This window comes from Pseudomonas reactans (assembly GCF_013385825.1).
Classification (GTDB): domain Bacteria; phylum Pseudomonadota; class Gammaproteobacteria; order Pseudomonadales; family Pseudomonadaceae; genus Aquipseudomonas; species Aquipseudomonas reactans.
In genome coordinates this window covers 135,989-250,036 of sequence record NZ_JACAPG010000003.1, presented here as the reverse complement: position 1 = coordinate 250,036, position 114,048 = coordinate 135,989, and the positions used below count along the sequence as shown (strand labels likewise).

Genomic DNA, 114,048 nt, shown 5'->3' with positions numbered 1-114,048 from the left:
CAAGGTGGAACGGGTGCCCCCCAGTTCGAACAGTTTGTTGCTGGCGTCGATGGCGATTTCAGTGGTCAGCACTTTTGCTCGCGCGACGGCCAGAGACGCGTGGGCGACGTTGTCTTCATCTGGGGCCGGGCGCGCGGCATCCAGGGCAAAGCCGGCGCGGTCGAGCAAGGCTTCGGCGGCTTCCAGGCGAATATCCAGGGCACCGACCTGAATGATGGTCAGTGGATCCTCGCTGGCTTTCTCCACCCCGGCGTCGATCCATGGCCGGGCGAATTGCTGCACGAACTGCACGGTGTCGCGCAGCGCCGCACGGGCAATACCCGCGTCGATGGCGGCAGTGGTCAATTGTGCGAAAGGTCCGGCCAACGTTGGAGAATCGTAGGATTTATGCGTGGGAAACAGATTGAACGCCGGCACCCGCAAATCCTGCGCGAGTACCGTCCCGCTGGAAGTGGTGCGTTGGCCCATGCTGTCCCAATCGTCAACCACCACCAGCCCTTCGGTGCCACGCGGCACAAAGGCCAACTGGGCGTTTTGCTGTTCATCCAGTGCCAGCACCGCCAGCCAATGGGCGTAGAGCGAACCGGTGCAATAGCCCTTGCGCCCGTTGATCACGTAGCCGTCGCCTTCGCGGCGAATAGTGGCCTGGATGTCCTGCACGTGCTTGCCGCCGGTTTCCGACAGCGCATTCGCAAACCGGTGACCTTGCAACGCCAGGCCAAAGAAGTGTGCCTGTTGCTCGGGCGTACCTTGCAGGCGGATATCTTCCAGCAGGCAGTAGTGGTTCTGCGGGATCTGCCCCAATGACGGGTCGGCCGCCGAAATAATCGCGATTACCTGGGCCAGCACCGCGTAAGACACCTGCGCCCCACCAAACGCGCGCGGCACGCTGATGCCCCACAGGCCGCTGTTGGAATACAGGTCCACCACCTCGGCGGGCACCTGGCGAGTGCGGTCGCGCTCGGCGTCCTGCTCCAGGAGGACGGTGGCGACGCGGTGAGCGACGGCAATCGCCTCGGCGGCATCGCGGATCAATGCGGCATGGGGCGTGTGGATCGGGTAATCGGCAGATACAGGCAGTACAGACATACAACGCTCTCGGGCGAATGGTTTGCCAGAGGTATTGCAGCTTCTGTGCCGGGGCCGAAACCGCTGGTTTGGCCATAAAAACCCGCCCAGGTCCGCTTATGGCGCAGCAAACTGCCTGTTCACTGTTGCCTGACAGACACCTCGTCGGTTGCCCGCAGGCCCCGCCATACGTGGCCTATAGTGAAAAGGCCGTGCCTCCACAACCACAACTCAAGGAGAACGAAATGAGCGTTAAACCTATCCCCGAGGGCTTCCACAGTGTCACGCCCTACTTGGGCGTCGAAAAAGCTGCCGAAGCCATCGAGTTCTACAAGAAAGCCTTTGGCGCCATCGAAGCCATGCGCCTGGACATGCCCGACGGCAGAGTCGGCCACGCCGAGCTGCGTATCGGTGACTCGCCGATCATGCTGGGCTCACCCTGCGATGAAAGTGCGTTTGGCAGCCCGCGTGATGGCCACACCAGCGTCGGTTTGCATGTGTATGTCAACGACGTCGACGCGCAATACAAACAAGCCATCGCAGTCGGTGGCACACCGATCTCCGAACCCAAGGACCAGTTCTACGGCGATCGCTCCGGCACGCTGAAGGATCCATTCGGCCATGTGTGGTTCCTGGCCACTCACAAGGAAGACCTGACCGAGGCGCAGATTCGTCAGCGCGCAATGGAGATGTTCAAGCAAGCCTGAGCTTTTGTAGGAGCGAGCTTGCTCGCGAAAAACGCCATGACAACGCCTGCATTCGGGAGGCTGGCGTTATCGTTGACCTTCTTCGCGAGCAAGCTCGCTCCTACATCACACTTCATGAACAACCCCTCCACGTTTTCGCCCTTGCCCCGAACGCCGCGTGATTCCAGGATGCAGGCAATCATCACAAGGAGTCATTCCATGTTCGCCGGATTCCAAAAAGACAGCTGCCACGTCAACGGCGTGGACATCAGCTACCGCAAAGGCGGTACAGGTCCCGGTCTGCTCCTGCTGCACGGGCACCCGCAAACCCACGTCATCTGGCACAAAATCGCCGAGCAATTGGCCGAGCACTTCACCGTGGTGGCGGCCGACCTGCGCGGTTATGGCGACAGCAGCAAACCGCCGGCCAATGACCACCACACGAATTATTCAAAACGGGAAATGGCCCGGGACGGCGTTGAACTCATGAAAGCCCTGGGCTTTGAGCAGTTCTCGGTGCTGGCCCATGACCGTGGTGCCCGCGTGGCCCATCGCCTGGCCCTGGACCACCCGACCGCCGTGCAACGCATGGTGCTGCTGGACATCGCCCCCACCCTGTCAATGTATGCGCAAACCGACGAAGCCTTCGCCCGCGCCTACTGGCACTGGTTCTTCCTGATCCGTCCGGCGCCGTTGCCGGAAGCCTTGATCGAGAGCAACCCGGAGTTGTACCTGCGCAGCGTGATGGGCAGCCGCAGCGCCGGGCTCAAGCCATTTACCGATGAGGCCTTCGCCGAATACCTGCGCTGCCTGAAACTGCCGGGCGCCGCCACCGGCATCTGCGAAGACTACCGGGCTGCCGCCGGTATCGACCTTGAGCACGACCAGGCGGATATCGACGCCGGGCATCACCTGAACCTGCCGTTACTGGTGATGTGGGGCGTCGAAGGCACCGTCGGCCGCTGTTTCGAGCCGCTCAAGGAATGGCAGAAAGTCGCCACCGACGTGCGCGGCAAGGCCCTGCCGGCCGGCCATTACATTGCCGAAGAGGCTCCCGAATTGTTGCTGGGCGAAGTCCTGACCTTCCTTCGCTGACCCCCTGATTCACTCCCCCACGCAGGCGCGCCAACGCCTGCGACGGGGTCTGCTTGCCCAAAAAAGACTGCGAGATAATAACAATGACAATCAGAAAACTGCTGGGAACCCTGTATATCCAGGTGCTCATCGCGATCGCGCTAGGCGTGTTGATCGGCCATCAATGGCCGCAGATCGGCATCGATCTCAAGCCCTTGGGCGACGGTTTCATCAAGTTGATCAAGATGATCATCGGCCCGATCATCTTCTGCACGGTGGTGTCCGGCATCACCAGCATGCACGACGTAAAGCAGGTGGGCCGCGTTGGCGGCAAGGCGCTGCTGTACTTCGAAGTCGTCTCGACCATTGCCCTGTTGATCGGCATTCTCGCCGCGCACCTGCTGCATCCAGGCGTCGGTTTCAACATTGACGTGAAAACCCTCGACAGCTCGGCCATCGCCGGTTTTGTCGGCCAGGCCGAACACGGCGAAGGCATTGTCGGGTTCCTGTTGCATGTGATCCCCGCGACGTTTTTCGACGCGTTCTCCAAAGGTGAAATCCTGCCGGTGTTGTTCGTTTCCGTGCTGTTTGGCGTCGGCCTGGTGATGGTCGGTGAAAAAGGCCGGCCATTGGTGGGTGTGATCAACCAGGCCAGCGAAGTGTTTTTCCGCATCGTCGGCATTATCAGCCGGGTCGCGCCGATCGGGGCGTTTGGCGCGATTGCGTTCACCATCGGCAAATACGGCGTGGGTTCGTTGCTGCCGCTGTTGAAACTGGTGGGCACCTTCTATATCACCGCGTTTTTCTTCATTGCCGTGGTGCTGGGCAGCATCGCCCGCTACGCCGGCTTCAGCATTTTCAAGTTGATGGGTTACATCAAGTCGGAGCTGCTGATCGTGCTGGGCACCAGCTCGTCGGAATCGGCGCTGCCGCAATTGATCCAGAAACTTGAAAGCCTGGGCGCCTCCAAAGGCGTGGTGGGCATCGTGGTGCCGACCGGCTACACCTTCAACCTGGACGGCACCAACATCTATATGACCCTGGCGGTGTTGTTCCTGGCCCAGGCCACCAATATCCATTTGCCGCTGGAACAGCAGTTGACGCTGCTGGCGGTGGCCATGCTGACGTCCAAGGGCGCCGGGGCGGTGGTCGGCGCGGGGTTTGTCGCATTGGCGGCAAGTTTGGCGGTGGTGCCGACCGTGCCGGTGGCGGCGATGGTGTTGATCCTCGGCGTTGACCGCTTCATGGCTGAATGCCGCTCGCTGACCAACATCATCGGCAATGCGGTGGCCGCGCTGGTGGTGGCAGCCTGGGAAGGTGAACTGGACCGCGAAAAAATGGCGCCTATCGCGCTCAAGCACGGCCGACATGCGCGGGCAGCCGCTCAAGCGAAGATCGCTGCCGAGTAACCGAAGCGGGCCTGGTGTGCCGGAAGGCACACCGATCCGGTGCTATTCTGGCGGCTCATGCCGCCAGCCCTGTTTCTGATGACAAATAAGAAAGATACCGTGCCCCTACCCGAAGACCTGCGGGTGTTCCTGACCGTGATCCGCAAGGCCGGCTTCGCAGCGGCCGCCGATGAGCTGGGCTTGTCGCCGGCGTATGTCAGCAAGCGCATCCAGATCCTCGAAACCACCCTGGCCACCCGCCTGCTGCACCGCACCAGCCGACGCATCGCCCTGACTGAAGACGGCGAGCGGGTGCAGCGCTGGGCCGTGCGTATCCTGGAAGACTTCCAGCAACTCTCCGATGAACTCTCCGACGCCCATGACAGCCCGCGTGGCCGCCTGCATTTGTGCAGCAGCTTCGGCTTCGGCCGCAACCATGTGGCGCCTGCCCTGTCGCTGCTGGCGGAACAGTACCCGGACCTGGAAATCCGCCTGGACCTGTTCGACCGCGTGGTGGATATCGTCAGCGAAGGCTTCGATTTGGAGATCCGCGTGGGCGACGATATCCCCGGCCAGCACATCGGCCGCCGACTGGTGAGCAACCGCCGCGTACTGTGCGCAGCGCCGGCTTATCTGCAACGTCGCGGCACACCGCAACAGTTGAGCGACCTGGAGCAGCACGACTGCCTGGTGCTCAAGGAGCGCGATAACGCGTTTGGCATCTGGAACCTGGAACACGACGGCGCCCAGGAAAGCGTGCGCGTGCGCGGGCCGTTGTCGTCAAATAATGGCGAGATTGTGTTGCAGTGGGCGTTGGATGGGCGCGGGGTGCTGCTGCGCTCGATGTGGGATGTGAAACCGCTATTGGAACAAGGCAAGCTGGTGCAGGTGCTGCACGGGTATACCCAGAGCGCCAACGTGTGGGCGGTGTACCCGACACGGTTGGCGTATTCCGGCAAGCTGCGCGCCTGCGTGGAGTTTTTGCAGGAGCATTTCAAAGGGTTGTCGATTTAAGCCTCGCCCGAGACCTGGAACCGAATCCCCTGTAGGAGCCGGCTTGCCGGCGATAGCGTTGGGTCAGCTTGTTCATCCTTCACTGATACACCGCTATCGCCGGCAAGCCGGCTCCTACAGGGCATGCTGTCAGTTGAGCCAGGGGTTGGCTTGCAGGTGGCGGCGTTCGAAGGCCTTGATCTCGTCACTGCGCTGCAAGGTACTGCCGATGGCGTCCAGGCCAAGCAGCAGCGCCGTCTTGCGCAACGTATCAATCTGGAACGCGATCACCTCGCCGTTCGCCAGGCGAATCTGCTGGGCTTCAAGGTTGACACTGATCTGCGCCTGGTCTGCCTGGCTGACGGTCTTGCCCAACGTCTGCAGCACCGCCTCGTCCAGGGTGATCAACAACACCCCGTTGCGCTGGCAGTTGTCATAGAAAATCCCGGCAAAGCTGCTACCGATCAACGCGCGGATGCCCATTTGCTTCAAGCCCCACACTGCATGCTCACGGCTGGAACCACAGCCGAAATTCGGCCCTACCACCATGAAGCTCGCGCCCTGCCAGGCCGGCTGGTTCAGCACGAAGTCGGGGTTGGGCTCGCCGGACGGCAAGAAGCGCAGGTCGAAGAACAACCCACGGTCCAGGCCGCTGCGGTCGATGCCCTTGAGGAATTGCTTGGGCATGATCACGTCGGTGTCGATGTTGGCCGCCAGCATCGGCGCGGCCTTGCCGGTGACCAGGGTGAAGGGTTGCAGGCTCATGGGCGCGCTCCAAAGTGGCGGATATCAGTGAGGCGGCCGGTTATGGCAGCGGCGGCGACCATCGCCGGGCTCATCAGGTGCGTGCGGGCGCCCGCGCCCTGGCGGCCTTCGAAGTTGCGGTTGGTGCTGGAGGCGCAGCGGTCGCCAGGAGCCAGCACGTCGTCGTTCATGGCCAGGCACATCGAGCAGCCCGACTGGCGCCATTCAAAGCCAGCGTCGATGAAAATCGCCGCCAGCCCTTCGGCCACGGCCTGGTCACGGACTTCGGTGGAGCCGGGCACAATCATCGCGCGGACGTGGTCGGCCACGTGTTTGCCGCGCACCACGCTGGCGGCGTCGCGCAGGTCTTCGATACGGGCGTTGGTGCAAGAGCCGATGAAAGCGTGGCTGATGACAATTTCGCTCAGCGGCATGCCGGCTTCCAGGCCCATGTAGTTGAGGGCACGGCGCATGTCCTGGCGCAGGATCAGGTCGCTGACGTCCTCCGGGTCGGGCACGCGGGCGCCGATGGGCGCGGCCTGGTCGGGGCTGGTGCCCCAGGTGACCATGGGTTCCAGGGTGGTGGCGTCGAGTTGCACCTCCCGGTCGAACACCGCGTCGTCATCGGTGTGGAGTTTTCGCCACTCCAACAGTGCTTTTTCCCACAGCTCGCCTTGCGGTGCGCGTGGTTTGCCCTTGAGGTAGGCGAACACTTTCTCGTCCGGCGCCATGAAGGCGCCACGAGCGCCCGCTTCCACCGCCATGTTGCAGATGGTCATGCGCGCCTCGACGCTCAGCGCGTCGATGGTGGAGCCGCGAAATTCGATGGCATAGCCCGTTGCGCCGGACGCGCCGATCTTGCCGATCAGCGCCATGATCACGTCTTTTGAGGTCAAACCCGGCGCCAGGTCACCGTCTACGGTCACCCGCATAGTTTTCAGACGTTTGTAGAACAACGTCTGGGACGCCAGCAGGTGTTCGATTTCCGAGGTGCCGATGCCAAAACCAAAGGCCCCGAGGGCGCCGTAGGTGGTGGTGTGGCTGTCACCGGCGGCAATCACCATGCCGGGCAGGATAAAACCCTGTTCCGGAGCGATTACGTGTTCGATGCCTTGGCGCTTGTCGAGGATGTCCAGCAGCTCGATACCGAAGTCCCGGCAATTCTCCGCCAGGTACGACACTTGGCGCGCGCCGCCTGCATCCGGCATCGCCGCGATACGCTGGGGCGCGGTGGGGTTCACATGGTCGACCACGGCCAACGCCGTGCCCGCACGCCACACCGTGCGCCCGGCCTCGCGCAAGCCGCTGAAGGCCTGGGGGCTGGTGTATTCGTTGATCACTTGGCGGTCTATATAGAGCAGGACATGGCCCTGGTCATCCAGGGGGCACACCGTGTGGGAGTCGATGTGTTTGTCGTAGAGGGTTCTGGCAGTCATTTCTTAGGCTCACTCAACGGTATGCGCCCATCCTACGCAGCGCCCGGGTCCCATCAATGCCGCTTGGGTGAAGGCTTGGAACATGTTTCGTGTTCGATCGAGGCGTTTAAGCGGGCTGAATGTGAACCTGAAACATTTTCTTTCATATCCGGGTTAGGGATTTCTCATTCTCATCCGTCTTAACTTAGATACAGCCTGTCGCGTCAGCAAAAGCTACGACTGGCCTTTTCCGGGCCTTCACTGCCCCCCTCCGATCAAGACCCTCATTCACATGTCGAAGAAGTCACGTTCCAAACTCTGGTTTCTCGTGCATAGCTGGTTGGCCTTGCCCATCTGGTTCTTTGTACTGATCGTCTGCGTCACTGGCACCCTGGCGGTGGTCAGCCAGGAGATCGTCTGGCTGGCCAACCCGGATATCCGTGCGAGCAAGCCGACGGACGACGCCGAACCGCTGAGCTATGACCAGGTGATCGCCGCGATCAAGCGCGAAGAACCCCAGGTGTTCGTCCAGTCGATCAGCCGCCCCGACGAGTCCCATTTCGCCCTCAGCGTCGACCTCAGCTACCCCGACGGGCGCTCCGTGGAGGTCTACGTCAACCCCTACACCGGCGCGATCCAGGGCATCAGCCCGTCATTCAACTTCCAGGCCTTTACCCGCGCCCTGCACGGCTGGTGGCTGGTGCCGTTCACCAATGGCTACAGCTGGGGCTGGTACCTGGTCTCGGCACTGGGTATTCCGCTGCTGGCGTCGCTGGTCACCGGGCTGGTGGTCTACAAGAAGTTCTGGAAGGGCTTCCTGCGCCCTACCCTGCGTATTCGCCATGGTGCGCGGATCTTCTGGGGTGACTTCCACCGCTTGAGCGGTATCTGGTCGATCTGGTTCATCGCGGTGATCTCCGTCACCGGCATCTGGTTCCTGATCCGGGCGATCCTGGGGGATAACCAGATCTCGATTTCCACCGAGCCGGTCATCCCGGTGATTGCACGGGAAAAAGTGCCGATGTCGGCACCCGGCGTGCCGGCCCCCATGATTCCCGTGGACGAGGCGATCAAGATCGCCACCCAGCGCATTCCTGGCCTGGAGGCGAGCTTCATCAGCCTGCCGCTCAATGCCTACAGCCACCTGCAGATCGGCGGGCGCGGCTGGTATCCGTTGATGTTCCAGACCGCGCAGATCAACCCCTATGACGGCGAAGTCGCGGCGGCGCACTTGCTGTCCGACCGTTCGAAGCTGGAGTTCGTCACCGAATCCATGCGCCCGCTGCACACCGGCGACTTTGGTGGGATCTGGATCAAGCTGATCTGGGCATTCTTTGGCCTGATCATGAGCATGATGGTGTTGAGCGGCCTGCTGATCTGGACCAAGCGCACCGCCCTGGCCACCCTCAATGCCCTCAAGCGTGAAGCCAAGACCCAACACAAGCAGGCGGCCGCCCCCGCCAGGCAGGCTGAAACCTCGGAGGTCACCCCATGAGCAAGGTCGCTGCTGCTAAACCTTCGGCGCTGCGGGCCTTCTGGCTGAAATGGCGCTTCCACATCAATGTGCTGCTGTTGCTGATCCCCCTGGGCTTTATGCCCAAGTACTTCGCTGACGCGGCGCTGTTTCGTGGCGACACCGGCATCGGCGAGCGAGTGGCCGGTGAGGTGCAGGTCGGGCCCTGGAGCCTGACCCTCGCGGAGTTCCGCAATGAAGGCCCACGCCCAGACCCAGCCGGGCCGATGAAGTTCTTCAATGCCGCCCTGTGCGACACCTGTGCCGAACAGGTCAAGGCCACCTACCTGCGTATCGGCAAGCCGCGCAGCCTGCGCGCCGCCGGGGTGATCTTCTTTGGCACGCCGTACCGCATGGGCGCCGGCCTGCCGATCCCGGAACGCACGCCCGCCGACGCCGAACTGTGGGTCACCATGGAAGGCTGGGACGGCACGATGCACCAGGGTTCCATTCCGTTGAGCCAGGCCTCGCCTGCCACTATTGCCTGGCTGAACAAGCAAGGAGTTAAACCATGACTTTGATGCGCATGACCCGCGCCTGTGGCGTCCTGCTGATGTGCGCCGGTTTCAGTACCGTCGCCCTGGCTCACAACCCGATGTGCGAGTGCAAGGAAATCCCCGGCGAGCAGATCCAGTGCAAAGGCGGCTTCTCCGACGGCAGCGGCGCACCCGGCGTGACCCTCGATGTGATCGGCTATGACGAAACCATCCTGGTGCCTGGCAAGCTGGGTGAGGACTCGACCCTGACCTTCAAGAAACCGTCCGCCGAGTTCTACGTGCTGTTTGATGCAGGCCCCGGCCACGTGGTGGAAATCGACCAAGCGGATATCCAGCCGCAATGACCACCACACAGGTTGTACGCCCCGCCGGCGCCGGTCATGAAACCCTCTACGTACTGCTGTTGTGCCTGATCATCCTCGCGGTGGCAGGCTCGGTGATCGCGCTGCACGGTGAATCCCAGGAAGTGGCGGCCGTACCCAGCCATCAATTGGACGCGCGCCGCGACCTGAGCGCCGCCGAGCAAGGCATCTACGCTGACCTGCGGGTGACCCTGGATGAAATCCAGCTGTTGCAGCAGGAACAAAGCGCGCTGCCCAGCCCGGCGCAACTGGCCGAAGAAGGCTTCGCACCCTTTGCCCAGGACGCCAGTTCGGTCAGCCGTGGCGATCACCGCTGGCAATTGCTGGAGCCTTCGGCCTACCTGGGCTTGAGCCAGGCACCGGCCACAGCCGGCTCACTGCTGATGCGTGTGCACGGTGCCGAACCGGATATCTGGCTCAATCGCCAGGCCAACCTCGCCGCCCCTTCCGACCTCACTGACCAGGCGCTGATCGCGGCCGGCTGGCAGCAAGTGGTCGCGCAATTCGATGCCGGCGTCACCCGCCAGCACCGTCACTGAACGAGAAGACCGATTGCCCATGTCTATTTCATCTCCCCTGTTGCGCCTGTTGCTGGTTGGCCTGTTCAGCCTGATGCTCGCTCCATTGGCTAACGCCGAGGCTGCCAAACGCCTGCGTATCGGTATCACCCTGCACCCTTATTACAGCTATGTGGCGAATATCGTCGGCGACAAGGCCGAAGTGGTGCCGCTGATTCCGGCCGGTTTCAACCCGCATGCCTACGAACCGCGCGCCGAAGACATCAAGCGCATCGGCACCCTGGACGTGATCGTGCTCAACGGCGTCGGCCACGATGATTTCGCCGACCGCATGATCGCCACCAGCGAACGCCCGGACATCCCGGTGATCGAGGCCAACGCCAACGTGCCGCTGCTGGCCGCCACCGGTAACGCCGCGCGCGGTGCGGGCAAGGTGGTCAACCCGCATACGTTCCTGTCGATCAGTGCGTCGATTGCCCAGGTCAACAACATCGCCCGCGAACTGGGCAAGCTCGACCCAGACAACGCCAAGACCTACACCCAGAACGCCCGTGCCTACGGCAAGCGCCTGCGCCAGATGCGCGCTGATGCCCTCGCTAAGTTGACCAGCGCGCCCAACCCGGACCTGCGCGTGGCCACCGTGCACGCGGCCTATGACTACCTGCTGCGCGAGTTCGGCCTGGAAGTCACTGCGGTGGTCGAACCGGCCCACGGCATCGAGCCAAGCCCGAGCCAGTTGAAGAAAACCATCGATGAACTGCGCGCCCTGGACGTGAAGGTGATCTTCTCGGAGATGGATTTCCCGTCCACCTACGTCGACACCATCCAGCGTGAGTCCGGGGTCAAGCTGTACCCGCTGTCGCATATTTCCTACGGCGAATACAGCGCCGAGAAGTACGAAGTCGAGATGACCGGCAACCTCAACACGGTGGTGCGAGCCATTCAGGAGTCGGGCGCATGACGGCGGCGGAACAGCTGAATGCGGTCAGCGTCGGCCCGACGCTTGAGTTCGACCAGATTGCGCTGACGCTCGGTCGCACCGTGATCCTTGATGATGTGAGCTTCCAGGTACTGCCGGGCAGCATTCATGCGCTGGTCGGCCCCAACGGCGGCGGCAAAAGCTCGCTGATCAAGACACTGCTGGGCCAGACACCTCACCAGGGACGCTTGAGCCTGCACTGGCCAGCCGCGCCCGGCACCATCGGTTATGTGCCGCAGGCCCTGGAATTTGATCGGGGCTTGCCGATGACCGTGGATGATTTCATGGCCGCCATGTGCCAGCGTCGTCCGGCGTTTCTCGGCCTGTCCAAGCATTACGCCGGCGCGATTGGCGATGCGCTGGAGCGCGTCGGCATGCAAGACAAACGCAAGCGGCGCATGGGCGCGCTGTCCGGCGGTGAGCGCCAGCGCGTGTTGCTGGCTCAGGGACTGATCCCGGCGCCGCAGTTGCTGGTGCTGGATGAACCGATGTCGGCGCTGGATGAAGCCGGTATCCAGGTGTTTGAGCGCCTGCTGAATGACTGGCGCCTGGCGGGAATCACCGTGCTATGGATCGAACATGACCTGGAAGCTGTGGGCCGCCTGGCCGACCGCGTCACCGGCCTCAACCGCCGCGTGCTGTTCGACGCCACGCCTAAAGAGGCGTTGACCCCGGATCGCCTGCTGACCCTGTTCTCAACCCACCCTCGGAGCCCGGCGCAATGAGTTATGAAGCTTTTCGCTTGATGGTCCAGGGCTGGGCCTCGTCCGGTTATCTGCCGGAAGCGCTGGCCTACGGTTTTGTGGTCAACGCCCTGCTCGCCGGCCTGCTGATCGGCCCGGTACTCGGCGGTTTGGGCACGCTGGTGGTGGTCAAGCGCTTCGCGTTTTTCTCCGAAGCGGTCGGCCACGCTGCGCTGACCGGCGTGGCGGTGGGCATTCTGCTCGGTGAACCCTACACCGGCCCGTATGGCGCGTTGTTCGGCTACTGCCTGCTGTTCGGCATCCTGCTCAACTACCTGCGCAACCGCACCGGCCTGGCGCCGGACACCTTGATCGGCGTGTTCCTGTCGGTGTCCCTGGCGCTGGGTGCGAGCCTATTGCTGATCCTGGCCGGCAAGATCAACGTGCATATCCTCGAGAACGTACTGTTCGGCTCGGTGTTGACGGTCAACGGCAACGACCTGCTGGTGCTGGCGGTGGTCGGCTCGCTGGTGATGGCCCTGGCGCTGCCGCTGTACAACCGCATCATGTTGGCCAGCTTCAACCCGCAATTGGCGGCGGTACGCGGTGTAGCGGTGAAGACCCTGGACTACCTGTTCGTGATCCTGGTGACGCTGATCACCGTCGCGGCGGTCAAGGTCATCGGCGCGATCCTGGTGGGGGCGCTGCTGGTGATTCCCGCCGCTGCGGCACGCCTGTTGAGCCAGTCGCTCAAGGGCTTCTTCTGGATCTCGGTCGCGATTGCCACCATCAGCACCCTGTGCGGGATCCTGCTGCCGATCATCTTCGACCTGCCTGTGCCGTCCGGCGCCGCCATCATTCTGGTCGCCGGTATCGCCTTCGCCCTGGCCGCCATCGCGCGCGGCACAGTGCCCAGCCTTAAAGGGAATCTTGGATAATGCGCACCATTCTTTCTCCCCTGGCCCTGGCCATCACTTGTTTGTTCACCACGCCATTGATGGCGGCTGAAGCGACCAAACCCGCTGCTCACGCGGCAAAACCGGTCAAAGTGCTGGCCTCGTTGCCGATCACCTACGGCCTGGCTGAAGTGCTCCTCAAAGGCACCGACGTGCAGCTCGAACGCGCTGCCCCGGCCAACCTGCCGGGTTCGCGGCAAGTGTCCTACTTCACCGGCCGAGGCGCGCCAGCTCTGAGCAAATTGGCACTCGACGCCGACGCCGCCATCGGCCTGCGCTCGCTGTGGGCCGATGACCCGCTGTACCCGGTGGCGCGGCGCAGCAACATCCGCATCGTCGAAGTCGACGCTGCACGCCCTGTGGACGGCGGTTTGCCGGGCATCGCGGTGCAGCCGGGTGTCACCGATGGCCTGAACAGCCAGCCGTGGCAGTCGAGCAACAACATGGGACGCATGGCCGATGTGCTGGCCGCCGACCTGAGCCGCCTCGCCCCCACCGCCAAACCGAAGATCGACGCCAACCTCGCCGCCCTCAAACAGCGCCTGCTCAAGCTCACCGCCAACAGCGAAGCGCGGCTGGCCAAGGCGGACAACTTGAGTGTGGTCAGCCTGAGTGATCACTTCGCGTACTTGGTCAGCAGTTTGAACCTGGAAGTGCTCAGCACCGATGCACGGCCCGACGCGGATTGGACGCCTGAGGCGTTGCAGAAACTGAGTGCCGAGTTGAAGGACAATGAGGTGGCGGTGGTGCTGCATCATCGGCAGCCGAGTGACGCGGTGAAGGCGGCTATCACTGCCGGTGATTCAACGCTGTTGGTGTTGAATGTGGACGGTGCCGAGCCGGTGACAGAGTTGGAAACCAACACTGACCAACTGATAAAGGTGCTCACACGGCCCTAACTGACTGGCTCAATCTTTGTGGCGAGCGGGCTTGCCCCGCGCTGGGCTGCGAAGCAGCCCCATAAAGTTCACCGCAGCGTGTCAGGTAAACCGCGGCGTTGGGTTTTGGGGGCCGCTTCGCAGCCCAACGCAGGGCAAGCCTGCTCGCCACAGGAAATTGCCTCAATGATCCCTTTCACACCACATCCACACCGACATGAATGGCATCATGCCGCCAGAACTCCAGGTCGCAATCGATCAACCGCTGGTGCTGGTCATAATTGACCCGGGCGATCCGCAAGCCCGGGCTGCCCACCGACACGCGCAACGCGGCGGCGGCTTCCACCGGCAGTGACGTCGGCACGATTTCAAAGCGCACGCGCCCGTAGTGCAGATCGTATTTGCGCGCATACAGCTCAGTCATCGACTGATTCAAATCACACGCCAGGATCCCGGGAAAATACTGCGGGTTCAGGTAGTGCTCCACATACAGCACCAAGCGCCCATCGATCCGCCGGCCCCGGCAGATCTGGATCACACTGGACAGCGCCGGCAACTGCAACCACGCACACACCGCCGCCGACGCCGGCTGCAAGCGCGCCGAAATCACTTCGGTGGACGCCACGCGCCCCTGGTCGCTGACCATGGCGTGAAAGTGGCTGCGCTGCATCAGGTTGTAGGCCAGCCGTGGCGGCGAGACAAACCAGCCGCGCCGCTCCTCGCGATAGATCTGGCCTTGGGCTTCCAGTTGTAACAAGGCTTCCCGCACGGTAATCCGGGTGGTACCAAACAACTCGCTGAGCTTGCGCTCGGCGGGCAGTTTGCTGGCAGGCGGCAACAAGCCGTGGTCGATCTGCTCTTGCAGCGCCAGGCCAATGGATGTCACCGCCTTGATTGCCTCATCACGCATCAACGTTACCTATCTGGACTAGACCAGCACCGATCCGGTGCACAAACCGCTGCGTAAACCGGCCAGCACTCAAGCTTGCCAGCCTAGTCATTACAGATGACCGACAGATGACAGTCCGTATCCATCGCCCTTAGCACACCCTGCAATACATCGGCCAAGTCCAATCAATGCGGGCACTTGGGCATGGTCTACGCTAACTCTGCGACAAGCGACATCCGCGATTTAAAAACGACATCGACATGAAACTGTCATCCATCGAGCCTAGATTGGCTCAGGTATTGCTGACCTAGACCAACACCACTGCAATCGTTCATAAAAAACGCAGCGTTGAACACGCCCAAAGGAGCTTCGGATGAAACAGCTTTTCCTGGCATCACTGTTAGGCTCGACCATTGCCATGTGCACCGCCGCCATGGCCGCTGATACCGATCTAAAAACCCTGGAAGCTGCCGCAAAGGCAGAAGGCGCTGTCAACAGCGTCGGCATGCCCGATGACTGGGCCAACTGGAAAGGCACCTGGGAAGACCTGGCCAAGACCTACGGCCTCAAGCACATCGACACCGACATGAGCTCGGCCCAGGAAATCGCCAAGTTCAAGGCTGAGAAAGACAACGCCAGCGCCGACATCGGCGACGTGGGCGCAGCGTTCGGTCCGATCGCGGTGAAGCAGGAAGTCACCCAACCGTACAAACCGTCCACCTGGGCCCAGGTTCCGGATTGGGCTAAAGACAAAGACGGTCACTGGGCCTTGGCCTACACCGGCACCATCGCGTTTATCGTCAACAAGAAACTGCTGCATGGCTCTGAAGTGCCGACCAGCTGGGCTGACCTGCAAAACGGCAAGTACAAAGTCTCCATCGGTGACGTGAGCACCGCGGCGCAAGCGGCCAACGGTGTACTGGCAGCGGCCATCGCCAATAAAGGCGACGAAAAGAACATCGCCCCCGGCCTGCAGTTTTTCACCAAGATCGCCCAGCAAGGCCGCCTCTCGCTGTCCAACCCGACCATCGCCACCATGGAAAAAGGTGAAGTCGAAGTGGGCGTGGTCTGGGACTTCAACGGCCTGAGCTACAAGGCCAAGATGGCCAACCCGGATGACTACGTGGTGCTGATCCCATCGGACGGCTCGGTAAAATCCGGCTACACCACCATCATCAACAAATACGCCAAGCACCCGAACGCCGCCAAGCTGACCCGCGAATACATCTTCAGCGACGCTGGCCAGCTCAACCTGGCGAAAGGCAATGCGCGTCCGATCCGCGCTGAAACCGACCTGAAACTGCCGGCCGACATCGCCAAGAACCTGATCCCGGGCGAGCAGTACACCAAGGCCAACCCGCAGCCGATCAAGGATGCGGATGCCTGGGAAGCCACGTCCAAGAAGCTGCCTCAGTTGTGGAATGAGCAGGTCATCGTAGAGATGAAGTAATCGAAGCAAACCTCTGTAGGAGCCGGCTTGCCGGCGATGGCGGCATATCAACCAACATCAATGTTGAATGTTCGCCCGCTATCGCCGGCAAGCCGGCTCCTACAGGTCCGGTTTCAACCTGACCCAAACCCATCTGTTGCGGAGCCCCCATGAAGCACACTGTCATCCTTGTCGTGCTCGACGGCCTGAACTTCGAGGTTGCGAGACACGCCATGGGGCACTTGCAGGCCTACGTCGGCGCAGGACGCGCAGCCCTCTACAAACTGGAATGTGAACTGCCCGCCCTGTCCCGCCCGCTGTATGAATGCATCCTCACCGGCGTGCCTCCGATCCAGAGCGGCATCGTGCACAACAACGTCTCGCGCCTGTCCAACCAGCGCAGCATTTTCCATTACGCCACCGACGCCGGGCTGACCACGGCAGCGGCGGCTTACCATTGGGTCAGCGAGTTGTACAACCGTACGCCCTTCCTCGCCGCCCGCGACCGTCATACCGACGACACGTCACTGGCGATCCAGCACGGGCATTTCTACTGGAATGACCATTACCCGGATTCCCACCTGTTTGCCGACGCCGAGAGCCTGCGCCTCAAACACGCGCCGGACTTCCTGGTGGTGCACCCGATGAACATCGACGACGCCGGCCACAAGCACGGCCTCGACACCCCGCAATACCGCAACAGCGCACGCTCGGCCGACATCATCCTGGCCGATTACCTGCAAGCCTGGCTCGACGCCGGTTACCAAGTGCTGGTGACCGCCGACCACGGCATGAACAACGACCGTTCCCATAACGGCCTGTTGCCGGAAGAGCGCGAAGTGCCGTTGTTCGTTCTCGGCAATGCCTTCAGCCTCGACCCCAACGCTACACCGAAACAGACCGACCTCTGCGGTACCGTCTGCGAGTTGCTCGGCGTGCCTCATGACAAACCTGTGTGCCGGGAGCTGTTGAAATGATCCGTGGCAAATGGCTGGCGCTGCTGTGCCTGGTTCCCTTCGCGCTGTTCTTTACCGTGTTCGAAATCGCCCCATTGGTATGGGTGCTGATCAACAGCCTGCAAACCGAAGAGGCCGGTTGGGGCGTGGAAAACTTCGTGCGCATCTTCAGCTCGAAGTTCTACCTGCAAGCCATCCAGTTCAGTTTGGAGATCAGCTTCTACTCCAGCATCTTCGGCATCATCATCGCCACGCTGGGCAGCTACTCGTTGCGCCGGGTGGATTCGCCGCTGCGCAATTTCGTCACCGCCTTTGCCAACATGACCAGCAACTTTTCCGGTGTGCCCTTGGCCTTCGCGTTCATCATTTTGCTGGGCTTCAACGGCAGCATTACGATCATGCTCAAGCAGGCAGGGATCATTCAGGACTTCAACCTGTATTCGAAGACCGGCTTGATCATCCTCTATACCTACTTCCAGATTCCCCTGGGTGTGTTGCTGCTGTACCCGGCCTTCGATGCGTTGCGCGAAGACTGGCGTGAGTCGGCCGCCTTGCTCGGCGCGAATGGCTGGCAGTTCTGGCGGCATATCGGCCTGCCCGTGCTCACCCCGGCGCTGCTCGGTACGTTCGTGATTCTGTTGGCCAACGCCTTGGGCGCCTATGCCACGGTGTACGCCTTGACCACCGGCAACTTCAACGTGCTGCCGATCCGTATCGCCGGGCTGGTCTCCGGTGATGTGTCCCTCGACCCGAACATGGCCAGCGCCCTGGCCGTGGTGCTGGTGGCGCTGATGACCGTGGTCACCGTGGTCCATCAACTGCTGCTCAAGAGGAGCTACCATGTCTCGCGCTGAAGCCGGCCCGGCCTCCCTCTACCATCGGGTGGTGGTGTGGCTGCTGTTTGCCATCCTGGTGCTGCCGTTGGTGGGCACCTTCGTCTACTCCATTGCCAGCAGTTGGTCAGCAACCATCCTGCCCGCCGGCTTCACGGTGAAATGGTACGTTCAGCTGTGGAGCGACCCGCGCTTCCTGATGGCCTTCGGGCAATCGTTGCTGGTGTGCGTCGGCGCGCTGATCCTGTCGGTGGTACTGATTTTGCCGCTGCTGTTTGTGGTGCATTACCACTTCCCCAAGCTCGATGCGCTGATGAACATCCTGATCCTGCTGCCCTTCGCGGTACCACCGGTGGTGTCGTCGGTGGGCCTGCTGCAACTGTATGGCTCCGGGCCGATGGCGATGGTGGGCACGCCGTGGATTTTGATCGGTTGCTACTTCACGGTGGCACTGCCGTTCATGTACCGGGCGATCACCAACAACCTGCAGGCGATCAATCTGCGCGACCTGATGGACGCGTCACAACTGCTCGGCGCCAGCACCTGGCAGGCGGCGATCCTGGTGGTACTGCCGAACCTGCGCAAAGGCTTGATGGTGGCGTTGCTGCTGTCGTTCTCGTTCCTGTTCGGTGAGTTCGTGTTCGCCAATATCCTGGTGGGTACCCGCTACGAAACATTACAGGTGTATCTGAACAACATGCGCAACAGCAGCGGCCACTTCACCAGTGCCGTCGTGATTTCCTATTTCTTCTTTGTGCTGGTGCTGACCTGGGCCGCCAACATCTTGAACAAGGACAAAAGCCAATGAGCTTCGTCAGCGTCCAACACCTGCAAAAAGGCTACGCCGGCACCCCGGTGTTCAGTGATATCAACTGCGAGATCGCCAAGGGTGAGTTCGTCACCCTGCTCGGCCCGTCCGGTTGCGGCAAATCCACACTGCTGCGCTGCATCGCCGGGCTGACCTCGGTGGACAGTGGGAAAATCCTGCTGGATGGGCAGGACATCGTCCCATTGAGCCCGCAGAAACGTCACATCGGCATGGTGTTCCAGAGCTATGCACTGTTCCCCAACATGACCGTGGAGCAGAACGTCGCCTTCGGCCTGCGCATGCAGAAGGTCAATGCCGACGACAGCCACAAGCGCGTGCAGGAAGTGCTGCAACTGGTGGAACTCAAGGACCTCGCCGGCCGTTACCCGCACCAGATGTCCGGCGGCCAGTGCCAGCGCGTGGCCCTCGCCCGCTCCCTGGTCACCCGCCCACGTTTGTTGTTGCTGGATGAGCCGCTGTCGGCGCTGGATGCACGGATTCGCAAGCACCTGCGCGAGCAGATCCGCCAGATCCAGCGCGAACTGGGGCTGACCACCATCTTCGTGACCCATGACCAGGAAGAAGCCCTGACCATGTCCGACCGGATCTTCCTGATGAACCAGGGCAAGATCGTGCAGAGCGGCGATGCCGAGACCCTCTATACCGCGCCTGTCGATGTGTTCGCCGCCGGTTTTATCGGCAACTACAACCTGCTGGACGCCGACAAGGCCACCCAGTTGCTGCAACGCCCGATCAACAGCCGCATCGCCATTCGCCCGGAGGCCATCGAACTGAGCCGCGACGGCGAACTAAACGCCCTGGTGCGCAGCCACAGCCTGTTGGGCAACGTGATTCGCTACCGCATCGAAGCGCGCGGCGTGGAGCTGGTGGTGGATGTGCTCAACCGTTCGGCTGACGATCTGTACCCCGAGGGACAACGCCTGGCACTTTCCATCGACCCAAGCGCCCTGTGTGAAGTAGCCTGATGCAACGATTGATTGAGAGAGCGTGACCGATGGCATTGGTAATTTTTGATCTGGACGACACCCTCATCCACGGTGACTGCGCCACCCTGTGGAGCGAGCAGATGGGCCGCCTGGGCTGGGTCGACCCTGCGTCGTTCATGCGCAAGAACCACGAACTGATGGACGCCTACAGCCAGGGCAAACTGAAGATGGAAGATTTCATGGACTTCAGCCTGGAGCCGATGATCGGCCGCACGCCGGAAGAAATCGAGCACTTGGTGGAGCCGTGGGTCGAGGACGTGATCGAGCCGCTGATCTACGGCGATGCCACCAAGACCATCGCCCGTCACCGCGCGAATGGCGATCGGATTCTGGTGATCTCGGCGTCGGGCACGCACCTGGTCACGCCAATTGCGGCGCGGATCGGCATTGATGAGGTGTTGGGGATCGACCTTGAAGTCAGCAATGGTGTTTATAGCGGGCGTACGGTCGGTGTACTGACTTATCGCGAGGGCAAGATCACGCGGCTGATGGAATGGTTGGAGCAGGAAGGTGAAACGCTGGAAGGCGCGTATTTCTATTCGGATTCGCGCAATGATTTGCCGTTGCTGTTGAAGGTGGATCATCCGCAGGTGGTGAACCCGGACCCGGTATTGCGCGAGCACGCCGAAAAAGCTGGCTGGCCTATCCACGATTGGACCTGACACACCACTCCCTGTAGGAGCCGGCTTGCCGGCGATGGCGGTGTGTCAGATGAAACATTCTTCATCGATACACCGCCATCGCCGGCAAGCCGGCTCCTACAGTTTTGATCGCGTTGCAATTCAGGCCAAGGATTCGTCGATCACCAACACCAACTTCCCGGAAATCTGGTTACTCGCCAGCTCGGCAAACGCCGCCTCGGCATCCTGTATCGCAAAGGTCTTGGCCAGTTGCGGGCTCAGCCGCCCTTCAACAAACAACGGCCACACATGCTGGCTCAAGTCACTGAACAGGTCGGCCTTGAACTGATCACTGCGGCTGCGCAGGGTCGAGCCCAGTAGCTGAATACGCTTGCCCAGTACCTGCGCCAAGTCCAACTGCGCCTCGCGGCCACCCATCAAGCCGATCAATACCCAGCGCCCATCCAGGGCCAGTAGCTTCAGGTCCAGCGCGGCATAGCTGCCGCCCACCGGGTCGAGAATCACATCGAACGGCCCGAAATCCCGCAGCCCTTCAATACCATCGGTGCGCACCACGCCGCTCTGGGCGCCGAGTTCTTCGCAATAGGCCAGGCGCTCCGCCGAGCCGACGCTGACCCAGCACGGGCTGCCGAACGCCTTGCACAGCTGGATCGCCGCCGAGCCCACACCACTGGCGCCGGCATGCAGCAACACCTTTTCGCCAGGCCTGAGACCGGCCAGTTGGAACAGATTGAGCCACGCGGTGCTGTACACCTCAGGCAATGCCGCCGCTTCGACCAGCGACAAACCTTCTGGCACCGGCAACACATGACGCGCATCCACCACCACTTCTTCAGCCATGCCACCGCCGGCCAACAGCGCGCAGACACGGTCGCCCACCTGCCAGGATGAGCCCGACCCCACTTCGCTGATCACCCCGGAACACTCCAGGCCAAGCACCTGGCTCGCGCCCGGCGGCGGCGGATAAAGCCCGGCGCGCTGTAATAAATCGGCGCGATTGAGGCCCGCTGCCGCTACGCGAATGCGAACTTGCCCTACATCGCAGGTAGGACTGGGTTCTTCCAACCACTCCACATGACCGTCAACGCCTTGCAATGCTTTCACAGTGCCTCCATAGTGAGTCTGGACTGAGCCCGTAGCTGTATCGCCGGGCTTTTTGCATTATGCGACCGGACCATATGGAACCGGCTCCCTCAAAGACGGCCTAATATGCGTTATCAATTGCCCCCGCGTCGAATTAGCATGAAGCATTTGTTCCCCAGCACCGCCCTCGCTCTTTTCATTGGTCTCGGCTTCGCGTCGATGTCGACCAATACGTTCGCAGCCAACAGCTGGGACAACCTTCAGCCGGATCGCGATGAGGTGATTGCCAGCCTTAACGTCGTAGAACTGCTCAAGCGCCATCACTACAGCAAGCCGCCGCTGGACGACGCGCGCTCGGTGATCATCTATGACAGCTACCTCAAGCTGCTGGACCCGTCGCGCAGCTACTTCCTGGCCAGTGATATCGCCGAGTTCGACAAGTGGAAGACGCAGTTCGACGACTTCCTCAAGAGCGGCGACCTGCAACCCGGCTTCACCATCTACAAGCGCTACCTTGACCGCGTCAAAGCGCGTCTGGACTTCGCCCTGGGTGAGCTGGGCAAAGGCGTCGACAAGCTCGACTTCACCCAGAAGGAAAGCCTGCTGGTCGACCGTAAGGACGCGCCTTGGCTGACCAGCACCGCTGCCCTCGATGACCTGTGGCGCAAACGCGTCAAGGACGAGGTGCTGCGCCTGAAGATCGCCGGCAAAGAGCCTAAGGCCATCCAGGAGCTGTTGACCAAGCGCTACAAGAATCAGCTGGCACGTCTGGACCAGACCCGTGCCGAAGATATCTTCCAGGCCTACATCAACACCTTCGCGATGTCCTACGATCCGCACACCAATTATCTGTCGCCAGATAACGCGGAAAACTTTGATATCAACATGAGTCTGTCGCTGGAGGGCATCGGTGCCGTCCTGCAAAGCGACAATGACCAGGTCAAGATCGTGCGCCTGGTGCCGGCAGGTCCGGCAGACAAGACCAAGCAAGTGGCTCCGGCCGACAAGATCATCGGTGTGGCCCAGGCCGACAAAGAAATGGTCGACGTGGTCGGCTGGCGCCTGGACGAAGTGGTCAAGCTGATCCGTGGGCCGAAAGGCAGCGTGGTGCGCCTGGAAGTGATTCCGCACACCAATGCACCGAACGACCAGACCAGCAAGATCGTGTCCATCACCCGCGAAGCGGTGAAGCTCGAAGACCAGGCTGTGCAGAAGAAAGTCCTCAACCTCAAGCAGGATGGCAAGGACTACAAGCTGGGCGTGATTGAAATCCCGGCCTTCTACCTGGACTTCAAGGCGTTCCGTGCTGGCGATCCGGACTACAAGTCCACCACGCGTGACGTGAAGAAAATCCTGACCGAACTGCAGAAGGAAAAAGTCGACGGCGTGGTCATCGACCTGCGCAACAACGGCGGCGGTTCCCTGCAGGAAGCCACTGAGCTGACCAGCCTGTTTATCGACAAGGGTCCGACCGTGTTGGTGCGCAATGCTGACGGCCGTGTGGATGTGCTGGAAGACGAAAACCCGGGCGCCTTCTACAAAGGCCCGATGGCGTTGCTGGTCAACCGCCTCTCGGCCTCGGCTTCGGAGATTTTCGCCGGTGCCATGCAGGACTACCACCGCGCCCTGATCATCGGCGGCCAGACCTTCGGCAAAGGCACCGTGCAGACCATCCAGCCGCTGAACCATGGCGAGCTTAAGCTGACGTTGGCCAAGTTCTACCGGGTTTCCGGGCAGAGCACCCAGCACCAGGGCGTACTGCCGGACATCGATTTCCCGTCGATCATCGACACCAAGGAAATCGGCGAAAGCGCCTTGCCGGAAGCCATGCCGTGGGACACCATCCGCCCGGCGATCAAGCCCGCTTCGGATCCGTTCAAGCCGTTCCTGGCGCAGTTGAAGGCTGACCACGACACCCGCTCCGCCAAGGATGCCGAGTTCGTGTTCATCCGCGACAAGCTGGCCCTGGCCAAGAAGCTGATGGAAGAAAAAACCGTCAGCCTCAATGAAGTAGATCGCCGTGCTCAGCACTCCGACATCGAAAACAAGCAACTTGCACTGGAAAACATCCGCCGCAAGGCCAAGGGTGAAGATCCACTCAAGGAGCTGAAGAAAGAAGACGAAGATGCGTTGCCGACTGAAGCGGATAAAACCAAGCCGGAAGACGACGCCTACCTGGCCGAAACGGGCCGGATCCTGCTGGACTACCTCAAGATCAGCAAACAGGTAGCCAAGCAGTAAATGATGGCGATTTAATGTGAACGCTCCCCGGAGTGTCATCATATAGACATCATTCTGTCGTGAAATGAAGGACCGCAGGTTTCCAGCCTGCGGTCCTTTTTTTTCGATCGAGATCGCCATGACCATGACCGAACAGCTGAATGCATTGGGCGTTATCCTGGCTCAAGGCAGTTTGCACAGCCTGTTCCAACCGATCATCAGCCTGTCTGAACGGCGCATTCTCGGTTATGAAGCCCTCAGTCGCGGGCCGTCCAACAGCCCGCTGCACTCCCCCGTAGCCCTGTTCTCGGTGGCCGGCCAGGCCGGGCGACTGAGCGAATTGGAAATGGTTTGCCGAGAAAGCGCCTGTCGACGCTTCAGTGAACAGAAGTTGCCGGGCAAGCTGTTCCTCAACGTTTCGCCGCAATCTCTGATGGAAACCGCGCACCAGCCAGGGCGTACGCTGCAACTGCTGCATGACTTCGGCATTCCACCCAGCCAGGTGGTGATCGAACTCACCGAGCAAACCCCCACCAACGATATCGACCTGCTGCAAACCGCCCTGCACCACTATCGCAACATGGGGTTCTCAATTGCCCTGGATGACTTGGGCGCCGGTTATTCCAGCCTGCGTCTATGGTCGGAGCTGCGCCCGGATTATGTGAAGATCGACCGACACTTCATCGACGGCATCCATCAGGACGCGCTCAAACGGGAATTTGTCGGCTCCATCCTGCAAATCGCCAAGGCGTCGCGTGCCCAAGTGATTGCCGAAGGGATCGAGCTGCCTGAAGAGTTGGCAGTACTGACGGAGATGGGCGTGGACCTGGTCCAAGGCTACCTGCTCTGCCGTCCGCAGGAGCAGCCACCGCAGGAAGCACGCCTGATGCTGCCCAAGCCCGACAGCGCCAACGTGGCGCTGAACGACGAAGGCAGCGACCTCAGCGCCCTGCTCAACGAACAACCGGCGGTGGACCAGGACACCGCCACCGCCCAGGTGCTGGAAGCGTTTCGGCGCCAGGCCAACCTCAACTCCCTGGCGGTGCTGGACGGGCGCGGGCACCCGATCGGTATCGTCCACCGGCACTCACTGTCGGATGCGCTGCTGAAACCCTTCGCCACCGACCTGTTTGCGCGCAAACCCATCAGCCGCCTGATGAGCACCGACTTTCTGGCGGTAGAACTGAGCCAGTCCCTGCAACAAGTCAGCCGCTTGCTCACCAGCCGCGCGCGACAACGCATCGAAGAAGACTTCATCATCACGCTCAATGGCGATTATCTGGGCCTGGGCCGGGTGATCGATGTGCTCAAGCTGATTACCGAATTGAAGATCCAACAGGCGCGCTATGCCAACCCGCTGACCCTGCTGCCGGGCAACGTACCGATCCAGCAATGCCTGACGCGTCTGCTGCAGCAACAGCGCGAATCGGTGATCTGCTACGTGGATATCGACAGCTTCAAGCCGTTCAACGATATCTACGGCTATGGGCGTGGGGATGAGGTGTTGTTGTGCCTGGCACAGTGCCTGAACGACCGCGTCGACCCGAGCCGCGACTTTGTCGGGCATATCGGTGGCGATGACTTTTTGCTGGTGCTGGGCCCGCAGGATTGGCGCAAACGCCTCAATCAGCTACTGGATGACTTCCACACCCAATGCCGGCGCTTCTACCGCGCCGAACACCTTGAAGCAGGCTGCTTCGTGGCGCTCAACCGCCAGGGCGTGCGCCAGGAGTTTGCGCTGCTGTCACTGTCCATCGGCGTGGTGCATTTGTATCCACAGGCCTGTGGACAACTCGATGCCAGCCAGTTGGCGGAGCTGGCCTCGCAGGCCAAGCACCATGCCAAGGACATGGCCGGCTATAGCATCCACGTGATCGACAGCATGGACGCGCTGCCCCAGGCGCTTTAAGCCTCGGCAGACTCCGGGTATTCGTATTCGAACACCCGCACGACTTCCGATGCATGCCAGGAGGCCGCAGCCACCCCATCGGATGGCCCGCTGAAGCGCCCCAAACGCTCCACACATTCAAAGAAACCGGTACGCGGCAGGCGACTGGCGCCCTGGCTGATCACCAGCGAGCTGCGCAACGGCTGCTCCGCCTTGGCGTCCAGCGCCGCCAGGTGCTCCAGGGCGGCGGCCAGGGTTTGCATGGCCGGTGTAGGGAATTGCAGGCGCTCCAGCAGCGCGCGGTAGGTCAGCAGATGGCGCTGGCGGCGCGCCTGGTCCAGTTCGTTGAGTAACCCATCCCAATGTTGACGGCTGATACGTAGGCTCAAGATTCATCCCTCCAACCTGCAACGCCCAATTCCCAGGCCAGGCTGCGGCGGATCGCGGCATCCGGCTGGCGTTCACCACTTTCAATCAATCCAAGATACGAGGGGCTGATGCCCACGGTGCGGGCCAGGGTCTCGATAGCCAGGCCTTTGGCTTCGCGCAAGCCGCGCAGGGCTGCGAGCGGGCGCAGGTCCTGATCAGGGGCAGCTTGGGCAGTCGATGAGAGAGGAGGTAGCGTTGGTTGTTGCTGACCGGCAGCTTTTAGCAGCGCCTGGTACTGATCCCATGGCAACACCGCGTACTCGGGTTCGCCATCGCGTGAAATTATCTGAATATCCATGACTGCCCCGTAGGATAACTGCACTTACTTAGTAAGCTCTTTCCTTAGGAGTGTAATCCTAACAGCCATAAAGGTCGCAGGGGGATAGTCACGTCATCCGTTTTTTTGCGGGCTTTCCTTGGCCAGCAGCGCGGGCGTCGCAGGCAGGCGCTCAACCACGGCAAGCTTTTCCGGACGCTGGGCCTCACGCCAGGCGCGAAAGGCGCTCAACTCACCGTCGAGGGTCTTCATGACCCATGCCAGCACGGCAATGTCGTCGAGCATGCCGAACATGGGGATAAAGTCCGGGATCGCATCGATTGGGCTCAGGAAATACATCAGCCCCGCCACCACCGAGATCAGCGCCTTGGGACTGATTGCCCGGTACTCGCCGCGCCAGTAGGCCAGGCACAGGGCCTGGAGCAGCTTGAAGTCATCCTTGAGCTTACCCAGACGATTACCCTGGCTGGATCCCTTGGCGGCGACGGCGAACAACAGCGTCGGCAAGCGGCCACGGCCCAGAAGACGTGCGGCCATGGGTAGGAAACGGGTGAAATTGAAGGGTGGTTTCATCGGTCACTCCAGTTCCAGGCGACATAAAAGGTTATCCACACAAATTGTGGATAACCTTGTGAACAGAGCCTATTTTCTGCGCTGGAAGCCACGTATTACAAGGCTTGCAGTCAGATCGGGCGTTTTTTGCGCACTGAAAAAAAACCCAAGATTTCATTGACTTGGCGTTGATGTGCGGCTACCCATACTCGAGTCTTATATCAGACTGTTGCAGGTTGCAGGCGTTCGATCGGATGTTCACGGGCTCGGATTTTGCAACCCCCAGAAACAACAACGCCCCGTCGGGACGGGGCGTTGTATGTTCAGGCGCCTGTTACTTCTTGGCAGCCGGTGCCGCAGGAGCTTCAGCCTTGGCTGGGTCCTTGATGGCCAGCAGTTCCAGGTCGAACACCAGCACGGAGTTGGCTGGGATCGCTGGGCTTGGGCTTTGTGCGCCGTAGGCCAGGTCGGAAGGAATGTACAGCTCGACCTTCTCGCCAACGTGCATCAGTTGCAGGCCTTCGACCCAACCTGGGATCACGCCGCTGACAGGCAGGTCGATCGGGCTACCGCGATCCACGGAGCTGTCAAAGGTGGTGCCGTTGGTGAGTTTGCCGGTGTAGTGCACAGTCACCACGTCAGTCGGCTTAGGCTGGGCGCCGTCGGCTTTCTTGGTGATCTTGTACTGCAGACCGGAAGCGGTGGTGACGACGCCGTCTTTCTTGGCGTTGTCTTCGAGGAATTTCTTGCCGGCGGCTGCCGACTCTTCGCTCATCTTGGTCATGCGTTCTTCAGCACGCTTTTGCAGTGCGGCAAACGCTTCAACCAGCTCGTCGTCTTTGAGCTTCTGCTCTTTTTTGCCGACGGCATCTTCGATGCCTTGGGCTACTGCTTTGGAATCCAGGTCATCCATGCCTTCTTGGGCAAGGCTCTTGCCCATGTTCAGGCCGATGCCGTAGGAAGCTTTCTGCGCCGGGGTTTTCAGCTCTACGCTGGTCTGCGAATCACAACCCGCAAGTACCAGGCTAACCAGGGCCACCGCCGCCGCCAACCGATGCTGTTTCATGCTATTTCCTTGTTCATGCGCCAATAGGGCATTCGAATAAAGTCGCGAGCTTATCAGGCGGCCACGACCAATGGCTACCGGCATGTGAGCAGGAAACTTCTGATAAGTTCACGTGTTTAAAAGCATTTTCATTCATGATGGAGGCCCGCGAAGGATCGCGGGACCGCCCACTACCGGGCTCATGGCCACTTGCCGCACCTGTGGCGTAGTGGCATAACATCGCGACAACTCGACAAGGATAGTTATCTTGCGCATTTTTTCCCGTGTTTTACTCCTGATCTTCACCCTGTTGGGCATCGCCCTGGCCGTGGTGCTCTATTACACCGTCAACCCCAAGCTGCCGGACTACGTGCCCGTGGAGCAGGTGCACTACCAGGACCAATGGAGTGCCGCCGACCGCCAGACCTATTACTTCACGCCCCAGGGCACCCAGGTAAAAGGCCTGCATTACGACTGGTTCACCGCCCTGGAGCTGCCGTTTTCCGAACAGCGTTTCGCAACGCCCGAGTATCTGGCACGCTTCGGCTTCCTGGTGGACCCCAAGCAGGTGCCCACCGCGCAAAACCCCGGCAACCTGCCCGTGGGTTTCGCCCGGCATAAAAACGCCGGCAGCAACGTTGAATACCTGGATATCACCTGCGCCGCCTGCCACACCGGCGAACTGCATTACAAAAATCAGGCCGTGCGTATCGACGGCGGTTCCGCCCAGCACGTGCTGCCCTCCAGCGTGCCAACCTTGCGCGGCGGCAGTTTCGGCCAAGCCCTGGTCGCGAGCCTGGCGTCCACCTATTACAACCCGTGGAAGTTCGAACGTTTTGCCCGCCAGGTGCTGGGGGATCGCTACGACGCCGAGCACAAGCAACTGCGCCAGGACTTCAAGCAGTCGCTGAACCAATTCCTCAAAGTGGCCTGGAACGACACTCACCGTGGCCTCTACCCTACTGAAGAAGGCCCTGGCCGTACGGATGCCTTTGGCCGTATCGCCAACGCCAGCTTTGGCGATGCCATTTCCCCGGATAACTATCGCGTCGCCAACGCGCCGGTGGACTACCCGCAACTGTGGGACATCTGGACCTTCGACTGGGTGCAGTGGAACGGCTCGGCCCAGCAGCCCATGGCGCGCAACATCGGCGAAGCCCTGGGTGTCGGCGCAACCCTGGCGTTTTTCGACGACGCCGGCCAGCCACTCCAAGGCGATGCGCGCTACCCGTCCAGCGTACGCGTGCGCGACCTCAACCTGATTGAAGAAACCCTGCAACGCCTCAAGCCACCGACCTGGCCCGAGGACCTGTTCGGCAGCATCGACAAGCCGCTCGCCGCCCAAGGCCGTGCACTCTTCGCCGAAAACTGCGCCGGCTGCCACGTGCCCAGCATCACCCAGGAAGGCGGCCGCCCGGTGCAACAGTTGAAAATGCTGCCGGTGGACTACATCGGCACCGACCCCGGCACTGCCAGCAACATCGCCGATCAGCGCTACGACCTCAGCGCGTTGCAATGGGACCTGGCGGAATTGGCCAAACTCAACGTCGAACTGCACCCCACGCCGACCGAGCCGCTGGACTTGAAAAAGATGTCCGTGGCCAAGGGCCTCGCGTACGTCACCGCGTTCGTCGAAGAACATGCCTACCGCGCCGCCGGCGTGACCCCGGCCGAGCGTCCGCGCCTGGACGGTTACGGCCTGCCCATCGGCGTGCGTGAGCTGCGTGCTTATAAAGCGCGGCCGTTGGCCGGCGTGTGGGCGACGCCGCCGTTCCTGCATAACGGTTCGGTGCCGACGATCTACCAGTTGCTCTCACCCCAGGACGAGCGCAGCACCACCTTCTATAAAGGCACTTTCAACTACGACCCGCGCCACCTCGGCTTCGAAACCGGTGCGTTCAAGAATGCCTTCCTGTTCGATACCAAAATCACCGGCAACCACAACAGCGGCCACGAATTTCGTGCCGGCAGTCGTGGCAACGGCGTAATCGGCCGCGGCTTGCTGCCGCAGGAACGCTGGGCGCTGCTGGAATACCTCAAAGTGCTGGGCGGCCCGCTGGAGCAACAACTGCCATGATGATTCGATCCCCCTACGACCGACCTTCCCTGCTCGCCCGCCTGTGGCTGCGCATCGGCGCGTTTCTGGGCAAGACCCTGCTGTGGCTGGTGGGCCTCGGCCTGCTCGGCTGGCTGGGCGCCAGCGCGTGGTACGCCTGGCAACACAGCGGCCCGGTGTCGCCGAATGAGCAGATTCCGCCCGGCGAAGCGGCGATGACCCAAGGCATTATCCAGACGGCGGTGCGCATCGTTGACCAGCACCGCGAAGGCACGCGCTACCTGCGCGATGCCCATGCCAAGGCCCATGGTTGTGTGAAGGCCGAGGTCAGCGTGCTGGCCGATCTCGACCCGGCACTGCGCCAGGGTGTGTTTGCCGAGCCGGGCAAGACCTGGCAGGCAATGATGCGACTGTCCAACGGCAACGCATACCCCCAGTTCGACAGCATTCGTGATGCGCGGGGCATGGCGCTCAAGCTGCTGGACGTGCCGGGCAAGCAACTGCTGGCCGACCAGCAGGCGCGCACGGAACAGGACTTCGTGATGTTCAGCCACCCGAACTTCTTTGTCAGCGATGTGGCGGAGTACGCGCAGAACATCGGCGCGCAAGCGGACGGCAAGAAAGTCCTGGCGTTCTTCCCCAAGGCCGACCCACGGACCTGGCAGGTGCGCCATCTGTTTATCGCCCTGGCGACCCTGGCGCCCGCACCGGCCAGCCCGACGCAGACTACGTACTTTTCGGTGTCGCCCTACAAGTTCGGCGCGGCCAACGCCAAGTTCCGCGTCGCGCCCGACCCACAGAGCTGCCCGGAGTATCAACTGCCCAAGCAGAACCAGGACCTGCCGAACTTCCTGCGCGGCGCCTTGAGCCAGCAGCTGTCCACCGACCGCGTGCCTGCGTGTTTCGTGCTGCAGATCCAGCGGCAAAACCCGCAGAAATTCATGCCGATCGAAGACACCAGCATCGAATGGAAGGAAAGCGATGCGCCCTATGAAACCGTGGCCAAGGTGCGCATACCGGCGCAGGATTTCGACACACCCGAGCAGAACCTGGCGTGCGACAACCAGTCGTTCAACCCCTGGTTTGGCGTAGCGGAACATCGCCCTATTGGCGGTATCAACCGCTTGCGCAAGGCGGTGTACGAAGCGGTCAGCGATTACCGCCACAGCCGCAACGCCCCGTAAAGAGTGCGTAACAATGGGCCCGACGGCGTAAGGATTGCGTCGGGTCTATTGAGCCGTTTTCACCCCGCCTCTACCGTGATCACCTACCCCATCACCCGTAGGAAATCACCGTGGAAAGCTCAACCCTCGGCATGATCGTACTGACCCTGATCGCCGTGTTCGGCACCGCGTCTTTTTGCTTCGAACACCTGGCGACACGCCAGACCAAAAAGAAAAAAACCTCCCAGCACTGACCAACGCCAGTCAGTTAAGAAGCAGGAAGGGTAAACGTAACCTGTGGCGAGGGAGCTTGCTCCCGCTGGACTGCGTAGCAGTCCCATTTTTGGAGCCGCTTCGCGGCTCAGCGGGAGCAAGCTCCCTCGCCACAGGTACAGTGCTCGCCCTTATCCGGCGTGTCCTGCCTCTACCGTTCTAGCCTGCAACCATTGACGAAAACTGCGCACCGCCGCCGGCGGGTTGCGGTGGTGCGGCTGCATCAAGTGCAGGCGGCCACGACTGTGCATGCTGTGGGGCAAGGCCATTTGCAGGCGCCCGGAATCGAGGTCGCTGTCCAGCAAGCGCTTCCAGCCCAGGGCAACGCCGTGCCCCATCACCGCCGATTGCATCAACAGTTGATAGCTGTTGGTGCGTAAGGCATGACGCGGCGAGTAGTAATCGGCGCCCGCATCGGCAAACCAGTCGGCCCAGGTCAGCCAATCGTGATGGTGGTCCTCGACGATCAGCAGGGTATGAGCGTGCAACAAGTGATGCAGGTCGCGAATCGGTCCATGACGCTCAAGGTAATCGGGGCTGCACACGGTGATGACCTGTTCGCTGTCAAACACCGGCGACAGCTCAAGGCCATGGGGCGCCGCCAGTTCATCCAAATGGTAGAACAAGCCAAGGTCATATTCGCTGACATCCAGGTGGCTGGGGCTTTCGCTGCACAGGATGCGGATATCCAGGTCCGGATGGTCGCGCTGGAACTGCGGCAACAGACCGGCCAGCCAGATCGAGCTGATGGTGGGCGTGCTGGCCAGGGTCAACTGGCGATCGGCACCGCGCCTGCGCAACTCGGCGGACTCGCGGTCAAGCTCGCGCAATAGGCGTTGGACGGTACGGAAATAACGTACCCCGGCGGGTGTCAGGCTCAACCCTTGGGCCAGCCGATAAAACAGCGGGCGGGCGAGATCTTCTTCGAGGCGTTTGACCTGGCGGCTGACCGCGCTTTGGGTCAAATTCAGTTCATGGGCCGCCTGGGTAAAGCTCAAATGGCGGGCCGCCGCTTCGAAGGTCTGCAAGCAATTGAGGGGAGGAAGATCGACGTTTCGGCGCGACATGAGCAAGTCCATTGGCAATGACGGGCCCAGGTTACCCCAGGCCCGCAGAGATCACGTTGGCGAGCATCCTGCCAGTTGCCTGCTCAGAGTGCGACCCTGGCCACGCGTTTACTCCATTGCCGACGGTGTTCCAACTGGCCATTTTCCCAGGCGGTCTGCTCCGCTTCGATGTAGAACCACTCGGCGTCGGCGTGCACGCTCAAATGGCTTTCCACCTCCACGGCCCACTGGTCGCGGCCGACTCGGTAGTGCCATTCAATGTCAGCCCGCGTCGACAGCGGATCCCAGGGCAAGGTGCGGTATTGCTCGGTGCAACGCTGGTCCACCGACAAGCCGTGGTCGGTAAAACGCACCGAACCCAAGTCATCTTCGATTTTCACGCAGACTTCACCACTGCCGACGTCTTCGATCAAGGTGCGTTTCGGCGCAGCGGCGCGTAGGACCTCCATCGCTACCGGCGTAGCCGACTGCGGCGCTTCGAACGGGCAGTCCACCGCCTCGCCTTTGAATATCGGCAGTTGCAGGCTTTGCAGGGTGGGTAGCAACGTCAGGGTGGTCAATTCACGGCTCGGCCACAGCAGCGGGAAACTCGCCGTGCTGAGCGCCAGACGCAAACGGTAGCCGGCGGGCAGGCGCATGCCGATGTGGTCGAGGTTTAACTGCACGTCCATGGGTTCACCGGGGACTACCGGCGTTACCTGGGAAAAGTCCTCACGCAGTGTGAGATTAAGCACACCGTAGCTGATCTGGGTGACGTGCCCGTCCGGCGCTATCGCATTCAGCCGGGCGACCAATTGACCACAAGAAGTGTCGCTTGCCAGGCGTAACGTGAGACGTGCATCGCCGAGCAACGCCAGCGGCTCGGTCAGCGGCTCGGAGTCGAAGCACAGCGAGTTCGCATCATCACGGCGTTGATCCGTCGGCCCATCGGGGCCAAACCAGATGGCGCAGTACTCGCCCTGATGCAAGCCGGTGGTCAACGGCGAGCAGACACTGCGCGGCGCCGCCAAAGGCTCTGATCCTGCTTTCAGGCCCTGTTCACCGAGGCTGAAATCAGTCCATTGCACCTGCAGATCCGGCCAACCGGAGGTCTGCACCCAGATCCCCGGCCGCTCGGCATAACTGCCCTTCGGCGGCAGAATATCTTGTAAGTAGAAGGTGCAGGCTGCGTCATCCATTACCCCGTTATCGATGCCCTTAAGCCAGTGATCCCACCAGCGTTTAGCCTCTTGTAGGAAGCCGATGGCCGGGTTCGGCACGGCAAAATGCGGGTACTTGTGGATCCACGGCCCGATCATGGCTTTCTTCGGGCCCGGCAGGTTTTGCATCAGGCGCGAAACGGTGTTGCGGTAGGCATCGCCCCAGCCGCCGACGGCATACACGGCCGCCTTGATCTTCGAATAGTCCTCGCACACCGAGCCATGGCGCCAGTAGTCATCGCGGGTCTGGTGTTGCAGCCAGGTTTCCGCCAGCAACGGCATGGCGTCCAGGCGTTGGTGCCAGAGGTCTTTCCAGTCGTCGCCCACCAGCGCAGGATCCGGCACCGCCGCGCTGAAGTTGAGCATGGTGGCGGCCCAGCCAAAGTTCTCCATCAGCAGGTTGCCGCCCTTGTAATGGATGTCGTCGGCGAAACGGTCATCGGTGGAGCACAGGGTAATGATCGCCTTCAATGCCTCGGGCTGGCGCGCCGCGACTTGCAGGCCGTTGAAACCGCCCCAGGAGATGCCCATCATGCCGACATTGCCGTCGCACCAGGGTTGCCGGCACAGCCAGTCGATCACTTCGAGGGCGTCTTCCTGTTCCTGCAGCAGGTATTCATCGGCCATCAGGCCCTGGGATTCACCGTTGCCGCGCATATCGACGCGTACACACACATAGCCCTGCCCTGCCATCCAAGGGTGGGTCAGCGCATCGCGTACGGCGGTGCCATCGCGTTTGCGGTACGGCAGGTATTCGAGGATTGCCGGGAAAGTCTGCAAACCGGCGACTTCCGGCAGCCATATGCGGGCGGCCAGTTGCGTGCCGTCCTTCAAGGGGATCAGGCAGTGCTCGATTTCGCGCACGGTGTAAGCAAATTCAGTGACGATGTCCATCAGTAACTCCTACAGCGGTTCAATCGATCAGCGGGCGAAATCCGGCACCGGGCTGGCGCCGCGCAGTTCCGTCTCGGGGGTCCGCTGAAGGCGTTTCACATCCAGCAATGCGGGGTTTTTCAACCAGAAGATCAGTGAGGTACTGGCCAGCAACACCAGGATCATGCCCGGCAGACCGCCGAGGTTGGAGAGCATCTTCACCCCGTCGATGCCGACAAAGGCGACCATCACCCACGACACTGAGCCGATGATCACACCCCAGACAATCTTCAGCATTGGATTGCCGTCCAGGTCGGAATCGGCGGTCACGCCTTTGCTGCACAGGTTGGCGATCACGTCGGTGCTGGAGTCGGCGGCAGTGACAAAGGAGATGAACGCCACGAACAGCAGGAACGCGATCATCAGGCCGCTGGCCGGCAGTTGCTGGAACATTTGGTACAGCACATGTTCCACGCCCTGCTCGTTCAGCACCCGGTTGAGGCTGCCGTCGCCCAGCGCATCGAAGTACAGGCTGGTGCCGGAGAAGATGCAGATCCACACCGCCGTGAACAACGCCGGGTACAGCATGTTGATATGGATGAATTCACGCACCGTGTAGCCGCGGCCGATCTTGCCGAGGAACAACGCGCTGACCGGCGCCCAGGCAAACCACACCGACCAGTAGAACACTGTCCAACTGTGCGGCCAGGTGTCGCCACTGGCGGCGCCGGTGAACAGGCTGCGGCTGAAGAAGGTGTCGAGGTACACGCCCAGCGACTCGACGCCGAGGCTGAACATGTACAGGGTCGGCCCGCACAACAGCACGAACAGCCCCAGGGCCAGCATGATCCAGGTGTTGAACGAGGACAGCATCACGATGCCTTTTTGCAGGCCGCTGGCGGCCGAGGCGACAAAGGTGATGACGATGATTGCGATGATGATGGCCAGGCGAAACGGCGTGGTTTCACCGCCAATGTACTGGGCCAGGCCACCGGCCAGGGTCAACGCACCGGTACCGAGGGACGAGGCCATGCCGGCCACCAGGGCGAACATCGCCAGGGTGTCGATCAGCCCGGCATAGCGCCGGACCCGCGCTTCGCCCAGCAACGGTTCAAGCATGGCGCCGATGGAGAAATTGCTGCGACGGTTGTAGAACACCAACGCAAACACCAGCGAGGGCACCAGGTAGATGGCGTAGGGCGTGATGGTCCAGTGCAGGAACATCGTCGACATGGCAAAGCTCTTCGCCGCTGCACTGCCCGCCTCGATCGGCAGGCTGGTGGGCGGGCCGTACAGGTGATAAAGCGGTTCGGCGGTGGTCCAGAACAGCACGCCCACCGCGAGCGTGGTGCACAGCGCCACCATGAACCAGCGCCATTTGCTCAGCAGCGGCTGGGCGTCTTCACCGCCGATACGCACCTTGCCCAGCGCGGAAAAGTAGACGATCGCGGTCAGCACTACCATGGCAAACGAGCCGGCACTGAACAGCCATGAGAAGTTCTTCAGGATCAGGTTGTTGAGCTGTTTGCTGACCGCAAGGAACGCATTCAGGTCGACGTAGCTGGCGATCACCGCCGCCAGCAGAATCAGGAACGTTGGCCAGAACACCAACGGACGCAGTGGATATTTCATAGAGAGCCATTCCCCTTGCAGACTATTTTTATGTTGGAGAGCGAGTCCCCGCAGCATCCTGCTGCCGGTAACCCGCCTGGAAGTCTTCGCGTGGCTATAGATAAACGCTTGAGCGACCGAGGGCGCAATCAACCAATGTGCATGGGGGTATTCCCCCACGTCATGGCGCACCCGTACAGTTCAGGACGAATAGGCAGTGCACACTGGCAGGGCATAAGAAGAAGAAATCGCAGACGAAAAAAAGCCCGCTCAATGAGCGGGCTTCTTGTGGTGACCTGGCGTTCAGTGTTCCAGGTGACCGAATATGGCGCAGCGGACGGGACTCGAACCCGCGACCCCCGGCGTGACAGGCCGGTATTCTAACCGACTGAACTACCGCTGCGCGTAACACATGAAGCGAATGGTGGGTGATGACGGGATCGAACCGCCGACATTCTGCTTGTAAGGCAGACGCTCTCCCAGCTGAGCTAATCACCCTTCGTTTCGGTGTGGGCGGCATCATACACCAAAAATCCGCAATGTCTTGATTTAAATGCAATTTATTTGAAATATTTTCTCAGGCACGACAAAACCCAGCAAAAACGGGCTTCTACACCTTCAAACGCGAGTCTATTGCGTTTACCCGCCCCTTGGCCGCACAATTAAAAACCATTCTCAATAACACTTGAGCCACGCCTATGTCTGTGGGTGAACCGCCCTTCCAACGGGAAATTACCCAGCTCTACAGCGAGCATCATGGCTGGCTGCTCACCTGGCTAAGACGCAAGCTGGGCTGTCGACAGAATGCCGCCGACCTGGCGCACGATACCTTTGCACGCATCCTGAACGCGCGCGAGTCCGTCGCCGGCATTCGCGAACCCCGCGCGTACCTGAGCACCACCGCCCGGCGCCTGCTTATCGACCAAGCGCGGCGCAAGCAGATTGAACAGGCTTACCTGCAAGAATTGGCATTGACGGTGGATGCGCTCGAAGGTTTCCAATCCCCGGAGCAAATCCACACCACCCTCGAAGCCCTCGAACAGATCGCCTTTATCCTGGAAGGCATGCACGAATACTCGCGCCAGGCCTTCGTGCTGTATTACCTCGAAGACATGACCCAGCAACAGATCGCCCGGCAGCTCAAGTTGTCGGAGCGCACCGTGCGCAAGTACCTGATCCAGGCGCTTATGCATTGCAGCCACAGCATGGACACCTGATCAAGCATGTCGGACGTCGAAGAACAAGCCGCCGAATGGCTGCTGCGCCTGCACGATGGCGAATGGGACGAGGCCCAGCAGCAGGCGTTCGAGCGCTGGAAGCAACAAGGCCCGCATCACGCGGCAGCCGCCGCTCGCATGGAAGCCGCCACTTCACGCATGCAGGCCCTGCGCGGTAAAAAAGCCCCTGCCCGCGCAGCTCTGGATGCGGCCTTTGCGCAGCCGAAAAGCCGTCGCCGCAAGCACGCCCTGCGCGCGCTGGTATTGGCGTGCAGCCTGGCGATTCCGGCAGCGGCCTTGTTGATCAGCCCCTATCCACGGCAGTGGATGGCCGATGTACGAAATGGCCCGAGCCAATGGCAAACCCTGCAACTGGCGGACGGTTCGACACTGACCCTCAATGGCATCAGCGCAGCGAACCTGCACTTTGATAGCCAGCAGCGCCGTATCGAACTGTTGCAAGGCGAAATCCTGGTGGAAGTCGCCCACGACAGCACCCGGCCGTTTGTCGTGCAGACGCCCCAAGGCACCCTGCGTGCACTGGGCACACGGTTCGTGGTCAAGCGCGAAGGTGATGTCACTGTGCTGAGCATGCTCCACTCTCGCGTGGCGGCACAAAGCGCGAACGGCCAGCAGACGCTGGAAGTCGATGCTGGGTCGCGGGCCCTGTTGCACAAAAACCAAGTCCGCTTGGCGGGCACTGTCGACCCGAGCAGCATCAATGAAGCCTGGCGCCGCCATCAATTGGTGGTGGAGAACCAGCCCTTGCCCGACGTGCTGGACGAAATCGCCCGGCACCGCAGCGGCCGCGTGCAGTTTGATCGCGCCGCACTGCAAAACCTGCGTGTGTCGGCCGTGATCCCCCTGGATAACAGCGACCATGCCTTGCAATTACTCGCGCAAACGTTGCCGATACGGGTGCAGTCCTTCACGCCCTGGCTGATCGTGGTTGGCCCCGAGCCAGCATCCAATAAATAATTATTCGCATTTGCTTCCGGTTTTTTCGAGGTTGCCCGTCAAGGAAGGTAATTCGACACATAAAGGACTGCCTTCCCCATGCACACCCCTTCCTACCCACGCGGACGCTTTCGGCTACTGAAAAGTGCACCGCTGTCCTTGGCCCTCATCACTGCCGGCACCTTGAACATCGGCCTGGCCCAGGCGGACGCCGTCAGCGTCGCCGCCCAGTCCTATGACATCCCCGCCGGGCCGCTGGGCAGTTCGCTCAACCGCTTCGCCCAGCAGGCGGGTGTGGCCATCGTGTTCCAGTCCCACGAACTGGAGGGCCTCAAAGGCCCTGGGCTGAAAGGCAACTTCGGGATTCAGGACGGGTTCGACCGGCTGCTGGAAGGCAGCGGCTACCGCGCCGTGAAAGGCGTTCAGGGATACGCCCTGCAACCCGCCCCCATCGCCGGCAACGGCACCATGGAGCTGAGCCCGACCGCCGTCACCGCCAACCAGCTGGGCAACGTCACCGAAGGCACCGGTTCCTACACACCCGGCACTATCGCGACCTCCACGCGCCTGGTGCTGACGCCCAAGGAAACGCCGCAGTCCGTGAGCGTGGTTACCCGCCAGCACATGGATGATTTCGGCCTGAACAACGTTGACGACGTGATGCGCCATACACCGGGCATCACCGTTTCCGCCTTCGACACCGAGCGTACCAACTACTACGCCCGGGGCTTTTCGATCAATAATTTCCAGTACGACGGCATCCCTTCGACCGCACGCAACGTCGCTTACTCGGCGGGCAACACCCTGAGCGACATGGCGATCTACGACCGTGTCGAAGTGCTCAAGGGCGCCACCGGCCTGCTCACGGGCGCAGGCTCATTGGGCGCGACGATCAACCTGGTGCGCAAGAAACCCACCGCAGACTTCCAGGGCCACGCAACCCTCGGCGCCGGTTCGTGGGACAACTATCGCAGCGAGTTGGATGTCAGCGGCCCCATGACCGAAAGCGGCAATGTGCGTGGCCGGGCCGTGGCGGCCTATCAGGACAAGCATTCGTTCATGGACCACTACTCGCGCAAGAGCCCGACGTACTACGGCATCATGGAGTTCGACCTGTCACCCGATACGCTGCTGACCGTCGGCGGCGATTACCAGGACACCTTGCCGAAGGGCTCATCGTGGTCGGGCAGTTTCCCGCTGATCAACTCCAAGGGCGACCGCAACAGCGTCAAGCGCTCGTTCAACAACGCCGCTGACTGGAGCAGTTGGGAACAGTACACCCGCACCGTATTCGCCATGCTCGAACACGACCTGGGCAATGGCTGGGTCACCAAGCTGCAACTGGATCACAAGATCAACGGCTATCACGCGCTGATGGGCTCGATCCAGGGCGACCAACCGCAGCCGGACGGCACCGCGCAACTCACCTCGGGCAAGTACACCGGGGAAACCGTCAGCGATTCCGCCGACCTGTACGTCAGCGGCCCGTTCAGCCTCGGCGGTCGCGAGCATGAACTGGTGCTGGGCGGCTCGATCAGCGCATCGGAGTGGAAAGGCAAAGGCTATTGGAACCTCTCCCCCAATATCGTCGACTTCAATAACTGGCACGGCCACGCCACCATTCCGGACTGGGGCAAGCCACAATCCCTGATCGATGACACCGTGCGCCAGACCGGTGCCTACGTGACCACGCGGCTGAACCTCGCCGATGACCTCAAGCTGCTGCTGGGCGGACGTGTGGTCAATTACCAGGTCACGGGCTACAACCCCAACTACCGCGAGTCGGGGCGCTTCGTCCCCTACGTCGGTGCCGTGTACGACCTCAACGACACCTATGCGGTCTACGCCAGCTACACCGACATCTTCATGCCGCAGGAAAACTACAACCGCGACCGCGACAACAAGTTGCTGGAACCGGATGAAGGCCAGAACTGGGAACTGGGCGTGAAAGCCGACTTCCTCGACGGCCGCGTGAACGCCAGCGCAGCGTACTTTGAAATCCACGAGTCCAATCGTGCGCTCTCCGACGACGCCTACAACAACCAGACACCGACCCCGAACAACTACGCCTACAAGAGCAGCAAGGCCGTGACCAAGGGTTACGAACTGGAGATGTCCGGCGAGATAGCGCCCGGCTGGCAACTACAGGCCGGCTACACCCATAAGGTGGTGCGCGACGACAAGGACGTGAAGATCTCCACCTTCGAGCCCGAAGACCAGGTCAAGCTGTTCACCACCTACAAACTCAAGGGCGACCTGGACAAGCTGACCGTCGGCGGTGGCGTGCGCTGGCAAAGCGTGGGCTGGCAGGACATCTACAACTCACCCCATGGTGGGTATGAAGAGTTTTCCCAGGACGCTTATTGGCTGGTGGACCTGATGACCAAATATCAGGTCACTAAAAACCTGTCGGCGACGCTGAACGTCAACAATATCTTCGACAAGCACTACTACACCAACATCGGCTTCTATAACTCGGCCGCTTACGGTGAGCCGCGCAACTTCATGGTCACTACACGCTGGGATTTCTAGTCGCCCAATAAAAAACGCCGCCGATCATCGGAAATGATCGGCGGCGTTTTTTGGGGTTTTGCAAATCCCAGACAGCAAAAAGCCCGCTCATTGAGCGGGCTTCCTGTGGTGACCTGGCGTTCAGTGTTCCAGGTTACCGAATATGGCGCAGCGGACGGGACTCGAACCCGCGACCCCCGGCGTGACAGGCCGGTATTCTAACCGACTGAACTACCGCTGCGCGTAACACATGAAGCGAATGGTGGGTGATGACGGGATCGAACCGCCGACATTCTGCTTGTAAGGCAGACGCTCTCCCAGCTGAGCTAATCACCCTTCGTTTCGGTGTGGCGCGCATTCTACGGAGCGACCTTAAGTCTGGCAAGCACTTTCTGAAATCTTTTTTTTGATAGCTTCCAATGGCTTAGGCAGGGTTGGCCTGGGACGTTATCAAGAGAATAATGCCCCCCTTTGTATAAAGGAGAGACTCACCCCATGTGGTTCAAGAACCTGCTTATCTATCGCCTGACCCAAGATCTGCCTGTTGATGCCGAGGCGTTGGAAGCGGCCATGGCCACCAAACTGGCGCGCCCTTGCGCAAGCCAGGAATTGACCACTTATGGTTTCGTCGCGCCTTTTGGTAAAGGTGAAGACGCTCCCCTGGTTCACGTCAGCGGTGATTTCCTGCTGATCGCTGCGCGCAAGGAAGAACGCATCCTGCCGGGCAGCGTGGTGCGTGACGCACTGAAAGAGAAAGTCGAAGAAATCGAGGCCGAGCAGATGCGCAAGGTCTATAAGAAGGAACGCGACCAGATCAAGGATGAAATCATCCAGGCCTTCCTGCCACGCGCCTTTATCCGTCGCTCCTCCACCTTCGCCGCCATCGCGCCGAAACAGGGCCTGATCCTGGTCAACTCGGCAAGCCCGAAACGCGCTGAAGACCTGCTGTCGACCCTGCGTGAAGTGATCGGTACCCTGCCGGTTCGCCCGCTCACGGTGAAAACCGCGCCAACCGCAATCATGACCGACTGGGTCACCACCCAGAAGCCGGCCGATGACTTCTTCGTCCTCGACGAATGCGAACTGCGCGACACCCACGAAGACGGCGGCATCGTGCGCTGCAAGCGCCAGGACCTGACCGGCGAAGAGATCCAACTGCACCTGACCACTGGCAAGGTCGTGACCCAACTGTCCCTGGCCTGGCAGGACAAGCTGTCCTTCATGCTCGACGACAAGATGACCGTCAAGCGCCTGAAGTTCGAAGACCTGCTGCAAGACCAGGCGGAACAGGACGGCGGCGATGAGGCCCTGGGCCAACTGGATGCGAGCTTTACCCTGATGATGCTGACGTTCGGCGATTTCATCCCGGCGCTGGTTGAAGCACTCGGCGGCGAAGAAACCCCGCAGGGCATCTGACGCTCCCCCTTTGTAGGAGCCGGCTTGCCGGCGATGGCGGACCTGAGGGTGCCATCGCCGGCAAGCCGGCCCCTACATTTATTCGAATAACAAGGACATCCCCATGCGCGCACTCGCCGCCTTGAGCCGCTTCGTCGGCAATACCTTCGCCTACTGGGTATTGATCTTCGCCGTCGTCGCCTTCCTCGAACCCAACTGGTTCATCGGCCTGAAAAGCGCCATCGTCCCGTTGCTGGGCCTGGTGATGTTCGGCATGGGGCTGACCCTCAAGATTGATGACTTCGCCGAAGTCGCCCGCCACCCCTGGCGTGTGGCCCTGGGCGTGGTCGCGCACTTTGTGATCATGCCGGGCGTGGCGTGGTTGCTGTGCCAGGCGTTCCACCTGCCGCCAGAAATCGCCGTCGGTGTGATCCTGGTCGGTTGCTGCCCAAGCGGCACCTCGTCCAACGTCATGACCTGGTTGGCCCGTGGCGACCTGGCGCTGTCGGTGGCCATCGCCGCTGTCACCACCCTCCTCGCCCCGCTGCTCACCCCGGCGCTGATCTGGCTGCTGGCGTCGGCCTGGCTGCCGGTGTCGTTCATGGAGTTGTTCTGGTCGATCCTGCAAGTGGTGCTGCTGCCGATCGTGCTCGGCGTGCTGGCGCAACGTGTGCTCGGTGAGCGGGTGCGTCATGCGGTGGATGTATTGCCGCTGGTGTCGGTGGTCAGCATCGTGATCATCGTCGCGGCGGTGGTTGCCGCGAGCCAGGCGAAGATCGCCGAGTCGGGCCTGCTGATCATGGCAGTGGTCATGCTGCACAACAGCTTCGGTTACCTGCTGGGTTACTTCACCGGCCGCGTGTTCAAGTTGCCGTTGGCACAGCGCAAGTCACTGGCGCTGGAAGTGGGTATGCAAAACTCCGGGCTGGGCGCCGCCTTGGCCAGCGCGCACTTTTCGCCGTTGGCGGCGGTGCCGAGTGCATTGTTCAGCGTCTGGCACAATATTTCCGGGGCATTGCTGTCCACCTACTTCCGCCGCATGAGCGAAAAGGAAGACCGTCGCGTGCTGGAGAACACCCCGCAAACTTGATCAGCCGAGCACTTTTCGGCACTCTACCGAGCTGCGCGGGGACGACCCCGCGACGCTGAAAGCGCCTAATCCGGGGACGACCCCACCTAACGTTAGGAGGTCATCATGTCCTGGATCATTCTGTTTTTCGCAGGTCTGTTTGAAGTTGGCTGGGCCGTCGGCCTGAAGTACACCGACGGTTTCAGCAAGCCGCTGCCCACGGCTTTGACGATTGCCGCCATGGCCGTCAGCCTCGGCCTGCTGGGGCTGGCGATGAAGGAGCTGCCGCTGGGCACCGCCTATGCCATCTGGACCGGCGTGGGCGCCGTGGGCACCGTGATTGCCGGGATCATCCTGTTTGGTGAGTCCATGGCGTTGTTCAGATTGGCCAGCGTGGCGTTGATCATCTGCGGGCTGATTGGCCTGAAAATCAGCACCTGAACCGTGCGGTCGATGGCGTTCAAACGGACGCCATCGACCTGTAAGAGCCCGCTTGCGGGCGATAGCGTCTGAACGGGCGCCATCGCCGGCAAGCCGGACTCCTACAGGACTGTGCCGCGCAGTTGAGTGACCTTCTCCTGCAACTGCGCCGGGGTCGCCAACTCGACCTCCACCGGCTCCCCCGCCACCAACACCACCCGCGACCAGATGCGATGGAAGAAGCCCTTCTTCGGATCCCGACTGAAGAAACTCCCCCACAACCCCTGCAACGCCATCGGAATCACCGGCACCGCCGTCTCTTCCAGAATCCGCGTCACGCCACCACGAAACTCATTCATCTCGCCATCGGCGGTCAGCTTGCCTTCGGGGAAAATACACACCAACTCGCCGTCCTTCAGGTACTGCGCAATCCGTGTGAAAGCCTTTTCGTAGATCTGTATATCTTCGTGACGCCCGGCAATCGGAATCGCCCCGGCGGTGCGGAAGATAAAATTCAGCACCGGCAAACGGTAGATCTTGTAGTACGTGACAAAGCGAATCGGCCGACGCACCGCGCCGCCGATCAACAGCGCATCGACGAACGACACGTGGTTGCACACCAGCAACGCCGCGCCTTCATCCGGGATCGCCTCCAGGTTGCGATGCTCCACGCGGTACATGGAATGGCTGAGCAGCCAGATCATGAAACGCATGGTGAACTCGGGGACGATCTTGAAGATGTAGGTGTTGACCGCGATGTTGAGCAGCGACACCACCAGGAACAATTCGGGGATCGACAGCTTGGCCATACTGAGCAGCAGGATCGAGACGATGGCCGAGACCACCATGAACAGGGCGTTGAGAATGTTGTTGGCCGCGATCACCCGCGCACGCTCGTTCTCGGCGGTACGCGACTGAATCAGGGCATACAACGGCACGATATAAAAGCCGCCAAACACGCCCAGGCCAAGGATATCGATCAGCACCCACCAGGCCTGGCCGTAGCTGAGCACGGCGAGCCAGTCGTTGGCCTGCACGTTCTGCGGGAAGCCCCCTGAGTGCCACCACAGCAGCAGGCCAAACACGGTCAGGCCGAATGAACCGAACGGCACCAGGCCGATTTCCACCTTACGCCCGGAAAGTTTTTCGCAGAGCATCGAGCCGAGCGCGATACCCACCGAAAACACGGTGAGGATCAGCGTCACCACGGTTTCGTCACCGTACAACCATTCCTTGGCGTAGGCCGGGATCTGCGTCAGGTAGATCGCACCGACAAACCAGAACCAAGAGTTACCGACGATGGAACGCGACACAGCAGGCGTCTGCCCCAGGCCCAAACGCAGGGTGGCCCAGGATTCGCTGAAAATGTTCCAGTTCAGGCGCAACCCAGGGGTCGACGCCGCCGCCCGTGGAATGCTACGGCTGGCCAGGTAACCCAGCACCGCCACGCCGACGATCGCCACCGACACCACCGGCGCGTAATGGGTGGACGACATCATGATCCCGGCGCCAATGGTCCCGGCCAGGATCGCCAGGAACGTGCCCATCTCCACCAGGCCGTTGCCGCCTACCAGCTCATCTTCGTGTAGGGCCTGGGGCATGATCGAATACTTCACCGGCCCGAACAGCGCCGAGTGTGTGCCCATGGCAAACAGCGCCAGCAGCATCAATTCCAGGTGGTTGGTGAGGAAGCCCGTCGCGCCCACGGCCATGATCACGATCTCGCCGATCTTGATCGCGCGGATCAACGCATCCTTATTGAATTTCTCGCCAAACTGCCCGGCCAACGCCGAAAACAGGAAGAACGGAAGGATAAACAGCAAGGCGCAGAGGTTGACCCAAATGGAGCGGTCACCGTCAATGGTGAGCTTGTAGAGAATGGCGAGGATCAGCGATTGCTTGAAGATGTTGTCGTTGAACGCGCCCAGCAACTGGGTAATGAAGAACGGCAGGAAACGCCGTGTGCGCAGCAAAGTGAATTGCGAGGGGTGGCTCATCGTCCGTGTTCCTGCGTGGCCTGTGTTTTTGTAAAAGCATTCAGGCCACGACTTTACCTAATCCGGCTTACTTATTCGCTAGTCCTGCAATGCATGGCGAAACAAAAAGCTCACCTTTATAGGCGCCCTGCACCGTGCGCTTGGCGACGATCAGCCACATCAGCGCCAATGCCGCCACCAGCACACTGCCGAAAACACTGAAGAAACCCAGGTGCAACAGGCTCGCCAGCTTAAGCGTTGCCAGAGCGTACACACCCAGTGGAAAGGTAAAGCCCCACCAGCCGAGGTTGAAAGGGATGCCGGCGCGCAGGTAACGCAGGGTGATCAATACCGCGATCAACATCCACCACAGGCCGAACCCCCACAACGTAATGCCCGCTACAAGGCCGAGGCCGTTGGCCATTTCGCCGACACCCGGCAAACCATTGGCCGCGAAAATGGCCGGCGCATCGCCTCCCAGCAACAGCATGCCCAACGCCCCAGTGCCAATGGGGCCCAACGCCAGCCAACTCGACGCGGCCATATTGGCATGAGGCAGTTTATGCAGGGCCATGCGCAGCATCAGGATAGTGAGGATGCTGAATGCCACCGGCAGGGAAAACGCCCACAGCACGTAGCTAGTCACCAGCATCACCAACTGCGAATGGGCATCTGCCAGGTGTGGTGCGAGCAGGCCACCGCTGGCAGCGGCGACTTCGGCGGCCACCACCGGCAACAGCCAGACCGCGGTCATCTGGTCGATGCTGTGTTCCTGGCGGGTGAACATCATGAACGGGATCAACACGCCGCAGGCCAGGGCCATGGCCACATCCAGCCACCACAGCGCTTGCGCCAGGGGGATCACATCGCTGCCCCAGCGTGGCAGGCCAAACAACAGCAGGCCGTTGAGAATCGTCGCCAGTCCCATGGGAATCGTGCCGAAGAACATCGACACCGTGGAGTGCCCGAAAATCCTCCGCGCCTCGTGGAAAAACATCACCCAACGGGCCGCATACAGCACGCTGAACAGCACAAACAGGCCGATGGTGAACAACCACAGCGCTTCGGCAATCGCGTGCAAGCCAGGCAAATTGAACGGCAGTTGCGCCAACGCCAACGCGAGCACGCCGGTGCCCATGGTGGCGGCAAACCAGTTGGGGGTGAACTGGCGGATCACTTCCCGTGGACGGGTCAAGTGACTGAAGGGTTTGTAGCTGACGGTATTCGAGCAGGTCATGATGGCAATCCTCTTCCTCGCATGAGGTTGAGAACATGATAGAACCTGATCGAATATCTATATAACGGGTAATATCTCTATCTGTTATCTATTTTACAAATATAGTGTCAAACGCTGCCTTCGCTTTCGATCACCAGGATGCGCGCCGGGCCTTGGGGATGAGCTACGTGTTCGGTGCCGACGCTGGCATAAAAGATGTCACCGACGCCCAACTCCGCCACCTGTTCGAAGCCGTTGTCGCGGTAGTGCATCTGCACCCGGCCATCGAGCACCACAAACACTTCTTCACCGTCATTGATGTGCCAGCGGTACGGCTGATCGGTCCAGTGCAGGCGCGTGGTGATGCCGTTCATGTTGGCGATATCCAGCGCCTCCCAGGCCCGGCTGCCGGTGAAGTCCTTGCTGCGGATGATCTTCATGCTTGCCTCTCGGTCAGGCGGATACGAGGCACCGATTATTACCCATCAGCCGCCCGTCGTCGCCCTGGCCCGCGTCGAATCCTGCATCAGCAGACCGACAAGGGCACCCAGGGCCAGTACGATCAACACCGCGCCGTAGCCATCCGTGGTCACGATCAGGCCATACACATGGCTCAAGTTACCCGCCAGCAGCGCCGGCAGGCAGAACGCCAGGTAGCTCAGCACGTAGAAAGCCGACATCAACCCGGCCCGCTCATGGGGCAACGCCAGCCCGACGATGCTGCGGACGCTGCCCATGAACCCACCGCCGAAACCAAAGCCTGCGATCACACTGGCGGCAAAGAACAGCGGCAGGCTGGCGCTCTGCACCGCCACCAGCAGCAAGGCCACGCCCACCGCCAACAGCACGGCCGACAGGCGCATGACCTTGTCCGCCGGGCGATCCCGCAGGCTGTAGATCATCACCGCACCGCTCAAGGTGACCACGGCCACCAGCCCACCGCCGATCAAGTGCGAGGTCGAACCGGTCGCCGCCCGCACCAGCGAAGGTGCCAGCGACGAAAAGAACCCACCGAGTGCCCACACCGCCACATTCAGCGGCATCGCCAGCCACAAGGCACGGCGTGCCTGTTCGGGTACATGCAGGGTCGGCGCCAGGGATTTCAACGCACCCGGAATCCGACTGACCGTCTCCGGCAAGCGCCACACGTACAGCGCCTGGCCCACCATCAAGGCGAGCATCGTCAGATAAATCAGCTGGGTTGGCCGAGGCGCGTACTCCACCAGCAAGCCACTGCCCAGGCCACCACTGGCCATGCCCAACAGCGGCGCCAGGCTATTGAGCATCGGGCCGCGCAGGCGATCGGTATCAAGCAGCGTCGCGCTCAGCACCGCCGTTGCCATGCCGGTCGCAAAACCTTGCAACGCGCGGGCGGCGATCAGGTAAGCGGTGCTGTCCGCGTTGATAAACAGCAGCATCGCCAGAATGTTCAGCAGCAATGCCGTGAAGATCACCGGCTTGCGCCCCAGGTGATCCGACAGCGAGCCCACGGTCAGCAGAGCCGCCAGCAAGCTCACGGCGTAGACGCCGAAGATCACCGTGAGCATTGCCGCCGAAAAGTGCAGGTTGTCCTGATACACCTGATACAACGGCGTCGGCGCGCTGGACGCGGCGAGGAAGGTCAACACCGTAATTACCAGGAAGGCCAGGTTGGCACGGTGTGAAGGAATATTGGACATGGGCACGCTCCGCTAAAGCTAATATTTTGCTTTTGCCGAGTGTGCTACTGGAAAGCGCTTAAAGCAAATTCTTTGTGTTAAGGTTTTAGGCATGGCGATTAAAGAAGGCCTTCGCCCGGGAGGCCGCAGTGCCCGGGTCCAAGAATCAGTGCATAACGCCGCGCGCGAACTGCTGGAAGCCCATGAGCGCGCCAGCGTGACCGTGCCGATGATTGCTGCGCGTGCGGGCGTCACGCCCTCCACCATCTACCGACGCTGGGGCGACCTCGCGGCGCTGCTCGCCGATGTGGCGTTGGAGCGCCTGCGACCGGACAGCGAGCCGGCCAACACCGGCAGCCTGCGCGGTGACTTGCGTGCCTGGGGCGAACAGTACCTGGATGAAATGAGTTCCGACCTGGGCCGCAACATGATGCGCGACGTGCAATGCAGTCATCCCAGGGACTACTGCAGCCACATTTTGATGGGCCAGTTGCAGGTCATCCTCGACCGTTATCGGGACAGCGTCGACGTGTTGCCAAGCCTGGATCGCCTGCTCAACCTGATCGCGGCACCCACGGTGTATCGCAGCCTGTTTTCCAGCGCACCGTTGCCGGTTGAAGAGCTGCATGAACTGATTGATCTGGCACTCACCCCCTGAACATCCCTTTGTAGGAGCCGGCTTGCCGGCGATGAGGCCTTTGAATTCAATGCAAGTCTTCAGGCCGCCATCGCCGGCAAGCCGGCTCCTACAGAGTGTGAAGCAAAAAAAGCGGCCTCAATTGAGGCCGTTTTTTATTGCGGGTCATCGCTTACGTACGCATCCCGCGCCCACTCACCAGCAGCTTCGCGCAACCGATATACAGCACCACCGTCGCCACCAGCATGAAGGTGATCGCCACGCTGATCTTGATATCCGACACCCCCAGAATGCCGTAGCGGAAGGCGTTGACCATGTGCAGCACCGGGTTGGCCAGCGACACGGTCTGCCAGAACGGCGGCAGCAGCGTAATGGAGTAGAACACCCCGCCCAGGTAGGTCAACGGGGTCAGCACGAAAGTAGGAATGATCGAAATATCATCGAAGTTGCGTGCAAACACGGCGTTGATGAAGCCCAGCAGCGAGAAGATCGTCGCCGTCAGTACCACCACCAGAATGGTGACCCCGAGGTGATGCACCTGCAGGTGGGTGAAGAACAGCGACAGCAGGGTCACGATCACGCCCACCATCAAGCCACGCAGCACACCACCCAGGGTGTAGCCGATCAGGATGGTGTGGGGCGACACCGGCGACACCATCAATTCTTCGATGGAGCGCTGGAACTTGCTGCCGAAAAAGCTGGAGACCACGTTGCCGTAGGAGTTGGTGATCACCGACATCATGATCAGGCCCGGCACGATGTACTCCATGTAGGTGAAGCCACCCATGTCGCCAATCTGGCGGCCAATCAGGTTACCGAAGATCACAAAGTACAGGACCATGGTGATCGCCGGCGGCAGCAGGGTCTGCGGCCAGATCCGGGTAAAGCGCTTCACTTCGCGATAGACGATGGTTTGCAGCGCGACGAGGTTGGGTTGCAGTTCAGAACTCATACCGCCACCTTCGCCAGATTTTTCTCCACCAGGGACACGAACAACTCCTCAAGGCGATTGGTTTTGTTACGCAAACTCAGCACTTCGATGTTCTGGGTCGCCAACTGCGTGAACAACGCGGTGATCCCCATGGCCTTGTCCACCTGCACTTCCAGGGTATGGCTGTCCACCAGGCGGCTCGGGTAGCCGAGCAGTTGCGGCGGCGCCGACAGGTTGTTTTTCAGGTCGAGCAAGAAGGTTTCCACATGCAACTGGCCCAGCAGGTTACGCATGCTGGTGTTCTCGACGATGGTGCCGTGGTCGATGATGCCGATGTTGCGGCACAACTGCTCAGCCTCTTCCAGGTAATGGGTGGTGAGGATGATGGTGATGCCCTTCTCGTTCAGCTCGGTGAGAAAGGTCCACATCGAGCGACGCAGCTCGATGTCCACGCCAGCAGTGGGCTCGTCGAGGATCAGCAGGCGCGGCTCATGCACCAGTGCGCGGGCGATCATCAGGCGGCGTTTCATGCCGCCGGACAGCGAACGCGAAGGCACGTCGCGTTTGTCCCACAGGCCCAGTTGGGTCAGGTACTGCTCGGCGCGTTCCTTGGCGACTTTCGCCGGAATGCCGTAGTAGCCCGCCTGGGTCACGACGATGTCGAAGGTCTTTTCAAACTGGTTGAAGTTGAATTCCTGGGGCACCACACCGATGGAACGCTTGAGCGCCGCCGGGGATTTGTCCAGGTCATGGCCAAAGATATTCACCGTGCCGCTGGTCTTGTTGACTAGGGTCGAGAGGATACCGATGGTGGTGGATTTGCCGGCGCCGTTGGGGCCGAGCAAGGCGAAGAAGTCACCTTCGGCAACGTCCAGATCGATACCACTCAGGGCCTGGAAACCGTTGCCGTAGGTTTTGGTTAGCTGCCGGATGGACAGAGCGGAACTCATATCGGATTACGCACCAAAGAAGGGAATAGAAAGAGTAGATGGGGGCGCAGCCCAGGTAGTTCAACGGCGGCGCATGACAAGCATGGTGCTTGCCCGCGCCGCACAAGTACAGTCACCCGTATTAATAGTGGGTATTAAGTCAACGCAGTCATGACCGCTTTGCGGTAGGCCGGACGTTGTTGCAGGCGCGCATACCAGGCCTCTAGATGGGGCATCGCAGGCCGTTCGATGGGCATTTCGAACCAGGCGTAGATAAAGCTGCCCAAGGGAATATCGCCCATGCCGATCTCGTTGCCCGACAGATACGGCTGTGTAGCCAGCGCTTCATCAACGGTTTTGAGCACATCGATACAGGCCTGGCGACCGGCATGGATGTTGTCCCAGTTCTGTTTTTCCGCCGGGGTGCGCAGGACGCCCCAGAACACAATCTTGAACGGTTCGGCGAAGGTCGACGTGGTCCAGTCCATCCACTTTTCCGCGTTGGCCCGGGCTTTCACCTCAGTCGGATACCAGCGGGACGCCTGCTTGGCGCAGAGGTAGCGCACGATGGTATTGGATTCCCACAGCACGAAATCGCCGTCTTCGATCATCGGCACCCGACCGTTGGGGTTCAATGCCCGATATTGCGGCGTATCGACCACACCAAAAGCCCCGCCCGCATCAATTGCTTCATAGTCCAGGCCGAGTTCCTCGGCGCACCACAGTGCCTTCCTGACGTTTGATGAATTTTTACGACCCCAGATTTTCAGCATGACCGCGCCTTATTGTTGATGAACATGGCTTGATGAACGCAGCAGCATACGCCGGTTCACGCGCGGCTTAAATCGCTCTGCATATCGCCCAGCAGGGTCGGCATGTCCTCGCTGAACAAGTGGGGGTAACACTGCTGAATATGCGCGAAGAAAAACGCCTCGGGCACGTCAGGAAATTGCCCGTGGTCGACCACATATTCCATCGAACGTTGGCCTTGGCGATTGAACGCGTGGAAAACGCTGTCGTGGATGCCATCGAAGTCCAGCGGCGGCACATCGAATACATCGCACAACTGCTGATTGAACGCAGGCGTGGCCTTGACCCAGCGATCGTTGAGGTAAAGCTCGGTATAGCCGTGCATGGCGAATACGTCACTCTTGAGCAAGGTGATCAGGCGCGGCGTCGACAAATGATTGCGTACATCCGCCAGGCCGATGCGCGCCGGAATGCCGCAGTGGCGCGCACAGGCGGCGAGCAAGGTGGCCTTGGGCACGCAATAGCTTTCGCCGCTGGCCAAGGCGAAGCTGGCACTTAATGCGTCTGGGTCGCGACTGAAGGTGTAGGGGTTATAGCGAATCGCCTCACGCACGGCGTAGTAGAGGCTGACTGCCTGGTCACTTAAGTTCGCACGGGTTCCACGGTGTTTTTCGGCGAACTCCACCACCGCAGGGTGGTCACTATCGATGAAGCGGCTGGGACTCAGGTAGGTATCCATGAGCTTTATCTCCGAAGGAAGCCTGGAGTCTAACCACAGGCCTGCCGGGGAGATAACGACGAATCGGCCAAATCTCGTTACACCCTGATCACCCCGCTTGTTCGGATGCCGACTAAGCTCCCTGGTGGTTTCGCCCCTGGTTTCACGGAGGATTGAATATGCTGTTGTTGTGGATACTGGTGCTGGTGGTCGGCATTGCCTACCTCGCACACCGCCGAGTCGCGCCCCTGCCCGCCTTGGGCGTGGTTGCCGTCTACCTGCTGGCGATGGGCGCCTGGAGCCACGCACCGGGTTGGCTGCTGCTGGTCTTCTGGGTGTTGATCGCCGTGGTGGCCGCGCCCCTGCCGTTGCCCGACCTGCGCCGCCAATACTTCACCAAGCCACTGTTCAGCTGGTTCCAGAAAGTCCTGCCGCCAATGTCCGAGACCGAGCGCGATGCCATCGACGCCGGCACCGTATGGTGGGACGGCGAACTGTTCAGCGGTCGCCCGGACTGGGACAAGTTGCTGGCCTACCCCAAGGTGCAACTGACCGAAGAAGAACAAGCGTTTATCGATGGCCCCACTGAAGAACTCTGTGCCATGGTCAGCGACTGGGAAATCGGCCAGGCCATGGACCTGCCGCCCGCTGCCTGGGAACACATCAAGACCCACGGCTTCTTCGCCCTGATCATTCCCAAGGAATATGGCGGCAAGGGCTTCTCTGCCTATGCCCACTCCCAGGTCGCGATGAAACTCGCCACCCGCAGCGGTGACCTGGCGTCCACCGTGATGGTGCCCAACTCCCTCGGCCCTGCCGAACTGCTGCTGCACTACGGCACCGAAGAACAGCGCAACCACTACCTCCCGCGCCTGGCCCGTGGCGATGATATCCCCTGCTTTGCCCTTACCGGCCCGCTGGCGGGCTCCGATGCCGGCGCCATGCCCGACACCGGCGTGATCTGCAAAGGTGAATGGGAAGGCAAGGAAACCCTTGGCCTGCGCCTGAACTGGGAAAAACGCTACATCACCCTCGGCCCGGTCGCGACCCTGCTCGGCTTGGCCTTCAAGGCACACGACCCGGACCATCTGCTGGGTGAGGAGGAAGACCTGGGCATCAGCCTGGCGCTGATTCCCACCGACACCCCCGGCGTGGAAATCGGCCGTCGCCACCTGCCCCTGGGCGCCGCCTTCATGAACGGCCCTAACTCCGGCAAGGATGTGTTCATCCCGCTTGAGTTCCTGATCGGCGGCCAGGAAATGCTCGGCAAGGGCTGGATGATGTTGATGAACTGCCTCTCCGTGGGCCGTTCGATCTCCCTGCCTGCGGTCGGCACTGGCGCGGCCAAGTTCACCAGCCTGGTGACCGGCCAATACGCCCAGGTACGCGAACAATTCAATGTGCCGCTGTCGGCCTTCGAGGGCATCCAGGAAGCCTTGGCGCGTATCGGCGGCAACGCCTGGCTGATGGACAGCGCGCGCATGCTCACCGCCAATGCCGTGGACCTGGGGGAAAAACCCTCGGTACTGTCGGCCATTCTCAAGTACCACCTCACCGAACGTGGTCGCGAGTGCATCAGCCACGCCATGGACGTGCATGGCGGCAAGGGCATCATCATGGGCCCGAACAACTACCTGGGCCGCAACTGGCAAGGCGCGCCGATCTTCATCACTGTGGAAGGCGCGAACATCCTGTCGCGCAACCTGATGATCTTCGGCCAGGGCGCGATCCGCTGCCATCCGTTCGTACTCAAGGAAATGGCCCTGGCCGGTCGCGAAGACCATGACCAGGCGCTGAAGGAGTTCGACGGGCTGCTGATGCAACACATCGGTTTCGCCGTGAGCAACGCCGCCAGCACCTTGGTGCTGAACCTCGGTTTGGGTCATTTCGAGAAAGCGCCGGGCAACCGCCTGAGCCAGGGTTACTTCCGCGCACTCAACCGCCAGGCGGCCGCGTTCGCGCTGTTGGCTGACCTGAGCATGATGTTGCTGGGTGGCGAGCTGAAGCGTCGTGAACGCCTGTCCGCACGCCTGGGTGACGTGCTGAGCCATATGTACCTGGCGTCGGCCGCCCTCAAGCGTTATCACGACCTGGATTCGCCGGACCATCTGGAACCATTGTTCGCCTGGGCCATGGAAGAAAGCCTTGGTGAATCGGAGCGTGCGCTGGATGAACTGCTGAGCAACTTCCCGAACAAGGTGCTGGGTTGCCTGCTGCGGGTGATCGTGTTCCCGTTCGGCCGTCGTCATACCGGACCGTCAGATGCGCTGGATGCCGAAGTAGCGGCAGTGATCGGCCGTGCCAAGGGTGACCCGACCCTGGAAGAGTTGCTGGCCGGCTGCTACCGCCCGCAATCGGCGGAAGATCCGGTGGGCGCCTTGCAACATGCCTACGACCTGCTCGGCGCCAGCCATCCGTTGCAGAAAAAACTGCACACCGCGCTCAAAAGCGGCCAGGTCAAACCGACCGCCGGGGAGCATGCCATCGACGCGGCGTTGCACGCAGGCGTCTTGCAACCGACCGAAGCGCAAACCCTGCGTGACGCCGAAGCGGCGCGGCGCAAGGTGATCGACGTGGATGATTTCAGCAAGGAAGAGCTGACCCAGGCTGTGGGTAAGGTCCGCTGAGTCGAGCGGTCATATAAAAACGGGCGCGAGAGGCATATACTCTCGCGCCCGTTTTTCTTTTCCTTATAAATCAATTGCATATATAGAAACGTAGCAAGGTTTTCTACGCGATATGCTACGTAAAATAATTCATGCCCCACCACTTCCAGAGGGCAAGACAGGTACTGATCAAGCCAAACATCAATGGAGCGATGTGGTTAGTAAACCAAGGAATGCTGAATGCACCCATTACTGTCGTTGATGACTTCACAGCCCAACTGAGTGTTCTACCCGGCACATAAGCATCCAGTCGAACATTATCTCCGAACTTCACCCATTCACCTTCCCTGGTATATCTGTAGTTTGCCGAAAGCTTCATCTCTGTCCGGTGCTCACGAGAATAGTGATGCAGCTCAATCTCCTCTTCTGGCTGGTTTCTACGATCTTCCTTTATCCGGTCGTAGCATGTGAGGTATCCGTAACTGCGAACATACTTTGCACTTTCACCCGGAGAATGCTTTTGGATGAGAGTGCTTTTCACAAGTCTTCTCAGTTCAAAATGCTTTACGCACAAAGCTGCCCTTAATAGTGTCCGATCATAGAGAGCATTCATCGCATTATCGAAGCGAAAGCCTCCAGTTGGAACGTGCTGTACAAATCGAAGCCAGAAATAGGCATTGAGGCAAGCGAGCACCAACCAGACACTCTCAGTACGCTGGTGAAGCTTTATCTCGTTCCCCATCAGCTTGAACTGGCTTAGATCAGCCCCGAAGTACCAAAGCGCTAAAACCAACGCTGAATACGTGAGCAGGAAGCCACGTGCCTTCTTGAAATCGCCTTCATCATCCATCGTAAACACCACACCCAATTGAGTGGGAGGATGCTAGCAGGTCTCCTTACGTGATGGCATCTGGCTATTTAAGGCGATAGTATCGCCGGACCACACAGCAAAATAGAGCATTACCATGAAAGCAGGGAGGACAGCAGCGATGACTCTGGTGGCGATGATGGGGAGCGGTGAAGTAATGGCAGGGGATGGAAACCATCTGCTTAGTACCTGCAAAGAGGCCATCCGCGATTCAGACGGCGACCACAATACAGACAACCTAGCCACAGGATATTGCTGGGGACTGGTGAATGGGGTGGCGAGCACCATGGCAACAATGAATGAATACATGCTGCCGAACGAAAAAACGTGTTTTCCCAGCGGGTTAACGAATCGGCAGTTAGCCAGAATAGCAGCCAAGTACCTAGAAGAGCATCCTGCATCACTCCACCGAGACGGTGCGTTTCTCGCCATGGCAGCATTCCAAAATGCGTATCTCTGTAAATAGCCACGTTGTAAAACAGTATTCCAGAAGCGTTGCCCGCCGCAGAATTATGTTCGTAACTCGATGGGCGATTTGGTTTTCCTGGCCGAAAATAATCCAGGGTAGCCGGATAGTTCTCAGCGCTGCTTAACGGTGGACACTGACCATCATTGAAAACCGATGATTTACAAAAACAACCTCAAGCACCTATCCATACAGCCCCCTACAAGCAGCCTATAAGCCTCATAAAGATCTGACAGCCACCCTTTGATAAGCATCGCCCCACAGAGGCATACAGGAGCTTACCGCTGATATTGAGAGTGTATGAACGAGTGATTAATTATTGATTTGCAAAGAAAAGCCCGCTCATGGCGGGCATTGGGCACCGAGACGTTCTGTTAGCCCTTTGCTGCCACCCTCTGAAGGGTGCTCAGGGCACAACGCACTGTCTTCGCAGTGACGCAGAGCCATAAGCCAGCAGCAAGAGCCGTATTGATCCGCTTATGAGATCCTCATTCACAGGACGCCCCTGGTACGCGTCAGCAGCCTTGGCCTTCTTGATGCCCTGCTCCTGGCGACGGCGCCTGTCTTCATAGGACTTACGTGCTACAGCTGCCAGCATGTCCATTAGCATAGAATTGATTGCAGCAAGCATACGACCTGCGAATTCATCACAAGCGCGTGGCGGTTGCATGGCAGCGTGGGAGGTGGGCAGGTCGAGGGCCACCACTAACACACCCTTGGTCTCAAGGATTGCTCGTAGCTTTTTCCAGTCAGCGTCATTCAACCTCGACAAGCGACCCACCTGTTCAATCAACAGAATGTCGCCAGCTTCGCAATCATCTAGCAAGCGGAACAACTCAGGCCGTTGCAAGGTAGAGCCGAATTCGTTCTCGACATACCAACTGGCAACACGCTGGCCGTTATCTGCGGCGAACGCCTTCAAGTCTGCTTTGGCACGCAGAGCGTCTTGCTCATCGGTTGATGCTCGCAGGTACGCACGTATGAACATTTCAATCACCCCACATATACCGTTTTGGATGTACCGATCACATGTGTACCTACTAGGGTTGTTAAAGGGGTATTCTCGGTACGAGCAAACGAGCCGATTAACGGTACTGCTTGATCTATACCAGACGAGTACACATGGTTTCTGAGCATCCGAACCGTTTAACATGCCCGCTCAACAACAAGGGGCCAGACCATGAGCATGGTTCATTCGCTGACAATAGACGTCGAAGGGAAATCTGCGGAGCATCTGAGGAAGCTGCTTGAACTCGCGCTTTTTGAGCTACAGGAACTCCAGCAAAACACTCGACGCAAGCGTGAGGGCGATACCCTGCCTCTGCAAATGAGCGGAAACATGGGCAGCTACACGCTGGAGTACAAGCTGGGATCACATGCACTCGTCGCAGTACAAGCTGGGATCACATGCACTCGTCGCAGCACAAGCCGACCTGATTGCGCAGGGCTATCGAAAAACCGACACAACCGAGTGGCGAGCTGAAAACTACAGCGTGTTTGAGCATGACGATAGGCCCCCTATCCGCCTTTACTTGGAATCTATCCGAGTCGACGAACACGACATTGAAGAACACGAAAAGAACGACATCTCGTTTTTTTAACAACGTACTAATGAAATCACTCCGCCCGTGGCCCTCGGCCTGCTGAGCTGACGAAATACCACATACCCTCGGCACTCCTGGGCCGGGGGGTGTTGTCGTCTTGCAGAATTTCGCCATTTGGACGCGCTTTGTGCGTTCTGAATGATGGAAACCGGTTTGAGACTAGGTTCTCATAGGGGCGAGCTTGTCCGTTTCTGACATGTCCCACGGAAACATTGGGCTACAGGGAGCATCAATTTAAACTATCAATAAGTAATAATAAATAGCCAAGCACTATATTTTCAACCCTAGGTGAGGTTTTCAGGGGGTTATCTGAGGTTTCAGGAGGGGTTTGCGGTGGGGGTATGCCGCCACATCGCCAGCATGGATAATGACGCGAGAAAGGATGCAATTAGTGGAGCACTCCTGAACAGGTATGAGCGAGGTGGTAATGGATTTCTCACAGCGTATGGGCTATCTGCCTGCGTCCAAGATCTTGCAGACGGAATCAATCGATACAGACTTGCGCAACACTCTTTGGAATGTTCTGACCGTTTGCTACTGGGACAATTTTTATGGGGCTTATAATACGGCGGCAGTAGCTGGATCAAACTACCACGAGTTTACTGTAAGGTTTTACAGCAACTACCGTAAGCTAACTTTAGATAGCATCCCTTGGGGATGGTCTAGCATTATTGAAGATTTGAAAAAGGAAGTGCTTCTAGGTGCATGGCACAGAGTCTACAGCCTGTTAGAGTTTATCTACCGGAATGCCCCGGAGGTGGATGATAATAGCGACGAGTTTGTCAAAATGTGCAATGAGGCATTCGAGCGGGAAAACTCAGCGTATCGTTTTGTTGACGGGCTGGTAACACCCATCACCTCAAAAGATGAAATAGCAGAAATTGAGCGAGCGATAGAAAACGCAGACCAATACGCAGGCGTCAGAACTCATCTGCAAACATCACTCGGATTCTTGACAGAAAAACAAAATCCTGACTATCGGAATTCGATCAAGGAATCCATTAGTGCCGTTGAGTCCTTAGCCAAGAAACTTGTAGGTGATGACAAAGCTACGCTAGGCCAGGCGCTGAAAGTCTTGGAAAAGCATCATAGCCTTCACCCAAGTCTCAAAAATGCTTTCTCCGCTCTTTACGGGTATAGCAACGATGCAAGCGGAATTCGTCACTCCCTGATGGATAACGAATCGACACTTACCCAGGCAGACGCCCGCTTTATGTTGATCACTTGCTCAGCGTTCATTAACTTTGCCATCGATAGCACGAAGAGCTAGTCCGCCAATGGAGTGAGTCAGCATCATACGTCGCCGTATGGTCCCATCTAGTCAAAAGGTGGTAACAGCGTGAGCTGTAAAGTTGATTCACTCCAATGTCTCCACCTCCCGGTGGAAGTATCGCCACAAGACCTCCGATCCTGCCGAAGCCAGTACAAAATAGGATCACCACTAAACCGCTTCTGCCCTTGATCTTGATCTTAGATTTTTCGTGCATAACCGAATGCGAATGCATTCAGCAGTTCTACTCTCCGTCAGCGCTCGCTGACAACTGTTGCCCACATCACCTTCGGTTTAGCAGATCAAAAGCAAGAGCATTTTGGGTTGTGGTGATGCTGGATATATTTACTGGCAGACTGATCCTGAATCGGGACGGTACTACTGACGCCATTCTATGGGTGATTCAACTTTAGTGCTTCGCACTGGCTTCTTTTCTTTCCGAAGTTAATTGCTTTAATCTGCTCAGACCTACGGTATTTCTTCTTTCCGACGCTAATGAGTTCCTTGAAGGCGGAACTCTCGGAGTGCCTCGCCGTATGCTAAGTAATCTCCAGTTTCTCGTAACTCTTCGATGTGGCGCGCAACCTGTCTTAGCGATGTAGTCAGACAGCTTGCGCAATCGGGTGTGCTGCGTGGCAATGTTCACAGCAGATACACCCTGCTTGGTCCTGAATGCTCTGAACGCTTCCAAGGATGCTGGCGTAAGCGGTGATGCTGGCTTGTGTGCTGCCGGATTAGCCACCAAGGCTCTTAGCTCTTGAAGCTGCCCTGTAGGGATACTTTGAGAACGCGTCAGGACTGCTGGAATGAGCGACTGAATACCCTTCCCCAGTTCATCAAAGAGGCGCACCTTTCCATCCATGCCGTCCTTTAAGTGGTCCCGTACCCAGGCTTCAAAGGCTGCAACAAACCGAGGATTGGACCGCATACGAGCTTCAACAGCAGGGTCAATCTCTACCTGTGGCACCGACCTACCGATCAGGCCGCGCTTTTGGTCCTTCATCATCACGTCAACAGCACTAATCGCGTCCAAGACACCATCCTGCCAGCCTTCCGCCAGTGCGACGCCATCACGAGCGGCATTAACCTGATCACGCCATGCCAGGAGATAGCGGCTACGCCGATGCATGGCCTCAGTCAGCGAACCCGCCTTAAGGGACTTTGACATAACCCGCCTACCGCCAAACGCCTTACGTACGTCTGCCGGAACATCAAATCGGACGTGGAACGTACCCCCCCGAAGCTGTAAATTGTGCGCCTTATCCATTGCCAGTTTCTGCGGACCATTTCTACGCAAGATTGTACGCAAATTAAGCTGCAAAGCCAGGAGACCCAGTGTCTATTGGTGTTTGCCCCACTTTAGCGAGGGGCATATACTCTCGCGCCCGTTTTTGCTTTAGAGGACTTATCTCGTGTCCAACGTCGTTGCCGATCATCTCGTCTTGCTCGACCACTTGCGCAGCATCCTGGTTGCCGTCGGCGAAGCCGAACAGGTGCCCGAGGAAAGCCATTCACTGTTCCTGGAGCGCTTCGACGAATTGCGCGCCCTGCTGCCGATCGACCCGATCGAAAGCCAGTACCTGGGCCAGGACCTGATGAGCCAGGTCATCCTGCGCTACCCGCAAATCGCCCATCTGGTCCCGCGCGACCTGTTGTGGTTCTTTGGCGGTGACTGCCTGCACTTCATGCCCGACGAAGAACTGGACCTGTACCAGGCCTTGGAAGAACGTCGCTTCGAAGCCGAACAGAACGACGAACCGTTCGACTGGAACCAGGAAAAGCAGCTGCTGGCCATGCCGGTTGACCAGAGCAAGCACTGATTCCCTTGTAGGAGCCGGCTTGCCGGCGATGGCGGCCTTGAGTCCTGCACTGGGTTCAAGGGCCAATCGCCGGCAAGCCGGCTCCTACAGTTTCGAGCGCATCCCTACCGTTTGCGCAACGTCGGCTCCTTCGCCATGCACGCCACCAGATAATCAATAAACACCCGCAACTTCGGCGGCAAATACCGCGTGGGCGAATGCAGCAACCACGCCTCGCCATGGTAGGACGCAATAAAGTCCCACGCCGGCAACACCTGCACCAACCGCCCCTCCGCCAACGCATGGCGCGCCGTGAAATACGGCAAGCTGCCAATCCCCACATGCTGCAACACTGCATCCAGCCGAACCCCGGTGTGGTTCGCCGCATAACGCCCACGCACCGCCACCGTCACCGCCTTGCCGGCCTGGCGGAATTTCCAGCGTGAATCTCCGGGCGTTTCCCCCAAGTAAATGCAACTGTGTGCCAGCAGGTCATGGGGATGCTCCGGCGTCCCGTGTTCAGCCAAATACTGCGGCGTCGCGCACAACAGATGCTCGATGGGCAATAACTGCCGCCCCACCAACCCCGGCGGCGGGCTGTCAGTGATGCGGATACTCAGGTCGACATTGTCATCAATCATGTCCACCTGCCGATCCTCCAGGATCAACTGCACATCCACCTTGGGGTAACGCCGCAGGAATTCCGGCATATGCGGGTGCACCACAAACCGCCCCACCGCCTTGGGCACGCTGACCCGCACCAACCCTTCGGCTTCATGGGTGAACTGGCCGCTGATCTCCATCACCGAGCGCGCCGCGCTGACCATCTCCTGGCAACGCTTGAACACCTCTTCCCCGCCTTCGCTCAGGCGCAGCTTGCGCGTGGTGCGTTGCAACAAGCGCGTCGCCAGGGCGTTCTCCAGGCGCGAGATACTGCGGCTCACCGAGGAAGGCGAAGCCCCCAGTTGCCGGGCGGCTTCGGAGAAACTGCCGGCTTCCACCACTTTGACGAAAATCGCCATTTCGCCCAGCAGCGGCAAAGGAAGATTGATGCTCATGGTGCACAGGTCCATTGATAATTGAGCGGATTATCACCTATCTACGCACTATTTATACTGCGCGCAGAACCCTGATGCGGATGTAGATCATGACCGAACGCCTGTTTTTTACCCACGACCACCTGACTGCCGAGCTTGAGGTGTTGAGTTGCACACCCCACGAAGACCAGTTTGCAGTCATCCTGCAGTCGACGATTTTTCACCCTCAGGGCGGTGGGCAACCTTTCGATACCGGCTGGCTCGGTGAAGCCACTGTGCTACGTGTCACCCAGGAAGCCGACCGCGTGGTGCACTACGTCGACCGGCAACTGGAACCCGGTCCGATCACCGCAAAGGTCGATGAACAGCGCCGTATGCTAAACACCCGACTGCATTCCGCCGGGCACTTGATCGGCAACGTGGGCGAGACCTTGGGTTGGATGCCGATCAAGGCCCATCACTGGCCGGGCGAAGGCAAGATCACCTTCATCCGTGGCGAAGCGGCGCAAGCCATGGACGCCGAGGCGATCCAGCAACAGGTCAACCAATGGATCGCTGCGGATTATCCACGGCACATGAACCTGGAAGACGGCACCCGCGAAGTCGGTTTTGGCGAATTACCCGCGTATGCCTGCGGCGGCACCCATGTGCAGGCACTGAGCGAGTTGGGCCAGGTGACCATCCTGGCCTTGTCAGAGAAAAAGGGCGCGCTGTCCGTGCGCTACAGCCTCAACGAAACCGCGCCGCTGTAACCACCACAAACCTTGTAGGAGCCGGCTTGCCGGCGATGGCTGCCGTGAGTCCAGCGCTGACTTCAAGGACCAATCGCCGGCAAGCCAGCTCCTACAGGATTGCGCCGGGTCGGCCGGACTCGTTCACAAACGATTTCAAGGTTGAAACGGTCGCCGCAGGGTTGCGCGGATCGGTAATCACACGAAAGTGCGTCAGCATCTTTTGCGCCTCCAGTTCCACAGACACATATCCCCGCTGACGGCTATCGAAAAACTTCACATGCGGGTTGAGCGGCAGCAGCTTGCTGAACGCATCAAAGGGCGGCCCGTCGGAGGTCACCGACGTACCGACGAATTCCGTGGCCACCACCCGCGAGTCCGGGTTGTTGCCATCGGCATGCAAGTCCGTCACCCAGAACGAATGGATATCACCGCCCCAGAACACCGGGTTGCTGACCCGGTTACGCTCGATGGACGCCAGCATCCGTCTGCGATTTGCCATATAGCCATCCCACCCGTCAGTCCAACGCCCCGGCTTGTGGTTGGTCAGATCACGCTGGGTCAGCGGCGCCACCAGCAGGTCCTGGGCGATGATGTTCCACTGCGCCTTCGACTGGGCAAACCCCTGGTCCAGCCAGGCTTCTTGCTGCCAACCCAGCATGGTGCGGCCAGGGTCGCGCAAGTCGTGGCAGAGGTTATCGGCGATATGTCCCTGGTGGCTGCCATTGGCCGGAATGCACGGTTGTTCGGAACGGTATTGCCGACCGTCCAGCACGTGGAAACGGGCCAGTCGGCCGTAGTCCAGGCGCCGATAAATGCGCATGTCCGGCCCCTTCGGCAAGCTGCTGGCACGCAGCGGCATATGCTCGTAGTAAGCCTGGTAGGCTGCCGTACGCTGCTGCAGGAATTGCCCGACCGGGATCTTCGGGTCCTGGGACCAACGGTTGGCGTAGTCGTTCTGTACTTCGTGATCGTCCCAGGTCGCCACGCTCGGTGCGGCGGCGTGCAGGGCTTGTAGATCCGGATCGGTTTTGTACAGGGCATAGCGGTTGCGATAGTCGCTCAGGCTTACCGCATTGCCGCTGCCGTGGGGGCGGATGATCTTGCCCGAATCCGCCGCGTAGGAACTGTCGTAGATGTAGTCACCGAGAAAGAACACCAGGTCGGGCTGTTCCTCCGCCAAGTGGCGATAGGCACTGAAATAGCCGCGCTCCCAGTGGGAACACGAGACAAACCCCAGGCGCGCCGACACCATGGCATGCACGGCCGGTGCCGTGCGCGACTGCCCCACCGGGCTTTGCGCGCCCAGCCCCTCGAACTGATACCAATAGGGGCGGCCCGCCTCCAGCCCCGCGACTTCCACATGCACCGAATGGCCCCAGCGCTCACTGGCCATGACTTCGCCCTGGCGTACCACGCGGGTCATCGCGGCATCGCTGGCGACCCGCCAACGCACGGGCACGGAACGGCTCAAGCCACCTCGGCCATCCACGGCGTTGAACAACGGCGCCAGGCGCGTCCAGATCACAAACCCATCAGGCAACGGGTCACCGGAAGCCACGCCGAGGGTGAACGGATAGTCCACACCGGCGCTGCGCGCAAACGGACTGAGGATCGAAAACGTGGTGGCGACAGCCAGCCCGGCAAGCACCCGGCGTCGGCCATGATCAACCTCGCCACTCACAGCCGAAACTCCCAATCCTCTCGCAGCGTGGCGAACACCAGCATATCTTCATGCACGCCGTTCTTGAGGAACGCCCCGCGCATGCAGCCTTCGTACTGCAGGCCGATTTTCTCCATGACCCGTGCCGACTCTTTGTTGCGACTGAAACACTGGCTGCCCACGCGATGCAGGCCAAGTTCGGTAAAGCCGTAGTCCATCAGTGCACGCGCCGCTTCTGCCGCGTAGCCCTGGTTGCGTGCGTCCGCCGCCACCCAGCCGCCCAGGTGTCCGTAGAGGTGATCCGGTTTGATGCGCAGGCTGACAATGCCGATCAGCTCGCCGTTGTCACGCCGATGCATGCCCAGGCTCAACAGGTGGGCCGAGCGAAATTTCTCCGGCATGCCAGCGATGAAGTCCTGCGCGATTTCGAGGGTGTAAGGCGAAGGAATACTCGCTGTGTTGTCGGCGATTTTCGGGCCGTTGGCGAGGGTACACAACGTCTCGGCCTGGTGGTTTTCCAGTGCGCGCATTAACAGTCGCGGCGTGGATATCTGTGGCAGTTCACGGCTCATTTCCAGGGGCCCTCGATGTAAAGTTTTTGAGAATGCCCCTGCTGCATGTCAATTCTGTTACGTCACAAAAATGTCTTGAGAATCGCCTGAAAGACTTGTCCTAGAGCCGTCAAAACGTCAATTAAAGTTAACCAATCGGTCATTTTTGGTTGTTAGCGTGTCGCCCCTAATTCAATAACGGGGTAGCGGAATGAGAACCTGGGACGAACCGAAAAAACGCAAGGCGCACATCGAACTGATCCCGATGATCGACGTGATGATGTTCCTCCTGGTGTTTTTCGTACTCGTGAGCCTGAACGTGATTCCGGCCCTCGGCATGAAGACGCAACTGCCCAGCGCCAGCAGTTCGCAGCAGCTCAAACCACAGAACAAATTCATCCTGACACTGGGCCTGGAAGGCCAACTGCAACTGGATGGCAAGGACCTCACGGTCGACGCCTTGGTGCCGGCGCTGAAAGCGGCGGAAAAGCCTGACACCAAGTCGACCATCATCGTCAACAGCGACAAAGGCGTGGAGGTTTCGCGCCTGGTGGAGGTGATGGACACCCTGCGTCTGGGTGGCTTTACCTCCGTGTCCATTGCCACGCGTAAGTCCTGATCATGTACGTATTGTTTCGTGCGCGTCAGTTGCTGGGCAGTGTCCCGGCCCTGATCGCCCTGGTGCTGATTGCACTGGGTATCCAGTCCCAGACCTTGAAGGTCGAGCCGGTGTATGACGAGTCGGCGGTCGAGTTGGCGCTGGTCGAGCCAGAGCCGGAAGTGATCCCCGAGCCGGTGGTGGAACAAGAGCCGCCACCGCCGGTGATCGAGGATGAAGAGGCCGAACCGGCCCCGCCACCGCCGCCACCTAAACCCTTGCCGAAACCCAAGCCTGAGCCCAAGCCAAAACCTGTGCCCAAGCCAGTGGTTGCCAAGCCATCGCCCACCCCGACACCACCACCGGTCGCCGCCAAACCGGCTCCGGCGCCCGTGGCCCAGGCCGCGCCGACACCCGCGCCGCCGGCGCCACCCAAAGTCGACGGCCAAGCCCTGGAAGGCGGTTACCTCAAGGGTTTGCGCAACGAGTTGGACACTTACAAGCAGTACCCCACCGGACGCCAGGCCTCCCTCGAACGCCCCACCGGCGAAGTGGTGGTCTGGTTGCTGGTAGACCGCCAGGGTCGGGTTCTCGACTCCGGTTTGCAGACCCAGGCCTCGAGCATGTTGCTCAACCGGGCCGCCACCAACAGCTTGCGTCGTATCAAGCAAGTCAAGCCGTTCCCCGAGCAAGCCTTCGGGGGCCGCAATGAGCAGCGCTTCACCGCCACCTTCAACTACAGCGTGCAATAAGCACCCGACACCAGGACGACAGAGATGAGGTTTACCCGGATTCATCTGGCACTCGTTGCCGCAAGCATGGGCCATGGGATGGTCATGGCCGACACCAGCAACAGCGACGTCGGGACGATTGGGGTTCAGGGCAAGGCCACGGCAGGTGGCGGCTACATGGTGCAGGAAGAAAGCATCAAGGGCCGCTCCACCGTGACCAAGGAAGCGCTGGATAAACAGACCGCCACCGGCAACGCAGTGGACAAGCTCAAGTACACGCCGGGATTGAACATCTCCAGCGAAGACAACACCGGCCTGTCCGGCTTTCGCTTCACCATGCGCGGGCTCAACTCCGACCAGGTGGGGATGTCGGTGGACGGCATGCCGATCAACGACTCCGGCAACTACGCGCTGTACTCCAACCTGCTGGGCGACCCGGAAAACATCGAGCAGATCTTCGTCACCCAGGGCTCGTCGGAGGCCGACGGCCCGCACATCGGCTCCAGCGGCGGTAACATCGGCATCGTGACCATTCGCCCGACCAAGGAAACCGGGGCGTTCGTCAAACAGGTGATGGGCAGCAACGCTACGCGCAAGACCTTTGCCCGCCTCAACACCGGCGAGATCAATGGCCTGAGCAACTGGTTGTCGGCCTCCCACACCGAAGGCCAGATGTGGCGCGGCTCGGGTGCCGTGCGCGCGGACAAGGTCGAGTGGAACAGCTTCTTCGACGCCGGCGATGGCAACACCGCCAACCTGATCCTCAAGTACCATGAGCAGGACAACAACAGCTACAGCCAACTGACCAAAGCCCAGTACCAGCAGAACGGCCGCAAGTACGACCCCTACCCGGCCACGCCGACCGTGGGCAGCAACGGCAAGTACAACAGCTACTACGCCCTGGCGCAGAACCCGTTCCAGACCTTCACCGCCGTGCTCAACACCCAGTTCAAACTGGCGGACAACCTCGCGCTGTCGGTGATCCCGTATTACTACTGGGGTAACGGCAGCGGCGTCGGCTCGTCCAGCTATGCGCTGAACCGAGGCTCCAACCAAGGCGGGGTGTTCGACCTGGGCAACCTGCCGACCGGCGCCCAATACAACGCCGACGGCACCCCGAACAACGGCGTGTACTACCGCCCTTCGCGCACCCAGACCTGGCGTCCGGGCATCACCACCAAACTGAACTGGGACTTGGGCGATCACAGCCTGCAAGTCGGCTACTGGTACGAGCGCGCACGTCAAAGCCAGACCCAGCCGTTCATTCCGCTCAAGGCCAGTGGCAAGCCCGTCGACACCTGGCCGGACTCCAACGAGGCCGTGGTCGATGCCAACGGCAACACCATCCAGGGTCGCGATCGCTTCACCATTACCCCGGCGCAAAAGGTCTGGGCCCAGGACACCTGGTACATCAACTCGGACTGGACCCTGATCGCCGGCCTGGCCTACATGAACGTCAAGCGTGACGGCACCAACCACGGCAGCCTCACCGAGCAGCCGGAAAAACGTAACCAGACTTACAACAAACTGCTGCCCAACGCCGGCCTGAAATACCAGCTGGATGAACGCGATCAGTTGTTCTACAGCCTGTCGCGCAACATGCGCATCCCGCAGAACTATGTGCTGTACGACAAGGGTGTCGGCTCCATCGACTCCAAGCCGGAAACCAGCTGGAACCACGAGTTGGGCTGGCGCTACACCGATGAAGACATGACCGTGGCCGCCACCTTGTTCTACATGCAGTTCAAGGATCGCCAGGTGTCGTCGCGCGACATCAACGGCGACTTCGCCGACATCAACGCAGGCTCCGTCAACAACAGCGGCCTGGAGCTTGAGTGGAGCGGCCTGCTGCCCAATCACTTCAACTACTACACCTCCTACACCTACACCAAGGCCGAGCAGCAAGACGACCTGACCGTGTACAACGCCGGCAAAGCCATCCTGTTGCCCACCAGCGGCAAGCAGTTCGCCAACGTGCCGAAAAACATGCTGGCCGCCAACATCGGCTACGACGACGGCCGTTTCTACGGCACCTTCGGCGGCAAGTACACCAGCAAGCTCTACGGCGACCTGACCAACGACGAAGCCATCTCCGGCCGTACCGTGTTCAACGCCGGCGCGGGCATCTACCTGCCGGTGGACAAGAAAGTGGTCAAGGACGCCACCCTGCGCCTGAACGTCGACAACCTGTTCGACAAGAAGTACCTGGACGGCGTGTACACCACCAAGACCAACGCGGCCAGCTACAGCGGTTTCCGCGACGGCGACCCGGCCTACATCGTGGGCCTGGAACGTACCGTGACGGTTTCCCTGGAAGCCAACTTCTAATTGCGAGGTAAATGAACATGGACATGAACCTGCTCCACGACATCACCTTTTATGTGATGTATGCCGCGATGGCCATCGCGATCTTTATCACCATCGAACGCGGGATTTACTTCGCCTACGTACGCCGCCAAGCCCGCGCGCTGACCGAGGTGCTGGGCGCCAATGTGCACAGCGAACGCGACCTGCCACAGGAGCTGAGCCGCCGCGACAGCCTGCCGCTGAGCATGGTGTTGCCGGTGCTGGCGCAGAAAGCCTCACAAGGTTCGCGCAAGGACCTGGATGACGTCATCGAAACCCAGTACCTGACTACCCGTGCACCTCTGGCCCGCAGCCTGTGGATCATCGAAACCATCACCACCGCCGCGCCGCTGTTGGGTTTGCTGGGCACCATCCTCGGCATCATCGACACCTTCAAGGCGCTGGCCACGGCGGGCGTGTCCGACCCAGGGCAGATTTCGGGCGGTATCGGCACGGCCTTGTTCGCCACCGGCCTGGGGATCGCCATCGCGCTGTTCTGCGTGGTGTTCCACAACTTCTTCCAGGACAGCCTGGAGCGCATCAATGATCAGCTGAAAATCCTGCTGATCCGCGCCGCCACCGGCGCCCGCGTGCAGAGTGAAGTACCGCACCTGGTTCCGACGCCGCTGCACAGCCGCACGGCCTGAACGCAACAGCGGGCGCGCAATGCGCCCGCTTTCTTTTCTGATGGGAATCCCTATGTCCGTTTCCTTGAAATTGCGCATCGCTGGCCTGGCAGGCTTGCTCATGAGTCCGCTGGCCCAGGCGGACTTTTCGATTCCGGGGTTTGAATTGGTGCACACCGTGCCGGTGGACACCGCCCTCGGTACCGACGACTTGCGCCAGCCCGGCCCGGTGTGGAGCGAGCTGTTTGACGGCGCAAAAAACAGTATCGACATTGGCCAGTTCTACGCCGCCGATCACCCAGGCTCGGTGATGGACCGCGTGATCGAACGCCTGGAAGCCGCCGGTAAACGCGGTGTGAAAATTCGTTTTCTGCTGGAAGAAAAAGGCATCAAGTTGTCGGAAGCGTCCACCCTGGAACGCCTGCGGGCGATCCCCAACCTGACCTTTCGCGTGCTGCCCTACGCGCGGGTGAGCGGTGGGATCATCCACGCCAAATACCTGGTGGTGGACGGCAAGCAAGCCTTCGTGGGCAGCCAGAATTTCGATTGGCGCTCGCTGGAACATATCCACGAAACCGGGCTGCGTATCACCGACCCAACCGTGGTGAGCCAGGTGCAGGCGGTCTTCGAACAGGACTGGAAAGCCCAGCAGGCCTTGGCCGACAACCAACCCGTTCCGCTGCCTGCCTCCAGCAAAGAGCTGCCACGTACCGGCAACTACCTGGTCGCCAGCCCGCAACGCTACAACCCACCGGGCGTAGGCGATTCACAGCTGGAACTGCCGCGTCTGCTGAGCGAAGCGAAACACGAAGTGCGCGTGCAACTGCTGGACTACGCACCACTGTCCTACGGACCGGACAAGACCCGCCCGTACTACGCAGTGATCGACAATGCCGTGCGTGCGGCGGCGGCACGTGGGGTGTCGATCAAGCTGATGGTGTCCAACTGGAACACCGACAAGCTGGAACTGCCCTACCTCAAAAGCCTGGCCGTGCTGCCTAACGTCCAGATCAAAATCGTCACCCTCCCCGAGGCCAAGCAAGGTTTTATCCCGTATGCGCGGGTAATCCACAGCAAGGCCATGGAAATCGACGGCCAGGTCGCCTGGATCGGCACCAGCAACTGGCTGGGCGGGTATCTGGATAATTCGCGCAATCTGGAAGTGGTGATGCGCAGCGAAGCGATGGCCAAGCGTGTCGGGGCATTGCATGAGCAATTGTGGGACGGACCCTACGCTAGAGCCTTGAACGTGACCGAGGAGTACCCTGAGCCCCATCCTGGCCAGCATTGACCAGAGGCACCTGAGTAGTGGTAGTGTGTGGAAATGTTTCTGACAGTTTGATCAGAAACGTCCTACTCACTACCTGCAAAGGAATGCGTCCCTCCATGCACTTTCCACTCAAGCAATTGGCGGCTGCCACCCTGTTCGCGGCGAGCCTTTCGGCCATCACCAGCCCCGCTTTCGCCAACATCACCCCGGACCAAAGCACGGCGATTCTGAAGCATTTCAACGAAACGTCCGTCACCGATTTCCGTGGTTTCCTCGGCGCCCTGGCCAAGGGCGACCTGGGTAAGACCAGCGATGTAGGCCCGGCGATCAGTGCGTTTCTTGATAACAAAGCCTTGAGCGCGGATCAGCAGAACGAGATCAATCGCCTGCTCGGTATCTACACCCGCGTGAAGTACGGCAAGGCCGCCACCGAAACCCTGCGTGAGCTGGTGGAAATCCCGACCTTTAACGTGGACGGCCTGCCGCAGTACAAGAACCCGGAATTCATCAAGATCGCCGGCAAGATCGAGGCGCTGGCCAAGGCCTTTAACCTGACCTTCCGCAATGTCGACAACCGTGTGTACGAAATTTCCCTGGAAGGCAGCGGTGATGAAGTGGTGGGTATCCACGCCCACGCCGACGTGGTGCCCGTGACACCGGAAAACTGGGTGTTGAAAGACGGCACCAAGCTCGACCCGTTCAAGGTCACGCTGATCGGTGACCGCATGTACGGCCGTGGCACCGAGGATGACAAGAACGGCATCGTCGTGGCGATGTATGCCATGAAGGTGATCAAGGAAGAAAAGCTGCCGCTGGCACGCAACTTCAAGCTGCTGGTGGACACCACCGAAGAAACCTCTGGCGACGCGATTCCCTACTACTTCGAAAAGAACCCGACACCGCAGTACAACCTGGCGCTGGATGGCGGTTACCCGGTGGTGATTGCCGAGAAAGGCTACGGCACGGTGATGGCTACCTTCCCGCGTCGCAAGGGTGAAGGCAAAGGCGCGGAAATCACCTCGATGACCGGCGGCATGGCGACCAACCAGATTCCGTCGGCGTCGGTGGCGACTTTTGTCAGCGACAACCCTGCCGAGTTGGCTGCCAGCCTGCAAAAGGCTGGTACTGAATACGCCAAGCGCAACGGCGGTGATTTTGAAGTGGCCGCCAAGGTCGACGGCAAAGACGTCAAGCTGACTGTCACCGGCGTGTCCGCACACTCGTCCGAGCCGGAATCCGGGGTCAACCCGGTGGCGCGTATGCTGGAATTGATCCACAGCGTCGATGGCAAGATCGCCCTCAAACACAACCACATCACGGATGCTGCACGTTATGCGTCTGACAACTGGGGCCTGGATTACCTGGGCGGCAAGTTGGGCGTGGGCTTCTCTGATGAGTTCATGGGGCCGCTGACCACCTCGCTGACCTTTGTCGGCCTGGATGACAAGGCCTTCAAGCTGGCCGTGAACCTGCGCGTGCCAAAGGGCAAGTCACCGGAAAAACTCAAAGCCGAGATCGCCGACAAGTTGAGCGCCTGGGACAAGAAAACCAAGGTCAAGGTGGGCTTTACCTACTCGGTGGCCGAGCCGATGTACCGCAACCCGGAAGGTGAATGGGTGAAAGCCCTACTGGCCGTGGCCAGTGAAAATCTGGGTATGGAGCACAAGTTTGGCACCTCGGCCGGCGCAACTTCCGTGCACGAGTTGCCGAACGGCGTGCAATTCGGCCTGGCGCGTCCGGAAGTGAAGTACACCGGGCACACCGACAACGAGTTCAAGACCGTCGACCAGTTCCTGCTTGACCTGCAAATCGTCACCGAAATGATGGGCCGCATCGGCCAACTGCCGAAGCTCTGATAAACAGCAGCCCGCCGCAACGGCGGGCTCTTCAGGCTTGCAGCATCAGCATATCTTCGAAAAAACCACCGACCGGTTCCGTGGGATGGCACAGCTGGATTTCCAGGACCCAGGCCATTTCACTCGGTGGGATTTCCAGATCAGCCAGCACCTTGCTCTCGAACAACGCGTGGGGGAAATCCGCAAGGCGGTGCCCTGCGAGGTTGCGTGCCAGCCTCCAGCCTTTTGCTACGGCGCTCTGCTCGGCGAAATCATAGAGTTCACGACCGGTAAGCCCCCTCAGCCAGGCGTCGCGGGTTTCGTCGAACACCTCGTGCAGTGCGGTCCTGCACGCCAGGTGCAGCGGCGCGTCACCGAACACAAAGGTATCGCCGTAGTCGCCTTCGTAACCGTCCCACACCGGGCCCAGATCGACCACGACAATGTCGGTGGCGCGCAGCCTGCGCTGGCGGTCAATGCCTTCGCGGGGTGGGCGCACCGTGTCATCGCCAAAACGGATATAGGTCGGGTGCCAGGTGTGGGAGGCGCCCATGGCTTGCAGTTGGTCGGCGGCCATGTCGAGGGCTTCGCCGGTGGTCATGCCGACCTGCAGTCGACTGGCAATCGCCGCCAGGGCACGGATGGACTGATCGCGCGCGGCCAGCATGCCGTCCAGTGAATAACGTGGGCCGACTTTCTCCCAGATCGGGTGCAGGGCCTTGGGCGTCGTGCCGGCACTCGACCGGCCACTGGGCACAAAGGCCTCCGCGACGAATCGATGGCCGGGCAAGCCGGCGTCCAGACACTCCGTGCGCACCTGGCTGATCATTGCGCCATTACCGCACGCATACACCTGGGCAGCTTCCCAGTCATGCCCATGGCTCAAGGCAACCTCCTGCACCCGCCCTTGGGACGCCAACACCGGGTGCCAGTGAAAACGCGGGTGATCGATGACCGACTGGTCCAGGAACGCGCGGTCGTAGAAATCTGCCGGTTGCCCGCCGCCCCAGTACAAGGTCACGTCGACATCACGCGTCAGGGCGGTCAGCAGGATGGGCTTGATGCCCGCGTAGCCGGTGCCCGTAGCGAACAGGACGACAGACGCCTCGTCGTTGTCCTGCCAGGTACAGGCACCAAAAGGCCCTTCCAGTTGCACCAGATCGCCGGCCTCCAGGCCGCCCAGCAGGGTCTCGGAAAACAGCCCGCCCCTCACCTGGCGAATCTGAAAAACCAGCCGCCCGTCGTCTTCGGCCGGCAGGTTAGCGATAGAGAAACACCGCGAGTCGCCGTCGACCAGGCGGAACTTGAGGTACTGGCCCACCCGCACTGCCAGCGGCCTGTCCGGCATCAGCACCAGTTCAATGATGTCGGGGCTCAGTGCGCGTTTGCTCACGACCTGCGCCTCGACCACCAGCGCGGGTGTGTCCAGCGACCAGCCCGGGATTTCCAGGCACATGTCGCCGCAGGCGTGACTTTGGCACAGCAGCATTTCATTGGCTGCCAACGGATAGCAGGGGACGGGGGCATCCGGCGCCAGCTGCTTGGCCCGGTACACCCCTTCTGCGACCACCACCTTGCAGGAGCCACAGGCTCCGCGTCGGCAAGAAAACGGCACGGACAGGCCGTTGGCGAGCATCGCATCCAGCAACAATTCGTCACCGGCCTCAAAGGTTTTCCCCGAGGGGGACAGTTCGATGACATGACGTGTATTCATAACAACCTCGGGGTGAGTGAGGCTGGATTGTTGCGCTAGACTAGGCCCATTAAAACCTCCAGTTTTGGATACTTCAGATGGTCCAGATGCGAAAATGGCGCCCGCTGCTCAAGCTGGACGACAGTGCAGGCCAGGCGTCTTACCGCAAGATTGCCGAAGGCCTGGTGACCGCGATCGTTGAAGGGCGATTGCTGCCAGGCACACTGTTGCCGGGCACGCGGGAAATGGCGCAGTTGCTCGACGTCAACCGCAAGACCGTGATCCTGGCCTACGAAGAGGCCATGACCAAGGGCTGGCTGGTCAGCGAGCCGCGACGCGGAACCTTCGTCAACGCGCAGTTGACGGCCAAGCAATTGCCGAGCAGCACGCAGGCGCCCTTCGCGCCGCCCATCCTGGCGCAGACAGCCGCGCCCTATTTCGCCCAGAACGCCCAGGTGACGGCGCTGAATCATCGGCATGACGCGCTGTTTTTCGACAACGGCACCAGCGACCACCGCCTGCTGCCCCAAGCCGTGTTGCATCGCTACTACCGCAATGCCCTGCGTAACAGCTTTGCGTCCAACACGCTGCGCTACGGCAGCGAGGGCACCGGCTATCATCTGCGCTGCGCCCTGGCCGAGATGCTGCGCAACAACCGTGGGTTGACGGTCAGCGCCGAAAACATCTGCCTGACCCAAGGCACGCAGATGTCGCTGTACCTGACCGCCAGCCTGTTGCTCAAACCTGGCGACGTGGTGCTGGTAGAGCGCCTGAGCTACCCGCCAGCATGGGAAATTTTCCGCAGGTTGGGTGCGCAACTGGTCACGGTGGACATCGACGAAGAAGGCTGTCGCACGGACCAGATCGATCACCTCTGTCGCGAACACAAGGTGCGCATGATCTACCTCACGCCGCACCACCAGTTCCCCACCACCGTGAGCCTGCACGCGGCGCGGCGGCAACAGTTGCTGGCATTGGCGGCGCTGCATGACTTCTGCATCATCGAAGAGGATTACGACCACGAATTTCACTTCAGCGGACGCCCCTACCTGCCCCTGGCCAGCGATCGCGCGCAGCGACATGTGATCTATGTCGGTTCGTTGTCCAAGGTCCTCGGCTCGACGTTTCGCTGCAGTTATGTGGTGGCTCCTACGCAGGTGATCGAAGCCCTGCATCGCAACGCTGCACTGATGCTGGGCGATGCCGACGCGGTCGCGCAGAAGATGCTTGCCGACCTGATCAACGATGGCGAACTCAAGAAGCACCTGCGCCGGGTATCAAAGGAATACCGCGCTCGCCGTGAGACCTTGCAAGACTGCCTGCAGGCGGCGTTCGGTGATCGGATCCAGGTGCGCGAGCCCGAAGGCGGCCTGGCGCTGTGGGTACGCTTCGACGATACAATCGACGTCGACCAGACGGTGAACGCAGCCCTTGATCACGGCCTGGTCGTGCGCAGCGGCCGGCAGTTCTCGCCGATGGACCAGGCGGAGAACGCGTTGCGCCTGGGTTTCGCCTCGCTGAACCAGCAAGAGATCCGCGAGGCCACATTACGCCTGGCCAAAGCAGCAAGCCCGCGCGCACACAAAAATGCCGATCATCGCTGATCGGCATTCGGTTAGAGCGGCAGCAGGAAGCGTGATCGCTCCTCGGTCCGGGCAAGCTCCGGGAACTCCAGCAGCAGCGCCCGGTTGCCCCGGCCGATATGCTCCATCACCGCCCGCGTAATGTACTCACGCACCATGCCCGTGGAGACGTAATACATGGCCCAGGCTTGCTCGGGCGTACAGTGGCCGATCTGTTCCTCGATGTCCTTGTACGCCTTGTCATCGTCCGACTTCACGTCGCGTTGATATTCGGCTTGGCCCATGATTGATCTCCTTCACTGACACGTCTGCTGCAGCCCGGACCGCCTATTCATTCACCCGATCAGGTGCCGCTCTTCACCTTGGTCCACACACGCGTGCGGATTCGCTCCAATTTCAAGGGCAACGGTTCAAGGGGAACCAAGGTGGCGATCGTCTCTTTGGACGGGTAAATCCAAGGGTTGTCGCGCAACTTCTGCTCGACCAACACGGTGGCGTCCTTGTTGGCGTTGGGGTACAGCGTGTGATTGGAACTCTTGGCAATCACTTGCGGGTCGAGCATGTAGTTGATAAACGCCAGGCCCTGCTTGGCATGCGGCGCATCCTTGAGCAGCACAAAGTTTTCCGACCACACCAACCCGCCCTCACGCGGCAGGCTGTAGGCAATCTTGCGACCGGTGTTGTTTTTCTCATTGATGGCCTGCGCCGTCAGCGCCCCGCTCGCCCAACCCACCACCACGCAAATATTGCCGTCGGCAAAGTCAGCGTCAGTCCTGGAAGAGTCGAAGTAAAGGACGTAAGGACGGATCTTCAACAGCAGCGCCTGGGCTTTCTGGTAATCCTCGGGGTTCTGGCTGTTGCTGGGCAGGCCGAGGTAATGCAAGGCAATCGAAATGATTTCACTCGGCGAGTCGAGCATCGCCACGCCACACGACTTGAGCTTGCTGATGTTCTCTTCCTTGAAGATCAGGTCCCAGCTGTCCACCGGGGCATTGTCACCCAGGGCGGCCTTGACCTTATCCACGTCATAACCAATGCCGGTGGTGCCCCACAGGTAGGGTACGGCGTAGCGGTTACCTGGGTCGTTGGCGGACAGCAGCGCCAGCATCTCTGGATCGATGTGCGAGAAATTACTCAGTTGGGAACGGTCCAGCGGCGCGAGAACGCCGGCCTGGATCAGGCTGGGCAAGACATTCGAGGTGGCGACGACGACGTCATACCCGGTGCGCCCGGCCATGACCTTGCTTTGCATGATCTCGGCACTGTCGAAGGCATCCAGGTGCATCCGGGTACCGGTTTTCTGCTCAAATTCCTTGGGGGTTTCCGGCGCGATCAGCCCGAACCAGTTATACAGATTGACCCGGGGTTCGGCCGCCGAGACCGGCGCACTGGCACACACAGACACCAGCGCAGCCATAAAAATGGCGCGCAATTGGGGTTGACTCATCTCGCTATCCTTGTCAAAACGACAGGCCATCATGGCCTGCATCCACTGGAGGGTGAATATACGCGGCAGGTCCGATTAGTAAATACCCAGAAGTACTTAGCCCAGCCCCATGAATGCCTAACCCTAAAGGGGTAGTAAATGTCGCTCGACCTTCACAACCTGGCCTGGCATCGGTCCGCCGGAACGCTGATCATGCAGCTGAACCGCCCGGCGTTCTGGAGCTCGCTGGTTCGCGTGTTAAAGGAATATGTCCAGATCGACAATTGGGTTGTGCTGATCTTCAGCGACCAACAGGTGCGGGTTATCAGCCTGACCGAAGTCGCCGATGCAGACGAAGTGGACGCCCTGACCCAGCGCTATGTAAAAGGGCTGTACCTGCTGGACCCGTTTTACATCGCCAACCGGGAAAACCCGCAGAGTGGTTTTTTCCATCTGTCCGACATCGCGCCGGAGCATTTCCTGACCACCGAGTATTACCACCAGTACTTTGCCCAGTACGTCAGCGTGGACGAGGTGCAATACAACGTGCAGCTCGACGCCGACAGAACCCTGTGCATTTCATTCGGCAGCAACGTGCGATACAGCCCGCAGCAGATCACTACGCTGGACATGATCAAACCGTGGGTGATGGCATTGATGCATCAACGCATGTGCTTTGAGAGTGACGCGGAAAAAAGCCAGGCCGAACCGCCGCCGTGGTCTGAGGCGATCATGCAACTTGGCGCACAAATCACCGCGCGCGAAAAAGATGTGCTGCGGTTGCTGTTGAGCGGTTTTTCCAACAAAGAGATCGCCGGCAAGCTGAACCTGTCGACCGAGACCATCAAAGTTCACCGTCGCAACCTCTACAACAAACTGAGCATCAAGTCTCAATCCGAGTTGTTTGCACGGTTTTTCATGCCTGGGCAGGAAACGTCGCCAGCGCATTGAACCGCCAGCGTCCTCTCACAAATCACGCACAAACAAAAACGCCGATCATTGCTGATCGGCGTTTTCATTGAATATGGAGCGGGAAACGAGACTCGAACTCGCGACCCCGACCTTGGCAAGGTCGTGCTCTACCAACTGAGCTATTCCCGCAAATGGCGTCCCCTAGGGGACTCGAACCCCTGTTACCGCCGTGAAAGGGCGGTGTCCTAGGCCACTAGACGAAGGGGACACACAACTGAAACACATGGTGTGTGTTTCAGTGTCCAGAGGTTAGATCCGAAGATCATGCCCTGGTTTCACTCAGTGCCGCCCAAAGGCCACACTGCTTAAACTTGGAGCGGGAAACGAGACTCGAACTCGCGACCCCGACCTTGGCAAGGTCGTGCTCTACCAACTGAGCTATTCCCGCATATTGGCGTCCCCTAGGGGACTCGAACCCCTGTTACCGCCGTGAAAGGGCGGTGTCCTAGGCCACTAGACGAAGGGGACACACGTACAACATTCACTACTTAACCGCGTTTCGCTGTGTGCTTTACGCGTTAAGTGGCGCGCATTCTATGGATGGATTGAAAGGTCGTCAACCCCCAAGGATAAATTTATTAAAATCAATGACTTCGACCTGCTTTCAGGGCCTGAGGGCGAATTGTGCGTGTCCGGGCTTTGACGCCTATATTCTGGCGCCCGACAAGACGCTATAGTTCGCTCCAGCAAATGATGGCAATGTGCATCCATGCAGGGAACGCCTATCTATATAGAAGCAAACTACCCGGGCAATTGGTCGATCAGTTCTATCCGCCGGATGGCCCAGTCACTACACTCCACTGTAAACCCTATAAAGAGGTCACACCGGTGACACCACTCATGATCACCCTGCTGGTAATAGCCGGGATCGCAATACTGATCGCCATTGGCTACATGAACCACGTGGTGGAAAACAACAAGCTGGAAAAGAAGCGCACCGAGATCGAGCTTAATGATCGCCTGCGTCGCTGCGGTGAAATCACCGAGACCTTCCCCGGCCAATTGATGACCCCGGCGCTCAAACTGTTGATGACCCGCTTGGAACTCAACGTCAACCAGCGCCTGTTGAACCTCAACAAAGGCAGCGCACCACTGAAAGCCCGCATCGCCGAGCTGAATACGCTGGTGGCCCAGGGCGAATCGATCCCGGTGAACAACCCGCCCGCGCCGATCCAGACCGAAGCCAAGGCAAAGGATGTGCGCTTCCTGCTCGAAGCCCTGCACGGCCAGCTCACCCGCGCCGCCCAGGACGGTTTCCTGCCAGCCAACGAGGCCAAGCACTGGATCCGGGAAATCCGCCATATCCTGGTGTTGCTGCACATCGAGTTCTTCAACAACCTCGGCCAGCACGCCCTGCAACAAGGCCAGCCGGGCCAGGCACGCCTGGCGTTCGAGCGTGGCGTGCAGTACCTGCGTAAACAGCCGGAGCCGGTGATCTACAGCGCACAGCTGCAACAGCTGGAAGCCCAGCTTGCCCGCGCCAACTCCACGGTGTTGACCAACAGCAAACCGGCCGAAGACGAGGTCAACGAACTGACCGAAGGCCTCAAAGTGGTTGATGCCGACGCCGAGTGGAAGAAGAAAGTCATCTACGACTGATTGGCCCCTCCCCCTGTGGCGAACCCGGTTCGCCACATGCCATCACTTTGCATCTATCCCCCCGCCCCCGACTAGCGTAAAAAAGTGCCCCTTACTCCGTGAAGTCAGAGGCCTGTTATGCCTGTCGCCGTCATTGATGGACAACCGCTGCACTACCTGGACCAGGGCACCGGCCCGGTCGTACTGCTGGGCTCAAGCTACCTGTGGGACGCCGACATGTGGGCGCCGCAGATCGAAGCGCTGTCGCAACAGTACCGGGTGATCGTGCCCGAGCTGTGGGGCCATGGTGAGTCCGGCCCGTTGCCCGCGCAAACGCGCTCCCTCGACGACCTTGCACGCCAGGCCCTGGCCCTGATTGACCAGTTGGATACTCCGCAGATCAACCTGGTGGGGCTCTCGGTGGGCGGGATGTGGGGCGCACGCCTGGCGTTGCTGGCGCCTGAACGGATCAACAGCCTGGTGCTGATGGACACCTACCTGGGCGCCGAGCCCGAGGCCACGCGCCAGTACTATTTCTCGCTGTTCAAGATGATCGAAGACGCCGGTGCCATCCCCGAGCCGTTGCTGGATGTGGTCGCGCCGATCTTCTTCCGCCCGGGTATCGACCGCGAATCAGCGCTGTACCAGGACTTCCGCCAGCAATTGCAGGGCTACTCCAAGGAGCGCCTGCTGCAAAGCATCGTGCCCCTGGGTCGGCTGATCTTCAGTCGCGAAGACGTGTTGGAGCAACTGCCGCGCCTGGACGCCGACACCACGTTGCTGATGTGCGGCGAGCAGGACAAACCGCGCCCTCCCGCCGAGTCCGAGGAGATGGCGGGCCTGATCGGTTGCAGCCTGATCCTGATTCCGGAAGCCGGCCATATCAGCGCCAGGGAAAACCCGGACTTCGTCAACGAAGCCCTGCTGACCTTCCTCGCCAATAACGCCTGATCGCCCTCCCCTGTGATCGCTGCAAACACGCGGCGATCACAGGCGAAAGTGCCCCACCATGCCCTTGAGTTCCGCACCCAACTGCGCCAGTTGAATGCTCGACGCGGCGTTGCCCTGCATGCTCAGTGCCGACTGATCGGCACTGGCGCGAATGCTGGTGACACTGCGGTTGATCTCTTCGGCCACCGAGCTTTGCTCCTCTGCTGCCGCGGCAATCTGCTGGTTCATCTGCTGGATCAACGACACCGCCACCGCAATGCTGCCCAAGGCACTTTCGGTTTCCAGCGCATCGCTCACCGCCAGTTTCACCAACTCGCCGCTTTGCTGGATCTGCTGCACCGAGGACTGGGCCGCGCTGCGCAAGGTGCTGACCAGTCGTTCGATCTCCTCGGTGGACTGCTGGGTACGCTTGGCCAGGGCCCGTACTTCGTCGGCCACCACCGCAAAACCACGGCCCTGCTCACCGGCGCGGGCAGCTTCAATGGCGGCGTTGAGGGCCAACAGGTTGGTCTGTTCGGCCACGCTTTTGATCACGCTCAACACGGTGCCGATATTTTGAATTTCAGCGCTCAGGCTCTCGATGCTGGCGCTGGCAGAGGTGCTGGATGTGGCCAGCAATTCAATGCGCTGCAAACTCTGGCGCACCACCTGCTGGCCGCTGTCGACTTTGTCATCGGCGGTCTGTGCGGCTTGCGCGGCCTCTTCGGCGTTGCGCGCCACATCGTGCACGGTGGCGGTCATCTGGTTCATCGCCGTCGCAACCTGTTCGGTTTCTTCTTTCTGGCTGCTGACCTCGACGTTGGTCTGCTCGGTGACGCTGGACAATGAATGCGCCGAACTGGCCAGTTGCTCGATACCGGCTTGCAGGCCGCTGACCATCTGGCTCAGGCCGTTGCCCATCTGTTGCATCGCCTTCATCAACTGGCCGATTTCATCACGACGGTTGACCTCCATGCGCCCGCTCAAATCGCCGGCCGCAATCTGCTGGGCCACCGCAATCACACTGCGCAACGGCGCGACGATCAAGCGGGTGATCACCCACGCCGCAATCAACCCCACCAACAACGCCAAAGCCGAAGAGCCGATGATCAGCATCGCGCTTTTCTTCAACTGCGCCTGCATCGACTGGTCTTCAGCGTCGTAGGCCTGGTTGACCCGGCTGACCACCTGGTCCGCCCGATCATGCAATTGCTTGTAGACCCCCTTTTCCTGGGCCAGCAGCCCGGTGTACTCGCCGAGCTTTTCACTGAACGCGGCGATATGCCCGGCCACTTCGTTGAGCACGGTCTGGTAGCCGGAATCCTTGACTGCGGTTTTCAGTTGCTCGACCTGAGCGAGGGCCTGGTCGGCTTGCTCGATCTTGCCCTGCTCACCGTTGTCCTCATCGACTTTTCGGCTCTGGTTCAAGCGCACATGGGCTTCATTCATAGCTTGCAGCATCAGGCGCGACACCTGGCTGACCTGCCCCGCCTGCTCGATAAATTCGGCGCCTTCCTTACCTTGGCTTTCCTTCAGGCCATAGGCGCCGTCATCCGCCAGCCCGGCCTGCAACACATCAAGGTTATTGGCCACGCTGGACACCGACCAACTGGCCATTTCCAACGCCAGGTCCTTGGTCTGGGTCAATTCGACAAACTCATCGAACGCCTTACGGTAGGCGACCAAGGCCTGTTCGACATCGGTCATGACCGGAACGTTGGCCGCCGACTGGGCCTTGAGACTGGCCGCGAGGGCCGCCAGGGCATCGACACTTTCATGCAGGGCGTCGACGGCCTTGGGGTCGGCGTGCAGCGCGTAGTCCTGTTCGATCAGGCGCACCTTGAGCAAGCCGCTGTTAAGCGACGACATGGCCTTGAGCCCTTCGAAACGCTGGCCAACGGTTTGCAGGGACCACACCCCGATCGCCGCGACCAGGGCCGTCAGCAGCAAGACCAGGGTGAAACCCAAGCCCAGTTTTTTTGCCATACCGAGGTTGGCGAATTGTCGTTGCACGGCCGAAATCATTGCACTTGAATCCTCTTGCAATGGCGGTTGCCATCGAGCCCGGTTTACACAGGCGAGATTCGCAACCACAAGGCACTGAACACAAGTCGTTGGCGCCACAATAATGGCAAAAAGCTACACGCCCGTCGTTTTCAGAATGGTCGAGGTCGATCTGGCAGGCCCCATGGCGCGGAACAACGCCAAGGCCCGTGGATCAGCAGCATAGGCCACGTTGATGCGCAGCCACTCACTCGGCTCGCTGGTTGGGCTGAACAATGCCCCCGGCGACATCAAAACCCCGAGTCGCCGGGCACAGGCCTGCAACCGCAATGGATCACCTACCCTTGGTCGCGCCCACAAAAACATGCCGCCGGCAGGTGCGGCGAACACCTCCCACTCCTCGTCTTCCAGCACCTGCAGCGTAGCCGCCATTTGCGTATTCAGCCGCTTGCGCAAGCGCTGTACCCATTTGCGATAGGTGCCATTGGCCAACAGCGTGGCCACCACCGTTTCGGCAAAGCGTGAGGTACCGAAGCCGGTCAGGGTCTTGAGGCTGGTCAGTTGCGCGATGATCGCCGCGCTGGCACTCAGGTAACCCACACGCAAGGCACTGCTCAACGTCTTGGAAAAACTGGCGACATAGATCACCCGGTCGTCATGGGGCAATGCCGAAAGCCGCGTGCAACTGGCGTGTTGCAGGTCGCCGAACACATCCTCTTCAATGATCAGGAAGTTGTCGCGTCGCGCCAACGCCAGCAGACGCTCGGCCACCGGGCGGCACAAGCTGGAGCCAGTGGGGTTGTGATACAGGCTGTTGATGAACAGGCACTTGGGCCGATGCTGCTGCAGCAGTGCTTCCAGCGCCGGAATGTCCGGGCCACCGGGGATACGTGGCACTGCCAGCAGTTGCACTCCCTGGAAGGCCAGTTGCCGGTAGAGATTGCCGTACCCTGGCGTTTCGACCACCACGCAGTCGCCGGCACTGAGCAAGGTGCGTATCAGCAGGTCCTGAGCATGGCTCGCGCCTGCTGTGATGAGGATACGGTCCTGGTGAGCGGCAATGTGGATCCGACTCAGGCGCTTGAGCAGTTGCTCGCGCAGCGCCGGCAACCCCAATGGCGTGCTGTAGTTGAACAGCCCGGCGGTGTCGGTTCGAGTGACCTCGCGAATCGCATAACTGATGTCATCGCTTTCACGCCAGGCATCCGGCAACCAGCCGCAGCCCAGCTTCAGCTCGCCCAGTGGGCTGTCGACGAAGGCGCCCCATTCCCGCTCCGCGCCCTCATACCACTGCCCCTCATACAACGTTGACGGCTGGGCCACGCTGAAACCCGAACCGTGCCTGGAAACCAACAATCCCTGGGCGACCATTCGCTCGAACGCCTCGATCACACTGGATTGGCTGAGCAGGTTGTCGAGAGCCACCTGTCGAATGGACGGCAAGCGTGTGCCGGGGCTCGCGCCACTCGTGCGAATCCATTGCGCCACTGCGCTGATGATTTGCTGCACCACCGGTACAAGGGCTTGTCGATCGATCCCTAAATCCATGCGCCACTCACTTCAACTGTCTGATATTCAACCCAGAACAGTTAAGCACAGAAGCCCATTTCGACCGCTCGCAAAACCTTATTAAAGTATTGATTTTATTGAGCTATTTACCTGCTGATACACATTCTCACAAGGCACGGTGCCAGCTATGGAAATGCCCCACAGCCCCCCAAACCTTTTCGAATGAAGGGCGGCGTGAGGTCCTAGATTGCCGTCGCACCACCGTCCACCGCCAACGCTTGGCCTGTGGTAAATGCTGCGCCATCACTGCACAGGTACAGCACCGCGCTGGCGATTTCCTCGACCTTGCCGATGCGCCCGACCGGGTGCATGGCGGCGGCAAATTCAGCCTTGCGCGGGTCGGCTTCATAGGCGCGCCGGAACATATCGGTATCGATCACAGCCGGGCAGACTGCGTTGACGCGGATTTTCTTCTTCGCATACTCGATGGCCGCCGATTTGGTCAGTCCGATCACCGCATGCTTGGAGGCCGCATAAATGCTCATCTTCGGCGCCGCCCCCAGGCCCGCGACCGAGGCGGTGTTGACGATCGCCCCGCCGCCTTGCGCCAGCAACAACGGCAGTTGATGCTTCATGCACAACCACACGCCCTTGACGTTCACGCCCATGATGGCGTCGAACTCATCCAGGCTGCCGTCGGCCAGCTTGCCCTTTTCGATCTCGATCCCGGCGTTATTGAAGGCGTAGTCCAGGCGACCGTAGGCGGCGATAGTCTGGGCCATCAATTGCTGCACATCCGCCTCCAGCGTGACGTTGCAGCGCACAAACAGCGCTTCGCCGCCGGCCTGGTGGATCAGGGCAACGGTGCCCTCACCGCCCGCCGCATCCAGGTCGGCAACCACGACCTTCAAGCCTTCGGCGGCAAATGCCAGCGCCGTGGCGCGGCCGATACCGGCAGCGGCGCCAGTCACCAGGGCGACCTGGCCGGAAAACGTCATGCTCATAGAAGATGTCCTGTGGGAGAAAATAGCAGTGGATCGAGTCTAGCCAACGCTGCGTCGGACGCGTCAGCACTATCAAAACGCCGGTTGAAGCTGCATGGATCGCAGTGATAAGAGGTACCGCACCACCATCAGCAAAACCTATCGGCCGGCATTCGCGCCCTCGGAGAACCTTGCTCCCGACGCGTTGAAGGTCTATCACTTCAGGTTCATTTCCAGAAGAGTCGCTGCCATGACCGCCCAGACCAACCGCCAATTCCTGCTCGCCAAGCGCCCGGTCGGCGCAGCCACCCGGGACACCTTCACTTACCAGGAAGTCCCGGTGGGCACGCCCCAGGAGGGCCAGGTGCTGGTGCGCAACGAATACCTTTCCCTCGACCCAGCCATGCGCGGCTGGATGAATGAAGGCAAGTCCTACATTCCGCCGGTCGGCATCGGTGAGGTAATGCGCGCGCTGGGCGTGGGAGAGGTGATTGCATCCAACAACCCGAAGTTCGCCGTCGGCGACTACGTCAACGGCGCGCTGGGCGTACAGGATTATTTCCTGGGCGAGCCACGTGGTTTCTACAAGGTTGATCCGAAACTCGCGCCGTTGCCGCGCTATCTATCTGCCTTGGGCATGACTGGCATGACCGCCTACTTTGCGCTGCTGGAAACGGGGGCGCCCAAGGCCGGCGAAACCGTGGTGATCTCCGGCGCGGCCGGTGCCGTGGGCAGCATTGCCGGGCAGATCGCCAAGCTCAAAGGTTGCCGGGTGGTGGGCATTGCCGGCGGCGCCGACAAGTGCAAGTTCCTGGTGGATGAACTGGGCTTCGATGCCGCCATCGACTACAAAAGCGAAGACGTGCCCGCTGCCCTCAAGCGTGAGTGCCCCAAGGGCGTGGACGTGTATTTCGATAACGTCGGTGGCGATATTCTCGACGCCGTCCTCAGCCGCCTGGCACTGAAAGCCCGTGTGGTTATCTGCGGTGCCATCAGCCAATACAACAACAAGGAAGCCGTGAAAGGCCCGGCCAACTACTTGTCACTGCTGGTCAATCGCGCGCGCATGGAAGGCTTTGTGGTGATGGATCACGCCGCAGGCTTTGCCGCTGCCGGCCAGGAGATGGCCGGCTGGATGGCCCAGGGCAAGCTCAAGAGCAAAGAAGATATCGTGGAGGGGCTGGAGACGTTCCCAGAAACGCTGATGAAGCTGTTCAACGGCGAGAACTTTGGCAAGTTGGTACTGAAGGTCAACTGACACCCAACTTATGTAGGAGCCGGCTTGCCGGCGATGAGGCCCTTGAGTCCTTCATTGATCTAAAGGCCGCTATCGCCGGCAAGCCGGCTCCTACAGGGGGTGTTGTTCAGGCGATCTCGGCAACCACTGCCGCCAACGCCTTGGCCGGATCCGCCGCCTGGCTGATCGGACGGCCAATCACCAGGTAATCGGAACCCGCGTCCAGCGCCTGACGCGGCGTCAGAATACGGCGCTGGTCATCCTGGGCGCTGCCCGCCGGACGAATCCCTGGCGTCACCAGTTGCAGCGACGGGTGCGCGGCTTTCAAGGCCTGGGCTTCCAGCGCCGAGCACACCAGGCCGTCGAGACCGGCTTTCTGCGCCAGTGCTGCCAGTCGCAGAACCTGCTCCTGAGGCTCAATGTCTAAACCGATGCCGGCCAGGTCTTCACGTTCCATGCTGGTGAGCACAGTCACGCCGATCAACAAAGGCTTGGGACCGCTGCGCTGTTCCAGCACCTCACGGCAAGCACTCATCATGCGCAGGCCACCGGAGCAGTGCACGTTGACCATCCACACGCCCATTTCGGCGGCGGCCTTGACCGCCATGGCGGTGGTGTTCGGGATATCGTGGAATTTCAGGTCGAGGAACACCTCGAAGCCTTTATCACGCAGGGTGCCGACGATTTCTGCGGCGCAACTGGTGAACAGTTCCTTGCCGACCTTGACCCGGCAAAGCTTCGGGTCCAACTGGTCAGCCAGCTTCAGTGCGGCGTCACGAGTGGGGTAATCCAGGGCGACGATGATAGGAGTCTGGCAGACGGACATTGGAATGGGCTCTCAGGCAAGTCGAAATCGGCGCGGATTGTAGCGCAAGCGGCGGCGTTGCGGGATCCGATGATCGGTAAATACTGACCAAGCGCCATCGGGCAGGCATTTAAGGGCAATTATTTCAAAGCTGATACATTCACGACATGCCCCCAACACGCCCCACGGCTAGCCTCGCTCGCACGACCCACCGACCAGCACTTCCAGCCATGGGGCTGGACGCCTATGCTGACCGCAACGACCAGGCAGATGATCGCATTATGCAGACCCCTTCCGTCTCTGTGAACGACGAGCAAAAAGGCACAGTGATCGCCGATGACAAGCGCTGGAACACCCGCGCGCTGATCGTTGACGACGATGTGCCGATCCGCGAACTGCTGATCGACTACCTCGCCCGCTTCGGCATCCTGGCCACCGGCGTCACCGACGGCACCGCCATGCGCCAGGCCATGCAGGCTGAAACCTTCGATGTGGTGGTGCTCGACCTGATGCTGCCCGGTGAAGATGGCCTTTCGCTGTGCCGCTGGCTGCGCGCGGAGTCGGACATTCCGATCCTGATGCTTACCGCCCGCTGCGAGCCGACGGACCGCATTATCGGCCTGGAGCTGGGCGCCGACGACTATATGTCCAAGCCGTTCGAGCCGCGTGAGCTGGTAGCGCGGATCCAGACCATCCTGCGCCGTGTGCGCGATGACCGCACCGAACAGCGCGCCAACATCCGCTTCGACAATTGGCGTCTCAACAGCGTATTGCGCCAACTGGTGGCCGACGATGGCCTGGTGGTGCCGCTGTCCAACGCGGAATTCCGCCTACTGTGGGTGTTCATCGAGCGTCCGCGCCGGGTGTTGAGCCGCGAACAATTGCTGGATGCCGCTCGTGGCCGCTCCATTGAAGCCTTTGATCGCAGCATCGACTTGCTGGTGTCGCGCCTGCGGCAAAAACTCGGGGACGACCCCAAGGCCCCGCAATTGATAAAGACCGTGCGCGGCGAAGGCTACCTGTTCGATGCGCGGGATATCGGTTGATGCGCAACGCCTTCAACACGCTGTTCGGTCGACTGTTTGGCGTGTTGCTGGTGGCGATTGTGCTGGCCCACGTGCTAGCGATCTCCTGGTTTCGTTATTACGGCCCGCCCCCGCCGCCGCCCCAGGAAACCTTTGTCGAACAGCCTGACGGCACGATGAAGCCTCTGCTCAAGCACAAGCGACCGTGGTTTGGCGGCCCGGTGGTGCCGCTGACGTTCCAGTTCATCTCGTTGATCATCGCCGCCTGGTACGGCGCCAAGCTGCTGAGCCGGCCGATCCAGCGCCTGAGCGAAGCCGCCGAGCGCTTGAGCCTGGACCTCGACAGCCCGCCCCTCGACGAGTCGGGACCGCGTGAAGCACAGCAAGCCGCGTCGACCTTCAACCTGATGCAACGGCGCATCCGCGAACAGGTCAGCCAACGCGCGCGCATGCTCGGCGCGGTCTCCCATGACCTGCGCACGCCGCTGTCACGCTTGAAACTGCGCCTGGAACAGATCGAAGACACCCGATTGCAAGGCCAGATGCGCCAGGATCTGGATGACATGATCGGCATGCTCGACGCCACCCTGAGCTACCTGCATGAACAGCGCACCAGCGAAACCCGGCACTGGCTCGACGTGCAAGCGTTGGTCGAGTCCATGAGCGAAAACGCCCAGGACCAAGGCTGCGACGTACAATTTGCCGGCACCTGCGCGCCGCTGCAGGTGCAGCCGATGGCCTTGCGTTCGTGCCTCAACAACCTGATCGACAATGCCCTGCGCTATGCCGGTACGGCGCGCATCGAGCTGACGGACAGCCGCGAGGCCTTGGTGATCCGCGTGATCGATCACGGCCCCGGCATTGCCGTCGACAAGCGCGAGGCGGTGTTCGAGCCGTTCTATCGGCTGGAAGGCTCACGCAATCGCAACTCTGGCGGGGTCGGCCTGGGCATGACGATTTCCAAGGAAGCCGCCGAACGCCTCGGCGGTCGGCTGCACCTGGAAGAAACCCCGGGCGGTGGCTTGACCGCCGTGATGTGGTTGCCCAGGGCTTAAAGCGGTTTGTCTTCCCGACGGCCCTGGGCCTGGGTCGCGCTCCAATCCATCAGCAGGCTGTAGGCCACCGCCAGCAGGGTCGGGCCGATAAACAGGCCGATGAACCCAAACGCAATCAAGCCGCCGAACACGCCGAGCAACACGATCACCAGCGGCAGGTTGCCGCCACGGCTGATCAGGTAGGGTTTGAGCACGTTGTCCACGCCGCTGATGATGAACGTGCCCCATACGCCGAGGAACACCGCGTAGGTGTAGTCGCCCTTCCAGGCCAGCCAGGCCGTGGCCGGGATCCACACCAGCGGCGGGCCCATGGGGATCAGGCTGAGCAGGAAGGTGACGATACCCAGCACCAACGCACCCGGTACGCCAGCAATCCAGAAGCCGATCAACGCCAACAGCGCTTGGGCGGCGGCGGTGCCGATCACGCCGTTGACCACCCGCTGCACCGTGCCGGCTACCAGTTCGATGTAGTAGCCGGCGCGATCGCCGATCAAGCGTTCCAGTAGGCGGTGGACGAACATCGCCAGGCGCGGCCCGTCCCGATAGAAAAAGAACACGAATACCAGGCTCAGGGTCAGTTCCAGAATCCCGCCACCGATTTGCGCACTGCGCGCTAGCAACCAATTACCCACCTGCCCCAGATAGGGCTTGATACTGACCATCAAAGCAGCGCCCTGCTGATCAATGCTGTCCCACATGCCCACCAGCCGCTCGCCGACAAAGGGGATCGAGCCGAGCCAGGTAGGCGCCTCGGGCAAACCGTCGACCTGGATATCCTTGATCAATGCGGTTGCATCGCGCACATGGTCCGCGAGGTTGAAGCCCAGCCATACCAGCGGCAGCGCCACCAGCAACATCCAACCCAATGTCAGGATGCCGGCGGCCAAGGATTCGCGACCACCCAACCAACGAGTGAGCAGGACCATCAGCGGCCAACTGGCAAACGCCAGCACCGCGCCCCAGAACAGCGCCGACCAGAACGGCGCCATCACCCAGAAGCTGGCACCGAACAGCACCAGCAGCAGGATTTGCACCAGTAGGCGATCGTTATTGAGCATGTAGGATCTCGAAAGGAAGACTGTAGGAAGACAGCTTAGGCGAACGGCACGGGTCCGTTCGCCCTGTTACACCTAGCGTATCAGATGCAGGTGCAGGCCCTTGGCGTCACCCGTGCCGGTTTCCATGCGTGCAGCGCGCACGCCTTTGTCGACCAACGCCTGGCGCCAGGCTTCGGCGGTTGGGCCGGTCAGGCTGACGCGCAACGTGGCATCCAGGTTCAGGCCACGGGAAATCAAGGTCAGCCAGGTATCGTCTGGGTCGCCGCCCAATGCAGGGAAATCCAGCTCGCCGGTGCTTTTCAATTCCCGCAGCAGGGTCGCTGAGGTGGGTAGCAGGTCAGCCAACGGCGCGTTGGCGTCCAGTTGTTCTACATGCAGATAGGCGCGGCGGTTGCCACGGGTGATGCCGTATAGCGCCACCAGAGAGTTTTCCTGGGGAGCCGCGAGGCGTAGCAGCAGGTATTCCTGCTGGCCATCGGCGCCGACCAGCTTGGCGTTGCCGAACACTTCATTGGCCCACAGGCTGCTTTCACCGCAATCGCGGGCCTGGCACCAGAACAGCAGCTGCGCGCCCTTCTCCTGCAAGGCTTCACGCGTCGCCTTGAACGCGGCGCTGGAGCTGTGCTCGGCGGGCAGTTCATAGGTGATGGCGGTGGTCTGGCCGCGGGCGATGGCCTGGCCTTCATAACGCAGTTGGCCGCTGATCTTGCGGATCGCGCCCATGGGGTAGATACGTTCTTTTTCTTCGGCGGGACGGTAGTCGACGATTTGCGAGTCGACCTGACGGGCCACGGTGGGCAGGTCCTGGCTGCCCGGTACGTCGGCGGCGAACACCAGTGGGCTCAAAAGGCTCAAGCCCAGGATACGGATACATCCTTTACGCACGCTCATAAGATCAACGAGCCCTGGCCATCGGAGGTCGCAGCGGTGTTGAGTTTGTTCATGGTTGACTCCCTTTCAATCCGCCCAGCCTCGGCAGTTGACCGCCCCAAGTCAAGGCGCGGAGAAGAACCGATTGAAACAGTCTGCAACAAGGACCGCGCCGGACTCGTCATTAAGGTGTAAATGATGGCCGCCTGGCAGCGTCGTCACGGTAAAGGGTAGCTGGGAAAGCAATTCGGAATGTTTCGCCAGCATGCCGTCGGCAGCGACCACCAACTGGGTAGGACAACTCACGCGTCGCACGAAAGCCATCGCCTGTTCCTCAGTCAGGCGAACCGGCGAGGCCAGGGTCAAACGGCTGTCGCTACGCCAAGTGTAACCACCGGGCACCGGCATCAAACCGCGCTGGGCCAGCAGTTCGGCGGCTTCGCGACTGACCGCCACCACGCCTTTCATACGTGCCTCGACCGCTCGATCCAGGGTGTTGTAGACCGGCTTGCGCTTGTCCTGCAGGTTCAATTGCGCCTGCAAGGCCATGCCCAGGCGCTCGGCGGCATTCTCACTGCTGGCGGTCGGCGGGATCACACCGTCAATCAATCCCAGGCGCGTCACACGCTCCGGCAACGCGCCGGCCAACACCAGGGACACGATGGCGCCGAGGGAATGGCCAAGTAATGCAAAACGTTTCCAACCCAGTTGTTCAGCAACTTGCAGCACGTCAAAGACGTAATCCCACAAGGCATAACCGGCACCGGTAGGACGATGCGCCGAATGCCCGTGCCCAGCCATATCCAGCGCAACGATGCGCAACCCCTGAAGTTTTGGCGCCAGCCGCGCAAAGCTGTTGGCGTTGTCCAGCCAGCCATGCAGGGCGATCACCGGCAAACCGTCTTCGGGGCCGAACAGATGGGCCGCCAGTTCAATATGGGGCAGGCTCAGGCGCACTTCTTCGACCGGTGCACTCATGCGCAATTGCGCTCGCGGGCTTCCCAGCGGGAGAACAGGTTCTTGATCAAGGTCGCGGTGTCCTGAGGGCGCTCAAGGGGGAACATGTGGCCGCCGGGCATGGTGAGCATTTCGCCCATGGGCAGGCGCCCGACGCCGCTGGCGTGGTGACGCATCACCACCCTGCTCTGCCGGCCGCGCACCACCGCCAGTGGCACCTTCAACTGACGCACTTGGCCGGGGCTGGTGTGGGGCACGCCACGGTAGATGCTGATTTCGGTGGCCGGATCGAAACGCAGGCGCAGACGATCGCCCACTTGCAGCAGGCCGTGTTGCAGGTAGGCGTCAAAGCATTCGGGGTCAAAGCCACGGAACAGGGTCTTGCCGGCGAAATAGCTGCGCGCGGCGTCCAGGTCGCTGAACTCTTCCCGACGGCCCAGGGTGCGCCCGGCCGGGGTCAGGCGGTCGATAAACCCGAAACGCTTGGCCGCGCGGATCACCCAGCGGTCGGCGCGGGTCAGCACAGGCGAATCCAGCATCACCACCCCGCGATACAACTGCGGGCAACGCATGGCCGCGTGCAGGTGCAACACGCCGCCAAGAGAATGGCCCACGCCCCACACCGGCTCCGGTTGCAGCTCCAGGTGGTGGATCAACTCGTCCACCAAGTTCTGCCAGTTGTCGTCCACCGGGAACCTGGGGTCGTGACCGTGCTGTGGCAGGTGAGCCACCGCGTATTCCGGGGCCAGGGCGGCGAACAACTTGCCGTAGGTGGCCGAGGGGAAGCCATTGGCGTGGGCAAAAAACACGTGCTGCGACATACCGGATCCATCTACAAAAACAGAGATTGATTGTCACCATGCCCGGCCGGCACAGCAATGACTGTAACTGCCAGGAATGATGACACTCACGCCACGCCTATCGCGCCGGCGGGTTCTCGCCCAGCGGCACCACGGCCATGGTCAGGCGCGACACGCAACTGGCCTTGCCCTCGTCGTTGGTCAGGCGGATGTCCCAGACCTGGGTGGTGCGGCCAATATGGACGGCCTTGGCCACCGCCGTCACGCGCCCGCTGCGCACACCGCGCAGGTGGTTGGCGTTGACCTCCAGGCCCACGCAATAAAACTTGCTCGGGTCGATACACAAGTAGGCCGCCATGGAACCAACGCTCTCGGCCAACACCACCGAGGCGCCGCCATGCAGCAAGCCGTACGGCTGATGGGTGCGATGGTCGACCACCATGCTTGCAGTCAGGGATTCGTCGTCGAAGCTTTCAAAACGGATGTCCAGCAGTTCACCGATGGTGTTTTTCTGGATTGCGTTGAGTTGGTCGATATTCGGTTGGGTGCGCCACAGGCTCATAGAGAGTGTCCTTATTGGTTTTATTACGGCCCTAATCCTGCCACAGAACCGTTTCGGAACGCTCGCTCCAGGTTTGGAAATGTGCACCGTAAGTCGATTCGATCACGTTGCGCTTGATCTTCAAGGTCGGCGTCAGAAAGCCGTTTTCCACCGCCCAGCTATCTTTGACCACCACCAATTGGCGCAGGCGTTCAGGCTTATCCAGTGACTGGTTGACCTGCTCCAACCAGCGCTCCAGGCTGGCACGCAGGGCTGGCGAGTCCTCACCCCCATCCGATAACACGCACAAAGCTATCGGCGCGATCAGTCCCTCGCCCACCACACACACCTGCTCGATACGCGCATGCTCGGCCAAGCGGTTTTCAATCGGCGCCGGGGCCACGTATTTGCCTTTGCTGGTCTTGAAAATTTCCTTGAGCCGCCCGGTCAGGCGCAAACGCCCCTCGGCGTCCTGCTCGCCTTTGTCCCCCGTGCGCAGAAAGCCATCGGCGGTGATGGTTTCGGCGGTTTTCTGCGGGTCCTTATAGTAGCCGAGCATCGTCGCGCCGCTGCGTACCTGCACTTCTCCCGCCGGGTCAATACGCACCTCCACACCGGGGCACGGCAAGCCGATCCAGCCGAGGGTCTGCTGGCCGGGGCGACAGACATGGGAGTAGCCGCAACTCTCGGTCATGCCATACACCTCAAGCACGTCCAGGCCCAGGCGTTGATACCAGCGCAGCAACGCCTCAGGCACAGGCGCCGCTCCCGAAAGCGCGATACGCAACGCGTCCAGCCCCAGGCCGGCAAGCACCTTGCGGCCCACACGTTTGCCGATGAAGGGCAGGCGCAGCAAGGTGTCCAGGCGTTTCGCGGGGATTTTGGCATAGACGCCCAGCTGGAATTTGGTCCAGATGCGCGGTACGCCAAACAGTGCGGTCGGACGCGCCCTACGCAGGTCTGTCAGAAAGGTTTCCAGGCTTTCGGCGAAAAATACCGTTTGCCCGGTGTAGATCGAGGCCATTTCCACAAACATCCGTTCCGCCACATGGCACAGCGGCAGGTAAGACAACAATCGGTCGCCCTCGCCCAAGCCAAATAACTCCGTACCACGGGTGGCGGCGAACCCCAGCGCGCCGAAGCTGTGCATCACGCCCTTGGGCAGGCCGGTCGTGCCGGAGGTATAAATGATGGTCGCCAGGTCCGAGGCGACCGGCGCCGGGTCATCCTGGATCGGTGCACAGGCTTGCAGGTCGGCCCAACTGAAATCGAATTCGCCCGCTGGGCACAATGGCAGGCTGATGGTCGGCACATTCGCAGGCACACCGGGCGCCATGGCGGGCCAGTCGTCGAGCTTGCCGATAAACACCAGCGCCGCCTCGGAATGGCTGAGCACATGGGCAACGGAGTCGGCGGTGAGGTTGGGATACAGCGGCACCGAGACATGCCCGGCCATCCAGATCGCCAAGTCCGCAATGATCCAGTGCGCGCAGTTTTTCGAGATCAGCGCTATGTGCGAGCCTTGGGGCAACTCGCGGGCGCGCAGCCACTGCGCGGCGCAGCGGGCCTGGTGGCCGACGTCGCCCCAGCTGAGGCTTTGCACCTGGCCACCACCCACCGGCTGCACCAGAAAAGTTTTGCGCGGATGTCGCGCTTCACGTTCGTAGAAGACCTGCAACGGCAAACGAAAAGCGACGGGCATGGGACGCGCTCCTTTGTGGTCCGATGATAGCCAACCAAGCACTTGCTCGGTTGACTATATAGCACACAAAAAGCCGCGAAAAAGCCTACGGATTTTTAACGCTGACCAGGCTCATCAGCCCCGCCAGCGGGAAATCCCCTTCCAGTTCCGCCAGGCTGGCGGTGTGCATCGGCTGCGGCTGACGCTGGTGACCATGCTGCAGAAAGCTGATCAGGCTGCCCACCAAAGGCTGATGGCTGACCAGCAGCACATTGTCATCGGTGTTGAGCTTTTCCAGTACCTGCATCGGGTTGCCCTCGGGGGTCAACCACGGGACTGTGCGGATTTCCGGCTCGAAGCCCAGCGCATCACGCACCAGGTGCGCGGTCTGCTGCGCCCGCACGTAGGGGCTGGCGATGATCGCGCTGAGGGGTTGGCCGATCAGGTGCGCAGCACTGCGCAACACTTCGGCGCGCCCGTGTTCGGTGAGGTTGCGCTGAGCGTCGGAGGCGGCATGGGCTTCTGCTTCGCCGTGACGCAAAATCCACAATTTCACAGCTTTGGCTCCTCATCACGCACCGGGTGCGGCGCCGGCGGCACGCTGTGGGCGGCTTCGCCCTCGGGTGCGCGCGGGGTCGGCCAGTCGGCGAACGGCCACGGCTTCTGGTCGGTGTGGAAGCTGCCGAAGCGGCCGATCTGCGCCAGGAACTGGCTGAGGCTGTCGCCAAAGTTCATCAGGCCCAGGTTCGGGGCGCCGTAGACCAGGCGGTAGATCAACTGCACCACCACCAGCGCGCCGAGCAGGAACTGCGCCACCTGCCACACCAGGGCAAACACCAGCATCCACAGGATGCGCAGGCCAATGGATTCGTACTTGGGAGCTGCTTTCGGATCGTTCATGACGCGTTCCTCAGTTGAAACCACTGGTGGAAATAAAGTCGACATCGGTCTTGGGTTCGGCGCGCATCAGCAACTCGATGACCTGGTTCAAGGTGCGCCCTTCAAACAGGATCGCGTGCAACCCGGCGACCAGCGGCATGTACACGCCGACTTCCTGGGCCTTGGCCTTGAGCACCTTGAGAGTGTTGACCCCTTCGGCGACTTCGCCCAGGCGCCTCACCGCGTCTTCCAGGCTCAAGCCCTGGCCGAGGGCGAACCCCACCTGATAATTGCGGCTTTTCGGCGAGGAGCAGGTGACGATCAAGTCGCCCACGCCCGCCAGCCCCAGGAAGGTCATCGGGTTGGCGCCCTGGTTCACCGCAAAGCGGGTCATCTCGGCCAGGGCGCGGGTGATCAGCATGCTCTTGGTGTTTTCGCCCATGCCCAGCGCCACGGCCATGCCGGCGATGATCGCGTAGACGTTTTTCAGCGCACCGCCCAGTTCTACGCCAAAGCGGTCGCCGCTGGCATAGACCCGGAAAGTGCGGCCATGCAACACGGCCTGGACACGTTCGCAGAGTTCCTCATCTTCACTGGCGACCACCGTGGCGGTCAGCGCGTGCTCGGCGACTTCCCGTGCCAGGTTCGGCCCGGACAGCACGCCAATGCGCGCCTGGGGAGCGATCTCTTCGAGGATTTCGCTCATCAGCTTGAAGGTCTGCGCCTCGATGCCCTTGGTCAGGCTGACCAGCATTTTGCCCGCCAGGCGCTCGGCATGGGGCGCCAACACCGAGCGCAAGGCGCTGGAGGGCAGCGCGACAAAGCACAGGTCGCAGGCGGTGAGGGTTTCCAGCAAGTCGGTAACAGGCTCGACCGCCGGATGAATCTTGATGCCTTTGAGGTAACGCGGATTTTCCCGGTGCACCCGAATGGCCTCGGCCTGTTCGGGGTCGCGCATCCACTGGCGCACAGCGTGGCCGTTTTCGGCCAGCAGGTTTGCCACGGCGGTACCAAAACTTCCGCCTCCCAGGACCGCAATAGGGCGCTGTTCAGTCATATGCAATCCGTTTATCCATACCAGTGGCGATGGCGGCATTATACGGGCCGACCCGCTGGCGGCCAGCCCCCGTCTCAATTCGTGCGTTTGTCGGAAAATGCCACATTTTCATGAAGCAATTGCAAGTCCGGCGACTGGCAAAAGGCCCCGCCTCAGTTAACATGGGCGGCTATCCGCAATTATCAAGGCCGTGCCGTGTATTTGGGCCCTCCTCCCCGTTCATCTCTGTGGTTGATGCTGCTGTGCAGCGCGCCAGCCATGGCCGACGACCTGTTCCTCGACAGCCAGCCGCTGCCTCAGGTATTGACGGCCACACGCCTCAAGCAATCAGCCGCCGCCGTGCCTGGCAGCATGACCGTGATCGACAGCGAGCTGATCAAGGCCAGTGGCGCGCGGGACATCAGTGAGTTGCTGCGCCTGGTGCCGGGGATGATGGTCGGCTATACGACCGGCAACCAGGCGGCAGTGAACTACCACGGCACCAGTGCCAGCGATGCGCGGCGCATGCAGGTGTTGATCGACGGCCGATCGGTGTACCGCGCAGGCCTGGCCACCGTGGACTGGAGCGACATTCCGGTGGCCATGGAGGATATCGAGCGCATCGAAGTGTTCCGTGGGCCCAATACCGTCAGCTACGGCGCCAATGCCCTGATGGCAGTGGTCAACATTCTTACGCGCTCGCCAGCCAACAGCCACGGCACGCGGGTAAAAGTGGTGCGTGGCGAACGCGGCATCAATGATTTCTATGCCAGCCAGGGCGCAGGCTGGGAAACCGGTGACTTGCGCCTGTCCCTGTCCGGGCAGCAAGACGACGGCTTCGACAGCGATGCATCCGGGGCCGACCGCCGCGACAGTCGCCGCCTCAGCCGCTTCAGCCTGGCGATCAGCCAGACGCTGAACACGCAGCAAAGCATCGACTTGCAACTGGATGCGAAGGAAGGCACCAACCAGCGACCGTATACCTACAGCCCGGTCTTTGCCGGGATCACCGAGGGTGGTAACAATTCCGACGTCACCGCCAAGGATTATGCCGGCTCCCTGCGCTGGAACTTCGACTTCAACCCGGATCACAGTCTGTATATCCAGGGCTCCGCCCAGCAGTGGGACCGCCAGCAAATCTGGAAGGCGTGTGACGCCAAGGTCTCGTTCAGCCCCGAGCTGACCCAGTTGTGGCAGATGAATCCCAACTACGCCGAACTGCTGGCCCGGCACATGGACACCTACAGCCAGGGCAGCGCACCACCGGGCAGCGCAGCCGAGCAGGCGTTGGCCAACCAGGTGCTGCAACAGTGGCGCAACGGTGCCAGTCAAAGCGTATGCGGCGACATCGACCAGAGCACCCGCGAAAGCCGCTACGACCTGGAGATCCAAGACACCCTCAGCCTGTCCGACAGCCTGCGCCTGGTCAGCGGCATGAACTACCGCTATGACCGCGCCGACTCCGACACCTACTTCAACGGCACCCTGGACGACACCACCTGGCGCCTGTTCGGCCAGTTGGAATGGCGCGCCAGCGAGCATTGGCTGCTGCAAGGCGGCGCCATGTATGAAGACACCCACCTGAGCGGCAACTCGCTGACGCCACGGGTGGCGGTCAACTACCTGATCAACCCGCGCCACGGCCTGCGTGCGGTGTACTCCGAGGCGATCCGCTCGCCGGACATGTTCGAGAACAACGTCAACTGGAGCTACCGCGTCACCAACCTCAGCTCCCCGGCCTACGGGCAGACCACCGGGCAATACTTCGTAAAGACCCGGGGCCCGGGTAACCTCGATAAAGAGATGATGAAGTCACGGGAACTGGGGTACAACGGCTTCTTTGCCGACATCGGGCTGAACATGGACGTGAAACTGTTCTACGACGAGATCACCGACATGATCAGCTCGCCGCTGCGCAATAACCAGTACATTGCCAGCAACGCCAACAGCTCACGGTTCACCGGCGCCGAGTCGCAGTTCGACTGGCGCGTGAGCAACGCCGATCGTCTGCGGCTCACCTATGCTTACGTCGATGCCAGCAGCAGCAACCCGCTGGACAAAGCCCAGACCGCGCGCAACAGTGGCTCCGCCGGCTGGTTGCGCGAGTGGGGCCAGGGTTGGTCCAGCGCGCTGTTCTACTATGGCGATGACGCACTCAACCAATATCGCTTCGAACGGGTCGACCTGCGGGTCGCCAAGCGCATTGCCCTGGGCAAAGCCAACGTGGAGCTGGCCGGCATGTTGCAAGAACGCCTCGACAACCAGCCCACCACCTGGGCCGACAACCGTTATGACCATCGCCACGTGCTCTACTTCAGCGCCGAGCTAGAGTTCTGACATGGGCGACTCGTCACGGATGACTGGCGTGTTGATCACTCGGCTCTGGCGGCGTGCCGTGCTGCTCGCCTGCCTGCTGTTGGCTGCACCGGCCTGGAGCGCCGAAATCCTGCTGACCGCCGCCGAAGACGGCACAGGTGTGCAAGCCTTTGCCCAGGCGCTGGCCCAGCAACGCCCCGAAGACCGCGTCACCTTCACCGCCCTCAAAGACCTGCCTGCACCCGGCCGCCTACCGGCAACTACACGCTTGATCCTGCTGGACCTGCCCGGCCTCGACTGGCGCCTGCAAGAGCCTCAGGGTCCACCGACCCTGGTGCTGCGCATCAGCCGCCTGCAAGCCCATCAGCGCCTGGGCAGCATGCCGCACCCACGCATCAGCCTGCTGTGGAGCGACCCGCCGCTGGATCGCCAATTGCGCCTGATCGCGGGCATCCTGCCGCAGGCGCGGCGTATCGGCGTGCTTTATGGCGCCGACAGCGAATTCCTGCTGCCCGAGCTGAAACAGCACTCCACCTCGCTAGGCCTGGAGATCGTGCCCCAGCTCTGGGACAACATTAATGACAGTCGACCGCTCCAAATCCTGTTCCGCAACAGTGATGTGCTGCTCGGCCTCGACGACCCGCAGCTGTACAACCCGAAAACCGCGAAGAACCTGTTGCTGAGCAGTTACGCCCAGCAATTGCCGCTGATAGGCCCGAACGCGGGCTTCGTACGAGCCGGCAGCCTGGCCAGCACCTACAGCGACCAAGCTGACTGGCTGGCCGTGCTTGACCGCCTGCTCGACCATTCGCCGGCCAACTGGCCGCGCTCGCTGTACCCGGATCGCTTCAAAGTCGTGGGCAACCCGCAAGTCGCGCGCTCACTGGGGATCGAACAGGTGGACGAAGCCAGCGTCGCCACCCGATTGGCCGAAGGAGAAAAACGCCCATGACCTTGCGTCGTCGTTGGGACATCAACACCCGTACCCAGCTCATCACCTTGGGCCCGGCGCTGTTGCTGACGTTGCTGTTGATCAGCTTCTTCACCTTCGTGCGTATCCAGGATTTGCGCCAGGAACTGGACCACACCGGCCAATTGATTGCCAACCAACTGGCGCCCGCCACCGAGTACGGGGTGATTTCCGGCAACAATGACGTGCTCGACAGCCTGTTGCGCGCCACGCTGGCCACGCCCCATGTGCGCTTCCTGGAGATCCAGGACAGCAGCGAGAACATCCTGGTGTATGTCGAGCAGCCGTCGGAGAAGCACGACCGTTCGCTGTCGGTGAAAGTGTTCCAGGCGCCGATCCGCCTGCAACACATCCAGTTGGGCAATGATTTCTTCCAGGACAACCTCAACGAACCCAAGGCCCCGCGCGCGGACTACCTGGGCCGGGTGATCGTTGGCATGTCCAACGATGCCTTCAGCCAGCGCCAGCAGGAGATCCTGTTCAAGGCCGGTATCCTCGCGCTGTTTGCCCTGCTGTTTACCTTCCTGTTGGCACGGCGCCTGGCCGCCAGCCTGTCGCAGCCGATCAGCGCCATGGGCCATGCGGTAAAAGCAATCCAGCAAGGCGACTACAAGACGCCGCTGCCGATCGTGGACGACTCGGAGCTGGGCGACCTGTCGCGGCATATCAACAACCTTGCCGAAGGCCTCAACCAGGCCAGTCGTGAACAGCAACAGGCCATGGCCCAGTTGATCGAGACCCGCGAAGAGGCCGAACGCGCCAACAACGCCAAGTCGGATTTCCTGGCGATGATGAGCCATGAACTGCGCACGCCCATGAATGGTGTACTGGGCATGTTGCAGTTGCTGGAAACCACTGAGATGACCGAGGAGCAGACCGAATACGCGGCGCTGGCTTCGGAATCCACCGAGCATTTGCTCAAGGTGATCAACGATATCCTCGACTTCTCGCGTATCGAACGCGCCGCCCTGGAGCTGGAGCATATTCCGTTCAACCTGGCGGACCTGATCAACAGCTGCGCCCAGGCCTTCCAGCACAATGCGCAACAGCGCGGGTTGACGCTGAAGCTGTCGATTCCACCTGGAATGGACACCGTGCGAGTGCAAGGTGATCCGACACGGATCCGCCAGATCCTGGTGAACCTGATCGGCAATGCCTTGAAGTTCACCGAGTACGGCAGCGTCAACGTCGAACCCCATTGGCAGACCCTCGACCATGAACTGGTGTGGTTCACCTGCACCGTGCGCGACAGTGGCATTGGGATCTCCGCCGAACGCCTGGAGGCGATGTTCGACGCGTTCCAGCAGGCCGACAGTTCCATTTCAAGACGTTACGGCGGCACCGGCCTCGGCCTGCCCATCGCCCGCACCCTGGCCGAACGCATGGGGGGCACCCTGCGCGCCCAGAGCGAAGAAGGCCGCGGTTCGGTGTTTACCCTGGAAATTCCCCTGGCCATCGACCAGCACAGCGTGCCGGCGATTGCCAGCGACGCCGACGGCAAAGCCGGCGCGGGTGAGGGTCGTCATGTGCTGCTGGTGGAGGACAACCCGGTGAACCGCACGGTGGTTGAGGCCATGCTGCGCAGCCTGGGCTTCGAGGTAAGCCTGGCCACCGACGGCGCCGAAGCGGTCCGCAGCGCCGAGAGCCTGATATTCACCGCCATCCTGATGGATTGTCGGCTGCCGGTCATCGACGGCTATGAAGCCACCCGGCAGATCCGTCAGTTACCGGGCTGTGCCGATCTGCCGATCATCGCCCTGACCGCCAACGCTTTACAGGGCGACCGTGAAGCCTGCCTGGCAGCGGGAATGAACGATTACCTGGCCAAGCCGTTCAAACGCACGGATTTGCAGCAAATCCTGCAGCGTTGGGTGCAATAGCGCCGCGCCATCAGCCAACTCCGACTGGCGTGAAAGGCGAAAGTGCGGCAGTCTTAGGCACCCGAACGGGCCCATAAACAGGCCCGGTTTAAAATTTCAGTGAACAAGTGTACATTCAGTGCCTTGCCGCTGTGACTTTCACTACAACGCAATAGTCTATGTGTAGGCTGCCGACATGAGGCATGAACGCTTCATTCGGTTCGGGAAGATTTACCCTACCCTGCCGCATGGGATTATTGAGGAGCTCGCATGACCAAACAAAACGCCTTTACCCGGGAAGACCTGCTGCGCTGCAGTCGCGGTGAGCTGTTCGGCCCAGGTAACGCGCAACTGCCCGCCCCGAACATGCTGATGGTGGATCGCATCACCCATATCAGCGAAGAGGGTGGCAAGTACGGCAAAGGTGAATTGGTCGCCGAGCTGGATATCACCCCGGACCTGTGGTTTTTCGCCTGCCATTTCGAAGGCGACCCTGTGATGCCAGGCTGCCTGGGCCTTGACGCCATGTGGCAACTGGTCGGTTTCTTCCTCGGCTGGCAAGGCTTGCCGGGCCGCGGTCGCGCCCTGGGTTCGGGCGAAGTGAAATTCTTTGGCCAGGTCCTGCCGACCGCCAAGAAAGTCACCTACAACATTCAAATCAAGCGCGTCCTCAAGGGCAAGCTGAACCTGGCCATCGCCGATGGTTCGGTGAGCGTCGACGGTCGCGAGATCTATACTGCCGAAGGCCTTCGGGTCGGCGTATTCACATCCACTGACAACTTTTAAGGGTTATCCGCATGCGCCGCGTCGTTATCACTGGTCTGGGCATTGTTTCTTGCCTGGGCAATGACAAAGAGACCGTCACCGCTAACCTGCGTGCAAGTCGCCCTGGCATCCGCTTCAACCCGGAATATGCCGAAATGGGTCTGCGTAGCCAGGTTTCCGGCTCCATCGACCTGCCCCTCGAAGAACTGATCGATCGCAAGATCTATCGCTTCGTCGGCCACGCTGCCGCCTACGCCTACCTGGCGATGAAAGACGCGATCGCCGACTCCGGCCTGAGCGACGACCAGGTCTCGAACGTACGCACCGGCCTGATCGCCGGCTCCGGCGGCGCATCGACCCTGAACCAGATGGAAGCGCTGGACATCCTGCGCGAAAAAGGCGTGAAGCGCGTTGGCCCGTACCGTGTCACGCGGACCATGGGCAGCACTGTATCGGCCTGCCTGGCCACGCCGTTCCAGATCAAGGGCGTGAACTACTCGATCTCCTCGGCCTGCGCCACCAGTGCACACTGCATCGGTACTGCGGTTGAGCAGATCCAGCTGGGCAAGCAGGACATCGTGTTCGCCGGCGGCGGTGAAGAAGAACATTGGAGCCAATCGTTCCTGTTCGACGCCATGGGCGCACTGTCCACCCAGTACAACGAAACCCCGGAAAAGGCCTCCCGCGCCTACGACGCCAAGCGTGACGGTTTCGTCATCGCCGGCGGTGGCGGCATGGTGGTGGTCGAGGAGCTGGAACACGCTCTGGCCCGTGGTGCCAAGATCTACGCGGAAATCGTCGGCTACGGCGCCACTTCCGACGGCTACGACATGGTTGCCCCAAGCGGTGAAGGCGCCATCCGTTGCATGCAGATGGCCATGTCCACTGTAGATACCCCAATCGACTACCTGAACACCCACGGCACCTCGACTCCGGTCGGCGACGCCAAGGAAATGGAAGGCGTGCGTGCGGTATTCGGCGACAAGGCTCCGGCCATCAGCTCTACCAAGAGCCTGTCCGGTCACTCCCTGGGCGCCGCTGGCGTTCACGAAGCGATCTACTGCCTGCTGATGATGGAAGGCAACTTCATGGCCGGTTCGGCGAACATCGACGAGATTGATCCGGTGGTGGCTGACATGCCGATCCTGACCAAGACCGTTGAGAATGCGAAAATCGACACCGTGATGAGCAACAGCTTCGGCTTTGGTGGCACTAACGCTACCCTGGTGCTGAAACGCTGGCAGGGTCAGTAAGACCTGTAGCTTGATTGCATGAAAAAGCCCCGACTGGTTCGGGGCTTTTTTGTGGGTGGCCGGCCTGGTTGGCGGTTACCGGTGATGAGCCACTTCGGGCGGAGCCATTGTTCCGGCGCTGGAACCGTCAACCCTACCCCCTGTACCACCGGTGGCCCCACCCTGGGTCGTTACCGTCTGTCGGCACTGTCAATTCTCACAGCTAGGCACAGTCAGAGGCAGCGCATTGAATCGAGGCTGCGGCTCAACGCAGGCACTGTAATACGAGTCGCGTCCTTAATTAAGACCCAGGCAGGTATCCCATCATGACCGACTATCAATCTCCCGAATCCTCTCTACACGACGGCTGCGAACCAACGGTAAAGCGCGTTAAACGTAGCAAGTCATCGTTGGGACGCTTACCTGACAAACCTGCTCCAGACGGATGCGCCCCACCAAGCGGGACTGACGGTCAATGCACCTTTGCTGAATTGATTCCGTACATTCCAAACCTCACCGATATAGCTGGCACCGATGGCGCCCTCAACAAGGCAGCACTGACGGTCAGCTCGCTGGGCGTCATTTTCATTCTTCGGCCTTGGTTTAATCAGGCCGAAGGTGACTACGTCTGGGTGAATCTCAACGGCGCAGAGGTGACTCACTATACCGTCAGCAAAGAAGACGCCGATATCGGCAAACACGTTCTCCTCACGATAGAGAGCGTTAGATTTATAGACCAGGCGAATAATAAGCTTCAAGCTTTCGTCAGAGCCACGGGCGGCAACACTGACGAGACTCGGGAATTGAGTATCTGGGTAGATGCAAAAGAACCCGCAGGCCTGGACCCTCAGGTAAGCACCCCCACCATTAATGAAAACATGGGGGTCATCAGGTTTAAAGATGCAAGCATCGAAGCCTTTGGAATCATCAGCCAGGCAGCGGCCCAATTAGGTGTCGAGATCCTCATTGATAAATATCCGTTGAATCCGCTGGTGGATCAGGTGTACCACCGCAAAGAAGGCGATGTGATCTACGTGAGTATCGGCGGGACGATCGTGACTCACACGGTGAGCAGCTTTGAAGCTTCCGGTACCGCGCCCATTTCTATAACCATCTATTACGGCACCTGGCAGCAAGTGACACCCGGCGTGAACATTTTGGAATGGTATGTAAGGGATAAGGCAGGCAATCAGTCCATCGGTTTTTCCGTTCCAAGACTCATACAAAACAATGCCGGTGGTGGATCCATCCCTTACCTGAACAAGGGGCATGTCATTGAGTCCGGTTACGATGATGAATTAAAAGATGAGTTTATCAATGTCGATGCACAAACGCAGGATTTGAACTTCGAGGTATCGATTAGAAACCATGGCTGGCTCGCCAATGACAAACTTCTTGTCACCTACACTGCGCTTACCTCGACCGGTGATACGCTGACGCACACCGAATCCTATACAGTGCTGCAGCCCACCCTGCTCCGCGTCAACATTGCTCTGCCATTGGAGTTCGTCCGAAAACTGACAGGGGGCCGTTTGCTGGTCACCTACGTACGCATCAGGGAGGGGGAGCGCAATACGCCATCCTTAGAAGCGGAGTATAGGATGCTGGGTACACCGGTCGACAACCGTCGCTTGCCGCCTGTCGTACATGGCACCTCGGGCAATGTACTGCCGGTAGATACCAACCCGGTAAAAATAACCGTACGCGATTTCGGACAGGCTCCCGGAACCAAAATCGACCTGATCATCGAAGGCAAAAGCCTCGTCGGCGACCCCGTGTATTTGCCGTACACGGAGATCGCAGGCGACGGAGACACCGATTTCGTCTTGGACTACTGGCCATTCAGCGAATTCGAAGGTTCTTCGTTCATGGCGTTTTACATCGTCGACAACGACAAAGCCCGCCCTTCACAATCGGTCATCGTGCAAGTCGGTGACATTCAAATCCTGTTACCCGCCCCCAGGTCACAAGAAGCACTACCGCCAGACCATGTATTTGACGAGCTTGTGAGCAAAGGCAATCTCAGAGCCCTTGTCGACCCGCATTCCGCTATCGCCTTGAACGACGAGGTTCGAGTCGTTGCCACGGGCAGCAAGCCGGGCGGCAGCACTACCACCGCGTGGCTGAAAGTAACATCGATTTGGTTTAACACTGTGCTGCCCTTCACCATTGCGCGCGCTATTGTCCTGAATAATAAAAATGGAACAATGACACTGCATTGGGAAGTCAGGACACAGCCCACGGACATTCCGCTCAAGTCTCTGCCATTGGTCGTTAACGTAGGGGCGATGTTGCAGTTGAACAAGTACCCGACCCTTCTGGAATCGACCCCCTTATCACCCGCCGTGGTGCAGCTCGATACAAACGATGTACTACCGCCACGCCCGAGGATTCTCACATTCCGTGCTGAATATGATATGCAGCCCCAAGACCTTGTGACGCTGGTCATACGCGGCAAACCGGGACTAGGAACGCCGAACATTCCGAGCAAACCTGGCATCCCGGATGCGGGCCACACCTACATCACATTTACGTGGAGTAGTTCATTGGCCGCTGCGTACCTGGGAGGATCGTTCACAGCTTATTTCGAAGTGCTTCGCAATGGACAAACCTTAGAGTCACCTGCACTCACCGTTAACGTGCTGGCATTATCGGATCAAGCGCTGGACGTGGTGAGTGTGCCTGAAGAGAAAGATGGTGTTATTGATGCGAGCCAGCCCGCCAACGTCAGGATCGACGAGTGGCCATTTTTCAACCAGCGACAAGCGGTTTTCATTCGCCTGAGAAGTTCTTCCGATCTGTTCCTGCGACAAGGCATCAAGGTGAGCGCTGCTGAGTTTGCGGCCAAGCGGACGCTTGACCTTATACCTGAGGCCTATAGGCAAAGTCTGCCCAAAGGCAGTGTGCTGACCGTCGAAGCGAGTGTTTCGATGGATGAACTGGGCGTGGAAAGCAGCGCGATCAAGCTGAAACCGGTCGAGTACGTGGTGGATCGGCTACCCGTAATTTCTAAACATATTCCTGTGGGCCAAGGCCCGCACCAGATTGTTATAACGCAAAACAGCGTGACGGCGTTTGTGTTTAGCTTCGGCTCAAAGAGCGTCAGCATTATTGATATAGCAAGAGGCGTCGTCGTAACGACCTTAAACATACCGAACTCCACTGGAATCGCTTTAAACAATGACGGCACTAAACTTGTAGTCAGCCGATTCCAATCAACTTATGTCAGCCTCTACGATACGGCCACCTTCGCCCATATTTACTCAGCCTTCGAATATTATTCCCTCCTAAAACATATCACCGCAACTAACGGAGCAGCCACCTTCGCCTATGGCGCAGGCCCGTACAACTACGTCAATAATTTATACTTGTATAAAATCAATACTAATGTTACAGGCTCAGTATCAAAATATATTGCCACAATATATGACACTGGGCGGCTCTACATGTCACCCGAAAATATCCTTTACATCGACGCAAGAGCAAGCGGCATACGCCGACTGGATACGGTATCGGACACTTATATAACCGAGGCGCCCTTTAGAAACCCTATTCACGACATTGCCTTCTCTAAAAACAGTGAAAAGTCCTTCTTTGCAGCAAATACTAACGTGGGTATGTTTAATCGCCTGCTCAACGACATGATGGACGTAAAATCAGGCTTTACCATGGCTGTAGGAGTGGCACCGCATCCGTCTCAAGAACTACTTTATGTGGCGGATAACGGTGACAATACAGTCAAAGTCCTGGATACCTCGACCAACGAACTTAAAGACGTGGCCACGCTGCAAGGATTCAACGGTCCTCGGGATCTAAAAGTGACTCCCAATGGCCGACACCTGTTGGTCTCAAATGACAACGCAGGCGTCGTTACGCTGGTCAGTCTTTAAGCGACTACCTGACTACATTCCACGAGGCTAGCCAGCCACTGTCAGCAACCTGCCAAAAAGCCCCGGTTCTTGCGAGCCGGGGCTTTTTGCGTTTCTGCAAACCCTGTGGCGAGGGAGCTTGCTCCCTCGCCACAAAACGGTTACACCGAAAACCGCGCCACCATCGTATTCAGGTCCACCGCCAACCGCGACAACTCCTGGCTCGCCGCACTCGTCTGATTCGCCCCGGTCGATGTCTGGTGCGCCAAATCGCGAATGTTCATCAAATTGCGATCCACCTCCCGCGCCACCGCTGCCTGCTGCTCTGACGCGCTGGCGATCACCAGGTTGCGTTCGTTGATCAAGGTGAACGCCGAGGCGATTTCCTCCAACGCCGTGCCCGCCGACTTGGCGATATCCAAGGTCGAGCGTGCTCGCGTATTACTTTGCTGCATCGAGCTGACCGCCTGATCGGTGCCTTGCTGGATCCCGCTGATCATCTGCTCGATTTCCTGGGTCGACTGCTGGGTGCGATGAGCCAAGGCCCGCACTTCGTCGGCCACTACGGCAAACCCACGCCCTGCATCCCCGGCGCGCGCCGCTTCAATGGCGGCATTCAAGGCCAACAGGTTGGTCTGCTCGGCAATCGAGCGGATCACGTCCAGTACCTTGCTGATGCCATAGACCTTCTGCGCCAGGTCCTCGACCTGCGTCACGTTATCCGTCACATCGGTGGCCAGCGCCTCGATCGACACCACGGTCTGATGCACTTGCTCGCGCCCATGCTGGGCAATGCGGTCGGACTCGCGGGACGCTTGGGACGTGGCCACTGCGTTGCTTGCCACCTCCTCCACGGCTGCCGTCATCTGGTTCACCGCCGTGGCGGCCTGCTCGATTTCCTGATTCTGCTGGTGCAAACCACGGGTGGCGTCTTCAGTCACGCAGCTAAGTTCCTCCGAGGCGGACGCCAACTGGTTCGACGATTCGGCAATACGCCGGATGGTATCGCGCAGGTTGTCCTGCATGCCCTTGAGCGCCTGCTGCAGGCGCGCCGGCTCATCGTTGCCACTCACCTGGATCTCGCCGGTCAGATCGCCACTGGCCACGCCCTGGGCGACTTTCAGCGACTGGGCCAGGGGCAACACGATGCTGCGCGTCAGCCACACGGCCAGGCCGATGGTGATCAGTGCGGTGAGCACGATCATGCCGATCACCCAACTGCGCGACTGGCTGAACACGCTTTGCGCCAGGCTGGCAGCCTGATTGGCATTGGCTTTGTTGAGGTTGACCAGATCGTGCAGGGTCGCGGCCATTTCATCAGCGAGCTGGTTCATCTCACCGTTGACCACCCTGATTGCGTCCTCGAGCTGATTGGCCTTGGAAAACCCTACGACCTGCTCCTGACGTTGCAGGTACTGCTGCTCCTGGGCCTTGAAGCGATCAAACAGCGTGCGCTCCTCGGGCAATACGATCAGCGCCTCATAGAGCGTCTGCGCGTGGTGCAGGCCGTTTTTGAGGTCAATGAGTTTCTGCTCATTCTGCGCCAGCGCCTGGGGATCGCGATTAACCAGCAGGCGCAAGGTCAGCGCCCGGATGCGCAGCAGGTCCTGGCTCATCTCCCCCACGGCCATCACGCTGGGCAGCCAGTTATTTTCCACCTGGTCCGACTGCTGGCGCATATTGGCCATCTGCAACAGGGCAAATCCGCCCAGGGCAAACACCATTAACGCCAACAGGCCAAACCCCAGGCCTGCGCGCGGGGCGATATTCAGACTTCTGATACTCATGCCTTGGCTCCTTCCAAATGCGCTGCATCCATTTGCAGCTGGCTCTTGAAAGGTATCGGCCTATTACCTTCTTTGCGTAAGACGAAAACGCGATATCAGCGTGCCATACCATCGCGTGTAGCTTTAGGCAGGATCGCCAGGAAGTTGTCCCGCGCCACTTTGTGCGCAACGTCCTCAGGCAATGCATCCAAAAAGGGATCGAAGCGGCGCATTTCCTTACCCAATTTATTGAAACGCCCCACTACGTCCGAACCCAACATAAAGCGTTCCGGGAAGCGTTCCACCAGCTCTACCCACTCAGGGCGGGGCTGACCCGCATCATCCAGCAGATACGGGGTGAGCATGCTCCAGGACAGGTCGACATACAGGTTGGGATAAGCCTCCAACAGGCGGCTCAAGGTCGGCAGCAAAAAGTCCATCTGCACCTGATGACGATGAATTTCCTTGCTGGTGCCGGCGTGGGCCCAGATAAAGCGGGTGTGCGGATGGTTGCGCAGCGGTTCTTCCACTTCAGCCAGGTACAACGGGTTGCGCTCGCGCTTGGAGGTGATGTTGGAGTGCAGCATCACCGGCAGGTCGTTTTCTGCCGCCAGGTGATAGATGCGGGTCATGGCTTCGTTGTTGGCACGCGGGGTGTCGCCCGCGGTGATGGCCGTGAGGTCGTCATGACGCGTGAAGACTTCGCCGATGCCCTGCCAGAGCCCCGGATTGAGGTCGAGCATGCGCTGGATATGGGCGGCCGAGTTCTTGTCGTTGGGGTTGAAGCCGGACAGGAAGGGATGGAAATGGCGACGCTGCTCGGGGGTCAGCTTGTTGACCGCTGCGGCGACGATCACGTCGGTGGCGCTGTACCAGTAGGCATCGGCGTCATCACCGGCGTAGTAACGCGGCCGCTTGGGTTCGTCTTCGTGCCATTTCTTGGCGACCGGGATACCGGAAATCATCACGTGCTCGATGCGGCTGTCGGCCATGGCCTTGAGCAGCTTGTCCATCCCTGCGGTTTCCTGGAAGAAATCCACGTAATGCAGGTGCGCATCGCTGTAGGCATAGTCGCGGGCCTGCGCAGCAAGACTGCTGGCGGTGAGCAACAGGGCAAGCGTCAGGCGGGTCAAGGGCACGATAAAACCTCGATAAGGGCTGATACGGGTAGACCTTGCTCACGCTGCCAGGGTTCATCCGGCAAAAAACGCGGAACACCGAAGTGCCAGCATGCTCTATAACTGCATGACCTTCATCCTGCCACCCTGTGAGGTTTACCATGTCTGTTACCGTGAATACCCTGAACCAGGACAACTTCCGTCATAGCGTCAATATCAATAACCATGAGTTGTTTACCGACCTGCCCAAAAGCCTGGGTGGCGACGACTCGGCGCCCTCCCCCCATGACTACTTCGACGCCGCCCTGGCGTCGTGCAAAGCGCTGACCGTCAAGCTCTACGCACAGAAGAAAGACATCCCGTTGACCGGCGTGACGGTGGAAGTCACCCACGACGCCACCGAAGAGCAAAAGGGCAAATACAAGCTCAACGTCAAGCTGACGCTCAAGGGTGTGCTCACCGACGAGCAACGCGACGAGCTGCACCGTGTGGCCGATCGCTGCCCGGTGCACAAGCTGATGACCACCGCTGAAGTCACCATCGAGACAAAGCTGTCGGAAGGCGCCTTCAGCCAATAGCGGCAACATCCTACCGAGCGGGTTATGCTCAGCAGCATCTAACCCGCTCAGACTGGGACGCACCATGACTCCCCTCACCGTGATCCGCCCTCGCCCCGAAGATGTCGAAGGCCAACCGATCCTGCGCCCGCTGCCGTCGCGGGAATGCCGCAGCGTCGGGCCTTTTGTGTTCTTCGACCATATGCTGCTCACTCGTTATGCACCGGGCGATGGCATGAATATCCGCCAGCATCCGCATATCGGGCTGTCGACCCTCACCTATCTGTTTGAAGGTGCATTGCAGCACAAGGACAGCCTGGGTTCGGATCAGGTGGTGCAGGCCGGTGATGTGAGCTGGATGACGGCCGGCAGCGCGATTGCCCATGTCGAACGCACCCCTGAGCCGCTCAAGGCCAGCGGTTTTAGCCTGCATGGGTTGCAAGTGTGGCTGGCCTCACCCAAGGACCACGAGACCGGGCCGGGACACTACAGCCATCACCCGGCAGCGAGCCTGCCGGTCAGTGACAACCTGGGCGTGCAGATACGCCTGATCGCGGGCGATGGGTTCTGCCTCAAGTCGCCGGTGCCGGTGCTGTCACCCACGTTGTATGCCGAGGTACAGATGCAGACGGCCACGACCCTGCTGATTCCGGATGAGCATGAGGAACGTGCGGTGTATGTGCTGGAGGGTGAGGCGCAGTTGGACGGCCAGCTGCTGGAGGCGCACAGCCTGGTGGTACTGCCGGCTGGCCAAGAGATGACACTGTTTGCCGAAAGCGATTGCCATCTGGTGGTGTTTGGCGGCGCGCCGTTGGATGGGCCGCGGCGGATCAACTGGAATTTTGTCGCGAGTGATCCGGCGGTGATCGAACAGGCCAGGCAGCGCTGGGCGGCGGGGAATTGGCCGACGGTGCCGGGTGAATCTGAAAGAATTGAGTTGCCGGAGAGGTAGCTATCGCCGGCAAGCCGGCTCCTACAGGAAGACGCGTTTCAAATGTAGGAGCTGGCTTGCCAGCGATGAGGCCATCAGCCCTTGAACACTTCATCCAGCAAGTTATGCATCGACTGGAACGCCCGCGCAGCGGTCTTCGCGTCATACATCATTTTGCCCGGCACATTGGCATGGGGGTCGGTGAAGGAATGCACCGCACCGCCATAGCTCAGCAATTGCCAATCCACACCGGCCGCGTTCATTTCATCTTCGAACGCCGGCAGTTGCGCTTTCGGCACCAATGGATCGGACGCACCATGCAGCACCAGCACTGAACCCTTGACGTGCTTGGCACCGGCCGGGTTCTGGGTGTCGATGGTGCCGTGGAACGAAACGGCCGCCTTCAAAGGTGCACCAGTCCGCGCCAGTTCCAGCGAGCAGAAACCGCCAAAGCAGAAGCCGAAGGTCGCCAGCTTCGAGGTATCCACCTCGGCCTGTCCCTGCAGTTGATCAAGTGCTGCTTGCATGAGCTTGAGCAGTTTAGGGTTGTCATTCTTCAACGGCATCATCGCCGCGCCGGCTTCATCGCCGTTTGACGGACGCACGGTCTGACCGTACAGGTCGGCAATCAACACCACGTAGCCCTTGCTGGCCACGCTCTTGGCGATCTCTTCGGCACCCGCACTCACCCCCATCCAGTTCGGCGCCATCAACAGGCCCGGCAGCGGGCCCTTTTGGCTAGCATCGAACGCTAGACGGCTTTCGTAAGACTGGCCATCAATCTGATAGACCACGGAACGTACAGTGACTTGGCTCATCATTTTCTCCGGTTGAGGTGCACTCACAATGTTGCCTTCTGTAGGAGCGAGCTTGCTCGCGAAAAACTCAAGGGCACCGCGTTAACCCAGGATGGGCGCGTTATCGTTGACGTTTTTCGCGAGCAAGCTCGCTCCTACAGTTAAGCGCCAGAACGAAAAAACCCGCCGAAGCGGGTTTTTCTACGTCAGGGTCAAACCGACAGTTCAACCAACAGCTTGTTCAGGCGGCGCACATAGGCGGCCGGGTCTTTCAAGCTGTCGCCAGCGGCCAGGGCCGCTTGGTCGAAGAGGATGTGCGACAGGTCGCCAAACCGCTCTTCGCTTTGCTCGCCGTCGAGTTTCTCGATCAGCGGGTGAGCCGGGTTGAATTCGAAGATCGGCTTGGAATCCGGCACCTTCTGGCCGCTGGCTTCGAGGATCTGGCGCATCTGCATGCCCAGGTCCTGCTCGCCGATAGCCAGGATCGCCGGGGAGTCGGTCAGACGGTGGGAAACCCGTACTTCGCTGACCGCCTCGCCCAGGGACGCCTTGATCCGCTCAACCAGGCCTTCTTTGGACTTGGCGACTTCTTCGGCTTCTTTCTTCTCTTCTTCGGAGTCCAGGTTACCCAGGTCCAGGTCACCACGGGCCACGTCGACGAAGGACTTGCCGTCGAACTCGTTGAGGTAGCTCATCAGCCACTCATCGATACGGTCAGTCAGCAGCAGCACTTCGATGCCTTTCTTGCGGAAGACTTCCAGGTGCGGGCTGTTCTTGACCTGAGCGTAGGTTTCGCCGGTCAGGTAGT

General features: G+C 60.3%; 101 protein-coding genes, 8 tRNA genes and 3 pseudogenes (2 of these 112 only partly in view). 56 read left to right on the top strand and 56 right to left on the bottom strand.

The features are described from left to right. Positions 1–1,089 carry the 5' portion of an SfnB family sulfur acquisition oxidoreductase gene (locus HX868_RS04340; RefSeq protein WP_177002026.1) on the bottom strand. The gene continues 135 nt to the left of window position 1, outside the view, so only the first 1,089 of its 1,224 coding nucleotides appear in the window; the start codon lies at positions 1,087–1,089; the stop codon falls past the left edge of the window. A gap of 224 nt (positions 1,090–1,313) precedes the next feature. Here HX868_RS04340 and HX868_RS04335 point away from each other — a divergent pair, with 224 nt between their 5' ends. The 4 genes from HX868_RS04335 to HX868_RS04320 all read left to right on the top strand — a co-directional run bounded on the left by HX868_RS04335 (position 1,314) and on the right by HX868_RS04320 (position 5,230). After that, positions 1,314–1,775 carry a VOC family protein gene (locus tag HX868_RS04335; protein WP_177002025.1) on the top strand — a complete coding sequence of 154 codons (462 nt, stop codon included), beginning with the start codon at positions 1,314–1,316 and terminating at the stop codon, positions 1,773–1,775. A gap of 198 nt (positions 1,776–1,973) precedes the next feature. Then, entirely contained in the window at positions 1,974–2,849 is an 876-nt protein-coding gene (locus HX868_RS04330) for an alpha/beta fold hydrolase (protein ID WP_177002024.1), read from the top strand. An 83-nt stretch (positions 2,850–2,932) separates the two neighbouring features. Further along, the gene (locus tag HX868_RS04325; protein ID WP_033900301.1) at positions 2,933–4,237 is read left to right on the top strand and encodes a dicarboxylate/amino acid:cation symporter; all 1,305 of its coding nucleotides are present in this window, start codon (positions 2,933–2,935) and stop codon (positions 4,235–4,237) included. Positions 4,238–4,315: 78 nt separating this feature from the next. After that, entirely contained in the window at positions 4,316–5,230 is a 915-nt protein-coding gene (locus tag HX868_RS04320; RefSeq protein ID WP_218168527.1) for a LysR substrate-binding domain-containing protein, read from the top strand. Between the two features lie 129 nt (positions 5,231–5,359). Here the strand turns inward: HX868_RS04320 and leuD are convergent, their stop codons facing one another. Further along, the gene (gene leuD, locus HX868_RS04315; RefSeq protein WP_177002023.1) at positions 5,360–5,974 is read right to left on the bottom strand and encodes a 3-isopropylmalate dehydratase small subunit; all 615 of its coding nucleotides are present in this window, start codon (positions 5,972–5,974) and stop codon (positions 5,360–5,362) included. Further along, positions 5,971–7,389: a 3-isopropylmalate dehydratase large subunit gene (gene leuC / locus HX868_RS04310; protein WP_177002022.1), complete on the bottom strand. Its 1,419-nt coding sequence runs from the start codon at positions 7,387–7,389 to the stop codon at positions 5,971–5,973. Before leuC ends, leuD begins: the two co-directional genes overlap by 4 nt. Before the next feature lie 271 nt (positions 7,390–7,660). On the opposite strand from leuC, the gene HX868_RS04305 reads away from it, so the two are divergent. Genes HX868_RS04305 through HX868_RS04270 form a run of 8 tightly spaced genes read left to right on the top strand, consistent with a single transcriptional unit; the run spans position 7,661 to position 13,775 of the window. Beyond that, complete coding sequence (locus tag HX868_RS04305) at positions 7,661–8,863, top strand: PepSY-associated TM helix domain-containing protein (protein WP_177002021.1); 1,203 nt, start codon at positions 7,661–7,663, stop codon at positions 8,861–8,863. Continuing rightward, the gene (locus tag HX868_RS04300) at positions 8,860–9,396 is read left to right on the top strand and encodes a hypothetical protein (protein WP_025859107.1); all 537 of its coding nucleotides are present in this window, start codon (positions 8,860–8,862) and stop codon (positions 9,394–9,396) included. Before HX868_RS04305 ends, HX868_RS04300 begins: the two co-directional genes overlap by 4 nt. Beyond that, complete coding sequence (locus tag HX868_RS04295; protein WP_016980241.1) at positions 9,393–9,722, top strand: hypothetical protein; 330 nt, start codon at positions 9,393–9,395, stop codon at positions 9,720–9,722. The genes HX868_RS04300 and HX868_RS04295 overlap by 4 nt, the downstream gene beginning before the upstream one ends. Beyond that, positions 9,719–10,279: a DUF6162 family protein gene (locus tag HX868_RS04290; RefSeq protein ID WP_016980242.1), complete on the top strand. Its 561-nt coding sequence runs from the start codon at positions 9,719–9,721 to the stop codon at positions 10,277–10,279. The genes HX868_RS04295 and HX868_RS04290 overlap by 4 nt, the downstream gene beginning before the upstream one ends. A 19-nt stretch (positions 10,280–10,298) precedes the next feature. Then, positions 10,299–11,219, top strand: coding sequence for a metal ABC transporter substrate-binding protein (locus tag HX868_RS04285; RefSeq protein WP_058426941.1), 921 nt, complete (start codon positions 10,299–10,301; stop codon positions 11,217–11,219). Next, entirely contained in the window at positions 11,216–11,962 is a 747-nt protein-coding gene (locus HX868_RS04280) for a metal ABC transporter ATP-binding protein (RefSeq protein ID WP_177002020.1), read from the top strand. The genes HX868_RS04285 and HX868_RS04280 overlap by 4 nt, the downstream gene beginning before the upstream one ends. Next, positions 11,959–12,858 (top strand): metal ABC transporter permease, encoded by a 900-nt coding sequence (locus tag HX868_RS04275; protein ID WP_177002019.1) that lies wholly within the window; start codon positions 11,959–11,961, stop codon positions 12,856–12,858. Before HX868_RS04280 ends, HX868_RS04275 begins: the two co-directional genes overlap by 4 nt. Then, complete coding sequence (locus HX868_RS04270) at positions 12,858–13,775, top strand: metal ABC transporter substrate-binding protein (RefSeq protein WP_177002018.1); 918 nt, start codon at positions 12,858–12,860, stop codon at positions 13,773–13,775. Before HX868_RS04275 ends, HX868_RS04270 begins: the two co-directional genes overlap by 1 nt. Before the next feature lie 175 nt (positions 13,776–13,950). On the opposite strand, the gene HX868_RS04265 is transcribed toward HX868_RS04270, so the two are convergent. Then, positions 13,951–14,664, bottom strand: a complete 714-nt coding sequence (locus HX868_RS04265; protein ID WP_010211607.1) for a UTRA domain-containing protein — start codon at positions 14,662–14,664, stop codon at positions 13,951–13,953. Between the two features lie 352 nt (positions 14,665–15,016). On the opposite strand from HX868_RS04265, the gene HX868_RS04260 reads away from it, so the two are divergent. The 6 genes from HX868_RS04260 (at position 15,017) to HX868_RS04235 (ending at position 20,338) form a co-directional block, all read left to right on the top strand. Continuing rightward, a complete protein-coding gene (locus HX868_RS04260) occupies positions 15,017–16,093 on the top strand; it encodes an ABC transporter substrate-binding protein (RefSeq protein WP_038844846.1) in 1,077 nt (358 codons plus the stop codon). A 149-nt stretch (positions 16,094–16,242) separates the two neighbouring features. Beyond that, a complete protein-coding gene (locus HX868_RS04255) occupies positions 16,243–17,049 on the top strand; it encodes an alkaline phosphatase family protein (protein ID WP_177002017.1) in 807 nt (268 codons plus the stop codon). After that, positions 17,046–17,882, top strand: coding sequence for an ABC transporter permease (locus HX868_RS04250; RefSeq protein ID WP_095015377.1), 837 nt, complete (start codon positions 17,046–17,048; stop codon positions 17,880–17,882). Before HX868_RS04255 ends, HX868_RS04250 begins: the two co-directional genes overlap by 4 nt. Next, the gene (locus HX868_RS04245; RefSeq protein WP_010211611.1) at positions 17,869–18,669 is read left to right on the top strand and encodes an ABC transporter permease; all 801 of its coding nucleotides are present in this window, start codon (positions 17,869–17,871) and stop codon (positions 18,667–18,669) included. Before HX868_RS04250 ends, HX868_RS04245 begins: the two co-directional genes overlap by 14 nt. Then, complete coding sequence (locus HX868_RS04240; RefSeq protein WP_177002016.1) at positions 18,666–19,655, top strand: ABC transporter ATP-binding protein; 990 nt, start codon at positions 18,666–18,668, stop codon at positions 19,653–19,655. Before HX868_RS04245 ends, HX868_RS04240 begins: the two co-directional genes overlap by 4 nt. Before the next feature lie 29 nt (positions 19,656–19,684). Next, the gene (locus tag HX868_RS04235) at positions 19,685–20,338 is read left to right on the top strand and encodes an HAD family hydrolase (RefSeq protein WP_177002015.1); all 654 of its coding nucleotides are present in this window, start codon (positions 19,685–19,687) and stop codon (positions 20,336–20,338) included. A gap of 120 nt (positions 20,339–20,458) precedes the next feature. On the opposite strand, the gene HX868_RS04230 is transcribed toward HX868_RS04235, so the two are convergent. Then, positions 20,459–21,421: a zinc-binding dehydrogenase gene (locus HX868_RS04230; RefSeq protein ID WP_177002014.1), complete on the bottom strand. Its 963-nt coding sequence runs from the start codon at positions 21,419–21,421 to the stop codon at positions 20,459–20,461. Between the two features lie 138 nt (positions 21,422–21,559). On the opposite strand from HX868_RS04230, the gene HX868_RS04225 reads away from it, so the two are divergent. Next, complete coding sequence (locus tag HX868_RS04225; RefSeq protein WP_177002013.1) at positions 21,560–23,641, top strand: carboxy terminal-processing peptidase; 2,082 nt, start codon at positions 21,560–21,562, stop codon at positions 23,639–23,641. Between the two features lie 118 nt (positions 23,642–23,759). Further along, positions 23,760–25,529 carry a bifunctional diguanylate cyclase/phosphodiesterase gene (locus HX868_RS04220; protein ID WP_095017567.1) on the top strand — a complete coding sequence of 590 codons (1,770 nt, stop codon included), beginning with the start codon at positions 23,760–23,762 and terminating at the stop codon, positions 25,527–25,529. Here HX868_RS04220 and HX868_RS04215 read toward each other — a convergent pair. From HX868_RS04215 to bamJ, 4 genes are all read right to left on the bottom strand, one after another. Further along, a complete protein-coding gene (locus HX868_RS04215) occupies positions 25,526–25,897 on the bottom strand; it encodes a hypothetical protein (RefSeq protein WP_005786715.1) in 372 nt (123 codons plus the stop codon). The two genes, HX868_RS04220 and HX868_RS04215, sit on opposite strands and share 4 nt — an antisense overlap. Further along, a complete protein-coding gene (locus HX868_RS04210) occupies positions 25,894–26,235 on the bottom strand; it encodes a helix-turn-helix domain-containing protein (RefSeq protein ID WP_095015371.1) in 342 nt (113 codons plus the stop codon). The genes HX868_RS04215 and HX868_RS04210 overlap by 4 nt, the downstream gene beginning before the upstream one ends. A gap of 93 nt (positions 26,236–26,328) precedes the next feature. Further along, entirely contained in the window at positions 26,329–26,787 is a 459-nt protein-coding gene (locus tag HX868_RS04205) for a YkvA family protein (RefSeq protein ID WP_177002012.1), read from the bottom strand. A gap of 313 nt (positions 26,788–27,100) precedes the next feature. Beyond that, positions 27,101–27,832 carry a BamJ family beta-barrel-assembly machinery protein gene (gene bamJ, locus HX868_RS04200; RefSeq protein ID WP_177002011.1) on the bottom strand — a complete coding sequence of 244 codons (732 nt, stop codon included), beginning with the start codon at positions 27,830–27,832 and terminating at the stop codon, positions 27,101–27,103. A 247-nt stretch (positions 27,833–28,079) separates the two neighbouring features. On the opposite strand from bamJ, the gene HX868_RS04195 reads away from it, so the two are divergent. The 3 genes from HX868_RS04195 (at position 28,080) to HX868_RS31015 (ending at position 31,284) form a co-directional block, all read left to right on the top strand. Next, positions 28,080–29,888, top strand: coding sequence for a di-heme-cytochrome C peroxidase (locus tag HX868_RS04195; protein WP_177002010.1), 1,809 nt, complete (start codon positions 28,080–28,082; stop codon positions 29,886–29,888). Next, positions 29,885–31,051: a catalase family protein gene (locus HX868_RS04190; protein ID WP_177002009.1), complete on the top strand. Its 1,167-nt coding sequence runs from the start codon at positions 29,885–29,887 to the stop codon at positions 31,049–31,051. The genes HX868_RS04195 and HX868_RS04190 overlap by 4 nt, the downstream gene beginning before the upstream one ends. A gap of 110 nt (positions 31,052–31,161) precedes the next feature. Then, the gene (locus HX868_RS31015; protein WP_281364973.1) at positions 31,162–31,284 is read left to right on the top strand and encodes a hypothetical protein; all 123 of its coding nucleotides are present in this window, start codon (positions 31,162–31,164) and stop codon (positions 31,282–31,284) included. A 150-nt stretch (positions 31,285–31,434) separates the two neighbouring features. On the opposite strand, the gene HX868_RS04185 is transcribed toward HX868_RS31015, so the two are convergent. From HX868_RS04185 to HX868_RS04165, 5 genes are all read right to left on the bottom strand, one after another. Next, positions 31,435–32,370, bottom strand: coding sequence for a LysR substrate-binding domain-containing protein (locus HX868_RS04185; protein ID WP_177002008.1), 936 nt, complete (start codon positions 32,368–32,370; stop codon positions 31,435–31,437). Positions 32,371–32,453: 83 nt separating this feature from the next. After that, the gene (locus tag HX868_RS04180) at positions 32,454–34,463 is read right to left on the bottom strand and encodes a CocE/NonD family hydrolase (protein WP_177002007.1); all 2,010 of its coding nucleotides are present in this window, start codon (positions 34,461–34,463) and stop codon (positions 32,454–32,456) included. 27 nt (positions 34,464–34,490) lie between these two features. After that, positions 34,491–36,074, bottom strand: coding sequence for a BCCT family transporter (locus HX868_RS04175; RefSeq protein WP_177002006.1), 1,584 nt, complete (start codon positions 36,072–36,074; stop codon positions 34,491–34,493). Between the two features lie 305 nt (positions 36,075–36,379). Then, positions 36,380–36,456, bottom strand: a tRNA-Asp gene (locus HX868_RS04170). A 19-nt stretch (positions 36,457–36,475) separates the two neighbouring features. Further along, positions 36,476–36,551, bottom strand: a tRNA-Val gene (locus tag HX868_RS04165). A gap of 200 nt (positions 36,552–36,751) precedes the next feature. On the opposite strand from HX868_RS04165, the gene HX868_RS04160 reads away from it, so the two are divergent. The 3 genes from HX868_RS04160 to HX868_RS04150 all read left to right on the top strand — a co-directional run bounded on the left by HX868_RS04160 (position 36,752) and on the right by HX868_RS04150 (position 40,759). Next, on the top strand, positions 36,752–37,270 hold the full coding sequence (locus HX868_RS04160) for a sigma-70 family RNA polymerase sigma factor (protein WP_095015364.1): 519 nt from the start codon (positions 36,752–36,754) through the stop codon (positions 37,268–37,270). Between the two features lie 6 nt (positions 37,271–37,276). Then, entirely contained in the window at positions 37,277–38,248 is a 972-nt protein-coding gene (locus HX868_RS04155; RefSeq protein WP_177002005.1) for a FecR family protein, read from the top strand. Between the two features lie 78 nt (positions 38,249–38,326). Further along, positions 38,327–40,759, top strand: a complete 2,433-nt coding sequence (locus HX868_RS04150; protein ID WP_177002004.1) for a TonB-dependent siderophore receptor — start codon at positions 38,327–38,329, stop codon at positions 40,757–40,759. Between the two features lie 143 nt (positions 40,760–40,902). On the opposite strand, the gene HX868_RS04145 is transcribed toward HX868_RS04150, so the two are convergent. Together HX868_RS04145 and HX868_RS04140 are read right to left on the bottom strand one after the other, a co-directional pair. After that, positions 40,903–40,979, bottom strand: a tRNA-Asp gene (locus HX868_RS04145). Positions 40,980–40,998: 19 nt separating this feature from the next. Further along, positions 40,999–41,074: transfer RNA gene (locus tag HX868_RS04140), tRNA-Val, on the bottom strand. A 159-nt stretch (positions 41,075–41,233) separates the two neighbouring features. Between HX868_RS04140 and rdgC the strand changes: the two genes are divergently transcribed. The 3 genes from rdgC to sugE all read left to right on the top strand — a co-directional run bounded on the left by rdgC (position 41,234) and on the right by sugE (position 43,643). Further along, on the top strand, positions 41,234–42,154 hold the full coding sequence (rdgC, locus tag HX868_RS04135; protein WP_010211632.1) for a recombination-associated protein RdgC: 921 nt from the start codon (positions 41,234–41,236) through the stop codon (positions 42,152–42,154). Between the two features lie 103 nt (positions 42,155–42,257). Beyond that, positions 42,258–43,223 (top strand): bile acid:sodium symporter family protein, encoded by a 966-nt coding sequence (locus HX868_RS04130; RefSeq protein WP_122725387.1) that lies wholly within the window; start codon positions 42,258–42,260, stop codon positions 43,221–43,223. 105 nt (positions 43,224–43,328) lie between these two features. Beyond that, positions 43,329–43,643, top strand: a complete 315-nt coding sequence (gene sugE / locus HX868_RS04125; protein ID WP_010211634.1) for a quaternary ammonium compound efflux SMR transporter SugE — start codon at positions 43,329–43,331, stop codon at positions 43,641–43,643. A 101-nt stretch (positions 43,644–43,744) separates the two neighbouring features. Here sugE and HX868_RS04120 read toward each other — a convergent pair whose 3' ends face one another. The 4 genes from HX868_RS04120 to HX868_RS04105 all read right to left on the bottom strand — a co-directional run bounded on the left by HX868_RS04120 (position 43,745) and on the right by HX868_RS04105 (position 48,493). Next, entirely contained in the window at positions 43,745–45,619 is a 1,875-nt protein-coding gene (locus HX868_RS04120) for an MFS transporter (protein ID WP_177002003.1), read from the bottom strand. Positions 45,620–45,686: 67 nt separating this feature from the next. Beyond that, positions 45,687–46,835, bottom strand: a complete 1,149-nt coding sequence (locus HX868_RS04115) for a TDT family transporter (protein WP_177002002.1) — start codon at positions 46,833–46,835, stop codon at positions 45,687–45,689. 107 nt (positions 46,836–46,942) lie between these two features. Next, positions 46,943–47,254, bottom strand: coding sequence for a cupin domain-containing protein (locus HX868_RS04110; RefSeq protein ID WP_033897679.1), 312 nt, complete (start codon positions 47,252–47,254; stop codon positions 46,943–46,945). Between the two features lie 45 nt (positions 47,255–47,299). Further along, positions 47,300–48,493 carry an MFS transporter gene (locus HX868_RS04105; protein WP_177002001.1) on the bottom strand — a complete coding sequence of 398 codons (1,194 nt, stop codon included), beginning with the start codon at positions 48,491–48,493 and terminating at the stop codon, positions 47,300–47,302. Positions 48,494–48,584: 91 nt separating this feature from the next. Here HX868_RS04105 and HX868_RS04100 point away from each other — a divergent pair, with 91 nt between their 5' ends. After that, on the top strand, positions 48,585–49,130 hold the full coding sequence (locus HX868_RS04100) for a TetR/AcrR family transcriptional regulator (protein ID WP_177002000.1): 546 nt from the start codon (positions 48,585–48,587) through the stop codon (positions 49,128–49,130). Positions 49,131–49,281: 151 nt separating this feature from the next. Here HX868_RS04100 and HX868_RS04095 read toward each other — a convergent pair whose 3' ends face one another. The 4 genes from HX868_RS04095 to HX868_RS04080 all read right to left on the bottom strand — a co-directional run bounded on the left by HX868_RS04095 (position 49,282) and on the right by HX868_RS04080 (position 52,458). Then, positions 49,282–50,061, bottom strand: a complete 780-nt coding sequence (locus tag HX868_RS04095) for an ABC transporter permease (protein ID WP_012723134.1) — start codon at positions 50,059–50,061, stop codon at positions 49,282–49,284. After that, positions 50,058–50,990, bottom strand: coding sequence for an ABC transporter ATP-binding protein (locus HX868_RS04090; RefSeq protein ID WP_010211649.1), 933 nt, complete (start codon positions 50,988–50,990; stop codon positions 50,058–50,060). Before HX868_RS04090 ends, HX868_RS04095 begins: the two co-directional genes overlap by 4 nt. A gap of 134 nt (positions 50,991–51,124) precedes the next feature. After that, positions 51,125–51,742 (bottom strand): glutathione S-transferase family protein, encoded by a 618-nt coding sequence (locus HX868_RS04085; protein ID WP_095015356.1) that lies wholly within the window; start codon positions 51,740–51,742, stop codon positions 51,125–51,127. Positions 51,743–51,798: 56 nt separating this feature from the next. Continuing rightward, a complete protein-coding gene (locus HX868_RS04080; RefSeq protein WP_177001999.1) occupies positions 51,799–52,458 on the bottom strand; it encodes a transglutaminase-like domain-containing protein in 660 nt (219 codons plus the stop codon). 158 nt (positions 52,459–52,616) lie between these two features. Here HX868_RS04080 and HX868_RS04075 point away from each other — a divergent pair, with 158 nt between their 5' ends. Next, positions 52,617–55,064: an acyl-CoA dehydrogenase gene (locus HX868_RS04075; protein ID WP_177001998.1), complete on the top strand. Its 2,448-nt coding sequence runs from the start codon at positions 52,617–52,619 to the stop codon at positions 55,062–55,064. Positions 55,065–55,179: 115 nt separating this feature from the next. Here HX868_RS04075 and HX868_RS04070 read toward each other — a convergent pair whose 3' ends face one another. Continuing rightward, positions 55,180–55,893 (bottom strand): hypothetical protein, encoded by a 714-nt coding sequence (locus HX868_RS04070; protein ID WP_177001997.1) that lies wholly within the window; start codon positions 55,891–55,893, stop codon positions 55,180–55,182. A gap of 139 nt (positions 55,894–56,032) precedes the next feature. Here HX868_RS04070 and HX868_RS04065 point away from each other — a divergent pair, with 139 nt between their 5' ends. Next, positions 56,033–56,377, top strand: coding sequence for a Rap1a/Tai family immunity protein (locus tag HX868_RS04065; protein WP_177001996.1), 345 nt, complete (start codon positions 56,033–56,035; stop codon positions 56,375–56,377). A gap of 374 nt (positions 56,378–56,751) precedes the next feature. Here HX868_RS04065 and HX868_RS04060 read toward each other — a convergent pair. Continuing rightward, positions 56,752–57,365 (bottom strand): annotated as a pseudogene (locus HX868_RS04060) (recombinase family protein). Positions 57,366–58,393: 1,028 nt separating this feature from the next. On the opposite strand from HX868_RS04060, the gene HX868_RS04055 reads away from it, so the two are divergent. After that, complete coding sequence (locus HX868_RS04055) at positions 58,394–59,251, top strand: AbiJ-NTD4 domain-containing protein (RefSeq protein ID WP_177001995.1); 858 nt, start codon at positions 58,394–58,396, stop codon at positions 59,249–59,251. Between the two features lie 409 nt (positions 59,252–59,660). Here the strand turns inward: HX868_RS04055 and HX868_RS04050 are convergent, their stop codons facing one another. Beyond that, positions 59,661–60,518: a DUF6538 domain-containing protein gene (locus HX868_RS04050; RefSeq protein ID WP_343047970.1), complete on the bottom strand. Its 858-nt coding sequence runs from the start codon at positions 60,516–60,518 to the stop codon at positions 59,661–59,663. Positions 60,519–60,663: 145 nt separating this feature from the next. Between HX868_RS04050 and HX868_RS04045 the strand changes: the two genes are divergently transcribed. Beyond that, positions 60,664–61,071, top strand: coding sequence for a PA2817 family protein (locus HX868_RS04045; RefSeq protein WP_016979513.1), 408 nt, complete (start codon positions 60,664–60,666; stop codon positions 61,069–61,071). A gap of 104 nt (positions 61,072–61,175) precedes the next feature. Here HX868_RS04045 and HX868_RS04040 read toward each other — a convergent pair whose 3' ends face one another. Further along, positions 61,176–62,108: a LysR family transcriptional regulator gene (locus tag HX868_RS04040; protein ID WP_177001993.1), complete on the bottom strand. Its 933-nt coding sequence runs from the start codon at positions 62,106–62,108 to the stop codon at positions 61,176–61,178. Positions 62,109–62,197: 89 nt separating this feature from the next. On the opposite strand from HX868_RS04040, the gene HX868_RS04035 reads away from it, so the two are divergent. Further along, positions 62,198–62,839 (top strand): alanyl-tRNA editing protein, encoded by a 642-nt coding sequence (locus HX868_RS04035; RefSeq protein WP_177001992.1) that lies wholly within the window; start codon positions 62,198–62,200, stop codon positions 62,837–62,839. 91 nt (positions 62,840–62,930) lie between these two features. Here the strand turns inward: HX868_RS04035 and HX868_RS04030 are convergent, their stop codons facing one another. After that, complete coding sequence (locus tag HX868_RS04030; RefSeq protein ID WP_177001991.1) at positions 62,931–64,502, bottom strand: alkaline phosphatase D family protein; 1,572 nt, start codon at positions 64,500–64,502, stop codon at positions 62,931–62,933. Further along, the gene (locus HX868_RS04025) at positions 64,499–65,053 is read right to left on the bottom strand and encodes a GNAT family N-acetyltransferase (RefSeq protein WP_016979517.1); all 555 of its coding nucleotides are present in this window, start codon (positions 65,051–65,053) and stop codon (positions 64,499–64,501) included. The genes HX868_RS04030 and HX868_RS04025 overlap by 4 nt, the downstream gene beginning before the upstream one ends. Before the next feature lie 190 nt (positions 65,054–65,243). On the opposite strand from HX868_RS04025, the gene HX868_RS04020 reads away from it, so the two are divergent. The 6 genes from HX868_RS04020 to HX868_RS03995 all read left to right on the top strand — a co-directional run bounded on the left by HX868_RS04020 (position 65,244) and on the right by HX868_RS03995 (position 72,459). Then, complete coding sequence (locus tag HX868_RS04020; RefSeq protein ID WP_005786670.1) at positions 65,244–65,651, top strand: ExbD/TolR family protein; 408 nt, start codon at positions 65,244–65,246, stop codon at positions 65,649–65,651. A gap of 2 nt (positions 65,652–65,653) precedes the next feature. Continuing rightward, positions 65,654–66,382, top strand: a complete 729-nt coding sequence (locus HX868_RS04015; RefSeq protein WP_177001990.1) for an energy transducer TonB family protein — start codon at positions 65,654–65,656, stop codon at positions 66,380–66,382. A 24-nt stretch (positions 66,383–66,406) separates the two neighbouring features. After that, entirely contained in the window at positions 66,407–68,689 is a 2,283-nt protein-coding gene (locus tag HX868_RS04010; protein ID WP_028615753.1) for a TonB-dependent receptor, read from the top strand. A 17-nt stretch (positions 68,690–68,706) separates the two neighbouring features. After that, entirely contained in the window at positions 68,707–69,354 is a 648-nt protein-coding gene (locus tag HX868_RS04005) for a MotA/TolQ/ExbB proton channel family protein (RefSeq protein ID WP_177001989.1), read from the top strand. Positions 69,355–69,406: 52 nt separating this feature from the next. Beyond that, positions 69,407–70,624, top strand: coding sequence for a phospholipase D-like domain-containing protein (locus HX868_RS04000; RefSeq protein WP_177001988.1), 1,218 nt, complete (start codon positions 69,407–69,409; stop codon positions 70,622–70,624). Positions 70,625–70,719: 95 nt separating this feature from the next. Next, on the top strand, positions 70,720–72,459 hold the full coding sequence (locus tag HX868_RS03995) for a dipeptidase (RefSeq protein WP_177001987.1): 1,740 nt from the start codon (positions 70,720–70,722) through the stop codon (positions 72,457–72,459). Between the two features lie 31 nt (positions 72,460–72,490). On the opposite strand, the gene HX868_RS03990 is transcribed toward HX868_RS03995, so the two are convergent. After that, entirely contained in the window at positions 72,491–74,152 is a 1,662-nt protein-coding gene (locus HX868_RS03990; protein ID WP_177001986.1) for a M24 family metallopeptidase, read from the bottom strand. 77 nt (positions 74,153–74,229) lie between these two features. Here HX868_RS03990 and pdxR point away from each other — a divergent pair, with 77 nt between their 5' ends. Beyond that, a complete protein-coding gene (gene pdxR, locus HX868_RS03985) occupies positions 74,230–75,735 on the top strand; it encodes a MocR-like pyridoxine biosynthesis transcription factor PdxR (protein WP_177001985.1) in 1,506 nt (501 codons plus the stop codon). Between the two features lie 11 nt (positions 75,736–75,746). On the opposite strand, the gene HX868_RS03980 is transcribed toward pdxR, so the two are convergent. Together HX868_RS03980 and HX868_RS03975 are read right to left on the bottom strand one after the other, a co-directional pair. Then, the gene (locus HX868_RS03980; RefSeq protein WP_016979527.1) at positions 75,747–75,998 is read right to left on the bottom strand and encodes a hypothetical protein; all 252 of its coding nucleotides are present in this window, start codon (positions 75,996–75,998) and stop codon (positions 75,747–75,749) included. A 59-nt stretch (positions 75,999–76,057) separates the two neighbouring features. Further along, positions 76,058–77,161, bottom strand: coding sequence for a polyamine ABC transporter substrate-binding protein (locus HX868_RS03975; RefSeq protein WP_177001984.1), 1,104 nt, complete (start codon positions 77,159–77,161; stop codon positions 76,058–76,060). A gap of 138 nt (positions 77,162–77,299) precedes the next feature. Here HX868_RS03975 and HX868_RS03970 point away from each other — a divergent pair, with 138 nt between their 5' ends. After that, entirely contained in the window at positions 77,300–78,091 is a 792-nt protein-coding gene (locus HX868_RS03970; protein ID WP_177001983.1) for a response regulator transcription factor, read from the top strand. 74 nt (positions 78,092–78,165) lie between these two features. Here the strand turns inward: HX868_RS03970 and HX868_RS03965 are convergent. The 4 genes from HX868_RS03965 to HX868_RS03950 form a co-directional block, all read right to left on the bottom strand. Then, positions 78,166–78,241: transfer RNA gene (locus tag HX868_RS03965), tRNA-Gly, on the bottom strand. A gap of 3 nt (positions 78,242–78,244) precedes the next feature. Continuing rightward, a tRNA-Glu gene (locus HX868_RS03960) sits at positions 78,245–78,320 on the bottom strand. A 104-nt stretch (positions 78,321–78,424) separates the two neighbouring features. Next, a tRNA-Gly gene (locus tag HX868_RS03955) sits at positions 78,425–78,500 on the bottom strand. Positions 78,501–78,504: 4 nt separating this feature from the next. Next, a tRNA-Glu gene (locus HX868_RS03950) sits at positions 78,505–78,580 on the bottom strand. A 360-nt stretch (positions 78,581–78,940) separates the two neighbouring features. On the opposite strand from HX868_RS03950, the gene HX868_RS03945 reads away from it, so the two are divergent. Both HX868_RS03945 and HX868_RS03940 read left to right on the top strand, forming a co-directional pair. Continuing rightward, positions 78,941–79,711 (top strand): hypothetical protein, encoded by a 771-nt coding sequence (locus tag HX868_RS03945; RefSeq protein ID WP_177001982.1) that lies wholly within the window; start codon positions 78,941–78,943, stop codon positions 79,709–79,711. Positions 79,712–79,828: 117 nt separating this feature from the next. Next, positions 79,829–80,641 carry an alpha/beta fold hydrolase gene (locus tag HX868_RS03940; protein WP_177001981.1) on the top strand — a complete coding sequence of 271 codons (813 nt, stop codon included), beginning with the start codon at positions 79,829–79,831 and terminating at the stop codon, positions 80,639–80,641. Positions 80,642–80,677: 36 nt separating this feature from the next. Here HX868_RS03940 and HX868_RS31170 read toward each other — a convergent pair whose 3' ends face one another. The 4 genes and pseudogenes from HX868_RS31170 to HX868_RS03925 form a co-directional block, all read right to left on the bottom strand. Beyond that, positions 80,678–81,520, bottom strand: a complete 843-nt coding sequence (locus HX868_RS31170) for a methyl-accepting chemotaxis protein (protein WP_371858007.1) — start codon at positions 81,518–81,520, stop codon at positions 80,678–80,680. Positions 81,521–81,535: 15 nt separating this feature from the next. Then, a pseudogene (locus HX868_RS31165) lies at positions 81,536–81,736 on the bottom strand (HAMP domain-containing protein); the annotation flags it as partial. Between the two features lie 1,023 nt (positions 81,737–82,759). Next, positions 82,760–84,172: an aminotransferase-like domain-containing protein gene (locus HX868_RS03930; RefSeq protein ID WP_177001979.1), complete on the bottom strand. Its 1,413-nt coding sequence runs from the start codon at positions 84,170–84,172 to the stop codon at positions 82,760–82,762. A 203-nt stretch (positions 84,173–84,375) separates the two neighbouring features. Continuing rightward, a complete protein-coding gene (locus HX868_RS03925) occupies positions 84,376–85,137 on the bottom strand; it encodes an SDR family oxidoreductase (protein ID WP_025858564.1) in 762 nt (253 codons plus the stop codon). Positions 85,138–85,366: 229 nt separating this feature from the next. On the opposite strand from HX868_RS03925, the gene HX868_RS03920 reads away from it, so the two are divergent. Beyond that, positions 85,367–86,374 carry an NADP-dependent oxidoreductase gene (locus HX868_RS03920; RefSeq protein ID WP_177001978.1) on the top strand — a complete coding sequence of 336 codons (1,008 nt, stop codon included), beginning with the start codon at positions 85,367–85,369 and terminating at the stop codon, positions 86,372–86,374. A 106-nt stretch (positions 86,375–86,480) separates the two neighbouring features. Here HX868_RS03920 and pyrF read toward each other — a convergent pair whose 3' ends face one another. Continuing rightward, positions 86,481–87,179, bottom strand: coding sequence for an orotidine-5'-phosphate decarboxylase (gene pyrF, locus HX868_RS03915; RefSeq protein ID WP_095015338.1), 699 nt, complete (start codon positions 87,177–87,179; stop codon positions 86,481–86,483). 260 nt (positions 87,180–87,439) lie between these two features. On the opposite strand from pyrF, the gene HX868_RS03910 reads away from it, so the two are divergent. After that, complete coding sequence (locus tag HX868_RS03910) at positions 87,440–88,204, top strand: response regulator (RefSeq protein WP_122686770.1); 765 nt, start codon at positions 87,440–87,442, stop codon at positions 88,202–88,204. Then, entirely contained in the window at positions 88,204–89,238 is a 1,035-nt protein-coding gene (locus HX868_RS03905; RefSeq protein WP_177001977.1) for a sensor histidine kinase, read from the top strand. The genes HX868_RS03910 and HX868_RS03905 overlap by 1 nt, the downstream gene beginning before the upstream one ends. Here the strand turns inward: HX868_RS03905 and HX868_RS03900 are convergent. The 9 genes from HX868_RS03900 to HX868_RS03860 all read right to left on the bottom strand — a co-directional run bounded on the left by HX868_RS03900 (position 89,235) and on the right by HX868_RS03860 (position 97,081). Beyond that, entirely contained in the window at positions 89,235–90,296 is a 1,062-nt protein-coding gene (locus tag HX868_RS03900; RefSeq protein WP_016979537.1) for an AI-2E family transporter, read from the bottom strand. The genes HX868_RS03905 and HX868_RS03900 overlap by 4 nt on opposite strands. A gap of 72 nt (positions 90,297–90,368) precedes the next feature. Next, entirely contained in the window at positions 90,369–91,187 is an 819-nt protein-coding gene (locus tag HX868_RS03895) for a DUF4892 domain-containing protein (protein ID WP_177001976.1), read from the bottom strand. A 102-nt stretch (positions 91,188–91,289) separates the two neighbouring features. Continuing rightward, the gene (locus HX868_RS03890) at positions 91,290–92,144 is read right to left on the bottom strand and encodes an alpha/beta hydrolase (RefSeq protein WP_177001975.1); all 855 of its coding nucleotides are present in this window, start codon (positions 92,142–92,144) and stop codon (positions 91,290–91,292) included. Continuing rightward, positions 92,141–92,944, bottom strand: coding sequence for an alpha/beta fold hydrolase (locus HX868_RS03885; RefSeq protein WP_095015333.1), 804 nt, complete (start codon positions 92,942–92,944; stop codon positions 92,141–92,143). Before HX868_RS03885 ends, HX868_RS03890 begins: the two co-directional genes overlap by 4 nt. Positions 92,945–93,041: 97 nt before the next feature. Beyond that, entirely contained in the window at positions 93,042–93,485 is a 444-nt protein-coding gene (locus HX868_RS03880; protein WP_016979541.1) for a hotdog fold thioesterase, read from the bottom strand. Positions 93,486–93,516: 31 nt separating this feature from the next. Further along, positions 93,517–95,166 (bottom strand): AMP-binding protein, encoded by a 1,650-nt coding sequence (locus tag HX868_RS03875; protein WP_177001974.1) that lies wholly within the window; start codon positions 95,164–95,166, stop codon positions 93,517–93,519. 85 nt (positions 95,167–95,251) lie between these two features. Further along, a complete protein-coding gene (gene sixA / locus HX868_RS03870; RefSeq protein WP_177001973.1) occupies positions 95,252–95,701 on the bottom strand; it encodes a phosphohistidine phosphatase SixA in 450 nt (149 codons plus the stop codon). After that, positions 95,698–96,045, bottom strand: a complete 348-nt coding sequence (locus tag HX868_RS03865; RefSeq protein WP_028615729.1) for a DUF4389 domain-containing protein — start codon at positions 96,043–96,045, stop codon at positions 95,698–95,700. The genes sixA and HX868_RS03865 overlap by 4 nt, the downstream gene beginning before the upstream one ends. Positions 96,046–96,055: 10 nt before the next feature. Then, positions 96,056–97,081, bottom strand: coding sequence for an NAD(P)H-dependent glycerol-3-phosphate dehydrogenase (locus HX868_RS03860; RefSeq protein ID WP_177001972.1), 1,026 nt, complete (start codon positions 97,079–97,081; stop codon positions 96,056–96,058). Positions 97,082–97,276: 195 nt separating this feature from the next. Here HX868_RS03860 and HX868_RS03855 point away from each other — a divergent pair, with 195 nt between their 5' ends. From HX868_RS03855 to HX868_RS03830, 6 genes are all read left to right on the top strand, one after another. Next, on the top strand, positions 97,277–99,397 hold the full coding sequence (locus tag HX868_RS03855; RefSeq protein WP_343047966.1) for a TonB-dependent receptor plug domain-containing protein: 2,121 nt from the start codon (positions 97,277–97,279) through the stop codon (positions 99,395–99,397). Position 99,398: 1 nt separating this feature from the next. Next, positions 99,399–100,328: an ABC transporter substrate-binding protein gene (locus HX868_RS03850; protein ID WP_177001970.1), complete on the top strand. Its 930-nt coding sequence runs from the start codon at positions 99,399–99,401 to the stop codon at positions 100,326–100,328. Continuing rightward, positions 100,325–102,226, top strand: coding sequence for an ATP-binding protein (locus tag HX868_RS03845; protein WP_177001969.1), 1,902 nt, complete (start codon positions 100,325–100,327; stop codon positions 102,224–102,226). The genes HX868_RS03850 and HX868_RS03845 overlap by 4 nt, the downstream gene beginning before the upstream one ends. Before the next feature lie 249 nt (positions 102,227–102,475). After that, entirely contained in the window at positions 102,476–102,991 is a 516-nt protein-coding gene (gene fabA / locus HX868_RS03840) for a 3-hydroxyacyl-[acyl-carrier-protein] dehydratase FabA (RefSeq protein WP_010211704.1), read from the top strand. 11 nt (positions 102,992–103,002) lie between these two features. Then, complete coding sequence (gene fabB / locus HX868_RS03835) at positions 103,003–104,223, top strand: beta-ketoacyl-ACP synthase I (RefSeq protein WP_016974674.1); 1,221 nt, start codon at positions 103,003–103,005, stop codon at positions 104,221–104,223. Between the two features lie 305 nt (positions 104,224–104,528). Continuing rightward, positions 104,529–108,092, top strand: coding sequence for a YncE family protein (locus HX868_RS03830; RefSeq protein WP_177001968.1), 3,564 nt, complete (start codon positions 104,529–104,531; stop codon positions 108,090–108,092). A gap of 140 nt (positions 108,093–108,232) precedes the next feature. On the opposite strand, the gene HX868_RS31160 is transcribed toward HX868_RS03830, so the two are convergent. The 3 genes and pseudogenes from HX868_RS31160 to HX868_RS03820 all read right to left on the bottom strand — a co-directional run bounded on the left by HX868_RS31160 (position 108,233) and on the right by HX868_RS03820 (position 110,976). Beyond that, positions 108,233–109,096, bottom strand: coding sequence for a methyl-accepting chemotaxis protein (locus HX868_RS31160; RefSeq protein WP_425504213.1), 864 nt, complete (start codon positions 109,094–109,096; stop codon positions 108,233–108,235). Further along, a pseudogene (locus tag HX868_RS31155) lies at positions 109,088–109,858 on the bottom strand (MCP four helix bundle domain-containing protein); the annotation flags it as partial. The pseudogene HX868_RS31155 and the gene HX868_RS31160, both read right to left, overlap by 9 nt. Positions 109,859–109,953: 95 nt before the next feature. Next, positions 109,954–110,976, bottom strand: a complete 1,023-nt coding sequence (locus tag HX868_RS03820) for an amidohydrolase family protein (RefSeq protein WP_177001966.1) — start codon at positions 110,974–110,976, stop codon at positions 109,954–109,956. A gap of 140 nt (positions 110,977–111,116) precedes the next feature. Between HX868_RS03820 and HX868_RS03815 the strand changes: the two genes are divergently transcribed. Further along, positions 111,117–111,533 carry an OsmC family protein gene (locus tag HX868_RS03815; RefSeq protein ID WP_177001965.1) on the top strand — a complete coding sequence of 139 codons (417 nt, stop codon included), beginning with the start codon at positions 111,117–111,119 and terminating at the stop codon, positions 111,531–111,533. Positions 111,534–111,597: 64 nt separating this feature from the next. Beyond that, on the top strand, positions 111,598–112,464 hold the full coding sequence (locus tag HX868_RS03810; RefSeq protein WP_177001964.1) for a pirin family protein: 867 nt from the start codon (positions 111,598–111,600) through the stop codon (positions 112,462–112,464). A gap of 74 nt (positions 112,465–112,538) precedes the next feature. Here HX868_RS03810 and HX868_RS03805 read toward each other — a convergent pair whose 3' ends face one another. Both HX868_RS03805 and htpG read right to left on the bottom strand, forming a co-directional pair. After that, on the bottom strand, positions 112,539–113,261 hold the full coding sequence (locus HX868_RS03805; protein WP_177001963.1) for a dienelactone hydrolase family protein: 723 nt from the start codon (positions 113,259–113,261) through the stop codon (positions 112,539–112,541). Between the two features lie 191 nt (positions 113,262–113,452). After that, positions 113,453–114,048, bottom strand: partial view of a molecular chaperone HtpG gene (gene htpG / locus HX868_RS03800; RefSeq protein ID WP_177001962.1) — the 3' end only. Its footprint extends 1,309 nt past the window's final position; only the last 596 of its 1,905 coding nucleotides appear in the window; the start codon falls outside the window, past its right edge; its stop codon occupies positions 113,453–113,455.

What these genes read in the sequence shown, in the direction of transcription:
- HX868_RS04335 (WP_177002025.1), top strand. Translation starts at nt 1,314, where the DNA reads ATGAGCGTTAAACCTATCCCCGAGGGCTTCCACAGTGTCACGCCCTAC.
- HX868_RS04330 (WP_177002024.1), top strand. Translation starts at nt 1,974, where the DNA reads ATGTTCGCCGGATTCCAAAAAGACAGCTGCCACGTCAACGGCGTGGAC.
- HX868_RS04325 (WP_033900301.1), top strand. Translation starts at nt 2,933, where the DNA reads ATGACAATCAGAAAACTGCTGGGAACCCTGTATATCCAGGTGCTCATC.
- HX868_RS04320 (WP_218168527.1), top strand. Translation starts at nt 4,316, where the DNA reads ATGACAAATAAGAAAGATACCGTGCCCCTACCCGAAGACCTGCGGGTG.
- leuD (WP_177002023.1), bottom strand. Translation starts at nt 5,974, where the DNA reads ATGAGCCTGCAACCCTTCACCCTGGTCACCGGCAAGGCCGCGCCGATG.
- leuC (WP_177002022.1), bottom strand. Translation starts at nt 7,389, where the DNA reads ATGACTGCCAGAACCCTCTACGACAAACACATCGACTCCCACACGGTG.
- HX868_RS04305 (WP_177002021.1), top strand. Translation starts at nt 7,661, where the DNA reads ATGTCGAAGAAGTCACGTTCCAAACTCTGGTTTCTCGTGCATAGCTGG.
- HX868_RS04300 (WP_025859107.1), top strand. Translation starts at nt 8,860, where the DNA reads ATGAGCAAGGTCGCTGCTGCTAAACCTTCGGCGCTGCGGGCCTTCTGG.
- HX868_RS04295 (WP_016980241.1), top strand. Translation starts at nt 9,393, where the DNA reads ATGACTTTGATGCGCATGACCCGCGCCTGTGGCGTCCTGCTGATGTGC.
- HX868_RS04290 (WP_016980242.1), top strand. Translation starts at nt 9,719, where the DNA reads ATGACCACCACACAGGTTGTACGCCCCGCCGGCGCCGGTCATGAAACC.
- HX868_RS04285 (WP_058426941.1), top strand. Translation starts at nt 10,299, where the DNA reads ATGTCTATTTCATCTCCCCTGTTGCGCCTGTTGCTGGTTGGCCTGTTC.
- HX868_RS04280 (WP_177002020.1), top strand. Translation starts at nt 11,216, where the DNA reads ATGACGGCGGCGGAACAGCTGAATGCGGTCAGCGTCGGCCCGACGCTT.
- HX868_RS04275 (WP_177002019.1), top strand. Translation starts at nt 11,959, where the DNA reads ATGAGTTATGAAGCTTTTCGCTTGATGGTCCAGGGCTGGGCCTCGTCC.
- HX868_RS04270 (WP_177002018.1), top strand. Translation starts at nt 12,858, where the DNA reads ATGCGCACCATTCTTTCTCCCCTGGCCCTGGCCATCACTTGTTTGTTC.
- HX868_RS04265 (WP_010211607.1), bottom strand. Translation starts at nt 14,664, where the DNA reads ATGCGTGATGAGGCAATCAAGGCGGTGACATCCATTGGCCTGGCGCTG.
- HX868_RS04260 (WP_038844846.1), top strand. Translation starts at nt 15,017, where the DNA reads ATGAAACAGCTTTTCCTGGCATCACTGTTAGGCTCGACCATTGCCATG.
- HX868_RS04255 (WP_177002017.1), top strand. Translation starts at nt 16,243, where the DNA reads ATGAAGCACACTGTCATCCTTGTCGTGCTCGACGGCCTGAACTTCGAG.
- HX868_RS04250 (WP_095015377.1), top strand. Translation starts at nt 17,046, where the DNA reads ATGATCCGTGGCAAATGGCTGGCGCTGCTGTGCCTGGTTCCCTTCGCG.
- HX868_RS04245 (WP_010211611.1), top strand. Translation starts at nt 17,869, where the DNA reads ATGTCTCGCGCTGAAGCCGGCCCGGCCTCCCTCTACCATCGGGTGGTG.
- HX868_RS04240 (WP_177002016.1), top strand. Translation starts at nt 18,666, where the DNA reads ATGAGCTTCGTCAGCGTCCAACACCTGCAAAAAGGCTACGCCGGCACC.
- HX868_RS04235 (WP_177002015.1), top strand. Translation starts at nt 19,685, where the DNA reads ATGGCATTGGTAATTTTTGATCTGGACGACACCCTCATCCACGGTGAC.
- HX868_RS04225 (WP_177002013.1), top strand. Translation starts at nt 21,560, where the DNA reads ATGAAGCATTTGTTCCCCAGCACCGCCCTCGCTCTTTTCATTGGTCTC.
- HX868_RS04220 (WP_095017567.1), top strand. Translation starts at nt 23,760, where the DNA reads ATGACCATGACCGAACAGCTGAATGCATTGGGCGTTATCCTGGCTCAA.
- HX868_RS04210 (WP_095015371.1), bottom strand. Translation starts at nt 26,235, where the DNA reads ATGGATATTCAGATAATTTCACGCGATGGCGAACCCGAGTACGCGGTG.
- HX868_RS04205 (WP_177002012.1), bottom strand. Translation starts at nt 26,787, where the DNA reads ATGAAACCACCCTTCAATTTCACCCGTTTCCTACCCATGGCCGCACGT.
- bamJ (WP_177002011.1), bottom strand. Translation starts at nt 27,832, where the DNA reads ATGAAACAGCATCGGTTGGCGGCGGCGGTGGCCCTGGTTAGCCTGGTA.
- HX868_RS04190 (WP_177002009.1), top strand. Translation starts at nt 29,885, where the DNA reads ATGATGATTCGATCCCCCTACGACCGACCTTCCCTGCTCGCCCGCCTG.
- HX868_RS04185 (WP_177002008.1), bottom strand. Translation starts at nt 32,370, where the DNA reads ATGTCGCGCCGAAACGTCGATCTTCCTCCCCTCAATTGCTTGCAGACC.
- HX868_RS04180 (WP_177002007.1), bottom strand. Translation starts at nt 34,463, where the DNA reads ATGGACATCGTCACTGAATTTGCTTACACCGTGCGCGAAATCGAGCAC.
- HX868_RS04175 (WP_177002006.1), bottom strand. Translation starts at nt 36,074, where the DNA reads ATGAAATATCCACTGCGTCCGTTGGTGTTCTGGCCAACGTTCCTGATT.
- HX868_RS04160 (WP_095015364.1), top strand. Translation starts at nt 36,752, where the DNA reads ATGTCTGTGGGTGAACCGCCCTTCCAACGGGAAATTACCCAGCTCTAC.
- HX868_RS04155 (WP_177002005.1), top strand. Translation starts at nt 37,277, where the DNA reads ATGTCGGACGTCGAAGAACAAGCCGCCGAATGGCTGCTGCGCCTGCAC.
- HX868_RS04150 (WP_177002004.1), top strand. Translation starts at nt 38,327, where the DNA reads ATGCACACCCCTTCCTACCCACGCGGACGCTTTCGGCTACTGAAAAGT.
- rdgC (WP_010211632.1), top strand. Translation starts at nt 41,234, where the DNA reads ATGTGGTTCAAGAACCTGCTTATCTATCGCCTGACCCAAGATCTGCCT.
- HX868_RS04130 (WP_122725387.1), top strand. Translation starts at nt 42,258, where the DNA reads ATGCGCGCACTCGCCGCCTTGAGCCGCTTCGTCGGCAATACCTTCGCC.
- sugE (WP_010211634.1), top strand. Translation starts at nt 43,329, where the DNA reads ATGTCCTGGATCATTCTGTTTTTCGCAGGTCTGTTTGAAGTTGGCTGG.
- HX868_RS04120 (WP_177002003.1), bottom strand. Translation starts at nt 45,619, where the DNA reads ATGAGCCACCCCTCGCAATTCACTTTGCTGCGCACACGGCGTTTCCTG.
- HX868_RS04115 (WP_177002002.1), bottom strand. Translation starts at nt 46,835, where the DNA reads ATGACCTGCTCGAATACCGTCAGCTACAAACCCTTCAGTCACTTGACC.
- HX868_RS04110 (WP_033897679.1), bottom strand. Translation starts at nt 47,254, where the DNA reads ATGAAGATCATCCGCAGCAAGGACTTCACCGGCAGCCGGGCCTGGGAG.
- HX868_RS04105 (WP_177002001.1), bottom strand. Translation starts at nt 48,493, where the DNA reads ATGTCCAATATTCCTTCACACCGTGCCAACCTGGCCTTCCTGGTAATT.
- HX868_RS04100 (WP_177002000.1), top strand. Translation starts at nt 48,585, where the DNA reads ATGGCGATTAAAGAAGGCCTTCGCCCGGGAGGCCGCAGTGCCCGGGTC.
- HX868_RS04095 (WP_012723134.1), bottom strand. Translation starts at nt 50,061, where the DNA reads ATGAGTTCTGAACTGCAACCCAACCTCGTCGCGCTGCAAACCATCGTC.
- HX868_RS04090 (WP_010211649.1), bottom strand. Translation starts at nt 50,990, where the DNA reads ATGAGTTCCGCTCTGTCCATCCGGCAGCTAACCAAAACCTACGGCAAC.
- HX868_RS04085 (WP_095015356.1), bottom strand. Translation starts at nt 51,742, where the DNA reads ATGCTGAAAATCTGGGGTCGTAAAAATTCATCAAACGTCAGGAAGGCA.
- HX868_RS04080 (WP_177001999.1), bottom strand. Translation starts at nt 52,458, where the DNA reads ATGGATACCTACCTGAGTCCCAGCCGCTTCATCGATAGTGACCACCCT.
- HX868_RS04075 (WP_177001998.1), top strand. Translation starts at nt 52,617, where the DNA reads ATGCTGTTGTTGTGGATACTGGTGCTGGTGGTCGGCATTGCCTACCTC.
- HX868_RS04070 (WP_177001997.1), bottom strand. Translation starts at nt 55,893, where the DNA reads ATGGATGATGAAGGCGATTTCAAGAAGGCACGTGGCTTCCTGCTCACG.
- HX868_RS04065 (WP_177001996.1), top strand. Translation starts at nt 56,033, where the DNA reads ATGACTCTGGTGGCGATGATGGGGAGCGGTGAAGTAATGGCAGGGGAT.
- HX868_RS04055 (WP_177001995.1), top strand. Translation starts at nt 58,394, where the DNA reads ATGAGCGAGGTGGTAATGGATTTCTCACAGCGTATGGGCTATCTGCCT.
- HX868_RS04050 (WP_343047970.1), bottom strand. Translation starts at nt 60,518, where the DNA reads ATGGATAAGGCGCACAATTTACAGCTTCGGGGGGGTACGTTCCACGTC.
- HX868_RS04040 (WP_177001993.1), bottom strand. Translation starts at nt 62,108, where the DNA reads ATGAGCATCAATCTTCCTTTGCCGCTGCTGGGCGAAATGGCGATTTTC.
- HX868_RS04035 (WP_177001992.1), top strand. Translation starts at nt 62,198, where the DNA reads ATGACCGAACGCCTGTTTTTTACCCACGACCACCTGACTGCCGAGCTT.
- HX868_RS04025 (WP_016979517.1), bottom strand. Translation starts at nt 65,053, where the DNA reads ATGAGCCGTGAACTGCCACAGATATCCACGCCGCGACTGTTAATGCGC.
- HX868_RS04020 (WP_005786670.1), top strand. Translation starts at nt 65,244, where the DNA reads ATGAGAACCTGGGACGAACCGAAAAAACGCAAGGCGCACATCGAACTG.
- HX868_RS04015 (WP_177001990.1), top strand. Translation starts at nt 65,654, where the DNA reads ATGTACGTATTGTTTCGTGCGCGTCAGTTGCTGGGCAGTGTCCCGGCC.
- HX868_RS04010 (WP_028615753.1), top strand. Translation starts at nt 66,407, where the DNA reads ATGAGGTTTACCCGGATTCATCTGGCACTCGTTGCCGCAAGCATGGGC.
- HX868_RS04005 (WP_177001989.1), top strand. Translation starts at nt 68,707, where the DNA reads ATGGACATGAACCTGCTCCACGACATCACCTTTTATGTGATGTATGCC.
- HX868_RS04000 (WP_177001988.1), top strand. Translation starts at nt 69,407, where the DNA reads ATGTCCGTTTCCTTGAAATTGCGCATCGCTGGCCTGGCAGGCTTGCTC.
- HX868_RS03995 (WP_177001987.1), top strand. Translation starts at nt 70,720, where the DNA reads ATGCACTTTCCACTCAAGCAATTGGCGGCTGCCACCCTGTTCGCGGCG.
- HX868_RS03990 (WP_177001986.1), bottom strand. Translation starts at nt 74,152, where the DNA reads ATGAATACACGTCATGTCATCGAACTGTCCCCCTCGGGGAAAACCTTT.
- pdxR (WP_177001985.1), top strand. Translation starts at nt 74,230, where the DNA reads ATGGTCCAGATGCGAAAATGGCGCCCGCTGCTCAAGCTGGACGACAGT.
- HX868_RS03980 (WP_016979527.1), bottom strand. Translation starts at nt 75,998, where the DNA reads ATGGGCCAAGCCGAATATCAACGCGACGTGAAGTCGGACGATGACAAG.
- HX868_RS03975 (WP_177001984.1), bottom strand. Translation starts at nt 77,161, where the DNA reads ATGAGTCAACCCCAATTGCGCGCCATTTTTATGGCTGCGCTGGTGTCT.
- HX868_RS03970 (WP_177001983.1), top strand. Translation starts at nt 77,300, where the DNA reads ATGTCGCTCGACCTTCACAACCTGGCCTGGCATCGGTCCGCCGGAACG.
- HX868_RS03940 (WP_177001981.1), top strand. Translation starts at nt 79,829, where the DNA reads ATGCCTGTCGCCGTCATTGATGGACAACCGCTGCACTACCTGGACCAG.
- HX868_RS31170 (WP_371858007.1), bottom strand. Translation starts at nt 81,520, where the DNA reads ATGGTCAGCGGCCTGCAAGCCGGTATCGAGCAACTGGCCAGTTCGGCG.
- HX868_RS03930 (WP_177001979.1), bottom strand. Translation starts at nt 84,172, where the DNA reads ATGGATTTAGGGATCGATCGACAAGCCCTTGTACCGGTGGTGCAGCAA.
- HX868_RS03925 (WP_025858564.1), bottom strand. Translation starts at nt 85,137, where the DNA reads ATGAGCATGACGTTTTCCGGCCAGGTCGCCCTGGTGACTGGCGCCGCT.
- HX868_RS03920 (WP_177001978.1), top strand. Translation starts at nt 85,367, where the DNA reads ATGACCGCCCAGACCAACCGCCAATTCCTGCTCGCCAAGCGCCCGGTC.
- pyrF (WP_095015338.1), bottom strand. Translation starts at nt 87,179, where the DNA reads ATGTCCGTCTGCCAGACTCCTATCATCGTCGCCCTGGATTACCCCACT.
- HX868_RS03910 (WP_122686770.1), top strand. Translation starts at nt 87,440, where the DNA reads ATGCAGACCCCTTCCGTCTCTGTGAACGACGAGCAAAAAGGCACAGTG.
- HX868_RS03905 (WP_177001977.1), top strand. Translation starts at nt 88,204, where the DNA reads ATGCGCAACGCCTTCAACACGCTGTTCGGTCGACTGTTTGGCGTGTTG.
- HX868_RS03900 (WP_016979537.1), bottom strand. Translation starts at nt 90,296, where the DNA reads ATGCTCAATAACGATCGCCTACTGGTGCAAATCCTGCTGCTGGTGCTG.
- HX868_RS03895 (WP_177001976.1), bottom strand. Translation starts at nt 91,187, where the DNA reads ATGAGCGTGCGTAAAGGATGTATCCGTATCCTGGGCTTGAGCCTTTTG.
- HX868_RS03890 (WP_177001975.1), bottom strand. Translation starts at nt 92,144, where the DNA reads ATGAGTGCACCGGTCGAAGAAGTGCGCCTGAGCCTGCCCCATATTGAA.
- HX868_RS03885 (WP_095015333.1), bottom strand. Translation starts at nt 92,944, where the DNA reads ATGTCGCAGCACGTGTTTTTTGCCCACGCCAATGGCTTCCCCTCGGCC.
- HX868_RS03880 (WP_016979541.1), bottom strand. Translation starts at nt 93,485, where the DNA reads ATGAGCCTGTGGCGCACCCAACCGAATATCGACCAACTCAACGCAATC.
- HX868_RS03875 (WP_177001974.1), bottom strand. Translation starts at nt 95,166, where the DNA reads ATGCCCGTCGCTTTTCGTTTGCCGTTGCAGGTCTTCTACGAACGTGAA.
- HX868_RS03865 (WP_028615729.1), bottom strand. Translation starts at nt 96,045, where the DNA reads ATGAACGATCCGAAAGCAGCTCCCAAGTACGAATCCATTGGCCTGCGC.
- HX868_RS03860 (WP_177001972.1), bottom strand. Translation starts at nt 97,081, where the DNA reads ATGACTGAACAGCGCCCTATTGCGGTCCTGGGAGGCGGAAGTTTTGGT.
- HX868_RS03850 (WP_177001970.1), top strand. Translation starts at nt 99,399, where the DNA reads ATGGGCGACTCGTCACGGATGACTGGCGTGTTGATCACTCGGCTCTGG.
- HX868_RS03845 (WP_177001969.1), top strand. Translation starts at nt 100,325, where the DNA reads ATGACCTTGCGTCGTCGTTGGGACATCAACACCCGTACCCAGCTCATC.
- fabA (WP_010211704.1), top strand. Translation starts at nt 102,476, where the DNA reads ATGACCAAACAAAACGCCTTTACCCGGGAAGACCTGCTGCGCTGCAGT.
- fabB (WP_016974674.1), top strand. Translation starts at nt 103,003, where the DNA reads ATGCGCCGCGTCGTTATCACTGGTCTGGGCATTGTTTCTTGCCTGGGC.
- HX868_RS03830 (WP_177001968.1), top strand. Translation starts at nt 104,529, where the DNA reads ATGACCGACTATCAATCTCCCGAATCCTCTCTACACGACGGCTGCGAA.
- HX868_RS31160 (WP_425504213.1), bottom strand. Translation starts at nt 109,096, where the DNA reads ATGCAGGACAACCTGCGCGATACCATCCGGCGTATTGCCGAATCGTCG.
- HX868_RS03815 (WP_177001965.1), top strand. Translation starts at nt 111,117, where the DNA reads ATGTCTGTTACCGTGAATACCCTGAACCAGGACAACTTCCGTCATAGC.
- HX868_RS03810 (WP_177001964.1), top strand. Translation starts at nt 111,598, where the DNA reads ATGACTCCCCTCACCGTGATCCGCCCTCGCCCCGAAGATGTCGAAGGC.
- HX868_RS03805 (WP_177001963.1), bottom strand. Translation starts at nt 113,261, where the DNA reads ATGAGCCAAGTCACTGTACGTTCCGTGGTCTATCAGATTGATGGCCAG.